The organism is Pseudomonas sp. WOUb67 (assembly GCF_050058005.1).
GTDB lineage: Bacteria > Pseudomonadota > Gammaproteobacteria > Pseudomonadales > Pseudomonadaceae > Aquipseudomonas > Aquipseudomonas putida_R.
This window is the reverse complement of sequence record NZ_CP170112.1, coordinates 4513598-4628940: the sequence shown is the minus strand read 5'-3', so window position 1 is coordinate 4628940 and position 115343 is coordinate 4513598. Positions and strand designations below refer to the sequence as shown.

General features: G+C 61.9%; 100 protein-coding genes (2 of these 100 running past the window's edge). 58 read left to right on the top strand and 42 right to left on the bottom strand.

Features of this window, described 5'->3' with window-relative positions; genetic code table 11:
- From ABOC32_RS20555 to ABOC32_RS20515, 9 genes are all read left to right on the top strand, one after another.
- A protein-coding gene (locus ABOC32_RS20555) for an acetate--CoA ligase family protein (protein WP_426808629.1) crosses the window boundary here: on the top strand, positions 1-1828 show its 3' portion. Its footprint begins 290 nt before the window's first position; the window shows 1828 of its 2118 coding nt (coding positions 291-2118); its start codon lies off the left edge, out of view; it ends in the stop codon at positions 1826-1828.
- A complete protein-coding gene (locus ABOC32_RS20550; protein WP_426808628.1) occupies positions 1821-3428 on the top strand; it encodes a 5-guanidino-2-oxopentanoate decarboxylase in 1608 nt (535 codons plus the stop codon). Before ABOC32_RS20555 ends, ABOC32_RS20550 begins: the two co-directional genes overlap by 8 nt.
- A gap of 34 nt (positions 3429-3462) precedes the next feature.
- Entirely contained in the window at positions 3463-4692 is a 1230-nt protein-coding gene (alr, locus tag ABOC32_RS20545) for an alanine racemase (protein ID WP_426808627.1), read from the top strand.
- Positions 4693-4716: 24 nt separating this feature from the next.
- Positions 4717-5907, top strand: coding sequence for a pyridoxal phosphate-dependent aminotransferase (locus ABOC32_RS20540; RefSeq protein WP_426808626.1), 1191 nt, complete (start codon positions 4717-4719; stop codon positions 5905-5907).
- On the top strand, positions 5900-7312 hold the full coding sequence (locus ABOC32_RS20535) for an aldehyde dehydrogenase family protein (protein ID WP_426808625.1): 1413 nt from the start codon (positions 5900-5902) through the stop codon (positions 7310-7312). The genes ABOC32_RS20540 and ABOC32_RS20535 overlap by 8 nt, the downstream gene beginning before the upstream one ends.
- A 43-nt stretch (positions 7313-7355) precedes the next feature.
- Positions 7356-8057 (top strand): NAD(P)H-dependent oxidoreductase, encoded by a 702-nt coding sequence (locus ABOC32_RS20530; RefSeq protein ID WP_426808624.1) that lies wholly within the window; start codon positions 7356-7358, stop codon positions 8055-8057.
- A 252-nt stretch (positions 8058-8309) separates the two neighbouring features.
- Positions 8310-9413: a polyamine ABC transporter substrate-binding protein gene (locus ABOC32_RS20525; RefSeq protein WP_426808623.1), complete on the top strand. Its 1104-nt coding sequence runs from the start codon at positions 8310-8312 to the stop codon at positions 9411-9413.
- 34 nt (positions 9414-9447) lie between these two features.
- Positions 9448-10860, top strand: a complete 1413-nt coding sequence (locus ABOC32_RS20520; protein WP_426808622.1) for an aminotransferase — start codon at positions 9448-9450, stop codon at positions 10858-10860.
- A gap of 53 nt (positions 10861-10913) precedes the next feature.
- The gene (locus tag ABOC32_RS20515; RefSeq protein WP_426808621.1) at positions 10914-11747 is read left to right on the top strand and encodes a helix-turn-helix transcriptional regulator; all 834 of its coding nucleotides are present in this window, start codon (positions 10914-10916) and stop codon (positions 11745-11747) included.
- A gap of 145 nt (positions 11748-11892) precedes the next feature.
- Here ABOC32_RS20515 and ABOC32_RS20510 read toward each other — a convergent pair whose 3' ends face one another.
- The 5 genes from ABOC32_RS20510 to ABOC32_RS20490 all read right to left on the bottom strand — a co-directional run bounded on the left by ABOC32_RS20510 (position 11893) and on the right by ABOC32_RS20490 (position 18352).
- Entirely contained in the window at positions 11893-12972 is a 1080-nt protein-coding gene (locus ABOC32_RS20510) for a PAS domain S-box protein (RefSeq protein ID WP_426808620.1), read from the bottom strand.
- 203 nt (positions 12973-13175) lie between these two features.
- Positions 13176-14147 carry a PDR/VanB family oxidoreductase gene (locus tag ABOC32_RS20505; protein WP_426808619.1) on the bottom strand — a complete coding sequence of 324 codons (972 nt, stop codon included), beginning with the start codon at positions 14145-14147 and terminating at the stop codon, positions 13176-13178.
- A 78-nt stretch (positions 14148-14225) separates the two neighbouring features.
- Positions 14226-15347, bottom strand: a complete 1122-nt coding sequence (locus ABOC32_RS20500; protein ID WP_234228054.1) for a ring-hydroxylating oxygenase subunit alpha — start codon at positions 15345-15347, stop codon at positions 14226-14228.
- A 120-nt stretch (positions 15348-15467) separates the two neighbouring features.
- The gene (locus ABOC32_RS20495; RefSeq protein ID WP_426808618.1) at positions 15468-17066 is read right to left on the bottom strand and encodes a BCCT family transporter; all 1599 of its coding nucleotides are present in this window, start codon (positions 17064-17066) and stop codon (positions 15468-15470) included.
- A gap of 194 nt (positions 17067-17260) precedes the next feature.
- Positions 17261-18352: a tartrate dehydrogenase gene (locus ABOC32_RS20490; RefSeq protein WP_426808617.1), complete on the bottom strand. Its 1092-nt coding sequence runs from the start codon at positions 18350-18352 to the stop codon at positions 17261-17263.
- A gap of 97 nt (positions 18353-18449) precedes the next feature.
- Here ABOC32_RS20490 and ABOC32_RS20485 point away from each other — a divergent pair, with 97 nt between their 5' ends.
- Positions 18450-19361, top strand: a complete 912-nt coding sequence (locus tag ABOC32_RS20485; protein ID WP_234228052.1) for a LysR substrate-binding domain-containing protein — start codon at positions 18450-18452, stop codon at positions 19359-19361.
- A gap of 205 nt (positions 19362-19566) precedes the next feature.
- On the opposite strand, the gene ABOC32_RS20480 is transcribed toward ABOC32_RS20485, so the two are convergent.
- Positions 19567-20049, bottom strand: coding sequence for an Lrp/AsnC family transcriptional regulator (locus ABOC32_RS20480; protein ID WP_016499200.1), 483 nt, complete (start codon positions 20047-20049; stop codon positions 19567-19569).
- Between the two features lie 123 nt (positions 20050-20172).
- On the opposite strand from ABOC32_RS20480, the gene ABOC32_RS20475 reads away from it, so the two are divergent.
- From ABOC32_RS20475 to ABOC32_RS20460, 4 genes are all read left to right on the top strand, one after another.
- On the top strand, positions 20173-21204 hold the full coding sequence (locus tag ABOC32_RS20475) for a histone deacetylase family protein (RefSeq protein ID WP_426808616.1): 1032 nt from the start codon (positions 20173-20175) through the stop codon (positions 21202-21204).
- Between the two features lie 45 nt (positions 21205-21249).
- Positions 21250-22650 (top strand): amino acid permease, encoded by a 1401-nt coding sequence (locus ABOC32_RS20470; RefSeq protein WP_426808615.1) that lies wholly within the window; start codon positions 21250-21252, stop codon positions 22648-22650.
- Between the two features lie 266 nt (positions 22651-22916).
- Positions 22917-24149 carry an ethanolamine utilization protein EutH gene (gene eutH / locus ABOC32_RS20465; RefSeq protein WP_426808614.1) on the top strand — a complete coding sequence of 411 codons (1233 nt, stop codon included), beginning with the start codon at positions 22917-22919 and terminating at the stop codon, positions 24147-24149.
- A 114-nt stretch (positions 24150-24263) separates the two neighbouring features.
- Positions 24264-25061: a helix-turn-helix transcriptional regulator gene (locus tag ABOC32_RS20460; protein WP_426808613.1), complete on the top strand. Its 798-nt coding sequence runs from the start codon at positions 24264-24266 to the stop codon at positions 25059-25061.
- A gap of 146 nt (positions 25062-25207) precedes the next feature.
- Here the strand turns inward: ABOC32_RS20460 and ABOC32_RS20455 are convergent, their stop codons facing one another.
- The 4 genes from ABOC32_RS20455 to ABOC32_RS20440 all read right to left on the bottom strand — a co-directional run bounded on the left by ABOC32_RS20455 (position 25208) and on the right by ABOC32_RS20440 (position 29611).
- Complete coding sequence (locus ABOC32_RS20455; RefSeq protein WP_426808612.1) at positions 25208-26479, bottom strand: D-arabinono-1,4-lactone oxidase; 1272 nt, start codon at positions 26477-26479, stop codon at positions 25208-25210.
- A gap of 28 nt (positions 26480-26507) precedes the next feature.
- Positions 26508-27275, bottom strand: a complete 768-nt coding sequence (locus tag ABOC32_RS20450; RefSeq protein WP_426808611.1) for an SDR family NAD(P)-dependent oxidoreductase — start codon at positions 27273-27275, stop codon at positions 26508-26510.
- A 174-nt stretch (positions 27276-27449) separates the two neighbouring features.
- The gene (locus ABOC32_RS20445) at positions 27450-28601 is read right to left on the bottom strand and encodes a DDE-type integrase/transposase/recombinase (protein ID WP_426808610.1); all 1152 of its coding nucleotides are present in this window, start codon (positions 28599-28601) and stop codon (positions 27450-27452) included.
- 107 nt (positions 28602-28708) lie between these two features.
- On the bottom strand, positions 28709-29611 hold the full coding sequence (locus ABOC32_RS20440; RefSeq protein WP_426808609.1) for a LysR family transcriptional regulator: 903 nt from the start codon (positions 29609-29611) through the stop codon (positions 28709-28711).
- A gap of 135 nt (positions 29612-29746) precedes the next feature.
- Here ABOC32_RS20440 and ABOC32_RS20435 point away from each other — a divergent pair, with 135 nt between their 5' ends.
- The 10 genes from ABOC32_RS20435 to ABOC32_RS20390 all read left to right on the top strand — a co-directional run bounded on the left by ABOC32_RS20435 (position 29747) and on the right by ABOC32_RS20390 (position 38459).
- Positions 29747-30868: a muconate cycloisomerase family protein gene (locus tag ABOC32_RS20435; RefSeq protein ID WP_426808608.1), complete on the top strand. Its 1122-nt coding sequence runs from the start codon at positions 29747-29749 to the stop codon at positions 30866-30868.
- 21 nt (positions 30869-30889) lie between these two features.
- Entirely contained in the window at positions 30890-31180 is a 291-nt protein-coding gene (gene catC, locus ABOC32_RS20430; protein ID WP_016487549.1) for a muconolactone Delta-isomerase, read from the top strand.
- A 43-nt stretch (positions 31181-31223) separates the two neighbouring features.
- Positions 31224-32159 carry a catechol 1,2-dioxygenase gene (gene catA / locus ABOC32_RS20425; RefSeq protein WP_426808607.1) on the top strand — a complete coding sequence of 312 codons (936 nt, stop codon included), beginning with the start codon at positions 31224-31226 and terminating at the stop codon, positions 32157-32159.
- A gap of 707 nt (positions 32160-32866) precedes the next feature.
- Positions 32867-34036 (top strand): indole-3-acetate monooxygenase, encoded by a 1170-nt coding sequence (gene iacA / locus ABOC32_RS20420; RefSeq protein WP_426808606.1) that lies wholly within the window; start codon positions 32867-32869, stop codon positions 34034-34036.
- A 17-nt stretch (positions 34037-34053) separates the two neighbouring features.
- Positions 34054-34416, top strand: coding sequence for an IacB protein (locus ABOC32_RS20415; RefSeq protein WP_234228040.1), 363 nt, complete (start codon positions 34054-34056; stop codon positions 34414-34416).
- A gap of 16 nt (positions 34417-34432) precedes the next feature.
- Positions 34433-35716, top strand: coding sequence for an aromatic ring-hydroxylating oxygenase subunit alpha (locus ABOC32_RS20410; protein WP_426808605.1), 1284 nt, complete (start codon positions 34433-34435; stop codon positions 35714-35716).
- Positions 35716-36192 carry an aromatic-ring-hydroxylating dioxygenase subunit beta gene (locus tag ABOC32_RS20405; RefSeq protein ID WP_426811635.1) on the top strand — a complete coding sequence of 159 codons (477 nt, stop codon included), beginning with the start codon at positions 35716-35718 and terminating at the stop codon, positions 36190-36192. The genes ABOC32_RS20410 and ABOC32_RS20405 overlap by 1 nt, the downstream gene beginning before the upstream one ends.
- A gap of 10 nt (positions 36193-36202) precedes the next feature.
- Positions 36203-36943: an SDR family NAD(P)-dependent oxidoreductase gene (locus ABOC32_RS20400; protein ID WP_426808604.1), complete on the top strand. Its 741-nt coding sequence runs from the start codon at positions 36203-36205 to the stop codon at positions 36941-36943.
- A 47-nt stretch (positions 36944-36990) separates the two neighbouring features.
- On the top strand, positions 36991-37950 hold the full coding sequence (locus tag ABOC32_RS20395) for a PDR/VanB family oxidoreductase (protein ID WP_426808603.1): 960 nt from the start codon (positions 36991-36993) through the stop codon (positions 37948-37950).
- Positions 37951-37961: 11 nt separating this feature from the next.
- Positions 37962-38459, top strand: coding sequence for a flavin reductase (locus ABOC32_RS20390; RefSeq protein ID WP_426808602.1), 498 nt, complete (start codon positions 37962-37964; stop codon positions 38457-38459).
- A gap of 123 nt (positions 38460-38582) precedes the next feature.
- On the opposite strand, the gene ABOC32_RS20385 is transcribed toward ABOC32_RS20390, so the two are convergent.
- Positions 38583-39062 carry a MarR family winged helix-turn-helix transcriptional regulator gene (locus ABOC32_RS20385; RefSeq protein WP_426808601.1) on the bottom strand — a complete coding sequence of 160 codons (480 nt, stop codon included), beginning with the start codon at positions 39060-39062 and terminating at the stop codon, positions 38583-38585.
- 146 nt (positions 39063-39208) lie between these two features.
- Between ABOC32_RS20385 and ABOC32_RS20380 the strand changes: the two genes are divergently transcribed.
- Positions 39209-40342 carry an amidase gene (locus ABOC32_RS20380; RefSeq protein ID WP_426808600.1) on the top strand — a complete coding sequence of 378 codons (1134 nt, stop codon included), beginning with the start codon at positions 39209-39211 and terminating at the stop codon, positions 40340-40342.
- On the top strand, positions 40335-40847 hold the full coding sequence (locus ABOC32_RS20375) for a nuclear transport factor 2 family protein (RefSeq protein WP_426808599.1): 513 nt from the start codon (positions 40335-40337) through the stop codon (positions 40845-40847). The genes ABOC32_RS20380 and ABOC32_RS20375 overlap by 8 nt, the downstream gene beginning before the upstream one ends.
- A gap of 107 nt (positions 40848-40954) precedes the next feature.
- Here the strand turns inward: ABOC32_RS20375 and ABOC32_RS20370 are convergent, their stop codons facing one another.
- From ABOC32_RS20370 to ABOC32_RS20335, 8 genes are all read right to left on the bottom strand, one after another.
- The gene (locus tag ABOC32_RS20370) at positions 40955-42289 is read right to left on the bottom strand and encodes a hypothetical protein (protein WP_426808598.1); all 1335 of its coding nucleotides are present in this window, start codon (positions 42287-42289) and stop codon (positions 40955-40957) included.
- Between the two features lie 179 nt (positions 42290-42468).
- Positions 42469-42867 carry a c-type cytochrome gene (locus ABOC32_RS20365; RefSeq protein ID WP_426808597.1) on the bottom strand — a complete coding sequence of 133 codons (399 nt, stop codon included), beginning with the start codon at positions 42865-42867 and terminating at the stop codon, positions 42469-42471.
- A gap of 262 nt (positions 42868-43129) precedes the next feature.
- Positions 43130-44044 carry a transcriptional regulator FeaR gene (feaR, locus tag ABOC32_RS20360; RefSeq protein WP_426808596.1) on the bottom strand — a complete coding sequence of 305 codons (915 nt, stop codon included), beginning with the start codon at positions 44042-44044 and terminating at the stop codon, positions 43130-43132.
- A gap of 330 nt (positions 44045-44374) precedes the next feature.
- Entirely contained in the window at positions 44375-44893 is a 519-nt protein-coding gene (locus ABOC32_RS20355) for a cytochrome C (protein WP_426808595.1), read from the bottom strand.
- A 4-nt stretch (positions 44894-44897) separates the two neighbouring features.
- Positions 44898-45419 (bottom strand): methylamine dehydrogenase light chain, encoded by a 522-nt coding sequence (locus ABOC32_RS20350; protein WP_426808594.1) that lies wholly within the window; start codon positions 45417-45419, stop codon positions 44898-44900.
- Positions 45420-45433: 14 nt separating this feature from the next.
- On the bottom strand, positions 45434-46075 hold the full coding sequence (mauD, locus tag ABOC32_RS20345; RefSeq protein WP_426808593.1) for a methylamine dehydrogenase accessory protein MauD: 642 nt from the start codon (positions 46073-46075) through the stop codon (positions 45434-45436).
- Positions 46076-46079: 4 nt separating this feature from the next.
- Positions 46080-46616 (bottom strand): MauE/DoxX family redox-associated membrane protein, encoded by a 537-nt coding sequence (locus tag ABOC32_RS20340; protein WP_426808592.1) that lies wholly within the window; start codon positions 46614-46616, stop codon positions 46080-46082.
- Between the two features lie 15 nt (positions 46617-46631).
- A complete protein-coding gene (locus ABOC32_RS20335) occupies positions 46632-47783 on the bottom strand; it encodes an amine dehydrogenase large subunit (protein ID WP_426808591.1) in 1152 nt (383 codons plus the stop codon).
- A gap of 202 nt (positions 47784-47985) precedes the next feature.
- Between ABOC32_RS20335 and ABOC32_RS20330 the strand changes: the two genes are divergently transcribed.
- The 3 genes from ABOC32_RS20330 (at position 47986) to ABOC32_RS20320 (ending at position 52427) form a co-directional block, all read left to right on the top strand.
- Entirely contained in the window at positions 47986-49473 is a 1488-nt protein-coding gene (locus tag ABOC32_RS20330; RefSeq protein ID WP_426808590.1) for an aldehyde dehydrogenase family protein, read from the top strand.
- A gap of 199 nt (positions 49474-49672) precedes the next feature.
- Entirely contained in the window at positions 49673-50167 is a 495-nt protein-coding gene (locus ABOC32_RS20325) for a GNAT family N-acetyltransferase (RefSeq protein WP_426808589.1), read from the top strand.
- 163 nt (positions 50168-50330) lie between these two features.
- Positions 50331-52427, top strand: coding sequence for a putative bifunctional diguanylate cyclase/phosphodiesterase (locus ABOC32_RS20320; protein ID WP_426808588.1), 2097 nt, complete (start codon positions 50331-50333; stop codon positions 52425-52427).
- Between the two features lie 145 nt (positions 52428-52572).
- On the opposite strand, the gene ABOC32_RS20315 is transcribed toward ABOC32_RS20320, so the two are convergent.
- A complete protein-coding gene (locus tag ABOC32_RS20315; protein WP_426808587.1) occupies positions 52573-53397 on the bottom strand; it encodes an aldo/keto reductase in 825 nt (274 codons plus the stop codon).
- A 247-nt stretch (positions 53398-53644) separates the two neighbouring features.
- Between ABOC32_RS20315 and ABOC32_RS20310 the strand changes: the two genes are divergently transcribed.
- Positions 53645-54523: a DMT family transporter gene (locus ABOC32_RS20310; protein WP_426808586.1), complete on the top strand. Its 879-nt coding sequence runs from the start codon at positions 53645-53647 to the stop codon at positions 54521-54523.
- Positions 54524-54629: 106 nt separating this feature from the next.
- Here ABOC32_RS20310 and ABOC32_RS20305 read toward each other — a convergent pair whose 3' ends face one another.
- Positions 54630-55229, bottom strand: a complete 600-nt coding sequence (locus ABOC32_RS20305) for a hypothetical protein (RefSeq protein ID WP_426808585.1) — start codon at positions 55227-55229, stop codon at positions 54630-54632.
- A gap of 100 nt (positions 55230-55329) precedes the next feature.
- On the bottom strand, positions 55330-56235 hold the full coding sequence (locus ABOC32_RS20300) for a LysR substrate-binding domain-containing protein (RefSeq protein ID WP_426808584.1): 906 nt from the start codon (positions 56233-56235) through the stop codon (positions 55330-55332).
- 462 nt (positions 56236-56697) lie between these two features.
- Here ABOC32_RS20300 and katG point away from each other — a divergent pair, with 462 nt between their 5' ends.
- From katG to ABOC32_RS20285, 3 genes are all read left to right on the top strand, one after another.
- Positions 56698-58953, top strand: a complete 2256-nt coding sequence (katG, locus tag ABOC32_RS20295; RefSeq protein WP_426808583.1) for a catalase/peroxidase HPI — start codon at positions 56698-56700, stop codon at positions 58951-58953.
- Between the two features lie 257 nt (positions 58954-59210).
- Positions 59211-60422: a M24 family metallopeptidase gene (locus ABOC32_RS20290; RefSeq protein ID WP_016499212.1), complete on the top strand. Its 1212-nt coding sequence runs from the start codon at positions 59211-59213 to the stop codon at positions 60420-60422.
- 162 nt (positions 60423-60584) lie between these two features.
- Positions 60585-61919: an MFS transporter gene (locus ABOC32_RS20285; protein ID WP_426808582.1), complete on the top strand. Its 1335-nt coding sequence runs from the start codon at positions 60585-60587 to the stop codon at positions 61917-61919.
- Between the two features lie 129 nt (positions 61920-62048).
- Here the strand turns inward: ABOC32_RS20285 and ABOC32_RS20280 are convergent, their stop codons facing one another.
- Positions 62049-63056, bottom strand: coding sequence for a GlxA family transcriptional regulator (locus ABOC32_RS20280; protein ID WP_426808581.1), 1008 nt, complete (start codon positions 63054-63056; stop codon positions 62049-62051).
- 180 nt (positions 63057-63236) lie between these two features.
- Here ABOC32_RS20280 and pssA point away from each other — a divergent pair, with 180 nt between their 5' ends.
- Positions 63237-64565 carry a CDP-diacylglycerol--serine O-phosphatidyltransferase gene (pssA, locus tag ABOC32_RS20275; protein WP_426808580.1) on the top strand — a complete coding sequence of 443 codons (1329 nt, stop codon included), beginning with the start codon at positions 63237-63239 and terminating at the stop codon, positions 64563-64565.
- A gap of 131 nt (positions 64566-64696) precedes the next feature.
- On the opposite strand, the gene ABOC32_RS20270 is transcribed toward pssA, so the two are convergent.
- A complete protein-coding gene (locus ABOC32_RS20270; protein ID WP_426808579.1) occupies positions 64697-65662 on the bottom strand; it encodes a DMT family transporter in 966 nt (321 codons plus the stop codon).
- Between the two features lie 101 nt (positions 65663-65763).
- On the opposite strand from ABOC32_RS20270, the gene ABOC32_RS20265 reads away from it, so the two are divergent.
- Complete coding sequence (locus tag ABOC32_RS20265; RefSeq protein ID WP_426808578.1) at positions 65764-66666, top strand: LysR substrate-binding domain-containing protein; 903 nt, start codon at positions 65764-65766, stop codon at positions 66664-66666.
- Between the two features lie 191 nt (positions 66667-66857).
- Positions 66858-68003, top strand: a complete 1146-nt coding sequence (locus ABOC32_RS20260; protein ID WP_426808577.1) for a GGDEF domain-containing protein — start codon at positions 66858-66860, stop codon at positions 68001-68003.
- Between the two features lie 157 nt (positions 68004-68160).
- Here ABOC32_RS20260 and ppnN read toward each other — a convergent pair whose 3' ends face one another.
- On the bottom strand, positions 68161-69534 hold the full coding sequence (gene ppnN, locus ABOC32_RS20255) for a nucleotide 5'-monophosphate nucleosidase PpnN (RefSeq protein WP_234228014.1): 1374 nt from the start codon (positions 69532-69534) through the stop codon (positions 68161-68163).
- Positions 69535-69727: 193 nt separating this feature from the next.
- Complete coding sequence (locus tag ABOC32_RS20250) at positions 69728-70789, bottom strand: YeiH family protein (RefSeq protein WP_426808576.1); 1062 nt, start codon at positions 70787-70789, stop codon at positions 69728-69730.
- Between the two features lie 112 nt (positions 70790-70901).
- Here ABOC32_RS20250 and ABOC32_RS20245 point away from each other — a divergent pair, with 112 nt between their 5' ends.
- Positions 70902-71789, top strand: a complete 888-nt coding sequence (locus tag ABOC32_RS20245; protein ID WP_426808575.1) for a LysR family transcriptional regulator — start codon at positions 70902-70904, stop codon at positions 71787-71789.
- Between the two features lie 113 nt (positions 71790-71902).
- Here the strand turns inward: ABOC32_RS20245 and pncB are convergent, their stop codons facing one another.
- Both pncB and ABOC32_RS20235 read right to left on the bottom strand, forming a co-directional pair.
- Positions 71903-73102, bottom strand: coding sequence for a nicotinate phosphoribosyltransferase (pncB, locus tag ABOC32_RS20240; protein WP_426808574.1), 1200 nt, complete (start codon positions 73100-73102; stop codon positions 71903-71905).
- On the bottom strand, positions 73099-73749 hold the full coding sequence (locus ABOC32_RS20235) for an isochorismatase family protein (RefSeq protein WP_426808573.1): 651 nt from the start codon (positions 73747-73749) through the stop codon (positions 73099-73101). Before ABOC32_RS20235 ends, pncB begins: the two co-directional genes overlap by 4 nt.
- Positions 73750-73887: 138 nt before the next feature.
- Here ABOC32_RS20235 and ABOC32_RS20230 point away from each other — a divergent pair, with 138 nt between their 5' ends.
- On the top strand, positions 73888-74592 hold the full coding sequence (locus ABOC32_RS20230; protein WP_426808572.1) for an NUDIX hydrolase: 705 nt from the start codon (positions 73888-73890) through the stop codon (positions 74590-74592).
- Positions 74593-74860: 268 nt separating this feature from the next.
- The gene (locus ABOC32_RS20225; RefSeq protein WP_426808571.1) at positions 74861-75787 is read left to right on the top strand and encodes a 2-hydroxyacid dehydrogenase; all 927 of its coding nucleotides are present in this window, start codon (positions 74861-74863) and stop codon (positions 75785-75787) included.
- A 126-nt stretch (positions 75788-75913) separates the two neighbouring features.
- On the opposite strand, the gene ABOC32_RS20220 is transcribed toward ABOC32_RS20225, so the two are convergent.
- Both ABOC32_RS20220 and ABOC32_RS20215 read right to left on the bottom strand, forming a co-directional pair.
- Positions 75914-76894, bottom strand: coding sequence for a CobW family GTP-binding protein (locus ABOC32_RS20220; RefSeq protein WP_426808570.1), 981 nt, complete (start codon positions 76892-76894; stop codon positions 75914-75916).
- Between the two features lie 9 nt (positions 76895-76903).
- Positions 76904-78505 carry an amidohydrolase family protein gene (locus ABOC32_RS20215; protein WP_426808569.1) on the bottom strand — a complete coding sequence of 534 codons (1602 nt, stop codon included), beginning with the start codon at positions 78503-78505 and terminating at the stop codon, positions 76904-76906.
- A gap of 515 nt (positions 78506-79020) precedes the next feature.
- Here ABOC32_RS20215 and ABOC32_RS20210 point away from each other — a divergent pair.
- The 12 genes from ABOC32_RS20210 to ABOC32_RS20155 all read left to right on the top strand — a co-directional run bounded on the left by ABOC32_RS20210 (position 79021) and on the right by ABOC32_RS20155 (position 96046).
- Positions 79021-80265: an MFS transporter gene (locus ABOC32_RS20210; protein WP_426811634.1), complete on the top strand. Its 1245-nt coding sequence runs from the start codon at positions 79021-79023 to the stop codon at positions 80263-80265.
- 244 nt (positions 80266-80509) lie between these two features.
- Complete coding sequence (locus tag ABOC32_RS20205) at positions 80510-83416, top strand: FAD-binding and (Fe-S)-binding domain-containing protein (RefSeq protein ID WP_426811633.1); 2907 nt, start codon at positions 80510-80512, stop codon at positions 83414-83416.
- Between the two features lie 106 nt (positions 83417-83522).
- Positions 83523-85085, top strand: coding sequence for a PucR family transcriptional regulator (locus tag ABOC32_RS20200; RefSeq protein WP_426808568.1), 1563 nt, complete (start codon positions 83523-83525; stop codon positions 85083-85085).
- 108 nt (positions 85086-85193) lie between these two features.
- Entirely contained in the window at positions 85194-85664 is a 471-nt protein-coding gene (locus ABOC32_RS20195; RefSeq protein WP_426808567.1) for a hypothetical protein, read from the top strand.
- 204 nt (positions 85665-85868) lie between these two features.
- Positions 85869-87293, top strand: coding sequence for a GABA permease (gene gabP, locus ABOC32_RS20190; RefSeq protein ID WP_426808566.1), 1425 nt, complete (start codon positions 85869-85871; stop codon positions 87291-87293).
- A gap of 272 nt (positions 87294-87565) precedes the next feature.
- The gene (gabT, locus tag ABOC32_RS20185) at positions 87566-88849 is read left to right on the top strand and encodes a 4-aminobutyrate--2-oxoglutarate transaminase (protein ID WP_426808565.1); all 1284 of its coding nucleotides are present in this window, start codon (positions 87566-87568) and stop codon (positions 88847-88849) included.
- 46 nt (positions 88850-88895) lie between these two features.
- Positions 88896-89225: a tRNA-binding protein gene (locus tag ABOC32_RS20180; RefSeq protein WP_426808564.1), complete on the top strand. Its 330-nt coding sequence runs from the start codon at positions 88896-88898 to the stop codon at positions 89223-89225.
- Positions 89226-89293: 68 nt separating this feature from the next.
- The gene (locus ABOC32_RS20175; RefSeq protein ID WP_099429041.1) at positions 89294-90016 is read left to right on the top strand and encodes a haloacid dehalogenase type II; all 723 of its coding nucleotides are present in this window, start codon (positions 89294-89296) and stop codon (positions 90014-90016) included.
- A gap of 57 nt (positions 90017-90073) precedes the next feature.
- The gene (locus tag ABOC32_RS20170) at positions 90074-90955 is read left to right on the top strand and encodes a DMT family transporter (protein WP_426808563.1); all 882 of its coding nucleotides are present in this window, start codon (positions 90074-90076) and stop codon (positions 90953-90955) included.
- 250 nt (positions 90956-91205) lie between these two features.
- Complete coding sequence (locus tag ABOC32_RS20165) at positions 91206-92612, top strand: amino acid permease (protein ID WP_426808562.1); 1407 nt, start codon at positions 91206-91208, stop codon at positions 92610-92612.
- A gap of 528 nt (positions 92613-93140) precedes the next feature.
- Entirely contained in the window at positions 93141-94616 is a 1476-nt protein-coding gene (locus ABOC32_RS20160; RefSeq protein ID WP_426808561.1) for an NAD-dependent succinate-semialdehyde dehydrogenase, read from the top strand.
- Between the two features lie 86 nt (positions 94617-94702).
- Entirely contained in the window at positions 94703-96046 is a 1344-nt protein-coding gene (locus ABOC32_RS20155; protein ID WP_426808560.1) for an aminotransferase class III-fold pyridoxal phosphate-dependent enzyme, read from the top strand.
- 166 nt (positions 96047-96212) lie between these two features.
- Here the strand turns inward: ABOC32_RS20155 and ABOC32_RS20150 are convergent, their stop codons facing one another.
- On the bottom strand, positions 96213-97142 hold the full coding sequence (locus ABOC32_RS20150) for a DMT family transporter (RefSeq protein ID WP_426808559.1): 930 nt from the start codon (positions 97140-97142) through the stop codon (positions 96213-96215).
- A gap of 295 nt (positions 97143-97437) precedes the next feature.
- The gene (locus ABOC32_RS20145; protein WP_016499247.1) at positions 97438-98031 is read right to left on the bottom strand and encodes a helix-turn-helix domain-containing protein; all 594 of its coding nucleotides are present in this window, start codon (positions 98029-98031) and stop codon (positions 97438-97440) included.
- Between the two features lie 346 nt (positions 98032-98377).
- On the opposite strand from ABOC32_RS20145, the gene glnT reads away from it, so the two are divergent.
- The 5 genes from glnT to ABOC32_RS20120 all read left to right on the top strand — a co-directional run bounded on the left by glnT (position 98378) and on the right by ABOC32_RS20120 (position 104196).
- Positions 98378-99712 carry a type III glutamate--ammonia ligase gene (glnT, locus tag ABOC32_RS20140; protein WP_426808558.1) on the top strand — a complete coding sequence of 445 codons (1335 nt, stop codon included), beginning with the start codon at positions 98378-98380 and terminating at the stop codon, positions 99710-99712.
- 66 nt (positions 99713-99778) lie between these two features.
- Complete coding sequence (locus ABOC32_RS20135; protein WP_426808557.1) at positions 99779-100684, top strand: class II glutamine amidotransferase; 906 nt, start codon at positions 99779-99781, stop codon at positions 100682-100684.
- 27 nt (positions 100685-100711) lie between these two features.
- On the top strand, positions 100712-101386 hold the full coding sequence (locus ABOC32_RS20130; protein WP_086975057.1) for a protein glxC: 675 nt from the start codon (positions 100712-100714) through the stop codon (positions 101384-101386).
- Positions 101387-101401: 15 nt separating this feature from the next.
- A complete protein-coding gene (locus ABOC32_RS20125) occupies positions 101402-102727 on the top strand; it encodes an FMN-binding glutamate synthase family protein (RefSeq protein WP_426808556.1) in 1326 nt (441 codons plus the stop codon).
- Between the two features lie 164 nt (positions 102728-102891).
- Positions 102892-104196 (top strand): ammonium transporter, encoded by a 1305-nt coding sequence (locus ABOC32_RS20120; RefSeq protein ID WP_086975055.1) that lies wholly within the window; start codon positions 102892-102894, stop codon positions 104194-104196.
- A gap of 126 nt (positions 104197-104322) precedes the next feature.
- Here the strand turns inward: ABOC32_RS20120 and ABOC32_RS20115 are convergent, their stop codons facing one another.
- Entirely contained in the window at positions 104323-105735 is a 1413-nt protein-coding gene (locus tag ABOC32_RS20115; RefSeq protein WP_016499253.1) for a purine-cytosine permease family protein, read from the bottom strand.
- Between the two features lie 426 nt (positions 105736-106161).
- Positions 106162-106614 (bottom strand): Lrp/AsnC family transcriptional regulator, encoded by a 453-nt coding sequence (locus ABOC32_RS20110; RefSeq protein ID WP_234228003.1) that lies wholly within the window; start codon positions 106612-106614, stop codon positions 106162-106164.
- Between the two features lie 111 nt (positions 106615-106725).
- Between ABOC32_RS20110 and ABOC32_RS20105 the strand changes: the two genes are divergently transcribed.
- Positions 106726-107340 (top strand): LysE family translocator, encoded by a 615-nt coding sequence (locus tag ABOC32_RS20105; protein WP_426808555.1) that lies wholly within the window; start codon positions 106726-106728, stop codon positions 107338-107340.
- 66 nt (positions 107341-107406) lie between these two features.
- Positions 107407-108039 carry a LysE family translocator gene (locus tag ABOC32_RS20100; RefSeq protein ID WP_426808554.1) on the top strand — a complete coding sequence of 211 codons (633 nt, stop codon included), beginning with the start codon at positions 107407-107409 and terminating at the stop codon, positions 108037-108039.
- A gap of 22 nt (positions 108040-108061) precedes the next feature.
- On the opposite strand, the gene ABOC32_RS20095 is transcribed toward ABOC32_RS20100, so the two are convergent.
- From ABOC32_RS20095 to ABOC32_RS20060, 8 genes are all read right to left on the bottom strand, one after another.
- The gene (locus tag ABOC32_RS20095; protein WP_426808553.1) at positions 108062-109873 is read right to left on the bottom strand and encodes an ATP-binding protein; all 1812 of its coding nucleotides are present in this window, start codon (positions 109871-109873) and stop codon (positions 108062-108064) included.
- Between the two features lie 184 nt (positions 109874-110057).
- Positions 110058-110621, bottom strand: a complete 564-nt coding sequence (locus ABOC32_RS20090) for an NUDIX hydrolase (RefSeq protein ID WP_426808552.1) — start codon at positions 110619-110621, stop codon at positions 110058-110060.
- A 2-nt stretch (positions 110622-110623) separates the two neighbouring features.
- On the bottom strand, positions 110624-111376 hold the full coding sequence (locus ABOC32_RS20085; RefSeq protein ID WP_016499259.1) for a GntR family transcriptional regulator: 753 nt from the start codon (positions 111374-111376) through the stop codon (positions 110624-110626).
- Positions 111377-111464: 88 nt separating this feature from the next.
- The gene (locus tag ABOC32_RS20080; protein ID WP_426808551.1) at positions 111465-111854 is read right to left on the bottom strand and encodes a carboxymuconolactone decarboxylase family protein; all 390 of its coding nucleotides are present in this window, start codon (positions 111852-111854) and stop codon (positions 111465-111467) included.
- Between the two features lie 196 nt (positions 111855-112050).
- Positions 112051-112536, bottom strand: coding sequence for a flavin reductase family protein (locus tag ABOC32_RS20075; RefSeq protein ID WP_016487520.1), 486 nt, complete (start codon positions 112534-112536; stop codon positions 112051-112053).
- Between the two features lie 12 nt (positions 112537-112548).
- Complete coding sequence (locus ABOC32_RS20070) at positions 112549-114030, bottom strand: aldehyde dehydrogenase (protein WP_043203122.1); 1482 nt, start codon at positions 114028-114030, stop codon at positions 112549-112551.
- Positions 114027-114860, bottom strand: coding sequence for an alpha/beta fold hydrolase (locus tag ABOC32_RS20065; protein WP_426808550.1), 834 nt, complete (start codon positions 114858-114860; stop codon positions 114027-114029). The genes ABOC32_RS20070 and ABOC32_RS20065 overlap by 4 nt, the downstream gene beginning before the upstream one ends.
- 68 nt (positions 114861-114928) lie before the next feature.
- Positions 114929-115343 carry the 3' portion of an amino acid synthesis family protein gene (locus ABOC32_RS20060; RefSeq protein WP_003256068.1) on the bottom strand. It continues 182 nt past the right edge of the window, so only the last 415 of its 597 coding nucleotides appear in the window; the start codon falls outside the window, past its right edge; it ends in the stop codon at positions 114929-114931.

Genomic DNA, 115343 nt, shown 5'->3' with positions numbered 1-115343 from the left:
CTACGCGTCCGGCTTTGCCGAAAGCGGCGAAGAGGGCCGCCAGTTGCAGCAGCGCCTGCTCGCTGCGGCCGGCAACATGGCCCTGCTGGGCCCCAACTGCTATGGCCTGCTTGATTATCTGCACGGTGCAGCCCTGTGGCCGGTGGCCCATGGCGGCCAGCAGGTGGAGAAGGGCGTGGCGATCCTCACCCAGAGCGGCAACTTTGCCTACAACCTGTCCATGAGCGACCGCTCGCTGCCGGTGGCCTACATGGCCTCGGTCGGCAACCAGGCGCAATTGGGCGTGGCCGAGCTGATGGACGTGCTGCTCGACGACCCACGGGTAACGGCCATCGGGCTGCACCTGGAAGGCTTGAAGAACGTGCCGGGTTTTGCACGTGCTGCTTACAAGGCGTTGCAGCAGGGCACGCCGATCATTGCCCTGAAAACTGGCGTGTCGCAGATCGGCGCTGAACTGGCGCTCAGCCACACCAGCTCGTTGTCTGGCTCCGATGCTTTATACGACAGCCTGTTCCAGCGCCTGGGCGTGATCCGCGTCAGCGGCCCGGTGAGCTTTGTCGAAACGCTCAAGGCCGCCGCTTGCGGGCGCTTGCCGGCAGATGGCGAACTGATCGCGCTGGCTTGCTCGGGCGGCGATGCTGGCCTGATCGCCGATTATGCCGAACGCAACCAGTTACACCTGCCCAAGCTTGACCAAGGGCAGGTGACGGCACTGGCCGAAGTGCTGCCGGCCTATGCCAACCTGGTGAATCCGCTGGATTTCACCACTGCCATCTGGGGCGATGAAACGGCCCTGCAACGCATGCTCGACAGCACCCTGAGCGGGGCAGCTGATGCCGCCATGCTGGTGCTGGACTACCCGGCGGCATTCACTGGCGAGCGTAAGGAATGCGACCTGCTGCTGGCGCTGTACTGCGATGCGCTGGCGCGTCACGGCAAGATCGGTTTTGTCACTTCCGCCTTCCCGGAGTTGCTGCCCGCCAGTGCGCGTGAGCGCTTGCATGCGCGGGGCATTGCCGCCCTGCAAGGCGTGGAAGACGGCCTGGCAGCCTGGGGCCGCATCGTCGCTTACCAGCGTAACCGCCAGCGGTTGCTGGAGCAGGGCGAGGCCGCACGGGTACCGCTGTGCCCGCAAGCGCTCACGGGCGAAAGCCGGTTGCTGGACGAATGGCAATCCAAGCAAGCCCTGCGTGCCTTCGGTTTGCCGGTGCCAGCGGGCGTGCTGAGTACGCCCGAGCGCGCCGTGGCAGACGCCGCCCGCGTGGGTTACCCGCTGGTACTGAAGGCGGTCAGCGCACAGCTGCCGCACAAGACCGAAGCCGGTGCCGTGGCGTTGAACCTGCGCGATGCTGCTGCCCTGGAAGCCGCACTGGTGCAGATGCGCCAGCGCATCGCTGCCTACGCCCCGCACGTCGCGTTCGACCAGGTACTGCTCGAACCCATGGCCGAGCCGCCGCTGGCCGAGCTGATCGTGGGCATCAAACGTGAACACGACTTTGCCCTGGCCTTGGTGATCGGTGCCGGCGGGGTGCTGGTCGAACTGCTCAAGGACAGTGTCAGCCTGTTGCTGCCCACCACCGACAGCGCCATCCGCGCCGCACTGTTGAACCTGCGCAGCGCCAGCCTGCTGCAAGGCTTCCGTGGTCGCCCGGCCGCCGACCTCGACGCCTTGGTCACGGCCATCCGTGCGGTGGCGGACTACGCCTGTGAAAACGCCGGGCAACTGCTGGAGCTGGATGTGAACCCATTGATGGTCGGTGCCCACGGCACCACCGCGGTCGACGCGCTGATCCGCCTCGGCCAGGCGCAAGGAGAACGACATGAATGACCTTACCCTGACTGCCGGCCAGGCGCTGGTGCGCCTGTTGGCCAACTACGGCGTGCAGACCGTGTTCGGCATCCCCGGGGTGCACACCCTGGAGCTGTACCGCGGCCTGCCGGGTAGCGGTATTCGCCATGTGCTCACCCGCCACGAGCAGGGCGCAGGCTTCATGGCTGACGGTTATGCGCGGGTGAGTGGCCAGCCGGGGGTGTGCTTCGTCATCACCGGCCCGGGGGTAACCAACGCTGCCACCGCCATCGGCCAGGCCTATGCCGACTCCATCCCGATGCTGGTGATTTCCAGCGTCAACCATACCGCCAGCCTGGGCAAAGGCTGGGGCTGCCTGCACGAGACCCAGGACCAGCGCGCCATGACTGCGCCGATCACCGCGTTCTCGGCCGTGGCGTTGCGCGGCGATGACCTGCCCGAGCTCATCGCCCGCGCCTGGGCCGTGTTCGACAGTGAACGGCCGCGCCCGGTGCACATTTCGGTGCCGCTGGACGTGCTGGCTGCCCCTGTCAGCCGCGACTGGAGTGATGAGGTGGTGCGCCGCCCAGGGCGAGGCCAGCCATGCCGCGAATCCCTCGACCAGGCTGCCCTGAAGCTGGCAGCGGCCAAGCGGCCGATGATCATCGCCGGTGGTGGTGCGCTGCACGCGGCCGAACAACTGGCGCAGTTGAGCGCCCGGCTGGCGGCACCGGTATTCACCAGCGTGGCCGGCAAGGGCCTGCTGCCGCCGCAGGCGCCCCTGAATGCCGGTTCCAGCCTGTGCGTGGAACCAGGCTGGCAGTTGATCAGCCAGGCCGATGTGGTGCTGGCAGTAGGCACCGAAATGGCCGACACCGATTTCTGGCGCGAGCGCCTGCCGATCACTGGCGAGCTGCTGCGCGTGGACATCGACCCGCGCAAGTTCAACGACTTCTACCCCTGTGCCATTGCCTTGCTGGGTGATGCCCGGCAAACCCTGGCCGGCTTGCTCGAGCACCTGCCAGCACTCGACCGAGACCCGGCCCAGGCCAGCGAAGCGGTGAGCAACCTGCGCCAGGCCATCCGCAACGGGCATGCACCGTTGCAGGCCACCCATCAGGCGATTCTTGACCGCATTGCCGCCGTGCTGCCCGACGACGCGTTCATCAGCAGCGACATGACCCAACTGGCCTACACCGGCAACTACGCCTTCGCCAGCCGGGCGCCGCGCAGCTGGCTGCATCCTACCGGCTACGGCACACTCGGCTACGGCCTGCCGGCCGGCATCGGCGGCATGCTCGCCACCGACCATCGCCCAGGCCTGGTGCTGGTGGGCGACGGTGGTTTCCTTTATACCGCCCAGGAGCTGGCCACGGCCGTAGAGGAGCTGGACCGGCCGTTGGTGGTGCTGCTGTGGAACAACGACGCCCTCGGCCAGATCCGCGATGACATGCTCGGCCTGAACATCGAGCCGGTCGGCGTGCTGCCGCGTAACCCGGACTTCATCGGCCTGGCCCGTGCCTTTGGTTGCGCGGTGCGCCAGCCGCGTGACCTGGACGCGCTGCAGGCCGACCTGGCCAGCGGTTTCGCCACACCCGGCGTGACCTTTATCGAACTCAAACATACCTGCGTCAGCTAAGCCGCGCACATCACGAATAACAAGAGAAACCAACATGACCTTTCGCCGTACCCTGCTGGCCGCATCGCTGGCCCTGCTGATCACTGGCCAGGCCCCGCTGTACGCCGCACCGCCGTTGTCGATGGACAACGGTACCAACGCCCTGTCCGCGCAAAACAGCAACGCCTGGGTCGAAATCAGCGCCAGCGCCCTGCAACACAACATCCGCACCCTGCAGGCCGAGCTGGCCGGCAAGTCCAAGCTGTGCGCCGTGCTCAAGGCCGATGCCTATGGCCACGGTATCGGCCTGGTGATGCCGTCGATCATCGCCCAGGGCGTGCCCTGCGTGGCGGTGGCCAGCAACGAGGAGGCCCGCGTGGTGCGCGCCAGTGGCTTCACCGGGCAACTGGTGCGGGTACGCCTGGCCAGCCTCAGCGAGCTGGAAGACGCCTTGCAGTACGACATGGAAGAGCTGGTGGGCAGCGCCGAATTCGCCCGCCAGGTCGATGCCATCGCCGCGCGCCACGGCAAGACCCTGCGCATTCACATGGCGCTCAACTCCAGCGGCATGAGCCGCAACGGGGTGGAGATGACCACCTGGTCCGGCCGTGGCGAAGCGCTGCAGATCACTGACCAGAAGCACCTCAAGCTGGTCGCGCTGATGACCCACTTCGCCGTGGAAGACAAGGACGATGTACGCAAGGGCCTGGCGGCCTTCAACGAGCAGACCGACTGGTTGATCAGGCACGCAAAACTCGACCGCAGCAAGCTCACCCTGCACGCCGCCAACTCGTTCGCGACCCTGGAGGTGCCGGAGGCGCGCCTGGACATGGTACGCACCGGTGGCGCGCTGTTCGGTGACACGGTGCCGGAGCGCACCGAGTACAAACGCGCCATGCAGTTCAAATCGCACGTGGCGGCGGTGCACAGCTACCCGGCCGGCAACACCGTCGGCTACGACCGCACCTTCACCCTGGCCCGTGATTCGCGTCTGGCGAACATCACCGTCGGCTATTCCGACGGCTATCGCCGGGTGTTCACCAACAAGGGCCATGTGCTGATCAACGGCCACCGCGTGCCGGTGGTGGGCAAGGTGTCGATGAACACGCTGATGGTCGATGTCACCGACTTCCCGGACGTGAAGGGTGGCAACGAAGTGGTGCTGTTCGGCAAACAGGCCGGGGGCGAAATCACCCAGGCCGAGATGGAAGAAATCAACGGCGCGCTGCTCGCCGACCTGTACACCGTGTGGGGCAGTTCCAACCCGAAGATCCTCGTCGACTGAAACCGCCAGAAAAGGGAGATTGCCATGCGCTACGCCAAGCTTACCCAACGCATCGCCGGCGACGGTGCTGCGGCCTGGGACATCCACTACCGCGCCCTGGCGCTGCAGGCCGAGGGCAAGGACATCCTGCTGCTGTCGGTGGGGGACCCGGACTTCGACACCCCCGCGCCGATTGTCGAGGCAGCCATCGGCAGCCTGCAGGCCGGTCATACCCATTACGCCGATGTACGCGGCAAGCTGGCCCTGCGACAGGCCATCGCCAGGCGCCACCAGCAACGTAGCGGTCAGGCCGTCAACGCCGACCAGGTGACCGTGCTGGCGGGGGCCCAGTGCGCGCTGTACTGCGTGGCCCAGTGCGTGCTGGACCCAGGCGACGAGGTGCTCGTTGCCGAACCGATGTATGTGACCTACGAGGCGGTGTTCGGTGCCTGTGGTGCCAAGGTGGTGCCGGTACCGGTCAAGCCGGAGAACGGCTTTCGGGTATGCCCGCGAGACGTGGCCGAGCGCATCACCCCGCGCACCCGCGCGCTGGCCTTGAACAGCCCGCACAACCCGTCGGGGGCAAGCCTGCCCCGTGCTACCTGGGAAGCACTGGCTGAGCTGTGCATCGCCCACGACCTGTGGCTGATCTCCGACGAGGTGTACAGCGAGCTGCTGTACGAGGGCGAGCATGTCAGCCCTGCCAGCCTGCCCGGCATGGCCGAACGCACCGCTACCCTCAACAGCCTGTCGAAGTCGCATGCCATGACCGGCTGGCGGGTGGGCTGGGTGGTCGGTTCGGCCGAGCTGGCCACACACCTGGAAAACCTCGCCCTGTGCATGTTGTATGGCTCGCCGGACTTCATTCAGGACGCCGCCGTGGTAGCGCTGGAGCAGCCGTTGCCCGAGCTGGACGCCATGCGCGAGGCCTACCGCCAGCGCCGTGACCTGGTGTGCGAACAGTTGGCCGGCTGCCCGGGCCTCAAGGCGCTGAAACCCGACGGTGGCATGTTCGTGATGGTCGATATCCGTGAGACCGGCGTAAGTGCCCAGGCCTTTGCCGACCATCTGCTGGACAGCCAGGGCGTGTCGGTGCTCGCTGGCGAAGCGTTCGGCCCCAGCGCTGCCGGGCATATTCGCCTGGGCCTGGTACTGGGCGATGCGGCGCTGGTCGATGCCTGCCAACGCATCGCCCGCTGTGCCGACGAACTGAAGCGGGAGTACGGCCATGCGTGAGTATGCGCGGCTGTACATCGATGGCGCCTGGCAGGTGCCGAGTGGGCAGGGCATGGCTGAGGTGATCGACCCGGCCACCGAACAGGCCATTGGCCGGGTACCCCTGGGCGCCGAGGCCGATGTCGAGCGGGCGGTGATGGCGGCGCGGCGGGCCTTCGATGGCTGGTCGCGCACGCCGTCCAGCGTGCGCGCCGGGTACATCCGGGCATTGGTCGCACAGCTGAAAAACCGTGCGGCGCAAATGGCCGAGGTCATTACCGACGAGCTGGGCATGCCGGTGCAATGGTGCCAGGCGGTGCAGGTCGAAGGCCCGATTGCCGGGCTGGAGCAGTATGCCGAACTGGCCGGGCTGATGGATGAGGTGCGCGAAGTCGGCAATTCGCTGGTGTACCGCGAGGCCGTTGGCGTGTGCGCATTCATCAACCCGTGGAATTACCCGCTGCACCAGATGATCGGCAAGCTGGCGCCGGCCTTGGCTGCCGGGTGCACGGTGGTGGTCAAACCCAGCCAGGAAACGCCGTTGCACGCGTTTTTGCTGGCGGAAATGATCGACGCCATCGGCCTGCCGGCCGGGGTGTTCAACCTGGTCAGCGGCCCGGGTGCCAAGGTGGGTGAAGCCCTGGCCCGGCACCCGCAGGTGGACATGGTGTCGTTCACCGGCTCCACCGGTGCCGGGGTGCGGGTGGCGCAAGCGGCCGCGCCGACGGTTAAGCGGGTGTGCCTGGAGCTGGGTGGCAAATCACCGTTGCTGATTACCGCCGACGCCGACCTGCACGCTGCGGTGCGCCATGGCGTGCAGGACGTGATGATCAACTCGGGGCAGACCTGCACGGCACTGACCCGCATGCTGCTGCCGGCCAGCCGCTACGCCGAGGCGCTGGAAATCGCCGAGGCCGAAACCCGTGCACTGGTCATGGGCGACCCGCGTGACCCGGCCAGTTTCCTCGGGCCGATGTGTTCGGCCGGCCAGCGGCGCACGGTGCTCGACTACATTCGCCAGGGCCAGGAGGAGGGCGCGCGCTTGTTGTGCGGTGGTGATCACGGCGGCTTCGAGCGCGGGTTTTACGTGGCGCCCACGTTGTTCGCCGACGTCGACAACCGCATGCGCATTGCCCAGGAAGAAATCTTCGGCCCGGTGCTGTGCCTGATTCCGTATTCCGATGAGGCCGAGGGGCTGGCGCTGGCCAATGACTCGCCGTTCGGCCTGTCCAGCGCAGTGTGGGCGGGCAGCCGCGAGCATGGCCTGGCGCTGGCGCGGCAGATACGGGCCGGGCAGTGCTTCATCAACGGTGGCGGGTTCAACTACCAGGCGCCGTTCGGTGGCTACAAGCAGTCGGGCAACGGCCGCGAGTGGGGCGAAGAGGGCCTGGCGGAGTTCGTCGAGGTGAAAGCCGTACAGTGCTGAGCCACCGCTGCAAGACAACCTGTTTTGTGTAAGGAGAATGTTTGTGAATGTACTGATCGTCCACGCTCACCCCGAGCCGCAATCGTTCACCGCTGCCCTGCGGGACCAGGCCGTGGAAACCTTCCGCGCCCAGGGCCACCAGGTGCAGGTTAGCGACCTGTACGCCATGGGCTGGAACCCGGTCGCCAGTGCCGATGATTTCACCCAGCGCGAGAACCCCGAGTACCTGGTGTATGCACTGGAGCAGCGCCAGGGCGTCAAGCGCGGCGCCATTGCCGCGGATATCCAGCAGGAACTGGACAAGCTGTTGTGGGCCGACTTGCTGGTGCTGAACTTCCCGATTTTCTGGTTCTCGGCACCGGCCATGCTCAAGGGCTGGATCGACCGGGTACTGGTGTCGGGGGTGTGCTATGGCGGCAAGCGTTTTTACGACCAGGGCGGGTTGGCGGGCAAGAAGGCGCTAGTGACCGTGACCCTGGGCGGGCGCGAGCACATGTTTGGCGAAGGGGCGATTCACGGGCCGCTGGAAGACATGCTGCGGCCGATATTACGGGGCACGCTGGCCTATGTCGGGTTCGAGGTGCTGCCGCCGTTTGTGGCCTGGCATGTGCCTTACATCAGCGATGACGCGCGCCAGCGCTTCTTGCAGCAGTACCGGCAGCGCCTGGAGCAGCTTTCGGACGACCAGCCACTGGTGTTCCCGCGCCTGGCCCAGTTTGATGAGGCTTTGTACCCACTGACCTGAGCCCCACACTGCTCTCAAGAATGGCGGTGAATCTGTAGGAGCAGCCTTGTGCTGCGAAGAGGCCCTGATGGCTGATGCAAATGCATGGCCTGTGCCGGCCTCTTCGCAGCGCAAGGCTGCTCCTACAAAAAGCCCTCTCGCTGCAGCACTAAAAACGACCACCCACACATTCGGGGTATGTCCCCCCTCGGCAAATCCCTCGATAGTGAACCCATCGGCTCGATCTCGGAGCACTCACACGATGGAGTTGCCATGCGCAAGGTACTGAAGGTGATTGGTGGTCTGCTGCTGGCGTCTGCTGCCAGCCTGGCCCAGGCGGCAGAGGTGGACAGCGCCAACACGTTACGCTTGTACAACTGGACCGACTACATCGGTGAAACCACCCTGGCCGACTTCGAGAAGGCCACCGGCATCAAGGTCATCTACGACACCTTCGACGGCTACGAAACGGTGCAGACCAAACTGCTGACCGGCCGTTCCGGCTACGACCTGGTCATGCTCAACGCCTCGCTGGTTCCTCCGCTGATCAGCGCTGGCGTGTTCCAGGCACTGGACAAGCAGCAACTGCCCAGCTGGCAAAACCTCGATCAGCAGGTGGTCAACAACCTGCAGGGTTACGACCCTGGCCTGAAGTACTCGGCGCCCTACACCTGGGGCAGTTCGGGGGTCACCTACAACGTCGACAAGATCACCGCGCGCATGCCCGACGCACCGATCGGTTCGCTGGCCATGCTGTTCGACCCCAAGATCGTCTCGCGCTTCGCCGACTGCGGCGTCACCCTGATGGACGCGCCCACCGAGGTCATCCCGCTGGCCTTGCAGTACCTGGGCAAGGACCCGCGCAGCGCGTCGCCCGCCGACCTCAAGGCAGCCGAACAACTGCTGCTGGGCATCCGCCCCTACATTCGCAAGTTCGACTCGGTCAACTACCTCACCAGCCTGCCCAACGGCGATGTCTGCCTGGCGCTGACCTGGTCCGGGGACTACGCCACCGCCCAGGCCCGTGCGGTGGAAGCGAAGAAGGACATCAAGCTGTCGTTCTTCATCCCCCAGGAAGGTTCGCTGATCTGGTTCGACAACCTGTACATCCCCAAGGATGCCCCGCACGCGGCCAACGCCCACCGTTTCATCGAGTTCCTGCTGCAACCGCAGACCATGGCCAAGGTCACCGACTACATCCACTACGCCAACAGCAACGCCGCCGCCACCGCGCTGGTGCGTGACGACATCCGCCAGGACCCGGCCATCTACCCCGACGCACAAACCCGTGAGCGCCTGTTCGCGCAGAAAACCCAAAGCCCGAAAGACATGCGCGCCATCACCCGGGTCTGGAGCACGGTAAAGACCGGTTTCTGAACACTGCCCAACGATTCCCGCCAAGGAGCTGCCCATGGCCACCCCAAGCAAAGCATTCGCCATCGCCCACGACCCGCTGGTGGAAGCCGACAAGGCCCACTACATGCACGGCTACCACGTGTTCGACGAGCACCGCGAGCAAGGCGCGCTGAACATCGTCGCCGGCGAGGGCGCCTACATTCGTGACACCCACGGCAACCGCTTCCTCGATGCCGTCGGCGGCATGTGGTGCACCAACATCGGCCTGGGCCGCGAGGAAATGGCCCTGGCCATCGCCGACCAGGTGCGCCAGCTGGCGTATTCCAACCCGTTCTCCGACATGGCCAACGACGTGGCCATCGAGCTGTGCCAGAAGCTTGCGCAGCTGGCGCCGGGCGACCTGAACCATGTGTTCCTCACCACCGGCGGCTCGACCGCGGTCGACACCGCCTACCGGCTGATCCAGTACTACCAGAACTGCCGTGGCAAGCCACACAAGAAGCACATCATCGCCCGCTACAACGCCTACCACGGCTCCACCACCCTGACCATGTCGATCGGCAACAAGGCCGCCGACCGGGTGCCGGAGTTCGACTATCACCACGACCTGATCCACCACGTCTCCAACCCCAACCCGTACCGCGCCCCGCATGACATGGACGAGGCCGAGTTCCTCGACTACCTGGTGGCCGAGTTCGAGGACAAGATCCTGTCGCTGGGTGCCGACAACGTGGCGGCGTTTTTCGCCGAGCCGATCATGGGCTCGGGCGGGGTGATCATTCCGCCCGAGGGCTACTTCCAGCGCATGTGGCAGCTGTGCCAGACCTACGACATCCTGTTCGTCGCCGACGAGGTGGTGACCTCGTTCGGGCGCCTGGGCACCTTCTTTGCCAGCGAAGAACTGTTTGGCGTCACCCCCGACATCATCACCACCGCCAAGGGCCTGACCTCGGCCTACCTGCCGCTGGGCGCGTGCATCTTCTCCGAGCGTATCTGGGAGGTGATTGCCGAGCCGGGCAAGGGCCGCTGCTTCACCCATGGCTTTACCTACAGTGGCCACCCGGTGTGCTGCACGGCGGCGCTGAAGAACATCGAGATCATCGAGCGCGAGCAACTGCTGGATCACGTCAAGGACGTTGGAGGCTACCTGGAGCAGCGCCTGCAAAGCCTGCGCGAGTTGCCGCTGGTGGGGGACGTGCGCTGCATGAAGCTGATGGCCTGCGTCGAGTTCGTGGCCGACAAGGCCAGCAAGGCGCTGTTCCCCGATCAGGTGAACATCGGTGAGCGCATCCACAGCAAGGCCCAGGCACGCGGGTTGCTGGTGCGCCCGATCATGCACCTTAACGTGATGTCGCCGCCGCTGATCGTTACCCATGCGCAGGTGGACGAGATCGTCGAGACCTTGCGCCAGTGCATTATCGAAACCGCGCGCGAACTGACCGCGCTTGGCCTTTACCAGGGCCGATGAACCTGGTGCAAAGGGCTGTGCGGGGGCGTGCCTGGCAGGCTAGACTGCCGGGCATGACCCAGGCCACTCCCGACACCCCGCTTACCCTGACAATGGGCGCGCTGCAGCAATGGCATGCGGCGCTGCAGCGTGCGCTGGCCAATAGCGATACGCCCGAGGCGCTGGAGTACGTAGCCGCCGCCATTGGCCAGCTGGTGCAGGTTGAATCGATGATGATCAGCCTTGAATGCCAGGGGCGGGCGCCGCAGCTGCTGTACCAGCAAGGTATTCCCGAGCTGCACCACGCCGCCGTGCTGGAGCGTTATTTCAGTGCTGGCTACCTGCTCGACCCGTTCTGCCTGGCCGTGCAAAGCGGCCTGGCCGAAGGCTTTTACCACCTGCAGGAAATCGCCCCCGACAACTTCTTCGACAGCGACTACTACAAGGCTTATTACCTGGGTACCGGTTGCAGCGAAGACAGCTATTACATCGTCGACCTCAGTGCTGGCCGCAAGTTGTCGCTGAGCCTGTTCCAGGGTTGCAGCGGCACGCCCCTGAGTGCCGGGCAGGTCGACCTGCTGCGGGCGCTGGAGCCCATGGTGCGGGAACTGCTGGGGCGTTATGCCCGGCATAACCTGGAGCCCGGCGCAGCATCGGCCGAACACGGCAGCTTGCAGGCGGCGTTCGACAGCTTTGGTTGCCAGGTGCTGACCGACCGCGAGCGGGAAGTGGCACACATGATCCTGCGCGGGCACTCGGTGAAGTCGACCGCGCTGGAGCTGGGCATCTCGCCGGAGACCGTGCGCATGCACCGCAAGAACCTGTACCTGAAACTGGAGATCAACTCGCAGTCCGAGTTGTTTGCGCGGTTTATCGACTGGTTGCGCAGCGATCACCTCGAAAATTAGAGCCTGATCCCGGTCAGTCCAGGTTGCAGGGGGCTGCTGCGCAGCCCATCGCCGGCAAGCCAGCTCCCACCTCGACCGCATCAAGTTCAAGCCATGCGCCCTACCTGTGGGAGCTGGCTTGCCGGCGATAGGGCCGGTAGCCCTATCACAAAGCGGCCAGTCGAACCTCCAGCGCGGCAATGTGCGCCTGTAGCCGTTCATGCTCCTGGCGCTCGGCGCTGATGTCTTCGAACACGCTGATCAGGTGTTCCGGTTCGCCGTTGTCCCGGCGCTGCAGCGAGGTGCGGGCGCGTACCCAGATGTACTCGCCGTTCTTGTGGCGCACGCGTTTTTCCACTTCGTAGCGCTCGGTTTCACCGGCCAGCATGCGTTGCAGTAGTTGCAGGTTCTGCGCCAGGTCGTCGGCGTGGGTGATCTGCTGGAAGGTCATGCCGTAGAGCTCTTCGGCGCTGTAGCCCAGCAACTCGCACAGGCTGTTGTTGACCCGTTGCCAGGTGCCGTCCGGATCGATGTAGGCCAAGGCGCCCCAGGCCAGCTCGAAGATCGCCCGGAAGCGTTCCTCGCTCTGGCTCAGCGCCTGCTGGGCCACCTGGCGTTCGGTGTTGTCCATGCTGATGCCGACCATCTTCACCGAGCGCCCGGCGCTGTCGCGCACCACGGTGGCGCGGGAGGAAATCCAGCGGACTTCACCGTCCGGGCGGGTGATGCGGAAGTCGCATTCACAGCCACTGCCGTCTGCCACCGCGTCGGCGTACATCACCTGCATGCGCTGCACGTCTTCGTCGGGCAGGTGCTTCCAGAAGTCTTCGTTGTGGTGGACCGGCCAGCCATACACTTGCTCGACGTTGGGCGAGTAGGTGACTTCGTCACTGATCAGGTTCCATTCCCAGGTGACGATGCGCGCGCCTTCCTGGGCCAGCTTCATGCGCGCTTCGCTTTCCATGATCTCGGCAGTCAGGCGCCGACGCACGTCGGTCATCGGCAGCTCGACCACCTGCGGTTGCTGGATGTTCTGCAGGGCTTCGTCGCCATAGCGCAGCCAGATCCAGTTAACCTTGAGAAAGTCGGCCAGCTTGCGCAGGTTGTCGTAGTCGATCTCGCCGCCTCGGGTCCACTTGTGCACGGCGGTGCGCGAGATGCCCAAGGCCGTGCCCACGGCTTGCAGGGTCAGCTTGTGATGTTCGAGCAGTTCCTTGAGACGGAAGGCGAAGCTGTTTTCCAACATCGGCAGGGTGTCCTGATCTGGGCCAAGAGCCTGCCAGTATACGCATCTTGTCAACTTTGGGTTGACGGCGCGGGTGATCACTTGACGCAATGTTCACGCGGCCCTGCGGGAGCGGCTTTAGCCGCGAACACCGGCGAAGCCGGTGCCAGGCACCGCGGCGCCTGATTCGCGGGTAAACCCGCTCCCACAGGGGACCGTGAAAATTACAGGTCCAGCACCAGGCGGGCCGTGCGGGCGCGCGAGACGCACAGCATGATGCTCTGCTGCGCGGCCTTCTCTTCGTCGCTCAGGTACTGGTCGTAATGCTCGGCTTCACCTTCAAGGATGGCCGTCTCGCACGTACCGCACACGCCTTCGCGGCACAGGCACTCGACCTTGGCGGCCTTGGATTTCTCGATGGCCTGCAGGATGGTCATGCCTTCTTCCACCTGCAGTTCGACGCCCGATTGCGCCAGCACCACGGTAAAGGCACTGCCGGTGACCGGGGTGGCGGCAAACTGTTCCCAATGCACGCGCTGCTCGGCAATGCCGGCCTGGGCGGCGCAGGCGATGACCGCGTCGATCAGTGGTTTCGGGCCGCAGACGTACAGGTGCGCTTGCTCGTCCAGCCCCGCGCACAGGGCGGCCAGGTCAAGCTTGCGGTCGAGGCTGTCGATGTAGAAATGCGTGTTGGCAGCGTGCGGGCCGTTGGCCAACTGGTCCTGGAACGCGCCGTGCTCTGGGGCGCGGAAGGCATAGTGCAGTTCGTAGTCGGTGCTGCCGCCTTCCAGCTCATGCAGTTGCGCCAGGAACGGGGTAATGCCGATGCCGCCGGCAATCAGCACATGACGGCCGGCCGAAGGGTCGAGGGCGAACAGGTTGTTGGGCGAGGAGATGGTCAGGCGGGTGCCGACTTCGACCTGCTGGTGCATGAACGCCGAGCCGCCCTTGGACTGCTCTTCCAGGCGCACGCCGATCTGGTAGCTGCGGGTGTCGCGTGGGTCGCTCATCAACGAATAGGCGTTGCTGAACTGGCTGCCGTCAGCGCCTTGCATCTGCACGATGACGTGGCTGCCGCCGGTGAAGGCGGGCATCGCCGCGCCGTCTTCGCGGGCCAGGGTAAAGCGCTTGATCAGCGGCGTGGCGTGTTCCACGTCGGTGACGCGTACGCTGAACATTTCATAAGTGTTGGCCATGGTTCACCTCGACTGCCTGGGCGCGCGGCAGGCCCTGCCGCGCACCTTTACGTGCAAATAAACGTGGAGCGGTTGCCATCAATCGTCGAGGTGGGCCACGGCGATCAGGTTGTGGAAGTGGGCAATGCCGTGTTCGCTCATGCCACTGCGCTCGCGGTCGGCCATGATCCGGCCCTGGCCACGGTAGCCACGCGACTTCAGGCCCTTCTGCACGCTTTCGACCAGGCGCAGGTCTTCTGGGCGGAACACTTCGCGGTACCAGTCGATCAGCTTCTGCTGTTCCTCGGTGATGTCCTTGTTGAGGAAGTAGATGTCGTAGTGCTGCAGGGTGGTTTCGGCATCGACCGGGAACTCGTAGATCACGGTCATGAAGTTGGCCCCTGGCGGCACGTTGAACATGGTGCACGGCCAGGCCCAGAAACCGGCGAACGATGGGTCCTTCACGTTTTCGTCAAACTTGAACGACTGCTCCGAAGGCTTGGCCAGGCCATATTGCAGGGTCCAGTTACCGTGCATGGTGTGGCTGTACTGGCCGACGTCTACCGAGTCGGAGAAGCCTGGGTGGGCCGGGGCGCAGTGGTAGCATTCCAGGTAGTTGTCGACGATCGACTTCCAGTTGGCCGGGGTGTCGCTGACGAAACGCGCCGCCAGGTGCAGGTCGTCGATCACCGCGCAGGCTTCGCGCATGCGTGCTTGCATGCCTGGCAGCTGGTCTTCGACGGAGCCCGCGTCCATGTCCATGTTGATGAAGATGAAACCGGCGTATTCCTCCACGCGCAGCTGCACCAGGGTTGAGTTCTCTTTGTCGAAGTTGACCACGTTGTCGCAGTTACGGGCGTGGGCCAGTTCACCGTCGAGCTTGAAGGTCCAGGCGTGGTACGGGCAGGTGATGACGTTCTTGGCCTTGCCGCTGCCGCTGAGCAGTTGGTGGCCACGGTGCGGGCAGACGTTGTAGAACGCACGCAGCACGCTGTCACGGCCGCGCACGACGATGATGCTTTCGCCAATCACCTCGCGGGTGATGTAGGCATTGTTGTCTGCCACTTCGCTGCGGTGGCCCACGCAGATCCAGCTGCGGGCGAAGATGGCTTCTTTCTCGTGTTCGAACACCGCGGCCTTGGTGTAGAAATTGGCCGGGATGGTGAAGGCCTCGTCGGCGTTCGCGCAGAAATCGGCGGGCAGGCGTTTGAAGTCGTTCATGACTGGTTTCTCACAAGCTCGGTTTATAGTTGTTGGTTAACGCGTATCTGCTGGTTAACAGATCAGGCAAAAAAATTTGCAACCCTTCAGAGGGGCCACAGTACGGCCCCTCTGATTGAATCAATGCACGGCAGCAGCGCTGCGCGGGGCATGTTCGGCAGGCTGTTCACCGGCCATCCGTGCAGCCTCTTCTTCAATGACATGGGCCGGTACCTGGCCGTAGTCGGCGAACATCCACTTGAAGAAGCCGTAGATCTTCACCAGCAGAATCACCATGAACGGGATTGCGGTGAGCACCACGGCGGTCTTCATGGTCGACAGCGAGGCCTTGGCGAACAGCATGGCCAGCGGCACCAGGGTCAGCACCACGCACCAGAACAGGCGGTGGGTGGGTGTCGGGTCGTCACCTTCACGCAGGTTGCGGGTGCTGGTGGCAGCCACCGCGTAGGCCGCGGCATCCATGTGCGAAGCACAGAAGATGGCCATGATGAACAGGTACACACCGAGGAACACCTGGCCCCACGGCAAGGCCAGCAGCAGGTGCGTCACGGCCGATTCGCCGCCTTGCTCGGCGAGCATTTTCGGCACATCCACCGCGCCGGTGATGAACTGGTGCATGCTGTAGCTTTCCAGCGCGCCGAAGAAGAACCAGCAACCGAAGCTGCCGCCCATCAGCAGGGCCAGGACCACTTCCTTGATCTGCCGGCCGCGCGAAACGCGGGTGACGAACATGGCCACGCCCGGGGCGTACGACACCCACCACAGCCAGTAGAACACCGTCCAGTTGCGGGTAAAGGCACCGTCGCCGGCCGGGTCGGTGAACAGGCTCATGTGCACGTAGTTCTGGATCATCAGGCCAATCGAGTTGGCGGTGTTGTTGAGGGTGAACTGGGTCGGGCCCACCAGCAGCACGACCGCGGCAAACACCAGCGCGCCGATGCACACCATCTTGCTCAGGCGCTGCAGGCCACCGTCGATACCGATATAGGAACTGAGCGAGAACATTACCGCCACACCGCCGATCACCATCAATTGCACGGTGAACGTATCCGGGGTGCCGGTCAGGTCATGCAGGCCGCGCGTCAGGGTAGAGGCGGTGAGGGCCAGCGACACGGTCAGTGCGCCCATCATGGTCAGCAGGAAGATCAGGTCGACGGTACGGCCTACCGGCCCGGTGGCCTTGAAGCCCGTCACCGCTTCGATCACCGAAGCCAGGTTCAGGCCGCTCTTCTTGCGAACATGGAAGTGGTAGGCCATGGCCAGCGAGGCCAGGGCGTAGATCGACCAGGCGCTGATACCCCAGTGGAAGAACGAGTAGCCCACGCTGTACTCGAGGGCTTTGGGGGTGGCCGCGGCGATGTTCAGGCCCGGGGTCTGGTAGTAGTAGGCCCACTCCATCACGCCCCAGTAGAGGGTCGACGAACCCATGCCGGCACAGATGAACATGAACACCCAGGTGGCGGTGGCGTATTCAGGCTTGCCACTGCCCAGGCGGATGTTGCCGTACTTGCTGAAGGCCAGGTACAGCACGGCCAGGGTGCTGGCGAACACCAGCACCTGCACGCTGGTACCGAAGGTGCGGGTGGACAGCTCGAACAACTGGTTGGCGGCGCTTTCAGCCTGGGCGGGGAAGGCTGCAAGGCCTATTACAGTGAGCAGTACGGCGATCAGGCTCACGGTAATCAGGAACACATCAATCTTTTTATTCTTGTGCGACATCATCGTCTCCTGGACGTTGGCGTACTTGTTATACCCGGCAGGCATCCGGGGTGTTGCGGTACCACTCCTTCCTTGGTGGTTAACCACCGGTTAACCAATATCTAATGGTTAACAGATTTTGCATACAATCCACGCCGCTCGCAAGAGGCAAAGGGCCGATTGTCAGACACTTCTGACAATCGGCCCCGAGTACATCAGGCTTCGATCAGCGCGGTGATGGCCTGGCCCACTTGTTGGGTGGACTGCTGGCCACCCATGTCGCGGGTCACGTCACCGGCGGCGATGACCTGCTCGATGGCTTTGAGGATGTCGTCGTGGGCCGCGCGGTAGCGTGGGTCGCTGCCTTCGTTGCCGAGGAAGTCGAGCATCAGCGCACCGGACCAGATCATCGCGATCGGGTTGGCGATGTTCTTGCCGTAGATGTCTGGCGCCGAGCCGTGCACCGGCTCGAACAGCGACGGGAACTTGCGCTCGGGGTTCAGGTTGGCCGATGGCGCGATGCCGATGGTGCCAGCGCAGGCCGGGCCGAGGTCGGACAGGATGTCGCCGAACAGGTTCGAGGCCACGACCACGTCGAAGCGGTCCGGTTGCAGTACGAAGCGGGCGCAGAGGATATCAATGTGCTGCTTGTCCCAGCTGATTTCCGGATAATTGGCTGCCATTGCGGCGGTGCGCTCGTCCCAGTACGGCATGCTCACGGCCATGCCGTTGGACTTGGTGGCCGAGGTGACGTGCTTGCGCTCGCGGGTCTGGGCCACTTCGAAGGCGTACTTGAGAATGCGGTCGACGCCACGGCGGGTGAACACCGATTCCTGCAGCACGAACTCGTTCTCGGTGCCTTCGAACATGCGCCCGCCCAGCGACGAGTACTCGCCTTCGGTGTTTTCGCGGATGACCACGAAGTCGATGTCGCCCGGTTCACGGCCAGCCAGCGGGCAGGGTACGCCGGGGAACAGGCGCACCGGGCGGATGTTCACGTACTGGTCGAAGTCGCGGCGGAACTTGAGCAGCGAACCCCACAGCGAGATGTGGTCCGGCACCTTGTCTGGCCAGCCCACGGCACCGAAGTACAGGGCGTCGAAACCCTTGAGCTGTTCGAACCAGTCGTCCGGCATCATCTTGCCGTGGGCCAGGTAATAGTCGCAGCTGGCCCACTCGAAGAACTCGAAGCTGATGTCCAGGCCATGCTTGCGCGCAGCGGCCTCGACTACACGAATGCCCTCAGGCAGTACTTCGTTGCCGATGCCGTCGCCTGGGATTGCCGCGATTCTGAAGGTCTTGCTCATGGGGTGCACTCGTTGTCTAGGGAACAGGTGCTGGCCATGCTATAAGGGCTTGGCCTGGAGATAATCTGGCCAATCATGGATTCTTGGAACACGATACGTGAATAATCTGCCCAGCCTCGACGACCTCAACATCTTCCTGCAAGTGGCCAAGCGCGCCAGCTTCGCGGCCGTGGCCGACGAGCTGGGCATGTCGGCGGCGTACATCAGCAAGCGCATTCGCATGCTTGAGCAAACCCTGGAAGTGCGCCTGTTGCACCGCACCACCCGGCGGGTGACGGTGAGCGAGGAGGGCGAGCGGGTGTATCAATGGGCGTTGCAGATCTTCGATGCCGTGCAGCGCATGGGCGATGACATCAGTGCCCAGCACCGCGAGCCGGCCGGGCAGTTGCGCATTGCCAGCAGCCTGGGCCTGGGGCGGCGCTTTGTGGCGCCGGCGTTGTCGGAGCTGGCCGAACGCTACCCGCGGCTGGACATTCGCCTGGATGTGCACGACCGCCTGGTGGACCTGATTGCCGAAGGTGTCGACCTGGACATCCGCGTAGGCAACGCCATTGCCCCCAACCTGATCGCCAAGCCGCTGGCCCGCAACCGCCGGGTGCTGTGCGCCGCGCCGGCGTACCTGGCGCGGCGCGGTACGCCCAAGGTGCTGGGCGAGCTGGGCAGCCACGACTGCCTGGTGATCAAGGAGCGCGACCACCCGTTCGGCGTGTGGCAACTGACGGGGCCGATGGGTGAAGAGAGCGTACGGGTGACCGGCGGCCTGTCGACCAACCATGGCGAAGTGGCGCATCAGTGGTGCCTGGACGGGCGCGGGATACTGCTGCGTTCATGGTGGGACGTGCACGACAGCTTGCAGGACGGGCGCCTGGTGCAGGTGCTGGAGGCCTATCACCAGCCGGCAGACATCTGGGCGGTGTACACCTCGCCGTTGGCCAGCTCGGCCAAGGTGCGGGTGGCGGTGGACTTTTTCCGGCAGTACTTTGCCGAGCGATATAGCCTGCCGGAGTAGGCCGCTCTCAGATCATGCGCGCTCCGTTTTTGATTTTTTGTGGGATCAACTGTCTTGCACCATCACTCAGGCTACCGCATCACCCTGTAGGAGCAGCCTTGTGCTGCGAAGAGGCCGGTAAGGCTGAAGATCATCTTCGGTTGCAATGGCCTCTTCGCAGCACAAGGCTGCTCCTACAAAAATCAAAAGCGGAGCGCGGTGGGTTTCAGGGCACGGGTATGCGGGAAACCGCCTTCACTTCGCGCAGCGCCAGGCTCGACTGGATCGAGGCAATGCCTGGCTGACGGCGCAGCACCTCTTCGACAAACCGCCCATAACTCTCCAGGTCATTCGCCAACACCGTCAGCACATAGTCAGCCTCGCCGGTCACCTTGTGGCAGGACAGCACCTGCGGCAGCTTCAATATCACCTGCTCGAACTCATCCGGTGCGTTGGCCGAATGGTTGCCAAAGCGCACCTGGGCAAACGCCATCACGTCGTACCCCAGCTTCCTGCGGTCGAGGTTGGCCTGGTAATCCTTGATGATGCCCAGCTCCTCCAGCCGTTTGCGCCTGCGCCAGCAGGGCGTCACGGTCATCGACAGGCGCTCGCCCAGCGCAGCACTCGACAAGGTGCCGTCCTCCTGCAAAAGGCGCAGCAGCTCGCGGTCGGTGTCGTCCAGTTGTTCGATAGCAAAGGCTTTGCTCATAGGTGGCCAACCCTGTGAATATTTTGCTCAAGCATCCGGTTTGGTTGAGCATAAAGCAAAGCATTTTCACCGGTCTATCGCGAAAATTGGTTATCCGGTAACCCCTTGAAAAAGGACATTCGCGTGCTGACAGTCTTTAGCAACAACCACCGCTTGCACCATGGCTCGGAACTCAAGGACGGCGCCATTACGCCCTCGTTCGAAAACCCCCAGCGTGCCGACACCGTGCTGGCCCGGGTGCACAGCACCGGCCTTGGCGATGTCATTGCCGAACAGGCCTTCGACCGTGGCTGCTACGTCGCGGCGCACAGCGAGCGTTATGTAAGCTTCCTGGAAAACGCCTGGTCGGAATGGGCCGCCACCGGCAAGACCCACGACGCACTGCCACTGGTGTGGCCCGTGCGCGACCTGGCCATCGACCGTGAGCCCGGCTTCATCGACGGCAAGCTGGGCTTCTATGCCATGGACGCGGGGGCGCCGATCACCGCCGGCACCTGGGAGGCGGTGCGCAGCAGCGCCAACGTTGCCTTGACCGGCATGCAGCGCATCATCGACGGTGCCGACAGCGCCTTCTCCCTGTGCCGCCCACCGGGGCACCATGCGGCGCGGGAATACATGGGCGGCTACTGCTACCTGAACAACGCCGCCATCGCCGCCGAGCGCTGCCTGAGCCAGGGCGCCCAGCGCGTGGCCGTGCTGGATGTGGACTTCCACCACGGCAACGGCACACAGAACATCTTTTACGATCGCCCCGATGTGTTCTTCGCCTCCCTGCATGGCGACCCGCACGTGTCCTACCCGTACTTTTCCGGTTACGCCCATGAACAGGGCGCGGGCGCTGGAGAGGGCTTCAACGCCAACTACCCGATGGGCAAGGGCACGCGCTGGGCCCAGTACCAGCCGGCGTTGCAGGACGCGCTCAAGCGCATTGTCGCGCACAAGCCGCAGTTCCTGGTTGTGTCGCTGGGTGTGGACACCTTCGAGGATGACCCGATCAGCCACTTCAAGCTCACCAGCGAAGACTTCCTGCGCATGGGCGCCGAGATCGCCAGTGCCGGTATCCCGACCCTGTTCGTGATGGAAGGCGGGTACATGGTCGACGAAATCGGCATCAATGCGGTGAACACCCTGCAAGGGTTCGAAAGCGTTCGCTGACCCGCGTTGCACCCCGTGACAGACCAACAATAACAAGAGGTCGCCATGCAAGACATGCCCGCAAGCCTTGAGCAAAGCAAACCGGTAACGCCCGACCGTGAAGGGCACCTGCAACGCACGCTGGAAAACCGCCACATTCAGCTGATTTCCATAGGCGGCGCCATCGGCACCGGCCTGTTCATGGGCTCGGGCAAGGTGATCGCGCTGTCCGGTACGTCGATCCTGCTGGTGTACGCCATCCTCGGGTTCTTCGTGTTCTTCGTCATGCGCGCCATGGGCGAGCTGCTGTTGTCCGACCTGCGCTTCAAGTCGTTCGCCGACATCGTTGCCCATTACCTGGGGCCGCGGGCCGGCTTTGTGCTGAGCTGGTCATACTGGTTGAGCTGGAGCGTGGCGGTGGTCGGCGACGTGGTCGTGGTGGCCGGGTTCTTTCAGTACTGGTACCCCGATGCCCCGGCCTGGCTACCTGCGTTCTTCACCCTGTTCGTGCTGCTGGGGCTGAACATGCTGGCGGTGCGGATATTTGGCGAGGTGGAGTTCTGGTTCGGCATCATCAAGATCGTCGCCATCGTGCTGTTGATCATCACGGCGGCGGTGATGATCGCCACCTCCTATACCTCACCCAATGGCGTGGTGGCTTCGTTGTCCAACGTGGTGGCGCCGGGTGCGGTGCTGCCCCATGGCATCAGCGGTTTCTTTGCCGGCTTCCAGATTGCCGTGTTTTCCTTTGCCGGTACCGAACTGATCGGCACCACCGCCGCCGAGGCCAAGAACCCGCATCGCTCACTGCCCAAGGCCATCAACACCATCCCCTTGCGCATTCTGCTGTTCTACATCCTGGCGCTGGTGTGCATCATCAGCGTGGTGTCGTGGGCCGAGGTGCCGGCCAACCGCAGCCCCTTCGTCGAACTGTTCCTGCTGGCCGGCTTCCCGGCGGCGGCGGGCATGATCAACTTCGTGGTGCTGACCTCGGCAGCCTCGTCGGCCAACAGCGGTGTCTACTCAGGCTGCCGGATGCTGTTCGGGCTGGCCGAGCGGCGTAACGCGCCGGCCCTGTTCGCCAGGCTTTCGGCATTGAGCGTGCCGGTGTACAGCCTGGTGTTTTCCGGCGTGTGCATGCTGATCGGGTTGAGCCTGCTGTTCATCATCCCGGAGGTGATGACGGTGTTCACGCTGATTTCGACTGTGTCGGCAATCCTGGTGATCTTTACCTGGTCGATGATCCTTGCGGCGTACCTGGCCTATCGCAAACGCAACCCGGCTGCGCACGAAGCCTCGGTGTTCAAGTTGCCGGGCGGGGTGCCGATGGCCGTCACCACCCTGGGCTTCCTTGGTTTTGTGCTGGTGCTGCTGGCGTTGCAACCGGATACCCGGTTGGCGCTGTGTGTGATGCCGTTGTGGTTCGTGTTCCTGCTGCTGGCCTACCGCCGCCGACAACACACATAACTCCCCTGTAGGGCAGCCTTGTGCTGCGAAGAGGCCATTGAAACCAACACAGTGTTGTTGCTCATACCGGCCCCTTCGCAGCACAAGGCTGCTCCTACAAAAAGCATGCGACGCGTCCGCATATACCTCCCGGTATATGGACAGCCCACCACCTGCCGAATAGCTTAAGCCCTCGACGGGGCACGCCTTGCACGCGCCATAACAACAACGATGCCCCGTGACATTTCAGTCCTGCCAACCCCACAACTCTAAAAATGAGGCGGCAAATGGAAAGCATCGGCACCTATGTCATCTACGTCATCATGGTGTGCGCGGTACTGGGTGCCGTGGCATCCATCTACAACCCTGAAGGCGAGCTGGGCCAGGAGTTCATCGCCGGCTTGCACAGCATCGGCCCCATCTTCATCCCCGTGGCCGGCATCATGGCGGCAATCCCGTACATCTCTGCGGGCATCAGCCACCTGATCGCGCCGCTGTTCCAGGCCATCGGCGCCGACCCGGGTATCGCCGGCCCCATCTTCATCGCGTCGGACATGGGCGGCTACCAGCTGGCCAAGGCCCTGGCGCAAAGCCCGGAAGGCTGGATCCTCGGCCTGATCACCGGCTTTCAGTGCGGCGCCACGATCATCTTCGTCATCCCGGTAGGGCTGGCCATGCTGCGCAAGGTCGACCACAAGTACATGGCCCTGGGGATCATGGCCGGGCTGCTGACCATCCCGGTGAGCATCATGATCATTGCCATGACCATGCAGGCCCTGGGCCTGAACGTGCGTCCCGACATCGCCACCACCGGCGCCGCCACCCAGGCGCTGCACTTCACCTGGGCGATGCTGCTGCGCAACCTGATGCCGCTGATTCTGTTCTGCATCGCCCTGGCCGCGGCGTTGCGTTATTTCCCGACGCTGATGGTGTACGCGTTCCTCAAGCTCGGCCAGTTCATGTACATCGCCGTGGTGCTGGTGCTGGTGGCCTCCATCGTGCAGTACTTCACCGGCCTGTTCAGCCACCTGTTCGGCAGCTGGGGCTTCGCGCCGATCATCGCCGATGCCGACGACCAGTTCCGCGCGCTGGAAATTGCCGGCTACATCGGCCTGATGCTGTGCGGGGCGTTCCCCATGGTGCACCTGCTCAAGCGCTTTTTGGCACGGCCGATCGAGCGGGTGGCCTCGCGCTTTGGCATGTCGGGTGTTGGCGCGGCCGGGGTGCTGGCGGCCTCGGCCAATATCCTGGCCATGTTCCGCCTGGTCAGCGAAATGCCGCCCAAGGACAAGGTGCTGGTGATTGCCTTCTCGGTGTGCGCCGCCTTCACCTTTGGCGACCACATGGCCTTTTCGGCCAACTTCCAGCCGTCGCTGATTGTGCCACTGATGATCGGCAAACTGAGTGGCGGCCTGATCGCGATGCTGCTGGCCAGCTGGCTGGCGGTGCCCAAGGCGCAGGAGATGGGGCGTGAGGACGCCGCCGCAGGTGCCTTCAAGGGGGCGGCCGAACCGTCCTGAGCAAAAAGCGTCATGCACATGATCCGGAGCGTCCAGGGCGCCCCGGATTTTGTGCTTTTTGCCGATCAAGGCGGTAAGGTCGCTCAGGTCTTTCGTGCACGAGCGTGGTGAACAATGACAAACGATGAGGCGAACCGGCTGGCAGCGGTGATCGACGCAATCGGCAGCGACCAGTTGGGGCCGGCGCTGGATGCGTGGCTGCGCAGCAAACTGGCGTTCGACATGAGTTGCGCTTACCTGTTCCAGTTCAACCAGCCGGCGCTGCTGGTGCATAACGGCTACAACCACTCGGTGACCGAGCGCACCCTGAATGCTTATGTGCGCGGCGGCTACCTGCTTGATCCGTTCTACGTCGCGTGCGTAAACGAGCACCCGGCCGGGTTGTGGCGCATGAGCGAACTGGCCCCTGACTGCTTCTTCTCTTCAGGGTTTGCCATCTCCAAGGACATCCACCCCTGTGTGTCTTCCGACTACGGCACGGCGGTGGAGGAGGTGGGCTTTATCATTGCGTTGCGGCCCCAGGTGGCGATTGTCCATTCGCTGATGCGCAACCACAGCAGCGGTGATTTCAGTGCCGCAGAAATGGACCTGTTGGCAGGGATGGCGCCGTTTCTGGCATCGGTATTCGGCCAGCATTGCCGGTTGCGCTATGCCGACCGCCTGCGCGCTTCACCAGAGGGGGCGGTGCTGGAGGATGCCTTTGTCGAGATCCTGCAGGGGCAACTGACGGAGACCCAGCGCTATATCGCCAAGCTGCTGTTGCAGGGGCACAGCAATGCATCGATTGCGCGGCAGATGAATATCTCGGATGGGACGGTGAAGGTGCACAAGCACAACATTTACCAGCGGCTGGAGATATCCACCAACGCCGAGTTGTTCCGCCTGTTTATCGATTACCTGGCCAAGGCCTGACACAGCAAGGGACCGCTTTGCGGCCCAATCGCCGGCAAGCCAGCTCCCACAGGAATGTCGCGGCCTTGAGGCCTGTGTTGTACCTGTGGGAGCTGGCTTGCCGGCGATTGGGCTGCAAAGCAGCCCCTGTATGCAGCAAATTCAGGTTACTTGAACAACGGGCTCAGGTGCTCGCTGAGGTAGATGCCCTGCGGATCAAGCTGGCGGCGCAGCTTGCGGAAGTCATCGGCGCGCGGGTAGATGGCGCTGACATCTTCACCGGTCAGGAAGTGCAGCTTGCCCCAGTGCGGCCTGGCGCCATACGAACGCAGGATCGCATCCACCGCCCGCAGGTAGTCCCAGTAGTCGGTACCCGGCTGGCCAGACACCGAGATGGTGGCGCTGTCCTGCTCGAAGAAAGGGCTCATCCATGCCCCGTCACCGGCAGTGAAGCGGTATTCGATGGGGTAGATGGCCTCAGGGAAGTCTTCCAGCATCAGCTTGCGCACGGCCCGCAGCGCTTCCTTGCTGTGGCGCACAGGCACCGCGTATTCCAGTTCGTGGAAGTTGGGCAGGTACTCGATGGGGTACACGTCCGAGCTGTAGGCCACTTTCTCGAACTCGCTCTCCCACGCCGGGCGGTCGGTGATGTCCATGACCTTCACTTCACACACGTCGGTGGTGCGCCCGCTGGTGGAGGTGGCGGCGGTATCGGGCAGGCAATAGCAATGGCGGCTCTGCTCGTAGGGGCACCAGAAAAAGCTGAAGTGGCGGTGCTTGCTGGCCAGTTCATCGTGCTTTTCCATCACGCTTTCGAAGTCTTCACGCCAGATGCGCTCGTGCAGGTTGAAGCTGTCGGTCACCTGCAAGGTCAGCTCGGAAACGATGCCCAGCACACCCAGCGACACCCGGCCTGCCTGCAGCAGGTCGGGGGTGCTTTCGTCCACGTTGAGGATTTCGCCATTGGGCTGCACCAGCTTCATGCCGACAATGGACGAAGCCAGGTTGCCCAGGGTCAGGCCAGTGCCGTGGGTGCCGGTGGTCAGGGCACCGGCAATCGACTGGCTGTCGATGTCGCCCTGGTTGACCATCGACAGCCCGGCGGCACGTAATGCCTTGCCGAAGGCATTGATGGTGGTGCCGGCGGCAGCGGTGACGCGCTTTTTCTCATGGTCGATATGGCGCACGCCACTCATGTTGGCCAGGCTCAGGTGCAGGCCGTTGGTGAGTGCCACCGGGGTAAAGGAGTGGCCGGAGCCTGCCACCCGCACGTTCATGCCGTTGCTGCTGGCCTGGTTCACCATCGAGCACAGTTCGTCCTCGCTGGCCGGCGCCCCGCGCGCGGCGCGGATGCAGGACTGGTTGCCGGCCCAGTTGCGCCAGTGCGCGTGTTCCAGGCCGAATTCATTGATATGCATGTTGTTGGAAGAGGTACTCACATTGCTCTCCTGCTTGTTGTTCTTCTAGTCAGATGGCGGTGTAGCCGTTGTCGGCAAACAAGTGCGCGCCGTTGACGAAACTGGCGTCGTCACTGGCCAGGAACAAGGCCGCGGTTGCGACTTCCGAGGGTTGGCACAGGCGCCCCTGGGCGGCGGCGATGGCCTGTTCACTGACGTCCACGCCATGCTGGCGCAGCATGTCGATTTCGCGCAGGCCGTGGGCGGTGGCGATAAAGCCCGGGCAGATGGCATTGGCGCGGATGCCCCGGTCACGGAACTCCACGGCGATGGCCCGGGCGAACATGTGCGTGGCGCCCTTGCTGGTGCAATACAGCACTTCCATCGGTGTGCCCACCACTGCAGAGATGGACGAGGTACAGACGATGCTGCCACCACCGGCCGCCAGCATGCCCGGCAGTACTGCGCGGGTGACCAGGAACATGCTCTTCACGTTCACCGCCATCACCCGGTCCCATTCTTCTTCGCTGGTTTCCAGGAAGGGAGCGGCCGCGAGGATACCGGCGTGGTTCATCAGCACCGTGATGTGGCCGAAGGCGTTTTCCACGGCAGCTACAGCGGCCTTCACCTGCTGTGCGTCCGATACATCGGCTGCGGCGAAGATGGCCTCGTAACCTGCATCACGCAATTGCCGGGCGACTTCGGCGCCCTTGCTGCCGGGCAGGTCGACAATGCCGACCTTTGCCCCTTCTGCTGCGAACAGCTGCGATGCGGCCAACCCGCAGCCACCCGCGCCGCCAGTGATCAGCGCCACTTTGCCGTTAAGACGTCCCGCCATGTTCGACTCCCGTTGGTTTTTATTGATCTGTTCTTGCAGCCCGGGCGTTTCGCGATTCGCGTGTCGGAGCATGAAACAGATCAACGGGAACATCCATATACCGATGGGTATACGGGGGCGGGTGGCAGCTGTACGACCGGAGACATCCTTTACATCGTAAACCGGGGACATGGTTTACACATTTGAGGCTTGGACGCGGTTTGCACCCCGTTCAAGCCTCCCCAGGAGATGGTCACACAGGAACACATCCCAAACATCATCTTCTACCTCTTTCAGGCCGATCTGCTCGCCAGACAACGCCTCGCTGATGAACAGCAGCTTGTTTTTCCATTTGATCGAACCATTTTGCCTGACACTGCGTACAGCCATTCCGGTGGGGTACTCCACAATTGGTAGGAACCCTGGGTAAGGCCGATTGGATGGCACATACAGCTCGAATGGGCGTTTCATGCCCAACGCTTCGTGCGGCCGGACATAGTTGAACTCCTGCCGGAAGTGCTCAAGCAGCAGTTGCTGATCAATCAGGTTGTCCCCCAGAGGCAGCTCAAGCTTCATGCTGCGGTGCATCCGCTCGTGACGGCCATTCTGATCTGGGCGCGCGGGTGCCGTTCGTTCGGGAAAAATTCCAAGACGGATCAACCAAACAGCGATTGTGGACATCCTTGCCAAGCCCGTCGACGCAAACGGGCTGCCGTTGTCAGAGCGGATGACCTCTGGCATTCCATACTCCTGAAAAAGCCACTCAAGCGTTTGCATGACAGGTTTCGTCATGATGTTCTTGTGGGCTTTACAGGCCAAGATGAGGCGCGAGGCATGGTCCGTAACTGTTAGCGGGTAGCACCACTGGCCGTTGAGCATCTTGAACTGGCCTTTGTAATCGATGCACCAGGTCTGGTTCGGCTCGGTGGCCTCTCGCATTTTGGTGGGGCTTTTGCCGTAGCGCCGTTTTGGCCCGCGCTTGTGCACCATACCCATCCGGTCCAGCCATTGCCCCGCCGTGCTTGGAGACGGCCAATCAATTGATGGATCTTCAAGGCGCAGCAGCTCAATGAGCTTCTTGGGGCCCCATTTATCGTGCGCCTCTTTCATCGCAACAATGCGAGCCAACAGCTCGTCACTGGTCTTGTTAGGGCTGTTGCTAGGACGTCGCGATGCGTCGGACAACGCTTCAGCGCCGCCTGCCGTATATCGTGATATCCACTTGTCGACCGTCGGGCGACTGACGTTGTACCGACGAGCAAGTTGACTCTTGGTGTAATCACCGGAAAGCCATTCGCCGATCAATCTGACTCGTTGATCCATGGGGGACTCTTGATTCCAGGGCATGATCAGATACCTCCTGATCATGCGTATTAGCCTGTAAACCATGTCCCCGGTTTGAAATGTAAACGATGTCTCCGGTTTGTACCAGCGCGAACCCGCTCCCACAGGGATCAGCGCAGGCTTTCAGTCTTGGAGCCCGGCAATCGATTCTGTTGCTCGATCAACGCCAGGCACCGCTGCACGATCGGGCTCACATCACCCTTGCGCCGGCTGAGGATGATCGGGCTGACGGCACTGCTATCCAGCAAGCCGACATACTCGATATCGGTGCGGTGCTGCTGTTGTACCGATGCTGGCACCAGGGTCACGCCCACGCCGACAGCTAGCAGGCCGATCGCCGTCTGCAGTTCGTTGGCCCACTGGCTGACGCGGATGCTCATGCCGTGCTGGGCGAACAGCGCCAGCACGTGGTCGGCGTAACTGGGCCGGGGGTTGGCGGGGTAGAGGATGAACGCCTCGCCAGCCAGCTGGGCGAGGCTGAGCGGGCTGCCGGCCAGCGGGTGGCCCTTGGGCAGCACGGCCACCAGCGGGTCTTCAAGCAATACCTGTTGCGCAATGGCCGCATCCTCGATGCGAATGCGCCCGAAGGCGATGTCGATGCGCCCGCTCTTCAGCGCTTCCACCTGCTGCAGCGTGGTCATCTCGCTCAGGCCCAGTTCCAGCTCGCTGTCCTGGCGCAGCTCGCGGATCAGCTCCGGCAGCACGTTGTACAGGGTCGAGGGGGCAAAGCCGATGCCCAGCCACTGGCGCTGGCCCTGGCCGATGCGGCGGGTGTTGTCGGTGATGTTGTGCAGTTGCTGCAGTACGGTGCAGGTCTGTTCGTAGAAAAAGCGGCCGGCTTCGGTCAGCCGCAGCGGGCGTTCGCGCAACACCAGCAAGGTGCCGAGCTCGTCCTCCAGCTGGCTGATCTGCCGGCTCAAGGGCGGTTGGGCAATGTGCAGCAGCTCGGCGGCGCGGGTGAAGTTCAGGGTCTCGGCCAAGACCTTGAAGTAACGCAGGTGGCGCAGCTCCATCAGACCTCCAGGGTATGGTGGGAGATTCATTTGATATTGGACGGTCATCAGGGTCTCGCGCAATCCTTGAACAATCAAGTAAATGCACCATTCGGGCCTGCTACGGGCAGCCCGACCTGACGGGACCTGGCAACAATGACAAGCGCGCTGATTGAACGTATTGATGCAATTATCGTCGACCTGCCGACCATTCGCCCGCACAAGCTGGCAATGCACACCATGCAGCAGCAGACCCTGGTGGTATTGCGTGTGCGTTGCAGCGATGGTGTGGAAGGTATCGGTGAGGCCACCACCATCGGTGGCCTGGCCTATGGCTACGAAAGCCCCGAGGGCATCAAGGCCAACATCGACGCGCACCTGGCCCCGGCGCTGATCGGCCTGCCGGCGGACAACATCAACGCCGCCATGCTCAAGCTGGACAAGCTGGCCAAGGGCAACACCTTTGCCAAGTCGGGTATTGAAAGCGCGTTGCTCGACGCCCAGGGCAAACGCCTGGGCCTGCCGGTCAGCGAGCTGCTGGGCGGGCGTGTGCGCGACAGCCTGGAAGTGGCCTGGACCTTGGCCAGCGGCGACACCGCCCGCGATATTGCCGAAGCACAGCGCATGCTGGAAATCCGCCGTCACCGGGTGTTCAAGCTGAAGATTGGCGCCAACCCGGTGGAGCAGGACCTCAAACACGTGGTGGCGATAAAACGCGAACTGGGCGACAGCGCCAGCGTGCGGGTGGACGTGAACCAGTACTGGGACGAATCCCAGGCCATCCGTGCTTGCCAGGTGCTTGGCGACAACGGTATCGACCTGATCGAGCAACCGATTTCGCGTATCAACCGGGGTGGCCAGGTGCGCCTGAACCAGCGCAGCCCTGCACCGATCATGGCCGATGAGTCCATCGAAAGTGTCGAGGATGCCTTCAGCCTGGCCGCCGACGGCGCCGCCAGCATCTTTGCCCTGAAAATCGCCAAGAACGGCGGCCCGCGTGCCGTGCTGCGCACCGCGCAAATCGCCGAGGCCGCCGGTATCGGCCTGTATGGCGGCACCATGCTCGAAGGTTCGATCGGCACCCTGGCCTCGGCCCATGCCTTCCTTACCTTGCGCCAACTGACCTGGGGTACCGAGCTGTTCGGCCCGCTGCTGCTGACCGAAGAAATCGTCAACGAGCCGCCGCAATACCACGACTTCCAGCTGCACATTCCCCGTACCCCAGGCCTGGGCCTGACCCTGGACGAACAGCGCCTGGCGCGCTTCGCCCGTCGCTGATCAGCAAACAAGGAGATAATCATGCTGTTCCACGTGAAGATGACCGTGAAACTGCCGGTGGACATGGACCCGGCCAAGGCCACCCAGCTGAAGGCCGATGAAAAGGAACTGGCCCAGCGCCTGCAGCGTGAAGGGACCTGGCGCCACCTGTGGCGCATTGCCGGGCACTACGCCAACTACAGCGTGTTCGATGTGCCCAGCGTCGAGGCGTTGCACGACACCCTGATGCAACTGCCGTTGTTCCCGTACATGGACATCGAGGTCGACGGCCTGTGCCGGCATCCCTCGTCGATCCACAGCGACGACCGCTGATAAGCACCTGTCTACCTGACAAGAACAATATGAGGTAAGCACGATGACCGTGAAAATTTCCCACACTGCCGACATTCAAGCCTTCTTCAACAAAGTGGCCGGCCTGGACCACGCCGAAGGCAACCCGCGCTTCAAGCAGATCATCCTGCGTGTGCTGCAAGACACCGCGCGCCTGGTCGAAGACCTGGAAATCACCGAAGACGAGTTCTGGCACGCCGTTGATTACCTCAACCGCCTGGGTGGCCGTAACGAAGCTGGCCTGCTGGCCGCAGGCCTGGGCATCGAGCACTTCCTCGACCTGCTGCAGGACGCCAAGGACGCCGAAGCGGGCCTGGGTGGCGGCACCCCGCGTACCATCGAAGGCCCGTTGTATGTCGCCGGGGCGCCGCTGGCGCAAGGCGAAGCGCGCATGGACGATGGCACCGACCCAGGCGTGGTGATGTTCCTGAAAGGCCAGGTGTTCGACGCCGACGGCAAGCCGCTGGCCGGCGCCACCGTCGACCTGTGGCATGCCAACACCCAAGGTACCTATTCGTACTTCGACTCGACCCAGTCCGAGTACAACCTGCGCCGCCGCATCATCACCGATGCCGAGGGCCGCTACCGTGCACGCTCCATCGTGCCATCGGGGTATGGCTGCGACCCGCAGGGCCCGACCCAGGAATGCCTGGACCTGCTCGGCCGTCATGGCCAGCGCCCGGCGCACGTGCACTTCTTCATCTCGGCACCCGGGCACCGCCACCTGACCACGCAGATCAACTTCGAAGGTGACAAGTACCTGTGGGACGACTTTGCCTACGCCACCCGTGACGGGCTGATCGGCGAGCTGCGCTTTGTCGAGGATGCTGCGGCGGCGCGTGACCGCGGCGTGCAAGGCGAGCGTTTTGCCGAGCTTGCGTTCGACTTCCACCTGCAGGGGACCACGGCGCCGGAGGCCGAGGCACGCAGCCACCGGCCGCGTGCGTTGCAGGAAGGCTGAGATCCACGTTCACCCGGGGTCATAGAGACCCTTGTGGGAGCGGGTTCACCCGCGAAGAGGGCAGCGCGGTGCATGACACCGGCTTTGCCGGTGTTCGCGGGTGAACCCGCTCCCAGAGGTATTGCGCATGCCTCAAGGTAAGCACTGAACCTGTGGGAGCGGCTTTAGCCGCGAAGAGGCCGGCACAAGCAGCACAAGACAGTTGCTCCCACAGGTTCGCGTTAGCGCTAAAGATTGTGTAGAGCTGGTTTTATTTTTTGCCTGGGCCTTTCCGTGCGGGGAGGGCCTGGGCTTTTTGCTGTCCGCTGAAAAACCATCCGCATTTCCCTCCTGCTTTCTCCCGTAGTCCTTTCGAAATATCCCTCGCCGAATTACGTGAAAAGTGGTCTAAATATTTTGGCGCTTGCGGATAAGCCAAGGTCTATTCGTTTCTTATAAAAATCCATATAAATCAGTAATTAGCGTGGTTTTATCTGACTTAAGGCGCAAATAACCGAGGTGGTTTTCTCTGTTTTTAGCGTGAAAATTCAATTGACAATTCACGTAAATAATCGCAAATATCTGTCACCGGCACCCAAAACAAGAGAGACAGATATGCCGCCCCAACCTGCCTTCGCTTCCCCGCGTGGCCGGTGCTTGCCAGTGGCCAGCGCCGCCCGCCATTCCCAGCCTCAACACCCGAACCGCGCCTGAGACGGAGATAGTCCATGGATTCGCTTTGCCTGCGTGACGCGCCTGTGTCGGCGCTTGCTTCCGGGCCTGCTTTCGAGGCCTTGCTTGATGGCGTTCGAGATCGTGCCCGCCTCGGTGAGTTTGATCGCCAGCGCCACATTTCCCGCGATGTGATCGATGCGTTCAAGGCCCATGGCGTGTACCGCGCCCTGGTGCCCAAGCGCTTTGGTGGGCTGGAGTGCTCGCCAGCGGCCTTCTGCGAAATGATCGAACGCATCGCCCACGCCGACGGATCTGCCGGCTGGGTGGCCAGCTTCGGCATGAGCCCGGTGTACCTGGCGGCGCTGCCGCTGGAGACCATTGCCGAGATCTACGGCAACAGCCCCGACACCGTGTTCGCCGGTGGCATCTTCCCGCCGCAGCCGGCCGAAATCGTGCCCGGTGGCTTCAAGGTCAATGGGCGCTGGAAATACTCCAGCGGCTCGATGGGCGCCGACATCGTCGGCGTCGGCATCACTCCGCGCAACGGCGACAAGCTCGACCTGCCACGCCTGGCGGTGCTGCCGCGCAGCCAGGCGCGCATCGAAGAAACCTGGGACACCGTCGGCCTGCTCGGCACCGGTAGCCACGACCTGGTGGTCGAGGATGTGCGGGTAGGCGAGCAGTGGACCTTCGTGCGCGGCGGCAAGCCGAACCTGGACGAGCCGTTCTTCCGCTACCCGTCGCTGTCGTTCGCCACCCAGGTGCTCTCGGTGGTCGGCCTGGGGATTGCCCGCGCCGCACTGGACGAGCTGTCGGGCATGGCCAGCGGGCGCATCTCGGTCACCGGTGCCCCGGCCTTGGCCGACCGGCCACTGGCCCAGGTCGACGTGGCCAAGGCCGAGGCCGCCCTGCGTTCGGCGCGGGCGTTCTTCTACCAAGCCATCGAGCAGGCCTGGGGCCACGTGCTGGCCGGTGACCCCGTGCCGGTCGAGGTGACCAACCTGCTGCGCCTGTCCTCGACCCACGCCGCGCGCGTCGCCGCCGAAGTGGCGCGCAGCGCGCAACTGCTGTCGGGCATGACCGGTATCTACAACGAAAGCCCGCTGGCGCGCTGTGTCAACGATGCGCAAGTGGTCACCCAGCACGCCTTCATGGGCGATGTCACCTACCAGAACGCCGGAGCCATGTTCTTCGGCAAACAGCCCCTGCCGGGCTACCTGTAACCCTCGGGAGATTTGTCATGAGCGACACCAAAGCCTTGCGCGTGCTGTTCTGCATGGGCATCAACCAGAACTTCTTCGATGCCCCGCGCGAAGAGCAGCTGCAGGTGTGGGCCGCCTTCAGCGCCATGTGGAACGGCATCCACGACCTGCCCGGTGTGCGTGTGCTGGGCAACATGGACGACGACCAAGGCATGGTCGGCCCGTCCGACGGCTTCCCCTGGACTACCTACCTGCTGGCCGATGTGCCCGACATCGAGACCGTGCACGCCGCCTGCAACCTGTTCCGCACCACGGCGGTGGGCGAGGGGCCCTACAAGCTGTGGCGCTACGCCAAGGTCGAAGCCCGTGTCGGCCGTGAACTGATCATCCAGCGCGCCTGAGAAGAGGAATAATCCCGTGAGCAACCTGATACCCGCCATCAACCTGGCAATCGACCCGGCCGAACTGGTGCAGCCCGACCGCGTCCACACTTCGCTGTACACCGACCCGGCGCTGTTCGATGCCGAGCTGGAAATGATCTTTCACAGCACCTGGATCTGGGTCGCCCATGAAAGCGAAATCCCCGAAGCCGGCAGCTACAAGACCACCTACATCGGCAAGCAGCCGGTGATTGTGGTGCGCGACCGCAAGAAGGCCATCAACGTGCTGCTCAACCGCTGCCGGCACCGTGGTGCCACCGTGTGCGAGCACAAGAAGGGCAAGACCAACAGCTTCGTCTGCCCGTACCACGGCTGGGGCTATGCCCTGGACGGTTCACTGCGCGGCATCCCGCACCCGGAAAGCTACGGCGACTGCCTGGACAAGGCCGAGCTGCCCCTGGTCAGCCTGCGCACCGAAAGCTACGCCGGCATGGTCTTCGCCACGTTCAAGGACGACATCGAGCCGCTGGAGGACTTCCTTGGTGCTGCGAAGAAGTGGATGGACCTGTTCATGAAGCAGGGTGCCGGCTATGGCATCAAGGTGCCGGGCGAACACCGCTTCCGCTTCCCCGGCAACTGGAAGATCCAGCTGGAAAACACCACCGACGCCTACCACTTCCCGCTGGTGCACAAAAGCTTCCTGTCCTCGGTCGATGAGCAGACCCTGGAGCTGTTCGACTTCGTCAAAGGCCCAGGCTATGTCGAGGACCTGGGCAATGGCCACAGCGTGATGGTGATGATCCCTGACCTGGTCGACCTTGAGGCCGACCTCGACAAACCCATCCCGGAGCGCTTCGAAAGCCTTGCTGCCGAGCTGCGCGACGAAGGCATCGACGAGTTGCAGGTGCGGCGCATCGTGCGCGCCGTTGGCGGCTCGGGCTTCAACCTCAACCTGTTCCCCAACGTGGCCTGCTCGATGGCGTTCTTCCGTGTGCTGCAGCCGATCTCGGTGAACGAAACCGAAATCCACCACGCGGTGATCACCATGGACGGCGGCCCGGCGGCGGCCAACCGCTACCGCCTGCGCCTGCACGAACACTTCCAGGGGCCGATGGGCTTCGGCACGCCGGACGACTCCGAGGCGTGGGAGCGGGTGCAGAAGGGCGCCCGCGCCGGTGAACACCTGTGGATCATGCTCAACCGTGGCCTGCCGGGTGAAAAGCCCAGCGCCGATGGCCTTGTTTCCGACGTCAGTGCCGAGACCGGCATGCGTGCGGCGTACCAGCAGTGGAAGAAGATGATGACCGCGGAGGCCAAATGATGAACCTGAATCTGTTCAATGAAGTGACCGCGTTCATCTGGCAGGAAGGCGACATGCTCGACCATGGCGAGTACGACGCCTGGCTAAACCTGTGGACCGAAAAGGGCACCTACATCATCCCGATCGACCCCCGGGAAACCGACTACGAGAACACCCTGAACTACGCCTATGACGACCACCACATGCGTGCCTTGCGTGTGCAGCGGCTGGTCGGTGGCGAGTCGATCTCGACCAGCCCGCAACCGCGTACCGTGCGCACCCTCTCGCGTATCCGCGTGCTGGGCGACGACGGCGTAAACGTCACCGTGCGCGCTGCGCAGAACGTGCGCGAGTTCCGCAAGGAAAGCCTCAAGCACTACAGTGCCGACCTCACCTACACCCTGGTGCGTGCCGAGGGCGGGTTCAGGATCCACCGCAAGGTGATCAGCCTGATCAACAGTGACGATACCCTCGCCGGTATCGGCTACATCCTCTGAGGAGACGGCCATGAACCAAGTCGCATTGGTCACCGGTGCCGGCCAAGGGCTGGGCCAGCGTTTCTGCGCCCGGCTGCTTGCCGCAGGCTTTGATGTGGTGGTGTCGGACCGTGACCTCGGTCGGGCCCAGGCCGCTGCCGAACAGTTGCAGGCACTGGGTGGGCGCACCTTGGCGGTGAAGCTCGATGTCGCCAGCAAGGTGGATTTCGAGCAGGCCCTGGCCCAGGTGCTGGAACAGTTCGGTGCCTTGCACGTAGTGGTGAACAACGCCGCCGTGACCAAGACCACACCCCTGATGCAGATCAGCCCGGAAGAGTTCGACGCCGTGGTTGGCCTGAACCTGCGCAGCGTGTTTCTTGGCTGCCAGGTGTTCGGCGCGTACCTGGCCGAGGCCGGGTACGGGCGGATCATCAACATGGCCTCGCTGGCCGGGCAGAACGGCGGCACCGCCACTGGCGCGCACTATGCGGCGAGCAAGGGCGCAATCGTCACCTTGACCAAAGTCTTTGCCAAGGAGTTCGCTGCCCGGGGTGTCACCGTCAACGCCATCGCCCCCGGCCCCATCGACTCGCCGGCGGTGCATGCCGCGGTGCCGGCCGAACGGCTGCCGGGCCTGCTGGCCAACATTCCGGTACAGCGCCTGGGGGATGCCGACTTTCTGGGCGACCTGATCGTGCAGCTGGCGCGGCCCGAGGCCTATTTCACCACCGGGGCGACCTGGGACGTGAACGGCGGCCTGTTCATGCGTTGACATTGACGGGGCGCCCGCGCGCCCCTGGCTATTACAGGACACCGAGCATGAATGAAGAACTGTTGAACGTAGTTGTGCGCAAGCGCGAGATTCAAGGGGCCGACGTGGTCGTGCTCGACCTTGGGCGAGCCGACGGCGCTGCCTTGCCGGCGTTCGAGGCCGGCGCGCACGTGGATATCCACGTGGCACCCGGCCTGGTGCGCCAGTACTCGCTGTGCAGCGACCCGGCGGATGCCTCGGTGTATCGCCTGGGCGTGTTGAAAGACCCCGCGTCCCGCGGCGGTTCGGCAGGTGTGCATGAGGCCCTGGTGGAAGGGCGCGAGGTGCAGATCAGCGCGCCGCGCAACCTGTTCCCCCTGGCGGCCGAGGCTACCCGCTCGATCCTGCTGGGCGGCGGCATCGGCATCACGCCGATGATCGCCATGGCCCACGCCTTGCACCAGCAGGGCGCCGATTTCGAACTGCATTATTGCGGGCGCTCGCGCAGCCGCAGTGCCTTTCTCGACGTGCTGGCCACCGCGCCGTTCGCGGCACAGGTGTTTACCCATTTCGACGATGAAGCCCCAGCCCAGCGCCTGAGCCTGGCGGATGTGCTCGGTGCAGGCGTACCCGGCACGCATCTGTACACCTGCGGCCCGTCGGGCTTCATGGACTGGGTGATCGCTGGCGCACGCCAGCAGGGCTACGCCGAAGCGCACATCCACAAGGAGTACTTCCAGGTCGAGGTTGACGCCACGGGCCAGGGTTTCGAAGTGGTCGCCGCGCGCAGCAACAAGACCGTGCAGGTGGCCGAGGGCCAGACCATCCTCGATGCCTTGGCACAGGTGGGCATCCGCATCGACATTTCCTGCGAGCAGGGTGTGTGCGGCACCTGCATGTGCGAGGTGCTCGAAGGCGAGCCCGACCACCGCGATGTGTACCTGACCGATGAAGAGAAGGCCGCGAACGACCAGATCCTGGTGTGTTGTTCGCGGGCCAGGTCGAACAAGCTGGTGCTGGATATCTGAGGAGCATGACCATGGTAGAGATAACCCGTTTTCGCAACGCAATGGCCATGCTCGGTGGCGCCGTCTCGGTCATCACCACCGACGGCCCGGCCGGGCGCTTCGGCTTCACGGCTTCGGCGGTGTGCAGCGTGACCGACTCACCGCCCACCTTGCTGGTGTGCATGAACCGTTCTTCGTATTCCAACGAGCAGTTCAAGGCCAACGGCGCGTTGTGCGTGAACGTGCTGGCCGGCACTCATCAGGAATTATCCGGGGTGTTTGCCAACCGCAACCTGAGCATGGAGGAGCGCTTTGCCTCGACCGTGTGGACGTTGCTGGAGAGCGGGGCGCCGGTGATGCAGGAGGCGCTGGTGAACTTCGACTGCCGCATTGCCCAGGTGCACGAAGTGGGCTCGCACAGCATTTTCTACTGCGAGATCCAGGATATCCGCCAGGGCGGTGCCGATGATGGGCTGGTGTACTTCAACCGCGCTTATCACCGGGTGTGCGAAACCTCCAAGGCCTGCTGAACGCGTACCCCTGTAGGAGCAGCCTTGTGCTGCGAAGAGGTCGGCACAGCCACAGCATTTGTGTTGTCGGGACCGGCCTCTTCGCAGCACAAGGCTGCTCCTACAGAACCGAGACAAGGCTGGCTACAAGGTATCCAGGTTATGGAAAACCACCTCGAGCATCTTGTTCAACCGCTGCACCTGCGCCTCGGTCAGCCCTTTGAAGCTGCGCTGGAACAGGTCCCGGGTCACATCCTGCATACGCGCGATGTTGTGCAGGCCGGCTTCGGTGATGCGCACCTGGGTCACGCGGCCGTCTTCGGGGCTGGGCGCGGTGTCGACCAGGCCGTCGTCCTTCATGCGGTAGACGATCTTGGTGATGGTCGACAGCTTGGCAATGGCATGGGTGGAGATTTCGGAAATGCTCGATTCACCGTTCTCGTTGAGGATCCACAACACGCGCCAGCGCGGCACGTCGAGGTCGATCTTCTTCAGCAGCCGTTCCATGTTCTGGGTGTAGCGGCCATGCACACGGGCCAGCCAGTAGAAGGGGAAGTCTTCCTTGCGAAACTCATCGCTGGCCGGGTCGTGATGGCTGTGGCCTTTGTTCTTCGAGGTGCTCATCGCTTCACTACTTGTGCGGAAATAGTCGCGACATCATAGACGTTTCCGCGTGTTTGGCTATTACCAAGGTGCGTCTGAATACTGGAATGTTCAGTTGACATTTCATGTATTTGCCCCGCATACATTTTCCAAAGGGTGGCATGACAATGACAATAATCGTAGAAACCCTCGACCTGGGCGGCAGCGGCCCACGGGTCGCGATCAAGGACACCATCGATGTCGCCGGTACCGCGACCCGCGCCTCCAGCCAGGCGCTGGAGGATGCGCCGTTGGCCGAGCGGCATGCCGAGGTGGTCAGCCACCTGCTGGCGGCCGGTGCGCGCCTGACGGCCAAGGTCAGCCTGCACGAGCTGGCGTTTGGTACCACCGGCATCAACCGCCATACCGGCACGGCGGCCAACCCGCGCTTCCCAAGGCGTATCCCCGGTGGCTCTTCCAGCGGCTCGGCGGCTGCAGTGGCCGCTGGCCTGGTCGACTTCAGCCTGGGCACCGACACCGGTGGCTCGGTGCGCGTGCCGGCCTGTTGCTGCGGGGTGTTCGGCCTCAAGCCCACGTTTGGCCGGGTCAGCCGCCGGGGCGTGATGCCGGCCTACAGCAGCCTTGACTGCGTCGGCCCGTTCGCCGCGAGCCTGCCGATGCTGGTGCGCGCCATGGGTATGATCGACCCCACCTTTGTCCCTGCCCAGGTGCCCGCCCAGGCGCGTATCGGCGTACTGCGGGTAACCGCCGAGGCGGGCATCCACAAGGTGGTGCAGGGTGCACTCAGCGCCAGCGGCTTGCCGCTGGGCAATGTCGAGCTCAAGTACTTTGGCGCGGCCTATGAGGCCGGCATGGTGGTGATCAACCGCGAAACGTTCCAGGCCTGTGGCCACCTGCTGGAAACCGGCAAGGTTGGCAGCGACATCGCCGGGCGCCTGGCGGCGGCGGGGCAGACCCGTGATGCGGCATTGGCCGAGGCCGAGGCGGTACGCCTGCGCTTTACCGAGGAGGTCGACCAGGCCCTGGCCCGCTACGACGTGCTGGCGCTGCCGACCATGCCAGACTTTCCGCTGCGCCTGGAAGAAGCCGCCGACACCCGCGCGGTATTGGGCATGACCTCGCTGGTGCGGCCGTTCAACCTGTCCGGGCACCCGGCATTGAGCATTCCACTGGGCAGCGAGGCCGGCCTGCCGGTGGGCCTGCAACTGGTGGCGGCCAAAGGTGCGGACGAGAAGCTGCTGGCGGTGGCCGAACGCTTGCTGATCAACCTGTATGGCGGCGATGGGGACAACGATGACTGACGTACTTGAGTTGCAGGCCCGCCTGAAGGTGTTCGAGCACCAGCAGGCCATTCGCGTGTGCATCAATCGCTACATGGAACTGTGTGACCGGCTGGATGCCGACACGCCGCTGGATGAGCTGGCCGGCTTGTTCACCCGTGCAGCCGTGTGGGAAGGCAAGGGCGCCAGGTATGCCGCCAGCTTCGGTGGATACCGTGGCCGCGAGGCGATCCGCGCGATGTTTGCCACCTACATGAAAACCCCGGCGCACTTTGCCTTGAACGTGCACTTCCTGACCAGTGAGGTGATCGAGATGGACGACGGGCAAGGCGTAGGGCGCTGGGTGATGCTGCAGACCAGCACCTTTGCCGACGGTGCATCACACCTGAATGCAGCCCGGCTCACGGTGCGCTTTGTGCTGGAAGAAGGGCAGTGGCGCATGGCGCATTTCCAGACCGAGAACCAGTTCAGCCGACCGGTTACCGCCTGGAACAGTGAGGCAACATTGCCGGTGCCTGATCGTTAGACCATCGTTTGGCCTATTCGCGGGTAAACCCGCTCCCACAGGGATATCACTGCCTGAGAAAGCGGTGAGATCCCTGTGGGAGCGGGTTTACCCGCGAAGGGGTTGGCTCAGAAGGTACTGACGAACACAATCTGGCTATACAGGTTGTTGTTGTTGTTGTTGTTGTTGTCATTGCCCAACTGTGTCCCGCCTTGCCCGGCACTGTGCTCAGGTGTGTACAGCCCCACCAGCGGCACCACCATCAGGTGTTCGTTGATGGTCCACTCTGCATACAGATCAACCTCGTGCCCATCCACATTGCCCAGGCTGCGATCGAGGGTGTCGAACTTGAAACCCATCAGCCCCACGTTCAGCGACGAAGTCGGGCTTACCGTCAGCCCCACCTTCTGGATCCGCGCATTGCTGTTGAACGGCCCGGCATAGTTGCCCGCCACTTCACCCTGGAACCAGGTGCCCAGCCCACGGCCCAGGCCATAGAACAACGTGTCGTATTGCTCTGAGAACCGGCTGTAGCGGTAGCTGACGTTCGGTGCCCAGGGCAGGTCGGCGAAGGTCCAGCCCGCTTCCAGGTACCAGGCGTCTTCAGTGGCCGTGTGCGGCTTGTCCTGCTTGGCGTATTCGCCGGACAGGAACAGGTTCTCCACCCCGGCGTTGCCCTGGCCACGAATGCTGTAGGTCTTCATGCCGTCGCGCTCCTGCTGCAGCGGCGAGGCGTACTGCGCGTCGACATGGGTAGTGCCGATGTAGGTCAGCCCGACCGTGCCGGCGTCTGCCACATGTTCCAGGGTGGCCACGTGCATTTCGGTGTTGGCCTGGGCGCGGTTGTCCGATTGCAGCCACATCAGGTCGCCACGCCAGCCTTTGCTGCCACCCAGGCGCAACACTGCGGTCTTGTCGAAGCTTTTGCGCGCGGCCAGGTAGTAGGCGCCGCCACGGTCGAACTCGCCATCGGCCAGGCCATGGCCAACGTTCAACGAATCGCCCTGGATCAGGAAGCCATCGCCCACCGCGATCATCTGTTTGCCAAACGACAGGTCGATGCCGTCCTCGCCAAGCATCGGCACCAGGTTGCCGGACTTCCAGCCCAGGTAGGCGTCCTCGATCTTGGTGGTGCGCTCGCTGCCATCGCTGAAACCGGCGGCGTCACCGTCGCCCCAGGTGCCCGAGCTGAGCAGGGCGAAGGCCCCGTACAGCGAACCGGCACTGCCCAGGCGTTGGTCGCCACTCAGGCCGTACTTGATGTAGCCCTCACGCCAAGAGGTGGAGCCGGGTTGGTCGCGGGCGATGGCGTAGCGTTCTTCACTGTGGAATACACCGAACACGGCTTCCACGTTGGCGTTTAAATGGCGCTCGGCATCGCTGTACAGTTCCTGCGCGCAGGTACCCAGCGAAGCCCCGGCCAACAGCGCGGCCAAGGTGAGGCGAAATGGGCGGTGGTGCATGGTCTGGCTTCCTTTGTTATGGCGTTGGCAGAAGTCCTGAAGACATGCCATCGATCATGCAGGAAGCCCCGGCGCGGGCTTTTGCCCTGGCTGCCAGTTGCCTTTGGCGTTGTGCCAGGGCGATGAAAAACACAAGGCCCCGTGAAGGGGCCTTGGTGGAAGGGCGTTGATGGAATGGGTTATTTGAGCCCGGCGAGGAAGCAGGTTACCGCCTGGCGTTCGCCGGCGTCTGGTAGCCCGGCGTAGGGCATATAGGTGCCGGGGACCGCGGCTTGCGGTTGTTCGATGAAGGCACCGATGGCCTGGGCCGTCCAGCTGGCCTGGCGGCTTTTCATGGCCTGCGAGTAGTTGGCGCCTGGCACACTGCCGGGGGAGCGGCCGACCACGTCGTGCAGGTTGGGGCCCATCATTGTCGGGCCATCCTTTTGTGCCGAATGGCACGCTGCGCAGTCACGGGCGAATACCTGTTCGCCTTGCTGGCGCTGGGGTGCGGCGCAGTCTTCGGCCAGGGCGAGGGGGCTGGCCAGGGTGGCGAGCAGGAACGGGATTGCGAATTTGCGGGGGGCGAGGGTGGGCATCACGCACGGATCCTGGGTGGGTTCTTGTTGGTATTTGGCTGGATTGTGCGCCAGGGCCTTACTGCAAGTTTTGCTGTGGCTGCCAGGCTGTTTGTTGGGCTTGCCAAATGGGTTGCCTGTACTGGCCTATTCGCGGCGGTTCGGCGCCCCGATAAACCCGCTCCCACAGGTACTGCATTGGACTTAGGCATTGTGATCTTCCTGTGGGAGCGGGTTTATCGGGGCGCCGAACCGCCGCGAAGAGGCCAGTACAGGCAAACGATCAGTTGGCATGCTGGCGCCGATACTCCCCGGGCGTCACCCCAAACCGCGCCTTGAACGCAGTACTGAAATAGCTCGAATCCGAGAACCCCCAGGCATACCCCAGCGACGACACTTTCTGGTCCATCGCCGGGTTGCGCAGGTGCTCGGCGCAGAAGTCGAGGCGGCGGTTGCGGATGTACTGGGCGATCACCAACCCGTGTTTGGCAAAAATGCGGTACAGGCTACGCATCGAAATTCCCACTTCACGGGCAATCACTTCGGGCGTGAGCTGTTCGCAGGTGATGCGCTGATCGATCAGCGCCAGCGCCTTGCGGAACATGCGCTCGTGGCTGCCGGGCACCGTGTCGTGGCTGATGGCGGGGCGCAGCAAGGCGATCAGCGCATCAAGCACGGCCTGGCTTTCGTGGTCGGTCATGTGCCGGGTTCGCCCCGTCTCCAGCATCATCAGCCGGGCCATGCTGGCCAGCGGCGTTTGCGCCTCGATGCGTTTGGCACAGGCCACGCCGGTGCCACGGGTGCCGCTTTCCACCTGGGCGCGCGGCAGGATCAGCGACAGTTGCCGTGAGCGCTGGTGAAAGTGCATGTCCAGCGGGCTGCTGGCGTCGATCAGGGTCAAGTCGCCGGCTTGCAGTTCGATGCGCGCACCCTGATGCTCGATGTGCGAGGTGCCGGCCAGTTGCAGCACGGCATAGTAGTTGTCGGCGCCACTGGCCCGGATTTCCCGGGGGCCGCGGAACAGGTTCACCTGGGTCATGTCGACGATGCTCATGGAGATCTGGCCTGCCTGGCACTTTTCGAGCTGGCCGACGAACCCCGGGTCTAGCTTGCGGCCGTTGAAGTGGCCACAGGCTTCATTGACCTGGCTGAGCCAGGCCTGGAAACGGTCGTCTTGAACGCGGGTTGCAGGGATCATTGGGGGCCTCGCACGGGTAACGCTGAAACGGGTCGCTTTAGCGACTCTTGGCGTGTTGTTTAAAGTTTAAAAATCACTTGAATATTCAAGCAAAAATCGGGCCCCGTGGACTTCTTGAAACATACAGACACATCCTAAGTTGATGATATGTATGTATTTAATTTTATTTTCCTCGAGTTTGCGCGGAAGGCTGTTGAGGTTTTTGTGCGCTCAGGTGGTGCAAAATTGTGCAGATACTACTCATCAGGTGTTTCGTGGTTATGCGCAGTCTACGGGCGAAAAAAAGCCCGCTGAGCGGGCGGGCTGAAGGCACAACGCTTGCGTGTTTCATCAATGGCCGAGGCCGTCGCCGATGGCAATGCCCCTGGCCCGCATATCCTCGATCAAGCCTGCGCGCACATTGGGCAGGTTCAGCATGCTCTGCTGGCGTACCCGGTGCACTTCCGCGCCGGTATAGGCCGGCCACTGCTCTGGCGAGCTGTTACCGGCCATGCCATCGCGCGTCAGCAACCAGTTGAGCAGGTCGGCGATCTGCTGGTCATTCAGTGCAGACTGCGAAATGCCCGGCACCCGCACCAGAAACTCACGGCCACCCGGCACCCGCAGGAAATTACCGACAAAACCCTGCATGCGCGGTGTGTCGTTGGCCGCCGAGCCTTCGCCATGGTCACGGTGGCAGCCGGCACACTGCAGCTGGTAGTTCACCGGTACCGAGTAGCCCGCCTGGGCAACCGGCACCGGCGCCACTTCGTTGCCGGGGGCTGGCCGCTGGTTGGGGTTGGGCAGGGTTCTGGCCTGGGCCACGGGGGCCAGCAGGCACAGAAGCAGCAGTAACGTCATGCCGCGCATGGCGCTACACCGCCACGCCACGGATGATGGTGACCGTGCAGTTGTAGATCTTCGACGCCGCACCCAGGCACCAGTTGATGTCGTTGTTGTTGAACGGCCGGTACAGCGGCTGTTCATCGTCATTGCGTGAGCAGGCGCACTGGCCGCAGGCGTGCTTACCACAGCAGTCGTTGTACGAGATGATGTAGTTCTTGCCATCGGCCGGGTTACGGCAGGTGCCGATCCAGGTCACCAGCGAGGCTTCGGTGCCGGGCGGGCAGGAGGTGATCGAGCCGCCGCAGCACGAGCACAGGAAGCCGTCGATAGAGCAGTTGCGCCAGTAGTCGCAGCTGGTCGGGTCACCCGGGTCGCCCATTTTTGGTTGATCGGCGGCCAGGGCCTTGGCGGTGCGGTCGATGGGCAGCAGCACCGGCAGGGCGGCGCCGGCGACGATCAGCGAACCCAGCCGTGCCAGCACCTTGCGCCGCGAAGTGGTGTCGGCGACATGGCGGCTGGAGCGTTCAAACAGTTTGTCGAGAAAACTCATGGTCGGCTCCGCGGTCAGTGCTGCGCGCTGTGCTGGTGGGTGTGAGGGTGGTCATGGTCATGGCTGTGCGGCTGGTCGCCGTGCAGGTAGTGCTGCAGGCTGGCACTGCCCAGGTGCAAGGTTTCGAACAGGCTGTCCAGGTGCTCGCGTGAGTTGACCAGGCCTTTGGCGCGCAGGGTGCCGGCCGCGTCGATCAGCACGGCATAGGGCAGTTTGCCGATCTGATAGGTCATGCCGACTTCCGGGCCGACCACGTAGCTGGCCTGCTGCAGGCCGTTGGCCTCGATCAGCGCCTGTTGCTCGGCGAAGTCGCCATCGCTGACATAGATCACATCCAGCGAACCGCTGTTGTCCTTGGCGATGGATTTCACCGCCGGCAGGAGCGACTTGCACACCGGGCAGCCCGGGGCGAGGAAGAACAGCAGCTGCGAACGCTCGCCGCGGTAGCCGATGTTGACCGGGCGGCCGTGGCGGTCGGCGGCAGTCACTTGCGGTGCGGGGTCGTTGACGGTCACGCCTTTGTCCACCATCAGCGCGCCGGCCGGGGCGATGCGGCCGTGCAGTACGCCAATCTGGCGCACCAGCGCCATGACGGTGAAAGCCACCGCTACCAGCAGCAGCCAGAGCAGGATGTTCGATGCGATAAGCAGTTGCATGGGGTTATCTCCCGGTCAATTTGGCAAGGCGCGGCTGGTTGGCCAGCAGGCCATCCACCGTCACATGAAGCAGCAGGGCCACGGCTGCGGCCGCGATCACCACGAAGATGTCCAGCACGCCAAGGGCGCGTTCGGCCATGGGCAACGCCGCAAGGCCGGCGAGCAGGGCGATCACCAGGTTGCGCAGGAGCAACACCGGGCGCAGCGGCTGGGCGGCACCGGGGCCGGAGCATCCACAGTCGATGTCGCGGCGGCCGCGCCACAGGTTCAGGCCGATGGCGCTGGCGTACAGCACCATCAACAGCGCTACCCCCAGCGCTGCACTGGCACGCCAGGCCGGTAGCAGCAGGGCCAGCGCCAGGGCCAGTTCGGCGAGGGCCAGGCTGGCAGTGGCGACAGGCGCCAAGGTGGTCGGCAGCACCTGGTAGGCGCGCACGATGCCGTTGAAGGCGCGCCGGTCACGCAGCTTGTGGCTGGCGGCGCTGGCCAGCAGGGCGGCCAGTGCCGTGCTGCTGGCAATCACGAGAACAGGGTCGAGCATGGTCCGGTCTCCTGCTTACCAAGGGGCCAGGGTGAGCACGGGGGTGTCGGCGATCTGGTCCATCGCGCCGCTGTGCTTGCCGGTGGTGAGCTCGAAGAACTGCACACCGCCTTCCAGGTCGGTGGCCACCAGGATCGGTGCCTTGTCGTGGCTGGCCTGCAGGCTCCACACCGGTTTGGGCGAGTCCAGGGTGCCGAGCTTCTTGCCGGTCTTGAGGTCGAAGGCCCAGATGGTAGTGCTCGGGTCTTCCCATTTGCCGTCGGTGTGCTGGTCGTGCATCAGCGCATACAGGCGGTTCAGGCCCGGTGCCACGGCCAGTGCCTGCCAGCCACCCGGTGCCCAGCCTTGCTTGCGCTCTTCGTCGCTGACCAGCGACCAGGTTGGCAACGGCTTGGCCTTGCCGCCCTCGAAGGCCACCGGGTACACCTCGCCCTGGGTGGTGGTGAAGTAGTAGGTGTCGCCGTTGGCGATGGCGCGTTCGTTGAGGCGCACCTTGTTCGGGTCGAAGAACGGCGTTTGCGTGCGCGACACTTCCTTGCCAGCGTCATCCAGGGTCACCAGCAGCAACTGGCCGTCGCCGCACAGCGAGGCGAAGCTGCGCTTGCCCACCGGGTAGTTGAGCACGCAGCCACTGATGGCCACTTCGCTGGCGACCTTGCGCGCCTGGGTGTCGACCACGGTGACCGAAGTCGATGGCGTAAGGTTGAAGACGTAGGCCAGCTTGTTGTCGGCGCTGACGCCCATGGCGTACTTCTCGGTCAGCGTCGACGCGCGCTTGGCTGGCAGCACCACCTCCCAGGTGGGTTGCAGGGTCTGGGTGTCCCAGGCCACCAGCACGTCGGTGCGTTCGCCGTAGGTGCCGCGCGAATAGAACAGGTTGGCCGAATACAGCGTGTGGTTGTCCGGGCTCAGCGCGGTGGGGGCGACAAAGGCGTTGGTGGTCATGCCGAGCATGCGCCTGGCCTTGGGGTCGACCACCACCACCTTGCCGGCGATGGGGTTCTTGAAGTCCACATCAAGGATGTAGACGCGGTGAGGGTCTGGCGGGAACGGCAAGGTGTTGTGGCCGATCTGTTCGGCGGGCAGGTCGGCCCGCACCGCGCTGCTGCCTGCCGCCACGGCCAAGGCCAGGGCTGCCGAGATGCTGAGCCTGTCGACGCGACGCATTGGCTATCTCCGATGTTGTTATGGTTTGTGCAGAAATCCCAGTCATCGCAGTGTGCCGCGTGGCCCGCAGTGCTGATTTGGCCTGCGTGACATTCTCTTGAGGCTGCCTGACAAAACGCTGCACAGGGCTGGCAGGCGGGCAGGCATGCGCTTGAAGATCGGCCCGTCGCCACGTTGGCGCCGCCATCCAGGAGTGCATGTCATGAGCGATATCCCGCTGTTACCCGCCGTGGTCGAGTTCCTCGCCAGGCCCCATGGCCATTTCATCGAGGGCCGCTACCAGGCGGGCGAGGCCGGGCCTTCGGTGGACATTCGCGACCCGTCCAGCGGCGCGGTCATCAGCCGGGTCGCCGAGGCGAGTGCAGCCGAGGTGGCGCAAGCGGTACGCAGCGCCCGGCAAGCCTTCAAGGGCAGCTGGGCCGAAGTGTCGCCGTACCAGAAAGGTGTGGTGCTGAACCGCCTGGCCGACCTGATCGAGGCCAACGCCGAAGAGCTGGCCCAGCTGGAAACGCTGTGCTCGGGCAAGTCGATCAACCTGTCGCGCGGGCTGGAGATTGCCCAAAGCGTGGTGTTCCTGCGCTACTTTGCCGGCTGGGCGAGCAAGATCACCGGCCAGACCATGACCCCGTCGCTGCCCTCGTTTGGCGGTGAACGCTACACCGCCTTCACCCTGCGCGAGCCGGTGGGGGTGGTGGCCGGGATCGTGCCGTGGAATTTCTCGGTGATGATCGGTATCTGGAAGATCGCTTCGGCGCTGGTCACCGGCTGCACCATCGTGGTCAAGCCCAGCGAGTTCACGCCCTTGACCTTGCTGCGTATCGCCGAGCTGGCGGTAGAAGCCGGGGTGCCGGCCGGCGCGTTCAACGTGGTCAACGGGCGCGGCCAGGCGGGGCAACTGCTGATCGAGCACCCCGAGGTGGCCAAGGTGGCGTTCACCGGCTCGGTGCCGACGGGCATCGCCGTGGGCAAGGCTGCCATGGCCGCCAACCTGACCCGCGCCACCCTGGAGCTGGGTGGCAAGAATGCGGCGGCGCTGCTGGCTGACGTGGATGTCGACGGGGCAGTGGCCGGCATCGTGCAAACCGCCTTTGTCCACCAGGGGCAGGTGTGCGCCTCGCCGGAGCGCCTGTATGTGCACCGCAGCCGGGTGGACGAGTTCACCGGTAAACTGGCGGCCGCGCTGGGGCAATTGAAGATTGGCTCGGCGCTGGACCCGGACGCCCAGTTCGGGCCCTTGGCCAATGCGGCGCACCTGCAGAAGATTCTTGGCTTCTTCGAGCGTGCCCGGGCCAGCAACACCGTGGTGTGTGGGGCCAGGGCCGTCGAACGGCCGGGTTACTTCGTCGAACCCACGGTGGTGCTGGCCAACGACGCCAGCGACCCGCTGCTGCACGAGGAAACCTTCGGCCCAATCGTCTGCGTGCTGCCCTTCGATGACGAAGCGCAGCTGCTGGAAATGATCAACGACAGCCCCTATGGCCTGACCGCCAGCCTGTGGACCAACGACCTGTCCAAGGCCCTGCGCCTGATCCCGCAGATCGAGGCGGGCACGGTGTGGGTCAACATGCATACCTTCCTCGACCCGGCGGTGCCGTTTGGCGGGACCAAGGCATCGGGGGTAGGGCGTGAGTTCGGCAGCGCGTTCATCGAGGATTACACCGAGCTGAAGTCGGTGATGATCAGGTACTGACCAGTCGATTGGCACACGCTGCCTTCTGTAGGAGCAGCCTTGTGCTGCGAAGAGGCCCGTATGGCTTAAGAAACTGTTGTGCTCATACGGGCCTCTTCGCAGCACAAGGCTGCTCCTACAGGGGGCGGCGCGCCCGGTGACATGCAGTGCTGGTGTGTCATGGCATAGAATTCAGGTTTTAGCCGAGTCTCGCCCCATCATGCTGCCCATCGCGCTGCTGCCAACCACTGCTGACCAGGCCCCGCTGATCCGCAACCTCTACCAGTTCTATTCCTACGAGTCCTCCGGCTGGGAGCAGGAAGACGTCGAAGTGGACGGCCGCTTCTATATCCACGACGAGCACCTGCAACGCTACTGGCAGGACGACGGCTGGGGCGCCTACCTGGTGCTGGCGGACGGCTTCATCGCCGGCTTTGTGCTGGTGGAACGCAGCGAACTGCCGGGCATCGACGCGCTGGAACTGGCTGACCTGTTCATCCTGAAAAAGTACCGCCGCCAGGGCATCGGCCAGGCGGTGGCGTTGCAGCTGCTGGGCGGCGAGGGCGACTGGTTGCTGCGTTGCTACGCACAAGACCCGCCCGCCGTGGCGTTCTGCAGCGCCGTATTGGCGAACCTGTCGCGCCCGGCGCAGGCCATTGCCCTGGCTGATGAACCGGACCTGCTCAATTTTCTGGTAAGCGGCGCCCGCCATTGAGGGTTTGCCAGCCTTCGTTCGTCCTTGAAGAGGGATAGCGACATTTTTGTGAGCCACTTCACAAAATCGTCATGAGCGGCATAATGCCATCAACGCTTTCCAACACCCGGCCACTGCTTGCCGGGGTCCCTTTTCATGCGCTTCGAAGGTTCAGGTAAAGTTCATGTCGTTAGTCGCAAGCCCCGACATCATGTACCGGCTATTGATTCAGAGTGTGGTGGACTATGCCATCTACATGCTCACCCCCGAAGGTGTCGTCGCCAACTGGAACCCCGGCGCCCAGCGTGCCAAGGGGTACCAGGCCGAGGAAATCGTCGGCCAGCATTACTCGCTGTTCTATAGCGAAGCCGAGCGCGCCGCCGGGTTGCCCGCGCATAATCTGGAGCAGGCGCGCAGCACCGGGCGCTTTGAAGAGATCGGTTCGCGCCTGCGCAAGGATGGTTCGGCATTCCACGCCCATGTGGTGATCGATGCGGTGTACGACGATGCCGGGCAGTTGGTGGGTTTTGCCAAGGTTACCCGCGACATTTCCGAACGCCGCCGCCAGGAGCTGGAGCTGCTGCAGGCCAAGGAACTCGCCGAGCAGTACAGCCAGGAAATGGCCAAGCTGTCGCAGTTCCTGGATTCGGTCATTGCCAACATCCCCGCCAGCGTCATCGTCCAGGACCTGGACAGCCAGCGCATCCTGCTGGCCAACCAGCAGGCCGAGCGGCTGTTCGGCGGGCCAGAGCGCAGCATGATCGGCCAACTGCCTGGCGAGTGCCTGAGCCCGGCGGCAGCCGACTACCTTGAGCAGCAACTGGCCCGTGGTGCCCGCAGCACCAAAGGCCATGCTGCCGAGACCCGGGTCGACACCGCCCGGGGCCCACGTACCCTGCGCAGCCGTACCTTGCTCAGCCAGAACCGCGAAGGCCAGGCTGATTACGTGCTGTTTGTTGCCGAGGATGCCACCGAGGAACTGGCCGCCCACGCGCAGATTCACCACATGGCGCACCATGACGCGCTCACCGGGCTGCCCAACCGCACGCTGTTCAACGAACGCCTGCGCCAGGCCCTGGTGCGTGGCAGCGAGAACGCCAAGCTGACCGCTGCCCTGTGCCTGGACCTGGACAACTTCAAGAACATCAACGATTCCCTGGGCCATGCCTTCGGCGACAAGCTGCTGCGCGAACTGGGCAAACGCCTGCGCCGTGAGCTGCGCGAGCACGACACCCTGGCCCGGCTGGGCGGCGACGAGTTTGCCGTGGTACTGACCGGGCTGGATGGCCGCGATGCCGCGTGCAACACCGCGCAGCGCCTGATCAACGCCATTTGCCCGCCGTTCCAGATCGAAGGCCACCAGTTCACGGTGGGGGTGAGCATCGGCGTTGCCATTGCTCCCGATGACAACGACCAGGCCGAGCAACTGCTCGGCTATGCCGACATGGCGCTGTACGAGGCCAAGCGCAACGGGCGCAACCGCTACGAGTGCTTCGAGGTGGAACTGGACGTCGCAGCCCGCCAGCGCCGCCTGGTGGAAACCGACCTGCGCACCGCGCTGCACCTGGGGCAGTTGCAACTGCACTACCAGCCGGTGGTCGACCAGCAGACCCATCACATCACCGGCTACGAGGCGTTGCTGCGCTGGGAGCATCCAAGCCGCGGCATGGTCATGCCCATGGACTTCATCCCGATCGCCGAGGAAACCGGGTTGATCCATGAACTGGGCACCCGGGCCTTGAACCTGGCCTGCCAGGAGGCAGCCAGCTGGGACAGCGAGCAGACGGTGTCGGTCAACCTGTCGCCGGTGCAGTTCAAGAATGCCAACCTGGTGCAGGTTGTGGCCTTGGCCCTGGCCGACTCGGGCCTGCCGGCGCAGCGCCTGGAGCTGGAAATCACCGAGTCGGTGCTGCTGGGCAACAGCGAGGAAAACGTGCGCACCTTGCGCGCCCTGAAAGACCTGGGCGTGTCCATTTCGCTGGACGATTTCGGCACCGGGTATTCATCGCTTGGCTACCTGCGCTCGTTCCCGTTCGACCGGATCAAGATCGACAAGTCATTCGTGCATGACATGTGCGACAGCCGCGAGGCGATGTCGATCATCCGCGCTATTACAGATCTGTCCAACAGCCTGATGATCAAGACCACGGCCGAGGGGGTGGAGTCGGAAGAGCAGATGCGCCGGCTGGCGGCGGAAGGGTGCTCGCATTTCCAGGGCTACCTGTACGGGCGGCCGGCACCGGCGAGCGAGCGGTTGAAACAGGTGATAACACCGGCCTAAACCCGTGTGCGGTCCCGGGTAGGAGCGGCCTTGTGTCGCGATGGGGCGCAAAGCGGCCCCCTATTTTCAGCTTCGCCGCAGATGTTGCCGGGGCCGCTTCGCGACACAAGGCTGCTCCTACAGGGGGCCGCGTCAGCTCTCGGGATTAGCTATTCCAGTCTGGCGCAAACGCCGGGCTCACTACGCGCTGGTCTTTCGGCAGCCCGGCAATCGCCGCGCGGTCTTCGTCGTCCAGTTGCACGTTCAACGCGGCCAGGTTGGCCAGCTGGTTCTCGCGGCTACTGGCCTTGGGGATCGCCGCCACACCGTCCTGGTCGAGCAACCACTTCAGCGCCACCTGGCTGGGCAGCACGCCATGCTTGCGGGCAATCGCCTGGATCACCGGCTGCGCTGCCGCCTGGCCGCGGGCCAGCGGGGTATAGGCAGTGAGCAACAGATCATGCTTGCGGGCGTAGTCGAGCAGCGGTTGCTGGCCGAGCAGCACGTGGTATTCAACCTGAATCGCCGACAACGGCGCGCCCAGGGTTTCCACCACCTGGCGCAGCAGCCCCAGCGGGAAGTTGGCCACGCCGATGTGGCGCGTCTTGCCCTCGTCACGCAGTGCCACCAGGGTGTCGATGCTGCGGGCCAGGTCCCAATCCTTGCCGGGCCAGTGAATGTGGAACAGGTCGACCTGCTCGGTGCCCAGGGCGCGCAGGCTGTCTTCCAGCGACTGGCGCATGGCCTTGGGTTCCAGGCGGTCCCACCACACCTTGGTGGTGAGGTGGATCTGCTCGCGCGGTACGTCGCTGTCGCGCAGGGCCTGGCCAACGGCCGCTTCGTTTTCGTAGGCGGTGGCAGTGTCGATGTGCCGGTAACCCACGTCCAGCGCCTGGTGCACGGCCTGGGTACATTCGGTGCCGGTCATCGGCCAGGTGCCCAGGCCGATTGCGGGCAGGTCCAGACCGTTACGGGTGGTGAGCCTTTGCATGTAAATTCCTTGTAGGGTGTGCAGGGTTCGCACTCGATGGTCGGTGATCAGCGAGGCCCGGGCCATGCGTACAAGGTACAAAGTGGTCGATCAGCGAACAGTAATTGCAGCCGGCATGGACAAGCGGCAAATGAACTTCCTTATGCTGCGGCATCTCTTCTAGAATTCGAGCAGTTGCATCCGCCAGGCCACGCCTGTGCGGCCTTCCCTGGGCGCTGCCTGCTGGCGCGCCGTCATCGAGAGAGCCATGAGTTCCAGTACACCGCTGTCCGGCGTCAACCAACCCCTGCGCGGCATCGCCTTGGTGGTGGTGGCGACGTTGCTGTTTGCCAGCCACGATGCCTTGTCCAAATTCCTCGGCGGCCTGTACCCGATCGTCATGGTGGTGTGGGCGCGGTATGTGGTGCATACGCTGCTGATGGCCGGCATCTTCCTGCCCAAGTCAGGCCTCAACGTGCTGCGTACGCGCCGCCCGGTGTTGCAGACGCTGCGGGCCTTGAGCCTGCTGAGCACCAGCCTGCTGTTTACTACCGGCCTGCAATACTTACCGCTGGCCGAGGCCACGGCGGTCAACTTTCTTGCCCCGGTGCTGGTCACCGCGCTATCGGCACCCCTGTTGAAAGAGCGGGTGACGGTGGGGCAGTGGGTGGCCGTAGTACTGGGTTTTATCGGCGTGCTGGTGGTGGTGCACCCGGGTGGAGCAATGTTCACCCCGGCAATCCTGTACCCCTTCGGCTCGGCGCTGGGCTTCTGCTTCTATCAGTTGCTGACGCGCATCCTCGCAGCCCATGACAGCCCGACCACCAGCAACTTCTATGCAGGGCTGTGCAACACCTTGGCGATGAGTGCGCTGGTGCCGTTCTTCTGGGAGACACCGCGTTGGGACCATGCGCTGCTGATGCTGGCACTGGGTGGCTTTGGCATGACTGCACACCTGCTGCTGACCCAGGCCTTCCGCCATGCAGCCCCGGCGTTGCTGGCGCCGTTCAGTTATTGCCAGATCGTGTTTGCCGGGTTGCTGGGGGTAATCATCTACAGGCAGGTGCCGGATACCCTGAGCCTGGTGGGTATTTCGGTGATCTGCCTCAGTGGACTGGGCGCTGCTTGGATGCAGCGGCGTAAGTAAGAACCTGTACCGGCCCTATCGCCGGCAAGCCAGCTCCCACAGGTACTGCGCAGGTTTCGAGGCCTGTGTAGTACCTGTGGGAGCTGGCTTGCCGGCGATAGGGCCCTCAAACCTGACCTCTCAGTAACGCCTGCAACGCGTCGTCAAAATCCCGCAGGGCATCCGCTTGCACCGCCCGCTCATCCTCGACCACCCGCGCCACATCGCCCAGGCGCTTGCTCGCCCGCCCTTCGGCACGGCCAATATAGGTCAGTTGGTCATCGAAAAACCGTGCCAACACCCGGCTTTCGATGCCCGCGCTGGCCAACCGGCTTTCAGTATCGAGCAGCACGATCACATCCGGGTGGTCGCCGAGCAGCGTATCCAGGTCGTCATAAAAGATGACTTCAGCGAACTGCTGCGCCAGCGACCGCGCCAGCCAGTCATAGGCCTGGCTCTCGCTGCTCAGGGTTGCCACCGGGATGCGCTGGCCTGCTGTGGGGATGGGCGCCTGGGCCCGGTGGCTGCCAAGGTAGGCAAGGGTTGCCTCGGTGTCACGCCCCAGCAACACCGCCACCCGCTGCCCTGGGGCAAGGGCAACGCTGGAAATGGACGTGGCTGAATAGAAGTGCCCGTAGGGCTGGGCAGTGTCAGTGCCGGCCGGGCTGGCACAACCCCCGAGGGCGGCCAGCAAGGCAAGCAGAGCAGCAATAATGCCGGTTTTCATGGGGGGAGCCCTCGTCGATGTGAATGCCGCCATCTTCCGCCCGCGCTGGCCACATCGGAACTTGATGGCATTCATGGTGGCTATCGATGAGGTCGATGCATTACTGCGTGGCCATGAACTGCAAGATGCGCTCGCGTAGCCAGCGCTCGGCCGGGTCGTTGTCCTGGGCGCCGCTCCAGACCATCGACAGCTCGGCCTCGGTGATGTCGAACGGCGCCGGGTCGGCGCGCAGGCTACCGTCGTCGGCCAGGGCGCAGGCGGCGTAGTCCGGCACGGTGGCAATCAGCTCGGTGTTGCGCAGCAGGGCGCGCAGGCTGCCGAACTGCGGCACGGCCAGCACCACCTTGCGGCAACGGCCGATGCGCGCCAGGTCCAGGTCGATGTTGCCGCTCATGTCGCCGGAGAACGACACCATCACATGTGGGCGGGCGCAGTATTCGTCGAGGGTCAACGGGCCGGGGCGGTCGTCGGCGCGCAGCACGCGCACGCCGATGTCGCGCAGCTTGCGGCGCTTGGCCGTGGCTGGCAGGTCGGTGGTGTAGCTCACACCGACCGAGATTTCGCCACTGGCCAGCAGGCCAGGCATCAGCAGGAAGTTGGCCCGGCGCACCACCACACTGATATCCGGGGCCTCCTCGCGCAGGGCCTGCAGCAAGGCCGGGAACAGGCCGAACTCGGCATCGTCCGACAGCCCCAGGCGGAACACATTGCAGCTGCTGGCCGGGTCGAATTCGCGGGCGCGGCTGATGGCGGCGGAAATCACGTCCATCGCAGGCGCCAGTTCGGCGAAAATCTGCATGGCCCTTGGCGTAGGTTCCATGGCCCGACCACTGCGGATCAGCAACGGGTCATCGAACAACTCGCGCAAGCGGGCGAGGGCGGCGCTGACGGTGGACTGGGTGATGAACAGCTTTTCACCGACGCGGGTCAGGTTGCGTTCGATCATCAGGGCTTCGAACAGCACCAGCAGGTTCATGTCGACGCGGCGCAGGTCGTTGCGGTTCATTGGGCTCAGGTTCCGGGAAGAGAGGGCTTGGCGGTGTATTGAAGCATGTGGGTGGCCTGCTTGCCTTGTATGGATGTGCCGGCCTCTTCGCGGCGGTTCGACGCCTCGGTGAACCCGCTCCCACAGGTACTGCACAGTCTTCAGGGCCCTGTGGTGTCCCTGTGGGAGCGGGTTCACCCGCGAATAGGCCGGTACAGGAAAACCTGACAGAGCCAGCCTATCAAGCCCCAACAGCCACTCTATTAGAACTCTGCCCAAGCTCGGCTAGTCTTTCCCGTGGCCCCGCGAATTCCGCGAGCGGGCGGCGTGTCAGCACCTGGGTGCAAGACGCGCCAAGCCGCCGTGACAGCTTCGCAAGCCCCGTGTACACCTGATGAGGGGTAGCACGAGCCCACACGCTCGGCTGAAAGAACACCTGGCATAGACCGGAAATCTGGATAACCGACCCAAAGGTACCCGCAGATGTCGAACGAATCGAAATGCCCGTTCCATCAAACCGCAGGTGGCGGCACCACCAACCGTGACTGGTGGCCTGACCAGCTCAACCTTCGCATTCTTCACCAACACTCGTCGAAGTCCAGCCCCGACCCGGACTTCGATTATGCCAAGGCGTTCAAGAGCCTCGACTTCCAGGCCTTGAAACAAGATCTGACCGCCTTGATGACCGACTCGCAGGACTGGTGGCCGGCCGACTTCGGCCACTACGGTCCGCTGTTTATCCGCATGGCCTGGCATAGCGCGGGCACCTACCGCATCGGCGATGGCCGGGGTGGCGCGGGCTCTGGTCAGCAGCGTTTCGCCCCGCTCAACAGCTGGCCGGACAACGTCAGCCTGGACAAGGCCCGGCGCCTGTTGTGGCCGATCAAGCAGAAGTACGGCAACAAGATTTCCTGGGCCGACCTGATCGTGCTTACCGGTAACGTCGCCCTTGAGTCCATGGGCTTCAAGACCTTCGGCTTCTCTGGCGGGCGCGCCGATGTGTGGGAGCCGGATGAAGATGTGTACTGGGGCTCGGAAAAGGTCTGGCTGGGCGGCGATACCCGCTACGGCAAGGAGCAGGTCAAGGCCCAACCGCCAGGGCAGGGTGACCTGGTGGCCGAGCCGGCCAAGCACGGCGAAGAACAGAATCGCGACCTGTCCGCCGAGCGCAACCTGGAAAACCCGCTGGCCGCCGTACAGATGGGCCTGATCTACGTGAACCCGGAAGGCCCGGAAGGTAACCCCGACCCGGTGGCTTCGGGCAAGGACATCCGTGAAACCTTTGGCCGCATGGCCATGAACGATGAAGAAACCGTAGCGCTGATCGCCGGCGGCCACGCCTTCGGCAAGACCCACGGCGCCGGCCCCGCCGACAACGTCGGCCCCGAGCCGGAAGCGGCTGGCCTTGAGCTGCAAGGCCTGGGCTGGCCCAACAAGTTCGGCACCGGCAAGGGCGGTGATGCCATCACCAGCGGCCTGGAAGTGATCTGGACCTCGACCCCCACGCAGTGGAGCAACGAGTACCTCAACAACCTGTTCAACTTTGAGTGGGAACTGACCAAGAGCCCTGCGGGCGCACACCAGTGGCGGCCGAAAGAGGGCAAAGGCGCAGGCACCGTGCCGGATGCCCACGATCCGGGCAAGAAACACGCACCGTCGATGCTTACCTCCGACCTGGCGCTGCGCTTCGACCCCATCTACGAGCCGATCGCCCGTCGCTTCAAGGACAACCCTGACCAGCTGGCGGATGCCTTTGCCCGTGCCTGGTACAAGCTGATCCACCGTGACATGGGCCCGCTGGCGCGCTACCTGGGCCCGGAGATGCCCAACGAAGAGTTGCTGTGGCAAGACCCATTGCCCAAAGCTGAGCCCTCCACGATCACTGAGCAAGATATTGCTACCCTCAAAGCCAAGGTGCTGGCTTCGGGCTTGAGCGTGGGCGAGCTGGTCTCCACCGCCTGGGCATCGGCGTCGACCTTCCGTGGCTCCGACAAGCGCGGTGGTGCCAATGGCGCCCGCGTGCGCCTGGCGCCGCAGAAAGACTGGGCTGTAAACCAGGGTGTGGACAAGGTGCTGGCTGCGCTGGAAAAGATCCAGGGCGAGTTCAACAACGGCGGCAAGAAGCTGTCCCTGGCCGACCTGATCGTGCTGGCGGGTACCGCAGCCGTTGAGAAAGCTGCCAAGGATGCCGGTTACACGGGCAGCGTAGGGTTCCGCCCGGGCCGCGTCGATGCGTCCCAGGCGCAGACCGATGTCGAGTCGTTCGCCGTGCTGGAACCGTTGGCCGATGGCTTCCGCAACTTCACCAAGGCCCGCTACAGCGTCAAGGCCGAGAAGCTGTTGCTGGACAAGGCCCAGTTGCTGACCCTGACCGCGCCGGAGCTGACCGTGCTGATTGGCGGCCTGCGCGTGCTGGGCGCCAACCATGGCGGCAGCAGGCAGGGCGTGTTCACCGACAGACCCGGCACCTTGAGCAACGACTTCTTCCGCAACCTGCTGGACATGGGCGTGGAATGGAAGCCGACTTCGGCGGACAACGAAGCCTTCGAAGGCCGCGACCGCAAGACCGGGCAGGTGAAGTGGAGCGGTAGCCGCGTTGACCTGGTGTTTGGTTCGCATGCCCAGTTGCGGGCGTTGAGCGAGGTGTATGGCAGCAGTGATGGGGGTGACAAGTTTGTGCGGGACTTTGTGGCCGCCTGGCAGAAAGTCATGGAGCTGGATCGTTTTGACCTGAAGTAAAGGTGTTACTGGGGGCGCTTTGCGCCCCATTCGCGGCACAAGGCCGCTCCTACAGGTAGTGCGTAGGCCGTGAAGGCTACGCTGGACGTGTAGGAGCGGCCTTGTGCCGCGAATGGGCTGCAAAGCAGCCCCATCGATACGGGCAATCCCGCCAATTCCAGGTCGGATAGATACAAAAGCGTCCTCGTCGGTTCTGTTGCAATGTTTCTCAGGCGGCCTGCCTGAACAGCGTGCTCACAACGACAAGGAACCCGACCATGCAAATGCCCAAGACCCTGAAAATCCGCAACGGCGACAAGGTGCAGCCGACCTTTTCGGCCCAGGAATATGCGGCCCGCCACGCCCGGCTGCGGGCCTACATGGCCGAGCAGGACATCGAAGCGGCGATCTTCACGTCGTACCACAACGTCAACTACTACAGCGACTTCCTCTACTGCTCGTTCGGCCGTCCCTATGCGCTGGTGATCACTCAGGACAAGGTCGTCTCGATCAGCGCCAATATCGATGGCGGGCAGCCTTGGCGGCGCACGGTCGGCACTGACAACATCGTCTACACCGACTGGCAACGCGACAACTACTTCGTTGCCATCCAGCAGGCGCTGCCGCTGGCCTCGCGCATCGGCGTCGAACACGACCACCTCAACCTGCAGAACCACGCCAAACTGGCTGCCTGCTACCCCAAAGCCGAGTTGCTGGACATTGGCGCGCCGTGCATGCGCATGCGCATGATCAAGTCGGCCGAGGAACAGGCGCTGATCCGCCACGGGGCACAGGTGGCCGACATTGGCGGTGCGGCAGTGGTGGAGGCGCTGCGCGAGCAGGTGCCGGAGTATGAGGTGGCGCTGCATGCCACTCAGGCGATGGTCCGTGAAATTGCCAGGCGCTTCCCCGATGCGGAACTGATGGACACCTGGACCTGGTTCCAGTCCGGGCTCAACACCGATGGCGCGCACAACCCGGTCACCAGCCGTCGCGTCGGCAAGGGTGAAATCCTGAGCCTCAACTGCTTCCCGATGATCGCTGGCTACTACACCGCGCTGGAGCGCACACTGTTCCTCGACCACTGCCCGGATGAATACCTGCGCCTGTGGCAGGCCAACGTCGAGGTGCACGAAGCCGGGTTGAAGCTGGTACGCCCGGGCATGCGTTGCAGCGACATCGCCCGTGAACTGAACGAAATCTTCCTGCGCCACGACCTGCTGCAATACCGCACCTTCGGTTATGGCCACTCGTTCGGCACCTTGAGCCACTACTACGGCCGCGAAGCGGGGCTGGAGCTGCGCGAAGACATCGACACGGTACTGGAGCCTGGCATGGTGGTGTCGATCGAACCGATGATCATGCTGCCCGAAGGGCGACCGGGGGCGGGCGGGTACCGCGAGCATGACATCCTGATCGTCAACGACAACGGTGCCGAGAACATCACCAGGTTCCCGTATGGGCCGGAGCACAACATCATTCGCAAGTAAGCATCGGCGCCGCCTGCTTCGCGGGCAAGCCCGCTCCCACAGGAGTTTCACAGCACTTGTAGGAGCGGGTTCACCCGCGAAGAGGCCAGCCTGGACAACAAAAAAATCACTGTATGACCACCAGACCCTGCCTCCAATTAAAAGAACCAGAGGGTACCTGTCATGTCCAGCACCACACTTGACCCATCCACCGTCGCCGGCCCCACACACAACGCCGAACGCCAAGCCCTGCGCAAGGCCGCCCGGGCCAGTTTCATGGGCAACTTCGTCGAGTGGTTCGACTACGCCGCCTACGGCTACCTGGCCACCATCATCGCCGCCACCTTTTTCCCACAGACCGACAAGACCACCGGCCTGCTGGCAACCTTCGCCGTGTTTGCCCTGTCGTTCCTGGTTCGCCCGCTAGGCGGTATCGTGTGGGGGCACTTTGGTGACCGCCATGGCCGGCGCAACGCACTGTCGTGGTCGATCCTGATCATGTCGGTATCCACCTTCTGCATCGGCCTGTTGCCCGGTTATGCACAAATCGGCCTGTGGGCGCCGGCGCTGCTGTTGCTGATCCGCCTGGTGCAGGGCTTTTCTGCCTCGGGCGAATACGCCGGTGCGGCGGCATTCCTGGCCGAGTACGCGCCGGCCGGCCGGCGTGGCCTGTACACCAGCATCGTGCCGGCCAGCACCGCAGCGGGGTTGCTGTTCGGCGCGGCGTTTGTGGCGGTACTGCACGAACTGCTCAGCAGTGAAGCCCTGCATGAATGGGGCTGGCGCCTGCCGTTCCTGCTGGCGGCGCCGTTCGGCCTGGTGGGGCGCTATATCCGCATGAGCCTGCAGGACACGCCCAAGTTCCTGGAGATGGAGCAGCGCCTGGAACACAAGGCCGGCATGGCCCCGACGCCGCTGCGCGAGCTGCTGGGCCAGCACCGCCGCAGCCTGGCCATCGGCATTGGCGTTACCTGCCTGAACGCGGTGGCGTTCTACCTGCTGCTCAGCTATATGCCGACCTACCTGTCCAGTGAGATGGGCATGAGCGAGCGGGATTCATTCATTGCTTCGACAGTTTCGCTGGCCACCTACATCGGCTTGATCTTCCTGATGGGGCGGCTGTCCGACCGGTTTGGCCGCAAGACCATGCTGGTGGTGGCTTCGCTGTTGTTCCTGGGGCTGACCGTGCCGTTGTTCCGCCTGCTTGACGGGCAACCGCTGCTGGTCATCCTGGCGATCCAGATTTGCTTTGGGGCGATACTGGCAATGAACGACGGAACCTTGCCGTGCCTGCTGGCCGAGATTTTCCCGACCCGGGTGCGCTTCAGTGGGTTTGCCCTGAGCTTCAATGTGGCCAACGCGCTGTTTGGCGGCACTGCACCGTTCATTGCCACCTGGCTGATCCAGGTGACCGGCAGCAAGCTGGCGCCGGCGGGGTATTTGCTGGCGGCAGCACTGGTGGCACTGGTGGCCATGCTTATGTGCCGGGAAACTGCGCACTTGGCTCTAGAGGATTAGTAGACCTGTGCCGGCCTCTTCGCGGGTAAACCCGCTCCCACAGGGATCGCACAGTGCTAAGGCCTGTGAGGTCCCTGTGGGAGCGGGTTTACCCGCGAAGAGGCCGGCAAAACTATTGCAAAATCTGGATCAATGCAAAGAAGCCTGCCGCCGCTCCCCCAAAGGCGACAAGCCGAAGAACCGGCTGTAACTCTTGGAAAAATGCGCCGGCGAGCTGAACCCGCAAGCCAGCGCCACCTCGCGCACCTGCACATCGCTGCGCAGCAGCAACTCCCGCGCCCGTGACAGCCGCAGCTCCAGGTAGTACTGGCTGGGCGTGCGCTGCAGGTACTTGTGGAACAGCCGCTCCAGTTGGCGCACGGTCACCTCGTTGAGGCTGGCCAGTTCTTCCAGCCCCAGTGGCTCTTCCAGGTTGGCCTCCATGATTGCCACCACCTGGCTCAGCTTGGGCTGGGCGCTGCCAAGCAGGGTGCGCAGCGGTACCCGCTGGCGATCGCGCTCGCCCCGCACGCGGTCGCACAGCAACAGCTCGGCCGCCTTGGCCGCGATGTCCTGGCCACCGGGTTCGCGGGCCACCAGTTGCAGCATCATGTCCATGGCTGCCACACCACCCGAGCAGGTATAGCGGTCGCGGTCCAGCTCGAACAGCTGGCTGGAAATGACAATGCCGGGGAAGTGCGCCTGCAAGGTCGGCAGGTCTTCCCAATGGATGGTGCAGCGGTAGCCTTTGAGCAGTTCGGCCTTGGCCAGCAGGTAGCTACCGGTGCAGATACCGCCCAATGGCAGGTGCTGGCGAGCCAGCTTGCGCAACCAGTCGATCAGCGGGCGGCTGCTGCGGCCACGGTCGATCGGGTTGGCGCCGACCACCAGCAGCGTATCCAGTTCGGGGGCGTTGGCGATGCTGTAGTCGGGCAGCACACGCATACCGTTGCTGGCGACCACAGGTGCCTCGTCTGCGGCAATCAGCACGCTGCGATACAGTGGCTTGCGCGCGGCCAGGTTGGCCATGCGCAGGGTTTCCACCGCCGACGCCAGGCCGATGGTGGTGAAATTGGGCAAAATCAGAAAGCCGAAGGTCTTTACGGAACAACTCTTTACAATAGACGGCGACAGGTTTGTAGAAGCGGGGTGGACCATTGCGCTGTTCCTGTGCAAGCTGAGGCATAGTTCGTCAGGGGCAGAGAGAAATACAGCCTCGCGTGGTTCTTGTTGTTATAAGTCGTTGCCGGGTCGATCTTACACCCCCGGCGCAGCGGCCAGGAATGGCCCCGCCGGCTGGCAGGGCCAACAGTGATTGCACAGAGAAGGTGATCGTTCGTGAACCCCGAAACCATGCTGGCGGCATTGCCAGGCTACGCCATATCGCCCGAGTCGATCCAGGTGCTGCCCGATGCCAAGGCCTACCGCGCCTGCCTGCTCGAACGCATCCGCGCCGCAACCCGGCGCATCGTCATCGTCGCGCTGTACCTGCAGGAAGACGAAGCCGGCCAGGAAGTGCTGGATGCCTTGTACCAGGCCAAGGCCGAGCGGCCAGGCCTGGAAATCACCATCGTGGTCGACTGGTTCCGTGCCCGCCGTGGCCTGTTGGGGGGAGGGCGCCAGCCGGGTAACGCCGCCTGGTACCAGGCCCAGCGCCAACTGCGTGGGCTGGATATCGTCATTCATGGGGTGCCGGTGCAGACCCGCGAGCTGTTCGGCGTACTGCACCTGAAGGGCAGCATCATCGACGATTGCGTCATTTACACCGGCGCCAGCCTGAACAACGTCTACCTGCACCGCTTCGACCGCTATCGCCTGGACCGCTACCACCTGTTCCAGTCGCCGGGGCTGGCCGACGCCATGGTCGACCTGGTGCAGCGCCTGCTGCACCACACCGCCACACCGCGCCTCGACTTGCCTGCACCGCCTGCCACCCGCAGCCTGCGCGGCGACATACGGCGTTTGCGCGCACGGTTGCGGCGCATGGCCTACGAAGCACCGGCCAGCGTGGCAGGGCAGGGGCTGCGGGTGATTCCGCTGCTGGGCGTGGGCCGTGGCAACCCGTTGAACCGGGCAATGTGCGCCTTGTTGGCGGCGGCGCGCACGCAACTCATCATCAGTACGCCGTATTTCAACCCGCCGCGGGTGGTGATGCGCGAACTTGACCATGCGCTGGAGCGGGGGGTGCAGGTTGAGCTGATCGTCGGTGACCGCACCGCCAACGACTTCTATATCGCCCCGGGTGAGCCGTTCAGTGCCAGTGGCGCCTTGCCTTATCTGTACGAAGACAACCTGCGTGCCTTCGCCCGACGCCGCCATGCCGCGATTGCCAGTGGCCAGTTGCAGGTGCGGATCTGGAACGATCCCGGGCATACCTTCCATGCCAAGGGCGTGTGGGTCGACCAACGCTATTCGCTGCTGACCGGCAACAACCTGAACCCGCGCGGGTTCAACCTGGACCTGGAAAACGGCCTGCTGATCGATGACCCGCAAGGGCAATGGCTGACGCCACGGGAAGCGGAGCTGACCGAGCTGCGCCGGCATGCGCCGAAGATTGGCTCGGCAGAGGCGTTGGGGGTGAAGGCCGAACACCCCAAGGAAGTACGCAAGCTGCTGCGGCGGTTGCGTTTTAGCCGGTTGGAGCCGTTGATCAAGCGGGTGCTCTGATGATGTGCCGGGTGCGCTTTTTGTAGGAGCGGCCTTGTGCCGCGAAAGGGCTGCGAAGCAGCCCCCCAATCGTGATTCAATGCTGATACCGAGGGGCCGCTTTGCGGCCCTTTCGCGGCGCAAGGCCGCTCCTACAGGGACCGTGCCGGCCCGGAAACTGTAGCTGCTGCGGCCTCCTTCTTGCCCTTCGGCTTGAGCCGCGACACGGCAAACAGCACCACCGCCAGCCCGACGACCTGGTACAGCGAAATCTCTTCACTCAAAAGTGCCCATGACGCCAACACCGTCAGCACCGGCCCCAGGTTGCCCACCGCTGCCGTGTGGGTTGGCCCCAGCCGCTGGATCGCCAGCGCCACCCAGTAGATCGGCAATACCGTGGAAAACACCGCCATCAACCCGGCATTGGTCCACACCGCGCCCGGCAACTGCCACAGCTGCCCGACCGGTGCCACCAGCAGGTAATGCGCCAACACCATCAGCGAGGACGCGGTGCCGCACAGCCCGGCCAGGCGCATCGAACCCATGCGCTTGAGCATCATCCCGGTGCCGGAGTAATACAGCGCGTAGGTCACCGCACTGGCGAACACCCACAGCGAGCCCAGCACCACCTGCTGGCCAACCCCGGCGACACTGACGTCGTGGACAAAGGCAATGCCCAGCCCCAGGTAGCACAGGCCCATGGCCGACAAGGTGCGCAGGCTTGGCCGTTCACGCAGGGCGATGGCCTGGAACACCAGCACCAGCGTCGGGTAGGTGAACAGGATCAGCCGCTCGAGCCCGGCGCTGATGTACTGCAAGCCATAGAAGTCGAACAGGCTGGCCAGGTAATAACCCAGCAGCCCGAGCAAGGCCACACGCAAACCGTCGCCCAGTTTGAGAGGGGCGCTGCCTTGGCTACGGCTGGCCCATACCAGCCAGGCGAACAACGGCAGCGCCAGCCCCATGCGCATCGCCAGCAGGCTGATGGCGTCCACTGGCCCGGCCGCGTAGGCGAGCTTGACGAAAATCGCCTTGAAGCTGAAGCCCAGGGCGGCCAGCACGGCGTACAAAGCACCGCTCTGCATCTGGCGTTGGATCAGGCTGCGTAATGCGTTCATGGGATACCCAAGGCAGAAGAATGACAGGGCTTATTCTGAACAGAAGGCGGCTAGGCTAGAATCGCTTTTAATCGAACAGGGTGTTCGCTTTTGGAGAAGGCATGCCATTCGACCTGACAGACCTGCGCCTGCTGCTGGCCATCGCGGCCACAGGCAGCCTGAGCAAGGCGGCTGCGACTTTTCCGGTTGCGGTATCGGCCGCCAGTAATCGGCTGCGCCTGCTGGAAGAGCGCTGCGGGCTGGCGCTGTTCATCCGCAATGCGGGTGGCATGCAGCTGACGCCATCCGGGCGGTTGGTGCTCGAAGGCGCGCGAGCCGTCCTCGCTGAGGCGCAAAAGCTTCAGGGCACCTTGAAAGAGTTGTCTGGTGAGCACCGCATCACCTTGCGCCTGGCGGCATCCACTGTGACCAACAGCACATTGCTGCCCGCCGTGCTAGGGCCGTTCCTGGCGGACTACCCGGAAGTCGACCTGCAACTGGTCGAGCACAAGAGCGTGGATGTGCTGCGGGTAGTGGTGGCCAACGAGTGCGAAATCGGTGTGTATGACGGCATCCTCAACAGTGAGGGCGTGGTATCGCTGCCGTTTCGCACCGAGCGCCTGGTGATGCTGGTGCCTGCCGGTCATCCGCTGGCCGGGCGCGAGCAACTACGCCTGGTCGACGCCTTGGGCTTTGCGTTCATCTGTCTGCCGGGTGAGCGGCCCATGCAGCGCTTTGTCGAGGAAATGGCGATGAAGCTGGCCATGCCCCTCAAGGTACGGGTGCGTGCACCAAGTTTCGAGGCGATCGCCCAGTTGGTGGCACAGCGTGCCGGGGTGGCAATGCTGCCCGAAACAGCGGCGCTTCGCGCCGAGCAGGAGTTGCCGGTGCGCAGGGTGGCCCTGGCCGAAAGCTGGGCCACCCTGGAGCTTCGCCTGTGCTTCCGTGACTGGGAGCAACTGAGCTCGCATGGCCGGCAACTGGTGAGTTTTCTCTCCGGGCTTGAGACGAACGAGACACCGTGATTTCGGTAGTGAACACGGTTGGTTGATGTCAAAATGATATTGCCTGCGTGCGTCCATCGACAGGGGCTGGGCTATCATTTGCAGTCAACCGTCCAAGGCCCCTCTGAAAAGTCATCACGAGCGCATACAATCGGGCCTTTTCCTCGTTAACCAGATAGGCCAATGCGTATATGGCGCTAGATCCACCCACCATGCTGACCATCTCGGTCGCCCTGGCAGCGGCGGCTGCCCTGTACCTGGCGATTGAGTGGCGCAGTGTCCGCGAAACCTCGCTGCTGTTCTGGAGTGCCGGTTTTGCCACTATCACTGTCGGTTGTGTCCTGGCCTTGTTGCGCGGGGTCGGGTTGTTGTTCATTGGCATCTGGTTTGCCAACGGTCTGCTGGTGGTAGCCCATTGGTTTTTCCTGATGGGCGTACTGCGCTTTACCCAGGACCGCTTGTCGCGGGCCTGGCTGATGATTGTGGTGGTCTGGTTCGCCTTGCTGTTGTTGCCCGTAGGGCCGCAGTGGTCGAAGGTGATGTTGATGGTCAACTCGTTGCTGGTGGCGGCGTTGACGCTGAAGGCCAGCTTCCTGTTGCGGCCCCACGGCAAGTCGTTGAGTGTCGGGGCCGTGCAGCTGCGTTATGTACTGCTGATTCACGGGCTGTTCTATGTGGCCAAGGCGGTCATTGCGATCACGCCGGGTACGTTGATTGACCTGGCCACCTTTGGCGGGATGATCATTCAGATTTCCCTGGTCGAGGGGGCGATGGCGATCATGCTGATTGCCTTGTCGATGACCGGCACTGTGCGCTATCGGCGCGAGGCGCGGATTGCCCGGCTGGCGGCCCGCGACCCGTTGACGGCGCTGTACAACCGGCGTGCGCTGGAGGTGCGGGCGGGGCATTTCTTCAAGGATGTCAGCCCGGCGCAGCCTGGGGCGTTGCTGCTGATCGACATCGACAACTTCAAGCTGGTCAACGACCTGCACGGGCATATTGCCGGGGACCGGTTGCTGGTTGCCCTGAGTGAGATGATTCGTACGGTACTGCCCGAGCGCGCGTTGGCCGCGCGGCTGGGTGGCGATGAGTTCGTCATTTTGTTGAGCGGGGCGAGTAGCGAGCGGGTGATGGAGCTGGGTGGGTTGTTGCGTGAGCAATTTCAGCAGTATGCCAGCAAGACCGTGCCTACGCCGCACGCGGTTACCTTGAGCATCGGTGTCAACCTGTTCGAGCAGCCGCCGGCGAGCCTGGCGGCGTTGATCGAGCAGGGGGATGTGGCGTTGTACCAGTCCAAACGCAGTGGGCGCGATAGCATTCGGTTTGTTGAGCGGCCGATGGCTGACCTCAACCAATAGACTAATGGGGCTGCTGCGCAGCCCATCGCCGGCAAGCCAGCTCCCACAAGTACTGCGCAGACCTTCAGTATTGCGCGGGCCCTGTGGGAGCTGGCTTGCCGGCGATGGGCCGCGAAGCGGCCCCAATAGCCTGGGATGACTGTTTAGGCAGCGGGTGTCAGGTCGCTACCTGGTAGCACGGCACATACGCTGCGCCGCCGGGCAGTTTCATGCGGTGCTGGTCGACGAAGGCCTGTAGCAGCCGGCCCAGTGGGTCCAGTACAGCGCTGTCGCCGTGGATCTGATACGGCCCGTGTTCCTCGATCAGGCGGATACCTTTGTCCTTGACGTTACCGGCAACGATGCCGGAAAACGCCCGGCGCAGGTTGGCCGCCAGTTCATGGGGTGGCAGCTCGCGGCGCAGGTCCAGCTCGGCCATGGCCTGGTGGGTCGGGTCGAACGGGCGCTGGAAGCTCTCTTCGATCTTCAGCAGCCAGTTGAAGTGGAAGGCGTCGTTGCGCTCGCGGCGGAACTGCTTGACCTCCTTGAGCCCTTCGACCATGTGCCGGGCAACTTCGGCCGGGTCATCAATGATGATTTCGTACAAGCGGTGCGCCGCCTCGCCCAGAGTGGCGCCGACAAAGGCATGCAACTGTTGCAGGTAAGGCTCGGCGCTGCGCGGGCCGGTGAGCACCACCGGGAACGGCACGTCGTGGTTGTCCGGGTGCATGAGGATGCCCAGCAGGTACAGGAACTCCTCGGCCGTGCCGGCACCGCCCGGGAAGATGATGATGCCGTGACCGACCCGCACGAAGGCTTCCAGGCGCTTCTCGATGTCCGGCAAAATCACCAGCTCGTTGACGATCGGGTTGGGCGCCTCGGCGGCGATGATGCCCGGCTCGGTAAGGCCCAGGTAGCGGCTGCCATGCATGCGCTGCTTGGCGTGGGCGATGGTGGCGCCCTTCATCGGGCCTTTCATCACGCCCGGACCGCAACCGGTACACACGTCCAGCTTGCGCAGGCCCAGTTCGTGGCCGACCTTCTTGGTGTATTGGTATTCCTCGGTGCTGATCGAGTGGCCGCCCCAGCACACCACCATCTTCGGCTCCACACCCGGGCGCAGGGTGCGCGCGTTGCGCAGCAGGTGGAACACGTAATCGGTGATGCCCTGGGAGCTTTCCAGGTCGATGCGCTGGCTGGCCAGCTCGCTCTCGGTGTAAACGATGTCGCGCAGGGCGCTGAACAGCATTTCACGGGTGCTGGCGATCATTTCGCCATCGACGAAGGCGTCGGCCGGGGCATTCAGCAGCTCCAGGCGCACACCACGGTCCTGTTGGTGGATTTTAACCTCGAAGTCCTTGTAGGCCTCGAGGATGGTCTTGGCATTGTCGACATGGGCGCCGGTGTTGAGGATGGCCAGGGCGCACTGGCGGAACAGGGTGTAAAGGCTACCGGTACCGACTTCACTCAGTTGCTGCACTTCACGTTGTGACAGCGTTTCCAGGCTGCCTTTGGGGCTGACGGATGCATTGATGACATTGCGTTGAGGCATCTAAGTCTTTCCTGTGCGGGTAAAACATCCTTCTTTGACAACACCATACCGAGAAATGTGGACGGCAACGAGGGGGGTGGTGAAAAACCTTGAGACCGGGTTGGCTTCTTCGCGGGCTTGCCCGCTCCCACAGGTACCGCGCAGGCCTCTGTGGGAGCGGGCAAGCCCGCGAAGCAGCCAACCCGGTCCCGGTTTATCCCAATAGCTTCTGCACACCGAGGGTAATTGCCAAGCCACCGCCTACCAGCCACAGGTTCAGAATCGCCCCGGTCGCCAGCGCCTTTGGCCCGGCCTGACGAATCTGGCTGAAGCGGGTTTCCATCCCCAGCGCAGTCATCGCCATGGTCAGGGCAAAAGTGTCGAGGCTGTTCACCGCCTGGGTCACGCTACCCGGCAGTACCTGCAGCGAATTCACCAGCACCAGGGCAAGGAAGCCGAAGGCGAACCAAGGCATCGCGATGCGCCCATTGCCCTGCGCCTGGCCGGCCTTGCGCGAGCGGCTGATCCACAGGCCTACCAACAGCAGTACCGGTACCAGCAGCATCACCCGGGTCATCTTGACGATGGTGGCGATGTGAGTGGCTTCAGGGCTGACGTTACTTGCCGCGCCCACCACCTGGGCGACTTCGTGGATAGTGCCGCCCAGGAACAGCCCGGCACCCAGGGTATCCAGGTGCAGCCAGCCGGCATTGATGGCCAGCGGGTAGAGGAACATCGACAAGGTGCCGAACAGCACCACGCTGCCAACGGCCATGGCGCTCTTGTGCGGGGCACTGCGCAGCGCCGATTCGAAGGCGAGCACGGCGGCGGCGCCACAGATGGCGCTGCCAGCGGCGGTTAGCAGGGCAGTATCGCGGTCCAGTTTGAACAGCTTCATGCCGCACCACAGGCCGATCAGCAGGGTGCTGGAGACCACCAGCAGCGACACGAGCAGCCCCGACCAGCCGACTTCGGCGATTTCCTGCAGGCTGACCCGCAGGCCAAAGAAGGCCACGGCAATGCGCAGCAGGCCGCGGGCCGAGAAGTTGATGCCGGCAGCCCAGCTGGCCGGTACACCATCGCGCAAGGCATTGCCGTACAGCGCGCCGGCGACGATGCCGACAATCAGCGGGCTGATGCCCAGGTTGGCGATGGCGGGCAAGGCAGCCAGCTGAGTGACCGCAAGCGCAAAAAGCGCGACGAACAGGATGCCGTTGAGCCGCCCTCGGGTAGAGAGGGTAGGCGTATAAGCGGGGTGGGACGGAACCGTGGCCATGTGAGTCCTCCGGGAAAGGTGTTTCGACAAGGCCTACGTTAATCTGGTTATAAGCTTATAAAAAATCGTAATTTAAAATGGCAAATATCCGAATAACTGATATTTTTCAATCATGACCCCAGAACAACTGATAACGTTTGCCACTGTGGCCGAGCACGGCAACATCAGCCATGCGGCCCAAGCGCTGCACCTGTCGCAGCCGGCGGTGTCCGGCCAGCTCAAGCTGCTGCAAGAGGCGTTTGGCGAGCCGCTGTATCTGCGTGCCGGCCGCGGTGTGCGGTTGACGGCAGCCGGCGAGCAGTTGCTGGCCCATGCCGAGCGCCTGCGCGAAACCTTTCGCCAGGCCCAGGCATTGCGCGAGGCCATGCGTGGCCTGGAGCGCGGTACATTGCGTATCGGTGCCAGTACCACACCCGCCAGTTACCTGCTGCCTTACCTGATCGCCGACTTCCATGCCCGCCACCCGGACGTGCTGGTGACGACATCGCACGGCAACACGGCGGAGATCGTCGCTGCGCTGGACAGTGTCGACATCGCCCTGATCGAAGGGCCGCCTGGGCAGGAGCTGCCCTTGGGCACGGAAGTGACGGCCTGGCGGGAGGACGAGATCGTTGCCATCGTGCCCAGTGGTCATCCGCTGGCTGGCAGTGACCAGCAGACTTTGGCGTCACTGGGTGGCTACCCGTTGGTGCTGCGCGAGAGCGGCTCGGGGGTGCGGCAGATCGTCGAGCGGGCGTTTGCCCGTGATGGGGTGGCGATGCGCGTAGCGTTGGAGATTGCCGGGGTGGAAGGGGTGAAGGAGGCGGTGCGAGCGGGGATGGGGGTTGGCTTTGTGTCGGCGATGTCCATCCGCCATGAGGATGGGGCGCTGCACAGGTTGCAGGTTGCGCCGCAGCCTTTGGTCAGACGGTTTTCCATACTGATGCCGCATGCGGCCACGCCATCGCGGGCGGCGGCACGGTTTCTTGAGTTGTGTGTTGGTATGCAAGAGGTCGGTTGACTGTTCGGGCCCCTTCGCGGGCACGCCCGCTCCCACAGGTACAGCGCTGGTTTCAAAGTCACTCCATCCTTGTGGGAGCGGGCGTGCCCGCGAAGAGGCCGGTCCAGGCAACATCAATTCAACTTGAAGACATGCTTCATGTAGGCCACAAAATTCTCATCCCGGCATTGCGTCTTGCCTGGGCTGTCGGAAATCTTGGCCACCGGCGCCCCATTGCAGTCAGTCATCTTGATCACGATGTTCATGGGCTCCACCCCAGGAATATCGCAGGTCAGCCGGGTACCAATGCCAAAGCTCACATTGATCCGTTCATGCAACGCCCGGTACAGCCCCAGCGCCTTGGCAAAGTCCAGGCCGTCGGAAAAGATCAACGTTTTGCTCTTCGGGTCGATCCCCAGCCGCTCATAGTGGGCAATGGATTTTTCTGCCCACGCCAGTGGATCGCCCGAGTCGTGCCGCAAACCATCGAACAGCTTGGCGAAGTACAGATCGAAATCGCCAATGAAGGCATCCATGGTGATGCAGTCGGTCAACGCTATTCCCAACAGCCCGCGGTACTCCCGCACCCAGCATTCCAGCGCGGCGGCCTGGCTGTCGATCAGGCGCGGGCCGAGCTGCTGGTGGGCCATGAACCATTCGTGGGCCATGGTGCCGAGTGGCTTGAGCTCGAACTCGCGGGCCAGGTGCACATTGCTGGTGCCGACGAAGCGCCCGGGAAAATCGTGCTTGAGGATGTGCACCACCTCCTCCTGCACCCGGTAGGAGAAGCGCCGCCGGGTGCCGAAGTCCGCCAGCTGGAAGCCGGCCAGCTCATCGGCGCTGGCCTCGGCCTTGAGCCAGTCCAGCTTCCGGTACAGGCGTTCCCCAACTTGCTCGATCACCACTTCGCGATAGCGGTAGCGGTTGCGTACTTCACTGATGATCGCCAGCAGTGGGATCTCATAGAGGATCACGTGCAACCACGGCCCACGCACGCGGATTGCCAGTTGCCCGGCACCATCCAGGCCCACCTGGACATAGCGCAGGTTGAAGCGAAACAGGCTGAGGAAGCGAATGAAGTCCGGCTTGAGGAAGGGGATTTTTTCCAGGTAGGCCAGTTGGTCGTGGGTGACGGTAACCTCGGCCAGTTGCTCCACCTGATAGCGGATCTCGGCCAGGTAGGGGGAAAGGTCTTCGCCATTGCGGCAGCGAAACTCCCATTCCACCTCGGCGTTGGGGTAGTTGTGCAGCACCGCCTGCATCATGGTGATCTTGTAGAAGTCGGTGTCCAGCAGGTTCTGGATGATGCGCGGGCCAAAAACACTGTCGCTCATGAGCGGTCTTCCTTGATCAAGGCAAGCTGGTGGTCCAGTGCGGCCTCGTCGCCGCAGAGGATCACGCCCTCGGCGGCCAACGCACCACACGCCTCGATGGCGCCGGCCTGGGTAAGGGCGCGGCAGGCCGGCAGGTACAGCAGCACCTGGAAGCCGGCCTGGCGCAATTGGCGGGCGGTGGTCTTGACGCAGTAATCCAGGGCCAGGCCGCCGACGATCACCACGCTCACCTGCTGCACCTTGAGGTATTCGATTACCCCGGTGGAGCGGCGCTCGGCCAGGTCGTGATAGCAGGCGCCGTAGGGGTGCAGGTCGGGTTCGACGCCTTTCCAGACGAAGTAGTCGTAGTCGATGGGAGCGGGCAGGCCGGGCAGCAGCGCGAAGCCCGGTGTGCCGGGGACGCAGTGGCTGACCCAGGTCAGGTCGGCGTTGGCCAGTTGCAGGGGTTGCAGCATGTGCGCCGGGTCGGCGACTACCCAGGCGGCGTTGGCCGGGTGCGCGTCCTTGCTGCCCAGGCGCAGGTCGGCGCGCAGGGCCATGGCATTCAGGTCAGCCGCGATTTCGTCGCCTTCGGGGACGGGCAGCTCCAGCGGCGCATTGGCAGTAAAGCCGTTTTGCGCGTCGACATCGAAACTGGCAATCTTCATGGCGGTACTCCGTGCTGGAATACTTACATAATCTACCTGGTGTATTAAGTGTGTCAAGTGGCAAGCTATATGGGCATAGTGGTTGCCTTACTTAGATGCTCTGGTGGATTATCGCGCTACTGAATAAGGAGCTGCACGGTGAGTACAGTCGAAGTCCTGGCCAGTGTCGACATCGTCGCCCTGCGCCTGGCCCCTGATGCCCAGCATCTGCAAGTGTTGTTGCACCGTCGTGAGCGCGAGCCGCATGCCGGCCAGTGGGCTTTGCCCGGGGTCATCGTCAATGGGCGAACCCCGGACACCAGCCTGGAAGGTGCCGCCAGCCGGGCGCTGCACGAGAAGGCCCGGGTGCAACCGTGCTACATGGAGCAGGTGGGTACCGAGGGCAATGCATTCCGCGACCCGCGAGGGTGGTCGTTGAGCACCTATTACCTGGCGTTGCTCGACCCAACGCAGGCCGTCGAAGGCGAGCAACTGGCCTTTTTCGATCTGGACAGTGTGTTGGGGCGCAAGGTGCTGTTGCCCTTCGACCACAACCTGCTGGTGGAGCGGGCCCGCGAACGGCTGGCGGCAAAGACGGTGTACAGCAGCTTGCCGCTTTACCTATTGGCGCAGAAGTTCACTGTGCAGGATGCGCTCGGGGCGGTGCAGGCATGCCTGGGACAGGCGGTGAACGGCACCTCCGTGCGCAAACGCCTGGAGCGTTTGCGCGAACTTGGGTGGGTAAGGGATACCGGCGAGAAGCATCAGCCAAAGCTGGGCAGGCCGCAGCAGTTGTATGAGTACACGCCGCGGGGGCAGCAAGCGTTCATGTTTGATCGAAGCCTGTTGCCTGAAGGCGCGTAAGTGCTCTCGAATCAACTTCCCCAAACCCCGAGTGGGCATTCGATGTCTGCGCGTACAGGTAGACGCTGTAGGTGAGCAAGAAGCAATGACTGACCATGAGAGTCCTTTCTGTGGGTACGGAAATGTGCGCGTTCCGGACTGCCCACGTTAGCGCTGGCTAACAATCGGCTCCGGGTAGGAATGAGTGCGAGCTCCATAGTGTTTTGGTGTCAAGTAATCAGTGCTGTGAGGCACGCATGATGTCTGCTCAAAAATCTAGGAGCTAGACATGTGTATCCTGTACATGGCCGAGCCCAGCATTGCAGCTGAATGGCACCAGGCTTTTTCAAAACAGGCCCCCGGGCTTGAGTTTCGTCAGTGGCCAGATGTGGGTGATCCAGCTGAGGTTTGCTACATCATCGCCTGGGAGCCGATTCCGGATCTCATGCAGCGATTCCCGAACCTCAAGGCGCTGTACTCAGCCGGCGCAGGTGTCGATCAGTTCGACCTGTCCCAGCTGCCAGAGCATGTTTCGATGGTGCGCCTCATCGAAACGTCGATGGCCGATATCATGGCCGAGTACGTAGTGTTTAGCGTGCTCGCCCTGCATCGTGACATTTTCGATTACCAGATCAGTCAACGGGAGAGATGCTGGACGCCCTTGCCCATCATTCCAGCCAGCGAGCGCCGCGTTGGCATCATGGGCGCAGGTAATTTGGGGCTAGTCGCTCTCGACCGTTTGCGACCCTTCGGCTTTCGTTTGAGCGCATGGAATCGCTCCTACAAAGAGGTACCGGATGGGCGGTGTTATGTCGGACGAGAAGAGCTGTATGACTTCTTGGAGCAGTGCGACATTCTGGTCAACCTTCTGCCTTTAACTCCTGAAACCCAGGGGATTCTGAATGCCGCCACGTTGAATCGGTTACCGCAGGGCGCTGGGCTTGTGAATGTCGCTAGAGGTGCGCATGTAGCTGAAGAAGATCTTCTGCAGGCATTGAATGGAGGAAGGCTCGGGGGGGCGGTTCTGGATGTTTTCGATCAGGAGCCACTTTCCCCTGATCATCCGTTCTGGTGCCACCCTCGGGTTTTGGTGACGCCGCACATTGCGAGCAACGTGCAGGTCAAAGGTGCTGTGGCTGTGATTACGGCGAATATGGAGCGAGAGCAGCGTGGGTTGCCACTGCTCAATGTCGTTGATCGTTCAAAGGGCTATTGAGGCACTGGGGGAGGCGTGTGGGTACTGGCGTGAGGGTTCGAAGAGGGTGGGTATTGAGCAGGACGCAGGTTGCGGGATAGGAGAGTGGAGCATGGCGGTAAGGCTCCAGCGAGGAGCCTTCATTATCTAGTTGGGCTCTTGTGCCCACGTTACCGAAACGCTGGACGGGACCGTTGTCAGTTCGGCCAATTCGCAGTCCTGCGTGATGAAGATGGCCACAGATCTGCCTTCGGATTTTTTGCGAAGCAACCTTGGAGCCGAAAAAGCTGTACCGACTGTCTGCATCAGGAGGTCTCCCCTTGGGGTACAGATCAGAACTTTGCTTCTCAACAGCTTTTCGCCGAGGCTGCCTGTGACGTTTTCAAGCCAATCGATGGTATCGCCAGGATCTGGCTCATACAGCTGGGCCTGGTAGACGTGTATGCGAGGGTGGGCATCGGCTTGAACGAGTTTGCGCTGGGGTAGAGTGTTATCAAGTGGGCGCAGGGCGGTGTTCAGAAATGATTGCTGACTCCGTCTGGCCTGCGATGCCTCCTGGATGATGGTTGCGAACGGGTTGATCCGTTCCGTAGTTATCCTAGCAGTGCTCAGTTCTTGCTCTGAGGCTGAATCGACCTTGGTGAGCACAATGGTTTGAGCCGCACTAAGTTGAGCTGCTGCTGCGTCGAACTGAGAGCTTTGTAAGGACGGCCTGGTGCAGTCGTAGGTGCAGATGATCGATACGGCCATTTGCAGATGAGCGAGACCGGTCATGGCGCGCATTACTTCGCCTGGCATTGAGAGCCCGCTGCACTCCAAGATGATCCGCTCGAATGGAGGCAGATCCATTCGGGCTCTGGTTTCGATGAGGCTTAGCACTGTGCTAACCAGGTCATTGCCAAGACTGCAGCAGACGCAGCCATTGCTCAGCGTTTCGATCACCATCCCATCAGCCGAATCCATGAGCACAGCGCCGTCAATGTTGACGGCACCTGCGTCATTGACGATCACCGCCGTTCCGGTGCTGTCCTCTAGCGTGTAGAGGAGGTGCTCCAGCAAGGTGGTTTTGCCGCTGCCCAGCGGCCCGGTCAAAATGAAGAAATCGATGCCCTTGGAAGGAGGAATCATGTGTGCCTCCTAAATGCTTGACCTGTGGTCGCTGCTCCAGGTTTCACCAACCATTTCTCTCACATCGGCGAGCAGTTCCTCGGTATCAAAAATCACGCCGCCCTTGATCGTGTAATCAAGGCAGCGTTTGCGCTCGGCCACATTGGTGTCGTCATTAAGTCGGACGGCGCCAGTCCCGTAGAGAAGCTTGAAGTCGGCCATGGGATTTTGATTGTGAATGAGGATATCGGCTTCTTTGCCGACCTCCAGCGTACCGGTCTTGTGCTCAATACCCAGTAGTTCAGCGCCCTGCATAGTGGCTGCACGCAAGACCTCTTGCGGCGTGAAGCCTGCCTCCTGGAGGAGTTCGAGCTCGCGGATGTAGCCGAAGCCGTAAACCTGAAACATGAACCCGGAGTCACTGCCAGGGCACACTCGGCCTCCTCGATTTTTGTACTCATTCAGAAACTGCATCCAGATCCTGAAGCTTTCCTTCCATTCCAGCTCGTTCTTGGTTGACCAGCGGAAAAAGTAGGCCCCGTGCCCACCACGTTGAGGTTGGAAGTAGTTCCAGGACGTGGCGTCGGTGTACTCCTCATGCCAATCGGCGCGGCGGGCGCGCATGACGTCACGGTTGCTGTCGTAGACGTTCATGGTCGGAACAAAGGTGTGGCCCGCTTCGAGGAATGCCTCAAGCACCTCATTCCATTTGCCGCTCCCGGGTTTTGTTGCCTGGAGGAACGTCCTGCCGGCGGTGGCGAAGCGTATGTATTCGTCGTTGTAGTTGTAGTCGTCGTCAATGAACTGGAGGGTGCTGCCTTCCATGAGCGCTTCGGGAAGGCCGTAGGAATGTTCCGTGCTGGTCAGTCCCCACATGGCTGTTTTTAGCGCGTTCATCCGTCCAACCGAGAGCTGAGCGTGATGGCAGCAAGTCTTGAGGCCGAGCTTTTTGCACTCGTCCAGGGCGGCTTCCATGATGGCCGGCGGAGATCCAAAAAACTTCACGCCACATGCGCCTTTCTCGCCAACCTGTCGCAGCCACTCACGTCCTTGCTCGGGGCTGTAGATCACCTTCAGGTAGTCGTTCACTGCGGGGAAGTAAACGTAAGGGTATAGGTTCGGGGCGCCGATGGCGTTATCGGCTGCTGCGCGTTGCTGTTCGCATGTCCAGGCAAGCCCGTTCATGCAGCCTGCTTCCCGCACGGATGTGACGCCGTGAGCGAGCCAGAGCTTGTATACGTAATCTGCTGGGAGCATTTCTCCGCTTTCTGCGTGGAAGGGCGTACCAACATGGGCGTGGCAATCGATAAAGCCTGGCGTGGCGAATTTGCCATGGCAGTCAATTTCACGGGTGCCTTTGGCGGGGCGCCTGGCGGGATTTATCGGAAGCCCAGGTACGCCTACTGCCGCGATCTCAGTGATGATGCCATTTTCGATAACGATATCGGCAGGCCCCCAGGGCGGGGCTCCGGTGCCATCGATAACTGTGATGCCTCGAAGAACCAGTCGGACGAATGGCCCGGTACCGCGTTCATTGCTGGTGGCGGGTTTGACTTGGCCAAGACCTTTCTTGGCGAAGCCAGCGACCATTTCTTCGCCTACCTCGATGGGGGTATCTGCGCTCGACTTCACGTTGTCTCCCATTATTCTAGTGAGCACTCAGCAACGGCTTTGTGCTGGAGCTATTGGAGCTGAGGGCTCAGCCAGCACGGTGTCGAGCCACTCAGGTCGGGACTGTGGCATTGGGCAGTCCCTAGGCAGATGGGCAGTAGTCAAATTGGCCTGAATCGAATGTGCTGCTCAGGCTCGTGATGGGCTATCTCAGCTGTCCCGTTGGCGCGGCTTGAATGCACGGCTGGATCAATTGCCCTTCAATCATCCTAGCTGGGCGATGCCACAGATTCTTAGTGTTTGGAGTGCAAATGGTTGAGTGGAAAATCCATTTCGAGGTAGGTGGAAATGTGTGAAATAGGATTTTCTTAGTCCGAATTCCTATTTTTGTGCGGTAGAAACGAGCCGTTCTCGGGCGCTCAATGATCGAACCCTACTACAACGACAAAAGGCGCGGCTTTCACAGAAAGCTCGAAGGGGATTTGAAAATGAGTGCAGTAAGCGTGGATGTAGGTCATGCAGTGGACGCGAATGCGATGCGGCGCAAAGCCATCATCGCTACTGTTCTAGGGAATGGGTTCGAGTGGTTTGACTTCATGGTGTATGGCTTCTTCGCCATAATCATCGGGAAGTTATTTTTCCCTACCGGAGATGACTTAACGTCACTGATGCTATCGGCGGCGACCTTTGGTGTCGGTTTTTTAGTCCGGCCCATAGGTGGCGTTCTCATTGGTATCTACTCTGATCGTTATGGTCGCAAGGGTGCGCTGTCGCTCACCATCATTTTGATGGGTGTCGGCACCGCCATGATTGGCCTGGCGCCGACCTACGAACAGGCAGGTCTTTTGGCGCCGTGCATCATTGTCTTTGCTCGTCTGCTGCAGGGTGTTTCTGCAGGCGGTGAAATGGGGGCGGCTACTGCCTATCTCACCGAGCAGGCGCCAGAGGGCAAGAAGGCTTACTATTCCAGTTGGATTCAGACCAGCATCGGTTTTGCCGTGCTGCTGGGGGCTTGTTTCGGTACGGGTATCACCCTGGGTCTTAGTCCTGAAGAGGTTGAAAGCTGGGGGTGGCGGATTCCTTTCCTGTTCGGCATCTTGATCGGCCCGATCGGGTACTTCATCCGTCGAAATCTGCATGAGTCGCCCGTCTTTGAGGAGTCTTCGGATCTTACTGAGACGCCGCTGCGCGATGTGCTTCGTGATTACCCATGGCAAGCAGTTGCCAGCTTCTCCATGATCGTGCTGTGGACGGTGTGCATCTATGTGATCCTATTCTACATGCCCACCTATTCAGTGAAGGTGCTCAAGCTTCCTCAGTCGGCATCGTTCATTGCGGCAATGGTAGGGGGTGGCGTGATCACCCTATGCTCACCAATTACCGGTTGGATTTCTGACAAGATCGGACGCAAGTATCTGTTGGTGGGTGCTTGCGCGTCGATGCTGCTGCTGGCTTGGCCGATGTTCAACATGATCGCTAGCGCTCCATCGCTGTACACGCTGTGCGTGTTTCAGGCTGTATTCGGTGTGCTGATTGCGGTCTACACCGGCCCTATCTTGGCGGCTCTGTCCGAGACGTTCCCGGCCAAAGTGCTTTCCACTGGCCTGTCCCTGGCCTACAACCTCGCGGTGATGACTTTCGGTGGCTTTGCCTCGCTGATTCTGACTTGGCTGATCAGTGCAACAGGCACGGTCACGGCGCCTGCCTTCTACGTAATGATTGCTGCTGCATTCAGCCTGGTGGGTGTCATGTCTGGCTATAGGCAGCCGGGCCGTCGATAACCGAGAAAATCCCAGGCCTTTGATGAGTCAGGGCTTTGGGATTTTTGATGCAGTCATGGAGGTTCAGCGCCAATTGTGATTCCTTCTTAGGGGTGGAAAAGGGCGCTGCTACTTCCTATTTTGAGTTGGTAGAGCGGCGTCTGCTCTCGGCTTACAGTTGTTATCGTCCGTCGCTCTACCTCTATCAGTCGTTGTAGAGCGCCTCGTTGCAACCGTGCTGCTGATCGAGACCAGGCTTTTCCAAATGACAAAAAATAATCCTATCCCGTTCGACCTTAACCTCCTGTTGAGCCTGCGCTCAAAGCTTGAGGCGCAGACCTCGGCTGAGGTTCGATTCGATGCCGCCACTCGCGCCATCTATGCCTCCGAGGCTTCGAACTACCGTCAGTTGCCCATTGGTATCGTAATTCCGAGAAGCATTGCCGATATCGAGGCCACGGTTCGCCTCTGCCGTGAGGCCGGCATCCCCATTCTGCCGCGCGGTGCTGGCACTTCCATGTGTGGCCAGGCCGTGAACGCGGCAGTCGTTATCGACGCATCAAAGTACCTTCATGCCATCCATGAAATTGATCCTGAAAAGCGATTGGCTCGCGTTGAGCCTGGGGTGATTTGCGATCAGTTGAAAGGTGAGGCTGCGAAAGTCGGCCTTACATTCGGCCCAGATCCGGCAACGCATAGCCGTTGCACCTTGGGCGGGATGATCGGCAACAACTCCTGCGGTGCCCACTCAGTGATGGCGGGCAAAACCGTCGAGAACGTCGAGCGTTTGGAGGTGCTGACTTACGACGGTGAGCGATTCTGGGTGGGGCCGACTGATGAGGCGGCTTATCAGGAGCATATTGAGGCGGGTGGCCGGCGGGCAGAGATCGTTCGGGCGCTGAAGGATTTGGTTGATCGTAACGAGGAGCAGATTCGACAGGGCTTCCCCAAACTCAAGCGTCGTGTGTCCGGCTACAACCTTGATCAGTTGCTGCCTGAAAACGGGTTCAACATTGCACGGGCGTTAGTGGGTGTCGAAGGAACCTGTGTGACCGTTCTGCAAGTCGAAACCATTCTGGTGAAGAATCCGACTCACCGGGTGCTGGTGGTTCTGGGTTACGAAGAGATCTACTACGCTGCTGACTCAGTGCCGCAGCTGCTGCCTCTGAATCCGATTGCTATGGAAGGGCTGGACGACGGCATTATTGATGGCTTGAAAGTACGCGGTATGAAGCTGGCTGACATTGCCGAGCTGCCAGCAGGCAATGCCTGGTTGATGATCGAGTTCGGTGCATTATCCACTGAAGAGGCAACGGCCTTTGCTCAGAAAGCAGTCGACATCGCTGCTGATTTGCCGGGGCGACCAAGTGTTCGATTGGTTACTGACTCGGGGTTGATGAATCGGATTTGGACAATACGCGAGACCGGCGCGTCTGCTACTTCGCTGGGCTTGGATCCGAACGAGCCTGATCCAGTTGTGGGTTGGGAGGATGCTGCAGTTGAGCCAGAACATCTGGGCAAATACCTGCGGGAGTTCAAGAGCCTGGTCAGCAGCTACGGCTACAAGACAAATCTTTACGGTCACTTTGGTGATGGTTGCATCCACTCCCGTATCACCTTCGATTTGAAGTCTCGGGATGGCGTGGATAACTGGCGTGCGTTCTTGGATGAAGCGGCGCATCTAGTCGTACGCTACGGCGGATCGCTCTCTGGCGAGCATGGTGATGGGCAAGCTAAGGGTGAGTATCTGCGCATCATGTACTCGGACGAGATCATGAATGCCTTTGCAGAATTCAAGTCTATCTGGGATCCGCTGAACAAGATGAACCCAGGCAAGCTTATCCATGCCATGCCGGTCGATGCCAATCTGCGGTTGGGCCCGGATTACCAGCGCCGTGAAATCCCCAGTCAATTTACCTACGACGCACGGTTAGGTGACAAGGGCCTGGCCCGTGAGACCGAGCGCTGCATCGGAATGGGCAAGTGCCGCTCCCTCGATGGCGGCACCATGTGTCCGAGCTTCAGGGCAACCCGCGAGGAGAAATACTCCACCCGTGGCCGTGCGCGTTTGTTCTTCGAGCTTTTGAAGGGTGAGGTTATTGAGGATGCCTGGCAGAACGAGGAGGTAAAGGACTCGCTCGATCTTTGTCTTAGCTGCAAGGGTTGTAAAACGGACTGCCCAACCAATGTGAACATTGCCAGGTACAAGACGGAATTCCTCAGCCGTTATTACAGCGAAAAACGCCGCCCAGTGATGGACGCGATGATCGGGCGTATTGGTGAGTGGTTGCCTCATGCGACCAAGCTCTCGCCTGTCCTCAACTACGCTATGGGCAATCCCTTGGTGCGCACGGCTGGAGCCTATTTCGGGTTGGCACGGCAAGCCAAGTTTCCAAAAATCGCTTCCAAAAGCTTCCGAAGCGCTGCCACCGCCAAGCGCATCCTGCAGAGTGAAGGCATCAGGGCCGGTAACGATGTGCTCTTGTGGGTAGATAGCTTCAACAATGGCTTCACACCCAAGGTGCTTGAAGCAGGGGTAACCGTACTCGAAGCACTTGGCTTCACTGTGAAGTTGATGAAGCGGCACGTGTGCTGCGGACGGCCTTATTACGACGTCGGCATGATCGATGAGGCCAAATCTAATCTTGAACAGATCCTTACTCAGCTGGAGCCGGTGCTCGAAGACGGACTGCCCGTCATCGTACTTGAGCCAAGCTGTCTGTCTGTGTTCCGAGAAGAGATGCCAGGCCTTTTCCCGAACGATAAGCGTGCCAAGCAGCTTGAAAAGTCGATCATGACCTTGAGCGAGTTCATCAAGAGCCGAGCTCTGGAGCTACCTTCCATCAACGAGGATGTGCGTATTCACGGTCATTGCCATCAGAAATCCTGTGGTGGAATGGAGGGGGAGCAGGGCGTTCTGAAGAAGCTGGGTGGCAAGGGGCAGGTCATCGCCGCTGGCTGTTGTGGCGTTGCAGGTGCATACGCGTACCACAGCAAAACTGCTCCGATTGCGAAGGTCATCGGTGAGAATGAGTTCAAGCCTCACATCGACAAGATTCCGCAGGAGGCAGCGGTAGTTGCGGATGGCTTCAGCTGTCGAGGGCAGATTCGAAATGTGAGCGGCAGGGAGGCCATGCATTTGGCGGAATACCTCGCAAAAATTCTGGGCTAGATGCGCCAGGGGCTGCATTCTCAAAGCGTTAGGCTGCTGTGGCCGTTATACCTAGGCAGCCCCCGAATGCAGTCGTATGTATTTTTTTGAGTGAGATAGGTAGGTCATGAAACTCGATGCAGCGATAGAAAACACTGTGCTACGCGAGGCCTCTGTAGTGGCGGGGGAAACCGCCATGGATCGCGAAATTACGTGGGTTCACATCGTCGACCATCCTGAAATCACCAATTGGCTCAAGCCTGGCGAGCTACTGTTGACCACGGGCTACAACTGGCCCGTGGACGACGAAGAGTGTCGTGTCATGGTGCGGAGGCTGGCCGAAATCGGTTTGGCTGGCGTAGTACTGGCTGTCCCTCATTTCCGTGAGCATTTCACACAGGCAGCTATTGATGAAGCGAACCGGTGTGACCTACCGCTGCTTGAGTTGCCGTGGGACATTCAGTTCAGCGAAATCATGCACGATGTGTTGGCACGGATCATCAATATCCAGGCCGAGACCATTCGCCGTTCAGACCATATTCACCGGACGCTGACCGAAGCAGCCCTTGAGGGGAACAACCTGGAGGGCTTGGCGAGAGCGTTGAAATCGGCTTTAGACAAGAACGCAACGGTCGTCTCGATGGATGGGACTGTGTTGGGCGCGTCAGACTCCGCAGTTGACGAGGTGGCGGAGCGCGCACTCATAAAGAAAATCACCGAGCTGGAAACTCTGGCCGGGTTCTTCGATTTCAGTACTGCAAAAGTCGTGACGGAGAGTGTGGGGCGGCCCCGATTAGGCGGTGCCATCAGGCTACGCGGCGAAGTGGTTGGTGTTGTCTGGTTGCACAGTGACGAAGGCGTTTTTGAAGAGCTGGAATCCCGGGCTCTCGAACATGCGGCGGTGATTGCAGCGCTTCATCTCGCCTACCAGCGTCAGCTATCAGATCAGGAGACCCGTCTTGGTTACGCATTCGTCGCCGGTCTGTTGGAGGGCAAGTTTTCCGCCACTCCAAGTGCGATAGAGCGAGCACAGGCCTCTGGTTGGGGTGAGAACAGGGACTATAGAGTTTGCTTGGTGCTGCTGAATGAACCCATCCCGCTTTCTGTAGAAGGGTTCAATCGCCGCTCAAAAACGGCTGACCGAATTGCTCAGTCGATGCGCGGGCTGGGGATTGCTCCACTGGTGTCTGTGTCGCTGAATCAGATCAGTTTTCTGCTCCCGGCAGAGAACTCCCCGGACACGATTTGGAGGTCAGTGCGCACTGAGGGCAGCGCGATGGCTGTCAGTCGTGTACATCAAGGTGTGACGGGTATGGCTCAGGGTGCAGAGGATGTACTCGCCCTGATGCCTTTGCTCAAGCCGGGCAAGCTGCATGACTTCGATGAGGTTCTGTTCCCTCGCGCTCTGATGGGAGATGCGGATGCCCGACGTTTGCTGATGGAAAAGCTAATTGCGCCATTGGGTAATCCCAAGCGTGGAAATGCCTTGATCGAGACTGTGCTGACCTTGGCCAGGGAGGGTTTTCAACTGCTCAATACCGCGAAGGCATTGGAAATCCATATCAGCACCCTGCGATACCGGGTCGAGCGAATCGAGTCGATGTTGAACATCTCGCTCGACAATCCAGACGACAAATTCAAGCTGCAGGTGGCTGCCCAGATGTATGTGTTGGCAGCCGAAGATAAATGAGATCGGGATCACACAGAGCGTGGCTTTAAACATACGACTGCGCCGTGTTCCAGGGAGAGAGTCATCGTGACAAGGCAGGTTTTGAAGACCTCATGTGGGTTGCATCTGGTGTCCCAATCTGAAAGCACGCTCATTGACTCCATGGGTAGGGTGATCAAGCAAGAACTTGAGGATCTGGCCCAAACTGCAATCGGTCTGAAGCTTGCGGGTCATCGCGTCGTGGTGGCGATCGGCGAGCCTCCTACATCGACGAATGACTTCCCTGGCGACCAGGTCTATCGAACCGGGTATGCAGCCATGGTGGTATCCCAGACAAAGCTGATGGCTGATTGGAAAAAATGCTTTGATGGCTGCAATGAACTGTCGGCTCAAGTGCTAGTGGATGCGGTGGTTTTTCACAATAAAAACAGGGCACAGCAGCTTGTAGATGTTCTAACCGAACTGATCGATATGAGTGTCGTCCCAGTGGTTGGGCTTAGTGCTGCAGGGCGGGGTGCGGGAGGCTCGCCCCTCGACGCTTTCCTGATAAATTTGCTGGACATGAGGGGGAGTGGGTCCCGTACCAGGGTGGCAGTTTAATGTCTGCTAAAGGAGATGGTCTGATAGAGAGGTGAGAAAAAAAACCTCTTCAATTCATTCATTGAGTAGGTAGTTAGGCGCGCGGCTGATCCGGTTCAATGACGACCGTTAAGACCCATGGATGGGGCCTGCGGATCGCGCTAAAGCCGATTAGTCAGTTACATGAATGTTTGCCTGCCTAATAATAACTCGAGGCTTGAATTGATGTCCCATACTCCCCAGACGAGCCATTCAACTAACACTGAAGGTTCGAATCTCGCTACAGGGTTGAAACAGCGTCACGTCACGATGCTCTCCATTGCGGGTGTTATCGGGGCTGGACTTTTTGTCGGCTCTGGTCATGCAATCGCAGCAGCCGGCCCAGCTGTCCTCCTTTCCTACATAGCCGCGGGTACGCTCGTCGTATTGGTCATGCGCATGCTAGGGGAGATGGCCGTCGCTTCACCTGATACCGGTTCGTTTTCCACCTACGCTAACAGGGCCATCGGCCCATGGGCTGGGTTCTCCATCGGCTGGTTGTACTGGTGGTTCTGGGTGCTTGTCATCCCGCTTGAGGCCATTGCGGCAGCCGCCATTCTGAACTCGTGGTTCCCAGGGATTGAAACGTGGGCATTTGCCTTGGCGATCACAGCGCTGCTTACGATCTCGAACCTGTTCAGTGTAGCGAAGTACGGAGAGTTCGAATTCTGGTTTGCGTTGTCAAAGGTTGTAGCCATCATGGCGTTCATCGCCCTGGCTGCCGTCGCTCTGGTAGGTGGTCTTCCTGGCCGGGAGGTTGATGGTTTCATCGCGACCATGAGCGCAAATGGTGGCTTTGCGCCAAATGGTTATGGCCCGGTGCTTGGGGCATTGCTGACTACCATGTTCAGCTTCATGGGCACTGAGATCGTCACCATTGCAGCAGCAGAATCCAAGAACCCCTCGCAGCAGATCGCTCGGGCCACTAACTCGGTTATCTGGCGGATCGGCATTTTCTACGTCGTATCCATCTTCATGGTCGTTTCCATCGTTCCATGGAGTGACGCTCAGCTATCGATCGTAGGTTCGTACCAGCGGGCCTTGGAGCTTCTCCAGATTCCTTACGCAAAACTGATTGTTGATATCGTGGTGCTTGTAGCTGTGGCTAGCTGCCTTAACTCGGCAATCTACACTGCTTCTCGCATGCTCTTTGCGTTGGCTAAGCGGGGTGATGCCCCGCAGGGATTGAAAAAAACCACGGCTTCCAATGTCCCCCTCAAGGCCGTGTTGGCCAGTACTGCGATCGGTTTCCTCACGACTGCAATCAATTACTTCGCCCCCGAAAAGGTCTTTGCCTTCCTGCTTGCAACCTCGGGTGCGGTAGCGCTCCTCGTTTATCTTGTCATCGCTGTTTCACAGCTGCGTATGCGTAAGCAGTTGATCGCCAGTGGGCAGGAGCTCGGCTTCAAAATGTGGCTATATCCATGGTTGACCTGGCTGGTGATCATTTTCATCACCGGTGCGCTGGCTCTGATGTTGACGCTGCCTAAGCACACGGGTGAGGTGGCAGCTACCGCAGTGCTTGCTGCCGCGATCGTTGCCACTGGGCTGTACACCAAGCGTCGCTCCAAGGCCGCTCCCTGGTCTCAGAGGGCAGCAGTCGATCAGTGATTTGATTGCCCAAAATTGGCTCGATGCGAGGGGTGACTACCTAGGGTGGTCACCCCTTTTTTCATTCAGGTACTTATGGGGCAAGTGCACAGACGTCTTCCGTCTTCCGCCTTCCGATTTTCTTTCTGTCTCTGTCTCTGCTGACGGATTGCGGGCATAGGCGGCTCCTATTTATAGAAGCACTTTCCGGGCGTTATTTCCTGCTTTGAGTGCGTAGTTCGAGTGGGCGGGTGTGGATAGCATTTCCAAACTGACACACAAAGGTGAATGCCATGTCTTCTCAACAAAAACTGTCTGTATCGCCTCGCGCGCAACACGTATCAAACGGTATTGCTGTTGCTCACCCGATCACTGTGAGCCGCGCTGCAGGTGCTTACCTTTGGGATGACCAAGGTAAGAAATACTTGGACTTCGTAGGTGGTATCGGCGTGCTGAACGTCGGTCACAACCATCCACGCGTAGTCGAAGCGGTACGTAAGCAGTTGGATACCTTCTCGCACATCTGCTTCCAGGTGGCAGCTTACGACCAGTACACCGACCTCGCTGCGAAGCTGAACAACCTGGTGGGCGGCCCGGAGCACTACAAGTCGGTGTTCCTGACTACCGGTGCTGAAGCCGTTGAGAACGCCATCAAGATCGCGCGTGCTTACACCAATCGTCCGGGGGTGATCGCATTCCGTGGCGGTTTCCACGGGCGTACCTTGATGGGTATGACCCTGACTGGCATGAGCCAGCCTTACCGTCAGAATTTCGGCCCATACGCCCCGGATATCTACCACACGCCGTACCCGAATGAGTACCGTGGCGTGACCACCGAGAAAGCGCTTGCCGCCTTGCAAGAAGTCTTCGACACGCAGATTGCTGCCGACCGTGTAGCGGCAATCATCATTGAGCCTGTTCAGGGTGACGGCGGTTTCATTCAAGCACCGGTTGAATTCATGCGTGCTCTGCGCAAGAAAACCGAAGAGCTGGGCATCGTTCTGATCTGCGACGAGATCCAGACCGGCTTCGGTCGTACTGGCAAAATGTTTGGTTTCGAGCACTCGGGCATCCAGCCCGACCTCGTAACTGTTGCCAAGAGCCTGGCCGGTGGTTTGCCAATTTCGGGTGTTGTAGGTCGTGCCGCAATCATGGACGCACCTCTGCCTGGTGGTCTGGGTGGTACCTACGGCGGTAACCCACTGGGCTGCGCAGCAGCACTGGAAGTCATCAAGATTTTCGAGTCCGAGAACCTGACCGAGCGCAGCCGTGCCATTGGTGCGCAGCTCCTGGAAGGCTTCAAGCCTCTGGAAGGTCGTTTCAAGGGCATTGGTCACGTACGTGCCACCGGCGCCATGGCCGCCGTAGAGTTCGTTACCAATCGCGATACCAAAGAGCCCGATGCCGCCACTGCCCAGCGCGTGATTGATGCTGCCCGTGAAGAAGGTCTGCTGGTCATCAAGTGTGGCGTCTACCGTAACGTCGTTCGCTTCATCTGCCCTCTGGTGATTTCCGAGCAGGATGTTGCTGAGGCGCTGGATATGTTCGAGCGTGCGCTGGTTGCCGCCAAGGCCTGAGCCTGACGGTCTATCGTTTTAGCACCGCAATTATTCTGGAGTGGTTATGACCCCGTTTGAAGCGTTCAATGAGGTTGATATTCGTGTCGGCGAAGTCGTGCGAGTAGAGCTCAATGAAAAAGCAAACAAGCCAGCTTATAAGTTCTGGATCAATTTTGGTGAGCTGGGTGAGAAGACCACCAGCGCCCAGTACACCAAGCTCTACAGCCCCGAAGAACTTGTCGGTAAGCAGGTGGTTTGCGCCGTCAATCTGGGCTCAAGGAAGATTGCAGGCTTCACCTCCGAGGTGTTGATGCTGGGCGTGGATCGCGAGCCGGGTGAGGTGGTTTACCTGACCACTGAACGCCACGTGCCAATCGGAAGCAAAATTTTCTAACCCTTGGTTGCTGAGCTTCTGTTTGGCGACTAACCCAAAACAAGTAAACCTGAAAGTAGGATATCAAGATGCAACTGACCGACTTCAAAGCGCTGACCTTCGATTGCTACGGCACCCTGATTGACTGGGAAACCGGTATTGTCAACGCACTCCAACCGCTGGCAAAGCGCACCGGGAAAACTTTCACTTCCGATGAACTGCTGGAAGTGTTCGGTCGTAACGAGTCGCCTCAGCAGACCGAAACTCCAGGTGCTCTGTATCAGGACATCCTGCGCGCTGTGTACGATCGCATTGCCAAAGAGTGGGGCCTGGAGCCCGACGCCGCTGAGCGCGAAGCGTTCGGCACCTCTGTCAAAAACTGGCCTGCTTTCCCAGACACCGTTGAGGCTCTTCAGTACCTGAAGAACCACTACAAGCTGGTGATCCTGTCCAACATCGATCGCAACGAGTTCAAGCTGAGCAATGCCAAACTGGGTGTTGAGTTCGACCATATCATTACCGCCCAGGATGTTGGTTCGTATAAGCCAAATCCAAATAACTTCACCTTCATGATCGATGCTCTGGGTGAGGCTGGCATCGAGAAAGGCGATATTCTGCACACTGCAGAGAGCCTGTATCACGACCACATCCCAGCCAACGACGCAGGCTTGGCGTCGGCCTGGATCTACCGTCGTCACGGTAAAGAAGGCTATGGTGCTACCCATGTGCCGTCGCGTATGCCAAATATCGATTTCCGTTTCAACAGCATGGGCGAGATGGCTGAAGCCCATAAGAAAGCCCTGAAAGGCTGAGTCAAGAGCCGGTAGCCTTAGGGCTGCCGGCTTTTTCACTTCAATGGTACAAAAGCTATGAATTCACTCGATACGGCAGCAACTAAAACTGGTTTTGGTATGTTGCCTGCCATAGCGGCGGTCATTATTTGGAGTACTCTGGCCGTAAGCGTAACGTTTTGTAGTAATGTTTCGCCCATGTTTATTACGGGTGCTGCGCTTTTCATTGGTGGTGTGATTGGCCTTCCTTGGCTTAAGCTCTGGAAGATGCCTCGCGAATTGTTTCTGATTGGTACGTTTTGCATGTTGACGTACCATGTTATCTATTTTTATGCCTTGCAGCTTGCCGATCCAATCGGCGTTAGTCTGCTTCACTATCTTTGGCCTGTCTTCATTGTTTTGCTGGGGCCTTTTTTTGTTCGCGGCGGCAAACTAACAGTCCAATCTGTTCTCGCAGGTCTTATTGGCTTTGTAGGTGCTATGATTAGCTGTAACCCTGGTCACTCGATCAGCGTTGGCGACGCTTCTAACACCTGGCTGGGCTACACCCTTGCTTTTGTTTCTGCAATCATCTGGGCTGTATACTCGCTATTGGCGAAGAGGTACCCTCATGTGCCTAGCGCCTCTGTTGGCTTGTATTGTCTTGTTTCTGGAGCTGTTTGCTTAGCGCTTTATCGTACGGGTGCACAGTGGCCGACATTAACCACTAACGAAATCTGGGCGATCTTGTACATGGGCATTGGCCCGATGGGTGGGGCATTCTACCTCTGGGACTATGCGATGAAGAAAGCAAACCATGAACAAGTCGCCGTGCTCAGCTATGCCACGCCTGTGCTATCAACAGCCTTTTTGGCGCTTTACCTGAATGTAGGTATGCAGTGGTATATCTGGGTGGGGGCAGCGTTGGTTGTTGTATCGATGGTCATGTCCAAGAAGACTGAGGCCCCGGCTCTCAAGTAACGAATCAGGAATCTTCGTACTGCGCAGTAATGGTAGAACGGATTGAATTGGTCCCTCGGTTCTGGTCTCTACCTTTTTGTTGTACTTGCCCCCTCCACACTGGGGGCTTTTTTTTGAGCGTATGTAGCCACCTATCGCTGTGGGCCGAATATCAGTGCGTTGTACTTCTCTCCTGGATGGCTATTTCGCATAGGGGGATTCGACCTGCCCGTGATTGATACTTGATTAAAATAAAATGAGGAAAGCAGTTGTGGATACAGTTACAGCAAACAGCAAGGTACAGAGTCAGGAGGGTCAGCTCAAAGCTGGCCTTAAGTCCCGACATTTGACAATGATGTCCATCGCGGGTGTTATCGGAGGATCCCTATTCGTCGGCTCCGGAAGCGTTATCCATAGTGCAGGCCCCGCAGCGTTCCTGGCGTTTCTGGTCGGTGGGGTCTTGATGATGCTCATCATGCGAATGCTTGGTGAAATGGCCACGTCCTCCCCCGACACAGGTTCATTTTCAACGTATGCCGATCGCGCTATTGGCCGCTGGGCAGGATTCACCATTGGCTGGTTGTACTGGGGATATTGGGTGAGTTTAATGGCTTGGGAGGCCTATGTAGCTGGCAAGATTTTAAACGGTTGGTTCCCAAGTATTAGTGTCAACGTCTTTGTGCTGGCAACGACACTCCTATTGATCAGTATCAACTTTTTCAACGTAAAAAACTATGGCGAGTTTGAGTTTTGGTTTGCGCTAATTAAAGTAGTGGCGATTTTTTGCTTCCTGATCGTTTGCTGCCTGGCAGTCACTAACATCTGGACGCTAGGGGAGGTGAGAGGCATCAGCAACCTGACTGCGCACGGCTTCATGCCAAATGGAATAGATCCTGTCGTAGGTGCCATGCTGGGTGTGATGTTTGCGTTCCTGGGCGCTGAAATTGCGACTATTGCAGCGTCCGAGTCTGCGAATCCAGCGCAGCAGATCGTCAAAACGACTAAGTCAGTCGTTTGGCGCGTAGGCTTATTTTACGTCGGGTCAATCTTCCTTATCGTGTGCTTGGTGCCGTGGAATGACCCTATGCTTGGCGAGTCGGGTTATGGCTCATACCGGCGTACACTCGAGCTGTTGGGAGTGCCGGGTGCCGAAATGCTAATGAACTTTGTAGTGTTGACGTCGGTTAGTAGCTGTCTGATTTCAGCTCACTACACGGCCTCACGCATGCTTTATTCTTTGGCGACACGTGGCGATGCACCGTCGTTCTTCAAGTTCACAAAAGCAGAAACGGGAATTCCGTTGTATGCGATCATCGGCTCTTGCGTCGTGGCGGTTGTGTTAGCGTTGATCAATTTCAGCGAAGTGCTACGCCCTAAGGATATTCTTGATACGCTGATGAACATGACGGGAACCATCGCCCTCTTGGTTTACCTCGTCATTGCGTGTTCACAGTTGAAGATGCGTCGTAAGCTTGAGGCGAGTGGTAGTGACATTCCGTTAAGAATGTGGCTTTTCCCTTGGCTGACCTGGGCAGTAATAGTTTTCATCGTGGTTTGTCTGGGGGTAATGTCGTTCATGCCTGAGTATCAGGTTCTGGTCATCTCTACTGGTACTGCAGGAATTGCTTTGGTGATCATTGGGGTTGTGCATCAGATACGGTGCAGCGCGAGGCTGTGAGAGTATTCACGCTGTGATCTGGGCTTGATTACATTGAGTATTACGATCTGGATCAACTCTGGTGGGTGGTGCCAGCGGCTGCCGTAGGCTTACCACCTGCCTTCATTCTGTTCCTAAGGTCTGTGACGTCGACTCCTATCCAAAGGGCCTGTTTATGCCGGCGGGAACTGGTGGGTTCAGCCGAATGCGTTCAGATGAATTCACTGCATGACGATCGTCCGACCCTGCAACACAAGCTGGGTGCTAGGCGTTTCACTAGATATGAGCGCGAAGTTGAAGTTCCTACTCTAAAGTCTCATTCAGCACATTTTTATCCTATTTTGGGTAGGTAGAAGGTTTCAGCCTCGGCGCATAGCATTTACTTTAAATCAATGGTTAAAGCCAGGTCGCATCAGGCTGAAGTGCGGGCCCATTAAATGGGTGTTCACTGCGCGTTAATCATCGTTGCTATCGGGTAACGCATGCCTTCTTCGTATTCGAATGAAGGCACTACGTTTGCCTACTTTTTCGCATTTCTCTGGAGGTTTTATGAACTTTAAGCTGCAGCGCGAGGAGTTGATTCTCACCAAGAACTACATCGCTGGTGTGTGGCAGGACGCAGCATCTGGCGCAACCCTCCCAGTGAACAATCCAGCCTCTGGGGAGCGCGTTACGCTGGTTCCAGACAGCAACGAGAAGGACGCAAAGGCGGCGGTCGAAGCGGCAGTTGACGCGTTTGAAGCTTGGCGCTCGACGCCTGCCAAGCAGCGAGCGGTAATCTTGAAGCGTTGGAATGATTTGATCATGGCCAACGCTGAAGACCTGGGTAAGATCATTTCTACTGAGCAAGGTAAACCGCTTGCTGAAGCCGTAGGCGAAATTGCCTACGCCGCGAGCTATGTCGAGTGGTTTGCTGAGGAAGCAACTCGGGCAAATGGTGACATCATTCCTCAAGCCGTACGTGGCCGCAAAATGGCGGCCTACAGGGAGCCAGTCGGTGTTGTGGCGGCCATCACACCCTGGAACTTCCCGGCGGCGATGATCGCTCGGAAAATCGCTCCAGCATTGGCTGCTGGCTGTACTGTTGTATGTAAGCCTGCGGCGGAAACGCCGCTCACTGCTTTGGCACTGGTCAAGCTTGCCGAAGAGGCTGGCGTCCCGGCTGGCGTCCTTAACATCGTTAATACTTCCGCGTCCAAGACGGTTGCGGATGTGTGGTTAGATGATCCACGTGTTCGCAAAATTACCTTCACTGGCTCGACGCCTGTCGGTAAGCACCTGGCCCACGAATCCTCGCGTACCTTGAAAAAGCTGGCCTTGGAGCTGGGCGGCAATGCGCCGTTCATCGTGTTTGAGGACGCTGACATTGATGCCGCCGTAGAAGGCTTGATGGTGGCTAAATTCCGAAACGGCGGGCAGACCTGCGTGTGCCCTAACCGCGTATACGTCCAGTCCAAGGTCTACGGTAATTTCCTTGAAAAACTTACTGCTCGTGTGTCGGCCCTGGTAGTTGGCCCGGCCAGCGATTCGAAGTCGCAGATTGGCCCGATGATCAACGCGAAAGCGATCGCCAAGATTGAGGAGCATGTCAACGATGCAGTAGCTCGGGGTGCTCGCGTCATGGCGGGAGGCAAGCGCCTTTTCACCGAGCAGCGTGCTGAGTCTACCTACTACGCTCCAACCGTTCTGGCCGACGTAGATCCGTCATCCAAATGCTTCCATGAGGAAACTTTCGGCCCGGTAGCCCCGATCACCCGGTTTGAAACCGAGGAAGAGGTCATCAAGATGGCCAACGACTCGCCTTTCGGCCTGGCATCCTATTTCTACACCAACGATATGCGCCGTGTGCATCGTGTAACCGACGCACTTGAGTGCGGCATAGTCGGTGTGAACGAAGGTGCTCTGGCTGCCGAAGCTGCTCCGTTTGGTGGCGTGAAGGATTCGGGATACGGTCGAGAAGGCTCCGTTCACGGCCTCGAAGAGTACATGCACATCAAATACGTCTGCCAAGGCGGCCTGGATTAATTTCCAAATCCAAGACGTGGGTTGGCTCTGGCCGATGTTGTTTTGGACAGAGCCAACTATTCATGCATTTATTGCTGAGAGGTCGTATGAAAAAGCTTCAGGAAAAAGATCAACACTGGGTTCACCCGGTCACCGCCCTGATGGATCACCAGGCGAAGGGCGTATGCGCTTGGGAAAGCGCCGAGGGTATCCATTTAGTGGATGTGAACGGTCACCGTGTACAAGACGCATTTTCGGGGCTCTGGTGCGTAAACGCTGGTTACGGCCAACAATCGATTGTTGAAGCGGCGAAGAAGCAGCTCGAAGTCCTGCCGTACGCAACCGGATACTTTGGCTTCGGGAGCGAGCCTGCAATCGAACTGGCGTATCGCTTGGCCAAGCTGGCTCCACCAGGCCTGAATCACGTCATCTTTGGCCAGGGTGGATCGGACGCTGTCGATACAGCTATTCGTACTGTTCGCTATTACTTCAATGCCATCGGCCAGCCTGAGAAGAAACACTTCATCGCGGTGCAACGTGGCTATCATGGCTCCTCGGCTGTAGGGAGCGGCCTGACCGCACTGCCTGTTTTCCATCGATATTTCGATGTGCCTACGTCAACTCAGCATCACATCGAAGCACCTTACCCTTACCGCCACAGCGCCGGGCCAGACGAGACTGCTGTCTTGGCAGCCACCGTTGCTGCACTCAAAAGCAAGGTTCAAGAAATCGGGCAGGGTAACGTAGCGGCATTCATCTGTGAGCCCATCATCGGCTCTGGTGGAGTCATTGTGCCTCCGGCTGGCTATTTGAAAGCGATGCGGGCTACTTGCGATGAGCTTGGAATCTTGCTGATCGTTGACGAAGTAATCACTGGGTTTGGCCGCACCGGCCCGATGTTCGGCTGTGAACATGAAGGCGTCAGTCCGGACGTTATGACCATGGCTAAGGGCCTGACATCCGGTTACGCGCCAATGGGCGCGACTATTATTTCTGAACAAATGTACGCGGCGATTGCGGAGGCTGGATCTGACGGCACACCCTTTGGTCATGGTCAAACCTATGCCGGTCATCCTGTCAGCGCGGCCATCGCCAATGCAACGCTCGACCTTTACGAGAATGGGCTGCTAAAAAATGGCACTGAAGTAGGTGAGTACTTCCAGGGCAAGCTGCGGTCGTTGGAAAAACTGGATGTGGTAGGCCAGGTACGTGGACGCGGAATGCTGGCGGGTGTCGAACTGGTAGCAGACAAACACACCAGAGCGAAGCCTGACGCCAAGTTGAAGATGGGCCAGAAGATCCTGGCTCATGCGTTCAGTGAAGGCCTTGTGTTCCGTGCTTTCAACGACGACATCCTAGGGTTCGCTCCTTCGCTTAACTATACCCATGCCGATGTCGACAAGCTGATTGAGATTCTTGCTTTCTCCATCAAGAAGGTTGCAGGCGCTTAATGGATCTGAAGGAGCTCGCGCAAGCCCGGTCCCTAGGCTGCGCTTCCGGATTTCCTCGTTCAGGTCTCGCTGCCCGGAGTATCTCGCTGAAGGCCCCATTCTGAGGCCCAGCGCTCTCTGCGGTGTCCGAACTAACGCGCGCTTAGCCGCAAAAGAGCAAGGTGTATCAATGCGCGCAGCGGCTGGTATCGCCTTGCTCGGCCGGTGCCTTGCGCGCTGCAGCCAGCAGGGTCGCCAGTACGATAAGCGCTGCACCCGCGGCCATCCGCAGGCTCGGCTGGTCACCAAACAGCCACCACGCGCCAATGATCGCGTACACCGGCTCCAGCGCGATGATCATGCCGGCCGTGCGGGCCTCCAGGCCTTCCAGGCTCTTGACGAACAAAAACTGCGACAGCCCGGTGCAGAACACGCCCAGCAGCGCCAGGTTGATCCAGTCACTGCCCGCCAGGCTGGTGCTGCCCAGGTGGGTGAAGGCAAATGGCGCCACCAGCGCGGCCACTACCACGTTCTGCCAGAAGGCCACCTGCATGGCGTTCATGCTCGAGGCATTGCGGCGGTTGGCCACGGTCAGCAGGGCGAATGCCAGGCCCGAGCCCAGGCCCCACAGCAGGCCGATGGTGCCTTTGTCGAGCAGGTCGAAGGTCGGCACCACCAGTACCAGGCCTGCGGTGACCATCAGCAACAGCAACCCTTGTACGGCACCGATGCGCTGGCCGAATACACCGCGCTCGATCATGGCGATGAATGCCGGGAAGCTGGCGAAGCCCAGGGTGGCCACCGCCACGCCGCCAACTTTTACAGCAATGAAAAAGGTGACCCAGTGGGTTGCCAGCAGGGCGCCGGTCAGGCCCAGCACCGGCAGGTTGCGCAGGGTGAGCGCATCGAGCAGGCGTGTGCCCTTGAGCCCGGCGACGAAGCCCAGGGCAATGAAGGCGAAGGTGGCGCGGCCGAAGGTGATGATGCTGGCGTCGGCGTCGATCAAGTGACCAAGAATGCCGGTCAGGCCGAACAGCACAGCGGCGATATGGGCAACGCACAGGGCGTTACGGTGGCCGGTGGCAGCACCGGCTACGGGGATTGAAGTCGCGATCATGGCAGTCAAGTCTTCACAATGTGGCGCGCGCTAACACTCCCGGCTGGCGCGGCGCGGGTCTTTAATACTGGGAGTTTTATCGTTATGAGCCCGGACGAATTGCCCGGTGCAAAAAGGCGCCACAGCGTTGGAATTGTGAAGCGAGGCTGTTTTACTCGCGGCTACCACGTCGGCCAGCCCACGGCGCGGGGCTGGTCGATGTGTGTATTATTTTTGTATACAGGGTTTTGCAGCCGATTGCGGGCGACGTGTGCTTGTCTGATCGCGACATCGGCTGTTGCCTTGCGGCGCCGCGTCACTCGTCGCCGTAGTTCATGATCGACAGCAGGCGTATGGGCACTTGCACCAGTTGCTCCGGGCCATGTGGGGTTTCGCCGTCGAAGGTCAGGCTGTCGCCGGCGTGCATGTGATAGAGCCGGTTGCCATGGCGGTACACCAGTTCGCCCTCCAGCAAGTGGAGGAACTCGGTGCCGGGGTGGGCAAAGGTGGGGAACTCTTCGCTGGCGTCGTCCATGCTCACCATATAGGCCTCGAAGTTCTTCTTCGGCCCTCTGGCGTGATTGAGCAAGTGGTAGGTGTGACCCTTCTCGGTGCCGCGGCGTACCACTTCCAGCCCTTCACCGGCTTTCACCAGCAGGGCATTGCCGTCGGGCTGGTCGTATTGGCTGAACAGCTTGGCCATCGGCATGCCCAGTACGTCGCACAGGCGGCTGAGGGTGTCGAGGCTGGTGGACACCTGGGCGTTCTCGATCTTGCTCAGCATGCCCTGGCTGATGCCGGCGATGCGTGCCACATCGGCGAGCTTGAGGGACTGGGCCTGGCGCTGGCGCTTGATCTGCAGGCCAAGGTACTGCTCCAGGCGAAGGCGCGGTTCGGTTTCGGTCGACATCGAGTGTCCTGCACGGTTTCAGTTCAAGAATAAATATTTCGCACTGGGAAAGTGCGAAAGGCAGCTGCGCTGGCCGCTTCTTTCCTCAGGTGAAAACAAGTTTCCCATAAATAGAAGAGAAAAACCTGCCTGGGTTTTGTCTTGCTTGTGCCGGCCTCTTCGCGGGCACGCCCGCTCCCACAAGGCTTTGGGGCGAATCCTGTGGGAGCGGGCGTGCCCGCGAAGAGGCCCGAACAGACACCCCAAGGTCGCACTCTGAACAAACTTGGCAAGCGCATTGCATTCCTTAGAGGAAAGTAAGTTTCCCTTGCGGAATCATTGCCCCTTGCCCAGGAGTGTTCAACCCATGTTGCCAGCAGAAACCCAGCGCACCCTCGACCAACACGGCATCAAGTACGTGCTGGCGCAGTTCGTCGATATCCATGGTTCGGCGAAGACCAAATCGGTGCCGGTATCGGGCCTTAAGATGGTAGCCGAGGAGGGTGCCGGCTTTGCCGGGTTCGCCATCTGCGGCATGGGTATGGAGCCGCACGGCCCAGACTTCATGGCCCGTGGCGACCTCGCCACGTTGGTCCCTGTGCCGTGGCAGCCGGGCTATGGCCGGGTGGTGTGCGTGGGCCATGTCAACGGCCAGCCTTGGCCCTACGACACCCGCTACGTGCTGCAGCAGCAGGTGCAGCGCCTGGCCGACAAGGGCTGGACCCTGAACACCGGCCTTGAGCCCGAGTTCAGCCTGTTCCGCCGCGACGAAGGCGGCAAGCTGCAACTGGTGGACGCCTCCGACAACCTCGACAAGCCATGCTACGACTACAAGGGCCTATCACGCTCGCGGCTGTTCCTCGAGCGCCTGACCGAGGCGCTGCAGCCGGTGGGCTTTGACATCTACCAGATCGACCACGAAGACGCCAACGGCCAGTTCGAGATCAACTACACCTACAGCGACGCCATGGAGTCGGCCGACCGCTTCACCTTCTTCCGCATGGCCGCCGGCGAGATCGCCAACGACCTGGGCATGATCTGCTCGTTCATGCCCAAGCCTGACCCCAAGCGCGCCGGCAACGGCATGCACTTTCACCTGTCGCTGGCCAGCAGCGCTAACAAGAACCTGTTCCACGACCCGGCCGACAGCAGCGGCATGGGCCTGTCGAAGCTGGCCTACCACTTTGCCGCAGGGCTGATGGCCCACGGCCCGGCCTTGTGTGCCTTTGCGGCGCCAACGGTCAACTCCTACAAGCGCCTGGTGGTGGGCCGTTCGTTGTCGGGTTCCACCTGGGCCCCGGCGTTCGTCGCCTGGGGGGCCAACAACCGTTCGGCGATGGTGCGCATTCCTTATGGTCGCCTGGAGTTTCGCCTGCCGGACGCCGGTTGCAACCCGTACCTGGTCACCGCCGCGATCATTGCCGCCGGCCTGGATGGCATCGACCGCCAGCTGGACCCGGGCGAGATGTGCAATGAAAACCTCTACAACCTCAGCCTTGAAGAAATTGCCGCACGCGGCATCAAGACCCTGCCGCAATCGCTGAAGGAGGCCGCCGACGCGCTCGAAGCCGACCCGTTGTTCCGCGAGGTGCTGGGCGCCGAGATCGTCGACGAGTTCATCAAGCTCAAGCGCATGGAGTGGGTGGAGTACTGCCGCCACGTCTCCGACTGGGAAATCCAGCGTTACACCGAGTTCTTCTGACCGCCCCCAATCCCTTGGGCGGCCGACACGAAAGCGCTCGCCCACTGCCTAGTAAGGAGCATCACCATGTGTGGAATCGTAGGTCTGTACCTGAAAAAGCCCGAGCTGGAAGCCCAGCTTGGCAAGCTCTTCGAACCCATGCTCGAAGCCATGACCGACCGTGGCCCGGACAGCGCCGGCTTTGCCATCTATGGCGACGAAGTGGCCGATGGCTGGGTCAAGCTGACCCTGCAAGCGGCTGACACCCATTACCCCTGGACCACCTTGATGGGCCAGCTGGAAGGGCACCTTGGCTGCTCGCTGGACTGGTTCCAGAACGCCAGCGCCGCGGTGCTCAAGGTGCACACCGATGAAGCCGCTGCCCGCGCCGCGTTGGCCGAGCTAGCGCCCGATGTGCGCATCATGAGCGCCGGGCAGAGCATCGAAATCCTCAAGGGCATGGGCTTGCCGGCAGAAATTTCCGACCGCTTCGGCCTGGCCGGCATGAAGGGCAGCCACATCATCGGCCACACTCGCATGGCCACCGAAAGCGCCGTGACCATGGAAGGCAGCCACCCGTTCTCCACCGGCGCCGACCTGTGCCTGGTGCACAACGGCTCGCTGTCCAACCACTTCCGCCTGCGCCAGGAGCTCAAGCGCGAAGGCATCAGTTTCGAAACCGACAACGACACCGAAGTGGCCGCCGGCTACCTGACCTGGCGCCTGCAGCAGGGTGACAGCCTGGCCCAGGCGCTGGATAGCGCACTGGAAGACCTGGACGGCTTCTTCACCTTTGCCATCGGCACCCGCAACGGCTTTGCCGTGATCCGCGACCCGATCGCTTGCAAGCCGGCGGTGCTGGCCGAGACCGAAGACTACGTGGCCATGGCCTCGGAATACCAGGCACTGGCCGGCCTGCCAGGCATCGAGCACGCCAAGGTCTGGGAACCGGCCCCGGCCACGCTGTACGTCTGGGAGCGCGAAAGCGCCTGACCTGCCACCGAACCCCTGGAGAACCTTATGAAGACCATTGACCTTTCCAGCACTTCGGTGCGTGTGCTCAACCAGTCCCTGCACGGCGATGTGCAGGACCTTGAATGGCAAGTGACCCACCCTGGCGGCAAGCACAACCTGGCTGTGGGCATCAACGCCGCCGTGGCGGTGGATATCGAAGGGCATGCCGGCTACTACTGCGCCGGCATGAACCAGCAGGCCAGTGTCACCGTGCATGGCAACGTCGGTGTGGGCGTGGCCGAGAACATGATGTCCGGCTCGGTGCGGGTCAAGGGCAGCGCCTCCCAGGCCGCGGGCGCCACTGCCCATGGCGGGCTGCTGGTGATCGAGGGTGACGCCGGTGCCCGTTGCGGTATTTCCATGAAAGGCGTGGACATCGTGGTCGGCGGCAGCATTGGCCACATGAGCTGCTTCATGGGCCAGGCCGGGCGCCTGGTGGTGTGTGGCGATGCCGGCGATGCGTTGGGCGATTCGCTGTATGAGGTGCGTATCTACGTCAAGGGCTCGGTGCAGTCGCTGGGCTCGGACTGCATCGAGAAAGACATGCGCGCCGAACACCTGCAAGAGCTGCAGGAACTGCTGAACAAGGCTGGCCTGGACCACAAGGCCGCCGATTTCAAACGCTACGGCTCGGCCCGCCAGCTGTACAACTTCAAAGTCGACAACGCCAGCGCGTACTGATCCAGGAGCATTCCCATGAGCGAGCAATTCCCCCCGGTACTGCGTGAGTCGGCCACCTTCGATCGCCTGACCATCCAGGAAATCCAGCGAGCCGCCGAAACCGGCATCTACGACATTCGCGGTGGTGGCACCAAGCGCCGTGTGCCGCACTTCGACGACCTGCTGCTGCTGGGCGCCAGCGTGTCGCGTTACCCCCTGGAAGGCTACCGCGAGAAGTGCGGCACCGACGTGGTGCTGGGCAACCGCTTTGCGAAAAAGCCGATCCACCTGAAAATCCCGGTGACCATCGCCGGGATGAGCTTCGGCGCGCTGTCGGCCAATGCCAAGGAAGCGCTGGGCCGTGGTGCGACCATCGCCGGCACCAGCACCACAACCGGCGACGGCGGCATGACCCCGGAAGAGCGCGGCCAGTCGCAGCACCTGGTGTATCAGTACCTGCCATCGCGCTACGGCATGAACCCCGACGACCTGCGCAAGGCCGATGCCATCGAGATCGTCCTCGGCCAGGGCGCCAAGCCGGGCGGTGGCGGCATGCTGCTGGGCATGAAGGTGACCGAGCGGGTAGCCGGCATGCGCACCCTGCCGATCGGCGTCGACCAGCGCAGTGCCTGCCGCCACCCGGACTGGACCGGCCCGGATGACCTGGCGATCAAGATTGCCGAGATCCGCGAGATCACCGACTGGGAAAAACCCATCTACGTGAAGATCGGCGCCAGCCGCCCGTATTACGACGTGAAGCTGGCGGTGAAGGCCGGTGCGGATGTGATCGTGCTCGATGGCATGCAGGGCGGTACCGCAGCGACTCAGGAAGTGTTCATCGAGCACGTCGGCATCCCGATTCTGCCGGCCATCCCGCAAGCGGTGCAGGCGCTTCAGGAAATGGGCATGCACCGCAAGGTGCAGCTGATCGTCTCTGGCGGTATCCGCAATGGTGCCGACGTGGCCAAGGCCATGGCCTTGGGGGCAGATGCGGTGGCCATTGGTACGGCGGCGTTGATCGCCCTGGGTGACAACCACCCGCGGCTGGACAGCGAGCTGAAGAAGATTGGCTCGGCCGCGGGCTTCTATGACGACTGGCAAAACGGCCGCGACCCGGCCGGCATCACCACTCAGGACCCGGAGCTGGCCAAGCGCCTGAACCCGGAAGAGGCAGGGCGGCGGCTGGCGAACTACCTGCGCGTGCTGGTGCTGGAGGCGCAGACCATGGCGCGGGCGTGTGGCAAGTCGCACCTGCACAACCTTGACCCGGAGGACCTGGTGGCGTTGACCGTGGAAGCGGCTGCGATGGCGCGGGTGCCGTTGGCGGGGACTCCCTGGGTGCCGGGGCAGGCGCAGTACTGATCCAGCGTTTTTGGGGCCGCTTTGCGGCCCATTCCGACCGGTCCGGCGCCCCGGCAAGGCCGCTCCCACAACGAACCGCGATCTCCTGTAGGAGCGGCCTTGTGCCGCGAATGGGCTGCAAGGCAGCCCCAAGGGCACCCGACCATTCACACAGGAGTGACTCCATGAAGCACCTCACCCTCGCTGTAATGTTGTTAGCCCTGGCCACCCAGGCCACTGCCGCCGAAACCACCCTGGACACCGGCAACACCGCCTGGATGATCTGCGCCGCGATGTTTGTGCTGATGATGTGCATCCCAGGCCTGGCGCTGTTCTACGGCGGCATGGTACGGGCGAAGAACTTCCTCTCCGTGTTCACCCAGCTGTTCGCCGTGGCCGGGGTTATCGGGATCCTCTGGGTACTGTTCGGTTACAGCCTGGTGGTCGATACTACCGGCATGGTCGAGGGCCAGCTCACCTTCAACAGTTTCATCGGCGGGCTGGACAAGGCACTGATGCTGGATATCGGCCATGACAGCCTGGTCGGCACCATCCCCGAAGGCGTGTTTGCGGTGTTCCAGCTGACGTTCGCCATCATCACCCCGGCGCTGATTGCCGGCGGTTTTGCCGAACGCATGAAGTTCAGCGCTTCGTTGCTGTTCATGGCGGCGTGGTTCGTGCTGGTGTACGCGCCGATTGCCCATATGGTGTGGGGCGGGCCGGGGGCGCTGATGGTCAATTGGGGCGTGCTGGACTTTGCCGGTGGTACTGCGGTGCATATCAACTCCGGCGTGGCTGCCCTGGCTGCGGCATTGATGCTGGGCAAGCGCAAAGGCTACCCGCAGGTGGCCATGCCGCCGCACAACCTCGGCTTTACCCTGGTGGGTGCGGGGTTGCTGTGGGTGGGCTGGTTCGGCTTCAACGTAGGGTCGGGGCTGGCAGCCAACGAGGGGGCAGGGGTGGTGATGCTGGCGACCATGGTGGCGGCCTGCGCCGGGATTGTCGGTTGGTTGCTGACCGAGAAGGTGATGCATGGCCGGCCGACTGCCTTGGGTGCGGCGTCGGGGGCATTGGCCGGGTTGGTGGGCATCACACCGGCTTGCGCGTTCGTCGGGCCGCTGGGTGCGCTGGTGATCGGTGTGATGACGGGTGCCATCTGCTTCTTTGCCGTGACCCGGCTCAAGCAGGCACTGGGGTATGACGACAGCCTCGATGTGTTCGGGCTGCATGGCGTGGGAGGGATGGTCGGGGCGGTGCTGACCGGGGTGTTTGCAGCGCCATCGCTGGGGGGCTATGTCGAGGGCGTATCGCCCATCGGGCAGGCACTGGTACAGCTCAAAGGGGTGGCGTTCACCTTCGTGTACTGCTTCGTGGTGAGCTGGGCGATTCTCGGGGCGATCAAGCTGACTGTCGGGCTGCGGGCCAGTCGGGAGGAAGAAGAGCAGGGGCTGGACCTGGCGGAGCACAATGAGCGGGCGTACAACCTCTGATTGGTCTGTTGCCTGTGCCGGCCTCTTCGCGGGTAAACCCGCTCCCACAGGAATGCCACAGGGTTTGAAATCCGTGGTGTCTCTGTGGGAGCGGGTTTACCCGGGAAGAGGCCGGCACAGGTTGAATCAGTGCCCCATGGCCAACTTGGCACTCGTCTGCCGACGACGGTAAGCGCTGTCACGCGAAGCCAGCCACCAGTACAGCGGCGAGGTAATTGCCAGCCCCACCAGCCACGACAGGTCCGCCCCGTTGATGTGCTCGGAAATCGGCCCGACATACAGCGGCGTGTTCATGAACGGGATCTGCACCACGATACCTACCGCATAGGCAATCAACGCCTGTGGGTTGTAACGCCCGTAGATACCGCCATCGACCTGGAAGATCGACTGGATGTCGTAGTCACCTTTGTGGATGACATAGAAGTCGATCAGGTTGATCGCTGTCCACGGCACCAGTACCACCAGCAGCACCAGCACCATGTCGACGAAGTGGCCGATGAAGTCTGCCGAGGCGAACACCGCCACTACGCAGCAGGCCGACAGCACGATCAGCGACAGCACCGCACGGCTCTTGGCAGTAGGAATCCAGCGGTAAGCGAAGGTTTGCACCAGGGTGATGATCGACAGCACCGCGCCATACAGGTTGAGGGCGTTATGGCTGATGACGCTGAGCAGGAACAGCACCAGCATGATCGGGCCCAGGGTGCCGGTGGCCAGCTTGACCGCATCCATGGTGTCCATGCCGGCCGGGATCGCCAGTACCGCCACGGCGCCGAAGATGAACGACAGGCTCGAACCCAGGGCAGAGCCCAGGTAGGTGGTCCAGAACGTCGAGCTGACTTTCACATCCGCCGGCAGGTAGCGCGAGTAGTCCGACACATAGGGCGCAAAGGCGATCTGCCACAGCGCCGCCAGCGACACGGTGGCCAGCCAGCCGGCCAGGTTGAAGCTGCCGCGGGTCAGGAAGTCGTCGCTTTGCACGTGGGTGAAGATGTAGCCGAAACCGACCACGATGCCGATGCCCAGCACCCAGGTGCCGATACGGTTGAGCACGTGGATGAAGCGGTAGCCGATGATGCCGATGATGCCCGAACCCAGCGCACCGATGACGATGCCCACCGGTACCGGCACGGTGTCTACCACGCCATGCAGCGACTTGCCGGCGAGCACGATGTTGGAGGCGAAGAAGCCGATGTACATGACGCCGGCGATCACCACCACCAGCAGCGCGCCGAGGGTTCCGAACTGGGCGCGACTCTGGATCATCTGCGGGATGCCCATTTGCGGGCCCTGGGCCGAGTGCAGCGCCATCAGCACCCCGCCGACCAGGTGGCCGACCAGAATGGCGACGATGCCCCATATCAGGTTCAGGTGAAACAGCTGCACGCCCAGCGCGCCGGTGACGATGGGCAGCGGCGCGATGTTGCCGCCGAACCACAGTGTGAACAGATCCCTTACCTTTCCATGGCGGTCTTGCGGGGGCACGTAGCCGATTGTGTGTTTTTCTATCAGGGGTGCCGAATTGGCTGCACTGGTCATGACTGACTCCAAGGCAAGGTAGGGCATCGGGAGCTGCCCGGGGGCGTGCCGGCGATGGGCGACGCGTTCTTGTTGGAGGGATGATGCGGGGCGCGGGGATAACGAGAAATTAGTAAATATGTACCCATAAACCTTAAAAAACCTAAGGCTGACAAAAGCTTAAGCGGGTGACGGTAGCAAGGAGGGTGCCAGTTGGCGGGAAGGCTTGGGATAGAGGGGTTCAGCCCTGGGAAGGCGGCAAGTAATGGGCTTTGATGGTGCGCCGTGCGCGTTTTCAGGGCAGCTGAATGGTTGCCTTTGTTGGCCCTTTCGCGGACTTGCCCGCTCCCACAGGTATGGCGCAGCTTTCAGGATCTGTAGTGAACCTGTGGGGATGAACCTGTGGGAGCGGGCGAGCCCGCGAAAGGGCCAGTACAGGCAATAGCGCTACATAGGCAGCAATCGGTCCTGAATCACTTCCTTCATCACCAGGGTCGAGCTCAGGCGCTTCACGTTGGGAATGCTGGTCAGTTTCTCGTCGTACAGCTTCTGAAACGCCGGCAGGTCCTTGGCCACCACATGCAGCAGGTAATCCGGGTCACCGAACAACCGCTGCGCTTCGACAATCTGCGGGATCTGGGAAAGTGCCGCTTCAAAATCCGCTACCGGCTGGCGGGTGACCTCGCGCAGGGTCACGAACACCAACGCGGCAAAGTTCAGCCCCAGGGCGCTTGGCGCCAAGCGGGCGTGATAGCCGAGTATTGCCCCAGACTCCTCCAGCGCCTTCAAACGCCGATGGCACGGCGACAGGCTTAGCCCCACGCGGTCGGCCAGTTCGGTTACCGACAGCCGACCGTCTTTTTGCAGCTCGGCAAGTATTTTTCTATCCGTCCTGTCCATTGAGAAGGATCTTCCAGTAATTGAGCAATTGCAGGGAATATACGAAAGAAAATCCCTGAGCGGAATCCGTAATCTTTCGACATACCAAGGCAGTAGATAAGGAAGATTCAAGTGGCTATCAGTGTGCTGACGGCGTTTTGGGCCGTGTCGATGCTGTTCGTGATTACCCCGGGTGCAGACTGGGCTTACGCCATTTCGGCAGGCATGCGCGGGCGCTGGGTGATGCCCGCCGTGGCGGGGATGTTGTCGGGGCATTTCCTGGCAACACTGGTGGTGGCTGCGGGTGTCGGCAGCCTGTTGGCGGGCCACCCGCTGGCGCTGACCCTGCTGACCCTGGCAGGGTGCAGCTACCTGCTGTGGCTGGGCGGCAACCTGTTGCTGAGCCCGGCATTGCCCGAGGCCGGGCAGGGCGGTGAGGGGGAGTCGGGGTCGCGTTGGGCGTTGAAAGGGTTCTGCGTCAGCGGCCTGAACCCGAAGGTATTCTTGCTGTTCCTGGCCTTGCTGCCGCAGTTCACCGACCCGCAGTCGAGCTGGCCGGTGCCGTTGCAGATCTTGCTGCTGGGCCTGGTGCACCTGTGCAGCTCACTGGTGATCTATTCACTGGTCGGCTATGGCGCCAAAGCTGTACTGAGCACCCGGCCAGGGGCGGCGAAGCTGGTTGGGCGGGCGTCGGGCGTGGCGATGATTGCCGTGGCCCTGGGTTTGATAGCGGGGCAAATCAACTGATTTCACCCGTGACAAAAGGCTTCAGATAAACTCGCCGCACACCCACGCACAACCAGGATGTGCCCCATGCCTGAAACCACCCAACTGCTCACCTTCGGCCTGATCTGCCTCGGCATGGTGCTGACCCCGGGGCCGAACATGATCTACCTGATCTCCCGTTCGATCTGCCAGGGCCGCAAGGCCGGGTTGATTTCCCTCGGTGGTGTGGCCCTGGGCTTTGTCATTTACATGTTCTGCGCGGCCTTGGGCATCACGGCGCTGGTAATGGCAGTTCCCTTTGCCTACGACGCGCTGCGTATCGGTGGCGCGCTGTACCTGTTGTACCTGGCCTGGCAGGCGCTGCGGCCCGCTGGTCGCTCACCCTTCCAGGTCCGTGACTTGCCCGCCGACAGCCCGCGGCGGCTGTTCACCATGGGGTTTGCCACCAGCCTGCTCAACCCCAAGATCGCCGTCATGTACCTGTCGCTGATGCCGCAATTCATAGTGCCGGGCCATGGCAGCGTGCTGCTGCAGTCGCTGGTATTGGGCTCGACGCAGATAGCCATCAGCGTCACGGTCAACGCGATGATTGCGGTCATGGCTGGGTCCATCGCCGTGTTCCTGGCTGGCAGGCCGCTATGGCAACAGGTTCAGCGTTGGTTGATGGGGACGGTGCTGGCAGGGCTGGCGCTGCGCATGCTGGCAGAAGGGCGCCGTTGAGCGCCCATCGCGCTGCCAGGTATCAGTGGCTGCTGGCCGAGGCGTCTTCGGCCGAGGCCGCAGGCGGATCCTCCTGGGGCAGGTAAAGGGTAAAGGTGGTGCCGTGGCCGGGGATGCTTTCTACCTGTACATCGCCCCCGGACTGCTTGACGAAACCGAACACCTGCGACAACCCGAGCCCGGTACCTTCACCCGGGGCCTTGGTGGTGAAGAACGGATCAAAGATGCGTTCCAGCAGTTCGGCGGCAATACCCACACCGCTGTCGCTCACCGATATCGCCGCGAAAGGAGTTGGCGGTGAAGGCTGGCCGCGCAGGGCAGGCAGGCGCTGGTCAGCCTGCAGGCGCAATTGCAAGGTGCCTTCGCCGGCCATGGCGTCGCGGCCGTTGAGCATCAGGTTGATCACCGCGGTTTCCAGCTGGCTGAGGTCGGCGCGGATGTGGCACGGCGCCTGCGGCAGTTGCAGCTCGACCTGGATGCGCGCCCCGGTGGCGGTGTCGAGCATGTCGGCCATGGCCTCCAGCCGTGGCCCGGCCTCGAACACTTCGGGGCTGAGGGCCTGGCGGCGGGCGAAGGCCAGTAGCTGGCCGGTCAGTTTGGCGCCACGGTCGACCGTATCAGATACGGTCTTGAGGTAGCGCTCGCGGCGTTTTTCATCAAGGTTGGGGCGCTGCAGGAAGTGCAACGACGAGCGAATGATGGTGAGCAGGTTGTTGAAATCGTGGGCAACCCCACCTGTCAGCTGGCCGATGGCTTCCAACTTTTGTGCCTGGCGCAGCACGGCTTCAGTATGCAGCAACTGAGCTGTGCGTTCTTCGACGCGGTGCTCCAGGGTAGCGTTGAGCGCCTCCAGCGCTGCCATCGCCTCGCGCACTTCGGCATTGGCCTGAACCCGCTGGATATGTGCCCAGCAACGTTCGGTCACTTCGCTGATCAGCGCTTGCTCGTAGTCGGTCCATACCCGGGGTACACGGTCGTGAATGGCCATCAGCGCGGTCAGCCTGCCACCCTTGATCAGCGGCATGCAGATAGTGGCGGTAATGCCGATGGCCTGAAATGTCGCCGCCTCGTCAGCGGCCAGCTCGCGGAGGTTGTCATTGATGACCAACGCCAGGCCGCTGCGCAGGCGGCTGACCGCCATGCGGCCGAAGTCATGCAGGTGATATTGGCCCACCAGCCGGGGTGAGCCGGGCGCCACTGCATCGCCGCAGATGGTGAAACCGTCCTCGTCCGGCTCCATCACCGCATAGGCGCAGCTAGACAGCCCAAGGTGCTCGACCAGCATGCGCGTGGTGATGGCCATGATCTGGTCCGGGTCGGTGGCGTCGGCCACGGCGCGGCCGAGGTTGTCGAGAAAGTTAAGGCGCTGGTTAGTGGCTACGCTGGTGGTGGTTTCGGTGACCGTGTCGAGCATGCCCAGCACCTCGCCATCAAGGCCGCGAATCGGGCTGTAGCAGAAGGTGAAATAGGCCCGCTCCGGGCCGCCGTTGCGGTCGATGATCAGCGGAAAGTCTTCGATGTACACCGCTTCGCCAGCCAAGGCGCGGTCCGCCATGCTGCCGATGTCGGCCCAGGCTTCCTGCCACACGTCGCGGAAGGGGATGCCCAGGGCCAGGGGCTTGCGCCCGAGAATCTGGGTGAAGGCATCGTTGTGCAGGGTTAGCAGGTCAGGGCCCCAGAGCACGGCCTGCGGAAAGCGCGAGGCCAGGCACAGGGCCATGGTGGTCTTCAGCGCATCGGGCCAATGTTCCAGTGGGCCCAAAGGGGTGTTGGCCCAATCGTGGTTGCGGATGCGCTCGGCCATCAGCCCGCCGCCGTCTAGCCATTTCGCCATGTGCTCTGTCGGTCCTTTAACTCAAGGCCTTTAGGGTGCACCGAGAATAGACGGTTGGCGAGGATTTTGTGATGGTCTGTTCCGGCCTGTTCGCGGGTAAACCCGCTCCCACAGGGATCTTGGTTGCCCACGACCTGCGCTTTATCTGTGGGAGCGGGTTTACCCGCGAACAGGCCGGCACAGGCTAGCGAATGAAGTGCACCTTGCCGGTGTCATCGTTGCCCATGTAAATGCCATACACCCCGGCCTGCCGCTCAAGGATGTAGCGCTCGAGAATCTGCCGGATAGCCGGGTAGTAGATTTCGTCCCACGGAATCTCGTCGGGTTCGAAGAACTTGTAGGCCAGGGTCTCCGGCCCGTACTGCCCGGTTTCTTCGGTGACGCTGGCGCGGAAGATGATGTACACCTCGCTGATTTTCGGCACGCTGAAGATGGAATAGGGCGAGACGATGTCGGCGCGCACGCCGCTTTCTTCCCAGACCTCGCGCAGCGCCGCCTGCTCGGTGGTTTCGCCAGCCTCCATGAACCCGGCCGGCAAGGTCCAGGTGCCCGGGCGCGGTGGGATGGCGCGCTGGCACAACAGGTACTTGCCATCGCGCTCGATGATGCAGCCGGCGATGATCTTCGGGTTGATGTAATGGATGTAGCCACAGCCGGTGCAGTGCAGGCGCTCGTGGGTATCGCCTGTGGGAACGCCCCGGGCCAGTTCCATGGTGCAGTGCGGGCAATAGCGCGGGGCGGTGGGCATGATCAGCGACCTATGCGGGGTTCCTTGAGGGCCAGGGGCTCGACGATGTCGCGCACCTTGGGGTTGTCATCCTGCTTCTGGCGCAGGTAGTCCAGGGCCACCTTGGCGGCAGCGCGGACGTGGTCGACCGAGGCCTGATGGGCCACCAGCGGGTCGCCACCCTTGATCGCTTCGACGATCTTTTCCATTTCGCGGTTGCTGGCGCCACGGCGGTTTTCCTGCGATACCGAGGTGGCGCGCAGGTAGCTGATGCGCGCCTGCAACTGGCGCAGTTGCTGGGCGGCCACCTGGTTGCCGGAGCCTTCCAGCAGCACATCGTAGAAACCTTGTACCGAATCCAGTACCTGTTGCAGCTCGCCCTCTTCGAGGGCCTCGCGGTTGACCTCCAGCGCACGTTCCAGGGCACGGATGTCCTTGGCCTTGGCGTTGAGGGTGAATAGCTGCACGATCAGGCCTTCGAGCACGCAACGCAGCTCGTAGATGTCGCGGGCGTCTTCCAGGGTGATGATGGCCACGCGCGGGCCTTTGGCGTCGGCAAATTCCACCAGGCCTTCGGACTCCAGGTGACGCAGCGCTTCACGCACCGAGGTGCGGCTGACGCCAAGGCGGTCACAGAGGTCGCGCTCGACCAGGCGGTCGCCCGGGAGCAGGTGGAAGTTCATGATCGCCGCGCGCAGCTTGTCTAGCACGATTTCGCGCAGGGTAACGGGGTTGCGGTTGACCTTGAAGCTGTCGTCGAGTGGCTGGCGTTTCATCAGGTGCGCTCTTTAAGAGGCTGTTGCGCCAACATCGCGGAACGCCCCGAACCGAGGCTTTCCATGCAGTGGTTCGAACAGCCCGTTGTTATCGGGTTGACTCCGCATCGGCTTCGGCAAACGCTTCACGGGCCAGGCGGAAACTGTCCACCGCCGCGGGTACGCCGCAATAAATACCGACCTGGAGCAGAATTTCGCGGATCTGTTCACGGCTCAGACCATTGCGCAATGCACCGCGAATGTGCAGCTTGAGCTCGTGGGGCCTGTTGAGCGCGGAAATCATGGCCAAGTTTATCATGCTGCGCTCTTTGAGCGACAAGCCTTCGCGGCCCCAGACGTGGCCCCAGCAGTATTCTGTGACCAGTTCCTGCAACGGCTTGGTGAACTCGTCGGCGTGCTGGATCGAGCGGTTGACGTAGTCCTCGCCCAACACCTGGGTGCGGATGGCCAGGCCCTTGTCGTACTTCTCGTTACTCATGTGCCGTACTCCGAAAGAAAAAAGGGGCCGCAACCGAGGGTGAGACGATAGCGCGGCCCCTGAAAACAGGGTGATCGGTGTTGCCTTCTTCGCGGGTAAACCCGCTCCCACAGGTACTGCACAGGTTTCAGCATCTGTGCGATCCCTGTGGGAGCGGGTTCACCCGCGAAGAAGCCAACGCCGATTTCAAGATCTGTCAACCAAGCGGGGGCAGGGCGCCCAGCTTGCCTTTGTGGTAAACCATCGGCGTTACCGGCTCGGCCGGCAACACCAGGTTCTTCACCGCGCCGACGATGATCGCGTGGTCACCGCCGTCATACTCGCGCCACAGTTCGCACTCGATGATCGCCGTCGCCTTGGCCAGCAGCGGGTTGCCCAGCTCGCTCAAGTGCCACTCGACGCCCTTGGCCTTGTCCTTGCCCTTGCCGGCGAAGGCATAGGCTTCGGCGGTTTGCTCGGCGGACAGCAGGTGAATCGCGAACTGCTTGCTGTCCCGCAGGATCGGGTAGGTGTCGGAGGCGTAGTTGGGGCAGAACAGTACCAGCGCCGGGTCGATCGACAGCGCGCTGAAGGCGCTGGCGGTGATGCCGACGATGGCGCCGTCGGCGTCCAGGGTGGTGACTACCGTGACGCCGGACGGGAAAGAGCCCATCACGTCTTTGTAGATGCCGGGTTCGATCATCTCGTGTTCCTCCTAGCGCATCACGAACGGGTCGGGCATCGGCGCGGTGGACAGGTTGATCCACACGGTCTTCAGCTCGGTATAGGCCAGCACCGAATCGATGCCGCTCTCACGGCCGTAGCCGCTGTTCTTGAACCCACCAATGGGCGCCATGGCCGACACGGCGCGGTAGGTGTTGACCCAGATGATCCCCGAACGCACGTCGCGGGCCAGGCGATGGGCGCGGCCCAGGTCGCGGGTCCAGATGCCGGCTGCCAGGCCGAACTGCGAGTCGTTGGCGATGGCCAGCGCTTGCTCTTCGGTCTTGAAGCGGATGACCGCAGCGACCGGGCCGAACACTTCTTCCTGCATGATGGTCATCGAGTTGCTGTCGCACTCGAACAGGGTCGGCTCGTAGAACCAGCCGTCACCCTCGACCTCGGCACGCTTGCCGCCCATGTGCAATTTGGCGCCTTCGGCCTTCGCCGCAGCGACCAGGCCTTCGACCACGGCCAGCTGCTGTGCGGTGGCCATCGGGCCCATTTCGCTGGCGTCGTCCTGCGGGTTGCCGATGCGGATGCGCTTGGCGCGGGCAACCAGGCGCTCGACGAATTCGTCGAAGATCTCGTCTTGTACCAGCAGGCGTGAGCCGGCCACGCAGCTTTGCCCGGAGGCGGCATAGATGCCGGCCACGGCGCCGTTGATGGCGCTGTCCAGGTCAGCGTCGGCGAAGATGATGTTCGGCGACTTGCCGCCCAGCTCCAGCGACAGCTTGGCGAAGTTTTCGGCACTGCTGCGCACCACATGGCGGGCCGTGGCGGCACCACCGGTGAAGGCGATCTTGCGCACCAGGGGGTGGCGGGTCAGCGCCGCGCCGGTGGTTGGACCGTAGCCGGTGACCACGTTCACCACACCGGCCGGGAAACCGGCTTCGAGGGCCAGGCGGGCGAGCTCGAGGATGGTCGCCGAGGCATGCTCGGAGGGCTTGAGCACGATGGTGTTGCCGGCGGCCAGGGCCGGGGCAAGCTTGATCGCGGTGAGATACAGCGGGCTGTTCCACGGGATGATCCCGGCCACCACGCCGATTGGCTCGTGCACGGTGTAGGCGAACAGGTCGGGCTTGTCCAGCGGCAGGGTGCCGCCTTCAATTTTGTCGGCCAGGCCCGCGGTGTAGTGGAAGAACTCGGGCAGATAGCCGACCTGGCCGCGGGTTTCGCGGATCAGCTTGCCGTTGTCACGGCTTTCCAGCTGGGCCAGGTGTTCCTTGTTTTCGGCAATCAGGTCACCCAGGCGGCGCAGCAGCTTGCCGCGCGCCGTGGCGGTGATGCTGCGCCATTCCTTGCTTTCGAAGGCACGCTGGGCGGCCTGCACGGCCAATTCGACGTCGGTTTCGTCAGCGTCGGGCAACTGCGCCCAAGCCTGGGCGGTGGCCGGGTTGAGGCTGTCGAAGGTCTTGCCGCTCTGGGCATCGCGCCATTGGCCGTCGATGCACATCTGGAAACGAACGAGGGTCATGCAACAATCCCCTTGGCGGATTCGGTGAGGGTGCGGGCTTGCGCGAGGAAGTCCAGCAGCATCTTGTTGACTTCACGGGGTGCTTCTACCGGCATCATATGCCGTTGCTCGGCGAGGACCACACTGTGCGCACCCGGAATGCTGGCGGCGAGCTGGCGGGTCATGGCCGGGGTGGAGCCCGAGTCGAGTTCGCCAGTGGCGATCAGCGTCGGCACCTGGATGCTGCCCAGGTCGCTGGCGCGGTACATGTCCTGGGTGGCAAACAGCGAATAAGTGGTGTGGTAGCCCTGCGGGTCGTTGCTCGCCAGTACCTGGCGAATGGCGGCGACCTGCGCCGGGTTGGCAGCCTTGTATTCACGGCTGAACCAGCGGTCGAGGGCAGCATCGACGTTGGCGTCGGGGCCCAGCTCCGCCGCCTGGGCAGCGCGGGCGATCACGCCAGCACTCTGCTCGGGGGTGCGGTTGAACACGCTGTTGAGCACGACCAGCGCAGCCAGGCGCTGCGGGTAGTTCAGGGCAAATGCACGGGCAACCAGGCCACCCATGGAAAAGCCGATCACGGTCGCTTGTTGAATTTGCAGGTGGTCGAGCAATTCGGCGAGCTGGTCGGCGTAGCCTTCCAGCGGCGTGTCGGCAGCCGGTACGCGGCTTTGACCGTGGCCGAGCATGTCGTAGGCGATGACACGGTAGTCGTTGGCCAGGCCAACGATCTGACCGCCCCACATTTCCTTGTTCAGGCCCACGCCGTGGATCAGTACCACGGGTTGGCCCTGGCCTACGGACAGGTAGCTGGTGCCGGCAGGTGTACGTTCAGCGACAGGCTGAATCATGGAGGGCGCTCCTTGAAGGTCGGGCACGGCGGGAAAGCACGCCACGCCCCGGCCCGTCTTGGTTGTTGTTATTGAGCGTTGGCTTTTTCGGCAGCCAGTTCTTCCAGGTCGATGTAGCGGTTGCCGATGCGCGGGTGCAGGCGGCCGCCGTCGGCAGCGCCCAGCACCACGACGATTTCATCGGCGCGCGGGGCGTCTTCGATCTGCATTTCCAGGGTGATGTAGTGCGAACGCAGGCCTTCGTCGTCCTTCTGCATCATCGGGATCTGGATCGAGGTGCCGGGGCCGCCGCGCTTGTTGGTGAAGCTCAGGTAGCTCTTGGCCTGGACTGCTTCGCGGTAGTGGTTGCCGAAGCGCAGGGTGTGGATCACGGCCGAGGCGTGCTCGATTTCGCCGTCGGCGCCGACCACGGCAGCTTTGCCGTAGGCTTCGATCTTGTCGGCACCGCCGATGGCGGCGGTCAGGCGCTCGACCATCAGCGCA

What these genes read in the sequence shown, in the direction of transcription:
- ABOC32_RS20550 (WP_426808628.1), top strand. Translation starts at nt 1,821, where the DNA reads ATGAATGACCTTACCCTGACTGCCGGCCAGGCGCTGGTGCGCCTGTTG.
- alr (WP_426808627.1), top strand. Translation starts at nt 3,463, where the DNA reads ATGACCTTTCGCCGTACCCTGCTGGCCGCATCGCTGGCCCTGCTGATC.
- ABOC32_RS20540 (WP_426808626.1), top strand. Translation starts at nt 4,717, where the DNA reads ATGCGCTACGCCAAGCTTACCCAACGCATCGCCGGCGACGGTGCTGCG.
- ABOC32_RS20535 (WP_426808625.1), top strand. Translation starts at nt 5,900, where the DNA reads ATGCGTGAGTATGCGCGGCTGTACATCGATGGCGCCTGGCAGGTGCCG.
- ABOC32_RS20525 (WP_426808623.1), top strand. Translation starts at nt 8,310, where the DNA reads ATGCGCAAGGTACTGAAGGTGATTGGTGGTCTGCTGCTGGCGTCTGCT.
- ABOC32_RS20520 (WP_426808622.1), top strand. Translation starts at nt 9,448, where the DNA reads ATGGCCACCCCAAGCAAAGCATTCGCCATCGCCCACGACCCGCTGGTG.
- ABOC32_RS20515 (WP_426808621.1), top strand. Translation starts at nt 10,914, where the DNA reads ATGACCCAGGCCACTCCCGACACCCCGCTTACCCTGACAATGGGCGCG.
- ABOC32_RS20510 (WP_426808620.1), bottom strand. Translation starts at nt 12,972, where the DNA reads ATGTTGGAAAACAGCTTCGCCTTCCGTCTCAAGGAACTGCTCGAACAT.
- ABOC32_RS20505 (WP_426808619.1), bottom strand. Translation starts at nt 14,147, where the DNA reads ATGGCCAACACTTATGAAATGTTCAGCGTACGCGTCACCGACGTGGAA.
- ABOC32_RS20500 (WP_234228054.1), bottom strand. Translation starts at nt 15,347, where the DNA reads ATGAACGACTTCAAACGCCTGCCCGCCGATTTCTGCGCGAACGCCGAC.
- ABOC32_RS20495 (WP_426808618.1), bottom strand. Translation starts at nt 17,066, where the DNA reads ATGTCGCACAAGAATAAAAAGATTGATGTGTTCCTGATTACCGTGAGC.
- ABOC32_RS20490 (WP_426808617.1), bottom strand. Translation starts at nt 18,352, where the DNA reads ATGAGCAAGACCTTCAGAATCGCGGCAATCCCAGGCGACGGCATCGGC.
- ABOC32_RS20480 (WP_016499200.1), bottom strand. Translation starts at nt 20,049, where the DNA reads ATGAGCAAAGCCTTTGCTATCGAACAACTGGACGACACCGACCGCGAG.
- ABOC32_RS20470 (WP_426808615.1), top strand. Translation starts at nt 21,250, where the DNA reads ATGCAAGACATGCCCGCAAGCCTTGAGCAAAGCAAACCGGTAACGCCC.
- eutH (WP_426808614.1), top strand. Translation starts at nt 22,917, where the DNA reads ATGGAAAGCATCGGCACCTATGTCATCTACGTCATCATGGTGTGCGCG.
- ABOC32_RS20460 (WP_426808613.1), top strand. Translation starts at nt 24,264, where the DNA reads ATGACAAACGATGAGGCGAACCGGCTGGCAGCGGTGATCGACGCAATC.
- ABOC32_RS20450 (WP_426808611.1), bottom strand. Translation starts at nt 27,275, where the DNA reads ATGGCGGGACGTCTTAACGGCAAAGTGGCGCTGATCACTGGCGGCGCG.
- ABOC32_RS20445 (WP_426808610.1), bottom strand. Translation starts at nt 28,601, where the DNA reads ATGCCCTGGAATCAAGAGTCCCCCATGGATCAACGAGTCAGATTGATC.
- ABOC32_RS20440 (WP_426808609.1), bottom strand. Translation starts at nt 29,611, where the DNA reads ATGGAGCTGCGCCACCTGCGTTACTTCAAGGTCTTGGCCGAGACCCTG.
- ABOC32_RS20435 (WP_426808608.1), top strand. Translation starts at nt 29,747, where the DNA reads ATGACAAGCGCGCTGATTGAACGTATTGATGCAATTATCGTCGACCTG.
- catC (WP_016487549.1), top strand. Translation starts at nt 30,890, where the DNA reads ATGCTGTTCCACGTGAAGATGACCGTGAAACTGCCGGTGGACATGGAC.
- catA (WP_426808607.1), top strand. Translation starts at nt 31,224, where the DNA reads ATGACCGTGAAAATTTCCCACACTGCCGACATTCAAGCCTTCTTCAAC.
- iacA (WP_426808606.1), top strand. Translation starts at nt 32,867, where the DNA reads ATGGATTCGCTTTGCCTGCGTGACGCGCCTGTGTCGGCGCTTGCTTCC.
- ABOC32_RS20415 (WP_234228040.1), top strand. Translation starts at nt 34,054, where the DNA reads ATGAGCGACACCAAAGCCTTGCGCGTGCTGTTCTGCATGGGCATCAAC.
- ABOC32_RS20405 (WP_426811635.1), top strand. Translation starts at nt 35,716, where the DNA reads ATGAACCTGAATCTGTTCAATGAAGTGACCGCGTTCATCTGGCAGGAA.
- ABOC32_RS20400 (WP_426808604.1), top strand. Translation starts at nt 36,203, where the DNA reads ATGAACCAAGTCGCATTGGTCACCGGTGCCGGCCAAGGGCTGGGCCAG.
- ABOC32_RS20395 (WP_426808603.1), top strand. Translation starts at nt 36,991, where the DNA reads ATGAATGAAGAACTGTTGAACGTAGTTGTGCGCAAGCGCGAGATTCAA.
- ABOC32_RS20390 (WP_426808602.1), top strand. Translation starts at nt 37,962, where the DNA reads ATGGTAGAGATAACCCGTTTTCGCAACGCAATGGCCATGCTCGGTGGC.
- ABOC32_RS20385 (WP_426808601.1), bottom strand. Translation starts at nt 39,062, where the DNA reads ATGAGCACCTCGAAGAACAAAGGCCACAGCCATCACGACCCGGCCAGC.
- ABOC32_RS20380 (WP_426808600.1), top strand. Translation starts at nt 39,209, where the DNA reads ATGACAATAATCGTAGAAACCCTCGACCTGGGCGGCAGCGGCCCACGG.
- ABOC32_RS20375 (WP_426808599.1), top strand. Translation starts at nt 40,335, where the DNA reads ATGACTGACGTACTTGAGTTGCAGGCCCGCCTGAAGGTGTTCGAGCAC.
- ABOC32_RS20370 (WP_426808598.1), bottom strand. Translation starts at nt 42,289, where the DNA reads ATGCACCACCGCCCATTTCGCCTCACCTTGGCCGCGCTGTTGGCCGGG.
- ABOC32_RS20365 (WP_426808597.1), bottom strand. Translation starts at nt 42,867, where the DNA reads ATGCCCACCCTCGCCCCCCGCAAATTCGCAATCCCGTTCCTGCTCGCC.
- feaR (WP_426808596.1), bottom strand. Translation starts at nt 44,044, where the DNA reads ATGATCCCTGCAACCCGCGTTCAAGACGACCGTTTCCAGGCCTGGCTC.
- ABOC32_RS20355 (WP_426808595.1), bottom strand. Translation starts at nt 44,893, where the DNA reads ATGCGCGGCATGACGTTACTGCTGCTTCTGTGCCTGCTGGCCCCCGTG.
- ABOC32_RS20350 (WP_426808594.1), bottom strand. Translation starts at nt 45,419, where the DNA reads ATGAGTTTTCTCGACAAACTGTTTGAACGCTCCAGCCGCCATGTCGCC.
- mauD (WP_426808593.1), bottom strand. Translation starts at nt 46,075, where the DNA reads ATGCAACTGCTTATCGCATCGAACATCCTGCTCTGGCTGCTGCTGGTA.
- ABOC32_RS20340 (WP_426808592.1), bottom strand. Translation starts at nt 46,616, where the DNA reads ATGCTCGACCCTGTTCTCGTGATTGCCAGCAGCACGGCACTGGCCGCC.
- ABOC32_RS20335 (WP_426808591.1), bottom strand. Translation starts at nt 47,783, where the DNA reads ATGCGTCGCGTCGACAGGCTCAGCATCTCGGCAGCCCTGGCCTTGGCC.
- ABOC32_RS20330 (WP_426808590.1), top strand. Translation starts at nt 47,986, where the DNA reads ATGAGCGATATCCCGCTGTTACCCGCCGTGGTCGAGTTCCTCGCCAGG.
- ABOC32_RS20325 (WP_426808589.1), top strand. Translation starts at nt 49,673, where the DNA reads ATGCTGCCCATCGCGCTGCTGCCAACCACTGCTGACCAGGCCCCGCTG.
- ABOC32_RS20320 (WP_426808588.1), top strand. Translation starts at nt 50,331, where the DNA reads ATGTCGTTAGTCGCAAGCCCCGACATCATGTACCGGCTATTGATTCAG.
- ABOC32_RS20315 (WP_426808587.1), bottom strand. Translation starts at nt 53,397, where the DNA reads ATGCAAAGGCTCACCACCCGTAACGGTCTGGACCTGCCCGCAATCGGC.
- ABOC32_RS20310 (WP_426808586.1), top strand. Translation starts at nt 53,645, where the DNA reads ATGAGTTCCAGTACACCGCTGTCCGGCGTCAACCAACCCCTGCGCGGC.
- ABOC32_RS20305 (WP_426808585.1), bottom strand. Translation starts at nt 55,229, where the DNA reads ATGAAAACCGGCATTATTGCTGCTCTGCTTGCCTTGCTGGCCGCCCTC.
- ABOC32_RS20300 (WP_426808584.1), bottom strand. Translation starts at nt 56,235, where the DNA reads ATGAACCGCAACGACCTGCGCCGCGTCGACATGAACCTGCTGGTGCTG.
- katG (WP_426808583.1), top strand. Translation starts at nt 56,698, where the DNA reads ATGTCGAACGAATCGAAATGCCCGTTCCATCAAACCGCAGGTGGCGGC.
- ABOC32_RS20290 (WP_016499212.1), top strand. Translation starts at nt 59,211, where the DNA reads ATGCAAATGCCCAAGACCCTGAAAATCCGCAACGGCGACAAGGTGCAG.
- ABOC32_RS20285 (WP_426808582.1), top strand. Translation starts at nt 60,585, where the DNA reads ATGTCCAGCACCACACTTGACCCATCCACCGTCGCCGGCCCCACACAC.
- ABOC32_RS20280 (WP_426808581.1), bottom strand. Translation starts at nt 63,056, where the DNA reads ATGGTCCACCCCGCTTCTACAAACCTGTCGCCGTCTATTGTAAAGAGT.
- ABOC32_RS20270 (WP_426808579.1), bottom strand. Translation starts at nt 65,662, where the DNA reads ATGAACGCATTACGCAGCCTGATCCAACGCCAGATGCAGAGCGGTGCT.
- ABOC32_RS20265 (WP_426808578.1), top strand. Translation starts at nt 65,764, where the DNA reads ATGCCATTCGACCTGACAGACCTGCGCCTGCTGCTGGCCATCGCGGCC.
- ABOC32_RS20260 (WP_426808577.1), top strand. Translation starts at nt 66,858, where the DNA reads ATGCTGACCATCTCGGTCGCCCTGGCAGCGGCGGCTGCCCTGTACCTG.
- ppnN (WP_234228014.1), bottom strand. Translation starts at nt 69,534, where the DNA reads ATGCCTCAACGCAATGTCATCAATGCATCCGTCAGCCCCAAAGGCAGC.
- ABOC32_RS20250 (WP_426808576.1), bottom strand. Translation starts at nt 70,789, where the DNA reads ATGGCCACGGTTCCGTCCCACCCCGCTTATACGCCTACCCTCTCTACC.
- ABOC32_RS20245 (WP_426808575.1), top strand. Translation starts at nt 70,902, where the DNA reads ATGACCCCAGAACAACTGATAACGTTTGCCACTGTGGCCGAGCACGGC.
- pncB (WP_426808574.1), bottom strand. Translation starts at nt 73,102, where the DNA reads ATGAGCGACAGTGTTTTTGGCCCGCGCATCATCCAGAACCTGCTGGAC.
- ABOC32_RS20235 (WP_426808573.1), bottom strand. Translation starts at nt 73,749, where the DNA reads ATGAAGATTGCCAGTTTCGATGTCGACGCGCAAAACGGCTTTACTGCC.
- ABOC32_RS20225 (WP_426808571.1), top strand. Translation starts at nt 74,861, where the DNA reads ATGTGTATCCTGTACATGGCCGAGCCCAGCATTGCAGCTGAATGGCAC.
- ABOC32_RS20220 (WP_426808570.1), bottom strand. Translation starts at nt 76,894, where the DNA reads ATGATTCCTCCTTCCAAGGGCATCGATTTCTTCATTTTGACCGGGCCG.
- ABOC32_RS20210 (WP_426811634.1), top strand. Translation starts at nt 79,021, where the DNA reads ATGCGGCGCAAAGCCATCATCGCTACTGTTCTAGGGAATGGGTTCGAG.
- ABOC32_RS20205 (WP_426811633.1), top strand. Translation starts at nt 80,510, where the DNA reads ATGACAAAAAATAATCCTATCCCGTTCGACCTTAACCTCCTGTTGAGC.
- ABOC32_RS20200 (WP_426808568.1), top strand. Translation starts at nt 83,523, where the DNA reads ATGAAACTCGATGCAGCGATAGAAAACACTGTGCTACGCGAGGCCTCT.
- gabP (WP_426808566.1), top strand. Translation starts at nt 85,869, where the DNA reads ATGTCCCATACTCCCCAGACGAGCCATTCAACTAACACTGAAGGTTCG.
- gabT (WP_426808565.1), top strand. Translation starts at nt 87,566, where the DNA reads ATGTCTTCTCAACAAAAACTGTCTGTATCGCCTCGCGCGCAACACGTA.
- ABOC32_RS20180 (WP_426808564.1), top strand. Translation starts at nt 88,896, where the DNA reads ATGACCCCGTTTGAAGCGTTCAATGAGGTTGATATTCGTGTCGGCGAA.
- ABOC32_RS20175 (WP_099429041.1), top strand. Translation starts at nt 89,294, where the DNA reads ATGCAACTGACCGACTTCAAAGCGCTGACCTTCGATTGCTACGGCACC.
- ABOC32_RS20170 (WP_426808563.1), top strand. Translation starts at nt 90,074, where the DNA reads ATGAATTCACTCGATACGGCAGCAACTAAAACTGGTTTTGGTATGTTG.
- ABOC32_RS20160 (WP_426808561.1), top strand. Translation starts at nt 93,141, where the DNA reads ATGAACTTTAAGCTGCAGCGCGAGGAGTTGATTCTCACCAAGAACTAC.
- ABOC32_RS20155 (WP_426808560.1), top strand. Translation starts at nt 94,703, where the DNA reads ATGAAAAAGCTTCAGGAAAAAGATCAACACTGGGTTCACCCGGTCACC.
- ABOC32_RS20150 (WP_426808559.1), bottom strand. Translation starts at nt 97,142, where the DNA reads ATGATCGCGACTTCAATCCCCGTAGCCGGTGCTGCCACCGGCCACCGT.
- ABOC32_RS20145 (WP_016499247.1), bottom strand. Translation starts at nt 98,031, where the DNA reads ATGTCGACCGAAACCGAACCGCGCCTTCGCCTGGAGCAGTACCTTGGC.
- glnT (WP_426808558.1), top strand. Translation starts at nt 98,378, where the DNA reads ATGTTGCCAGCAGAAACCCAGCGCACCCTCGACCAACACGGCATCAAG.
- ABOC32_RS20135 (WP_426808557.1), top strand. Translation starts at nt 99,779, where the DNA reads ATGTGTGGAATCGTAGGTCTGTACCTGAAAAAGCCCGAGCTGGAAGCC.
- ABOC32_RS20130 (WP_086975057.1), top strand. Translation starts at nt 100,712, where the DNA reads ATGAAGACCATTGACCTTTCCAGCACTTCGGTGCGTGTGCTCAACCAG.
- ABOC32_RS20125 (WP_426808556.1), top strand. Translation starts at nt 101,402, where the DNA reads ATGAGCGAGCAATTCCCCCCGGTACTGCGTGAGTCGGCCACCTTCGAT.
- ABOC32_RS20120 (WP_086975055.1), top strand. Translation starts at nt 102,892, where the DNA reads ATGAAGCACCTCACCCTCGCTGTAATGTTGTTAGCCCTGGCCACCCAG.
- ABOC32_RS20115 (WP_016499253.1), bottom strand. Translation starts at nt 105,735, where the DNA reads ATGACCAGTGCAGCCAATTCGGCACCCCTGATAGAAAAACACACAATC.
- ABOC32_RS20110 (WP_234228003.1), bottom strand. Translation starts at nt 106,614, where the DNA reads ATGGACAGGACGGATAGAAAAATACTTGCCGAGCTGCAAAAAGACGGT.
- ABOC32_RS20100 (WP_426808554.1), top strand. Translation starts at nt 107,407, where the DNA reads ATGCCTGAAACCACCCAACTGCTCACCTTCGGCCTGATCTGCCTCGGC.
- ABOC32_RS20095 (WP_426808553.1), bottom strand. Translation starts at nt 109,873, where the DNA reads ATGGCGAAATGGCTAGACGGCGGCGGGCTGATGGCCGAGCGCATCCGC.
- ABOC32_RS20090 (WP_426808552.1), bottom strand. Translation starts at nt 110,621, where the DNA reads ATGCCCACCGCCCCGCGCTATTGCCCGCACTGCACCATGGAACTGGCC.
- ABOC32_RS20085 (WP_016499259.1), bottom strand. Translation starts at nt 111,376, where the DNA reads ATGAAACGCCAGCCACTCGACGACAGCTTCAAGGTCAACCGCAACCCC.
- ABOC32_RS20080 (WP_426808551.1), bottom strand. Translation starts at nt 111,854, where the DNA reads ATGAGTAACGAGAAGTACGACAAGGGCCTGGCCATCCGCACCCAGGTG.
- ABOC32_RS20075 (WP_016487520.1), bottom strand. Translation starts at nt 112,536, where the DNA reads ATGATCGAACCCGGCATCTACAAAGACGTGATGGGCTCTTTCCCGTCC.
- ABOC32_RS20070 (WP_043203122.1), bottom strand. Translation starts at nt 114,030, where the DNA reads ATGACCCTCGTTCGTTTCCAGATGTGCATCGACGGCCAATGGCGCGAT.
- ABOC32_RS20065 (WP_426808550.1), bottom strand. Translation starts at nt 114,860, where the DNA reads ATGATTCAGCCTGTCGCTGAACGTACACCTGCCGGCACCAGCTACCTG.